The 94,241-nt window shown below is 31.5% G+C and carries 100 protein-coding genes and 4 pseudogenes (1 of these 104 only partly in view); 86 read left to right on the top strand and 18 right to left on the bottom strand.

Translation table 11 applies throughout. From position 1 onward, the window contains the following. The 9 genes in view from lysS to DZ67_RS0107980 are tightly spaced (at most 42 nt apart) and all read left to right on the top strand, a layout consistent with a single transcriptional unit that may run on beyond the window. Nucleotides 1-1,322, top strand: partial view of a lysine--tRNA ligase gene (lysS, locus tag DZ67_RS0107950; RefSeq protein WP_024791982.1) — the 3' portion only. It extends 187 nt beyond the left edge of the window; only the last 1,322 of its 1,509 coding nucleotides appear in the window; the start codon falls outside the window, past its left edge; the stop codon is at nucleotides 1,320-1,322. A gap of 10 nt (nucleotides 1,323-1,332) precedes the next feature. Then, complete coding sequence (locus tag DZ67_RS0107955; protein WP_173391326.1) at nucleotides 1,333-2,583, top strand: serine hydroxymethyltransferase; 1,251 nt, start codon at nucleotides 1,333-1,335, stop codon at nucleotides 2,581-2,583. Between the two features lie 30 nt (nucleotides 2,584-2,613). Next, nucleotides 2,614-3,156 carry a DUF1882 domain-containing protein gene (locus DZ67_RS0107960; protein ID WP_024788112.1) on the top strand — a complete coding sequence of 181 codons (543 nt, stop codon included), beginning with the start codon at nucleotides 2,614-2,616 and terminating at the stop codon, nucleotides 3,154-3,156. Nucleotides 3,157-3,165: 9 nt separating this feature from the next. Further along, on the top strand, nucleotides 3,166-3,846 hold the full coding sequence (locus tag DZ67_RS0107965) for an SPOR domain-containing protein (RefSeq protein ID WP_024788113.1): 681 nt from the start codon (nucleotides 3,166-3,168) through the stop codon (nucleotides 3,844-3,846). After that, nucleotides 3,846-5,249 (top strand): anthranilate synthase component I family protein, encoded by a 1,404-nt coding sequence (locus DZ67_RS0107970; RefSeq protein ID WP_024788114.1) that lies wholly within the window; start codon nucleotides 3,846-3,848, stop codon nucleotides 5,247-5,249. Before DZ67_RS0107965 ends, DZ67_RS0107970 begins: the two co-directional genes overlap by 1 nt. A gap of 3 nt (nucleotides 5,250-5,252) precedes the next feature. After that, nucleotides 5,253-5,645 (top strand): STAS domain-containing protein, encoded by a 393-nt coding sequence (locus tag DZ67_RS10975; protein ID WP_236619541.1) that lies wholly within the window; start codon nucleotides 5,253-5,255, stop codon nucleotides 5,643-5,645. Nucleotides 5,646-5,676: 31 nt separating this feature from the next. Continuing rightward, the gene (locus tag DZ67_RS10980) at nucleotides 5,677-6,381 is read left to right on the top strand and encodes a hypothetical protein (RefSeq protein WP_236619542.1); all 705 of its coding nucleotides are present in this window, start codon (nucleotides 5,677-5,679) and stop codon (nucleotides 6,379-6,381) included. Next, nucleotides 6,371-6,595 (top strand): chemotaxis protein CheX, encoded by a 225-nt coding sequence (locus tag DZ67_RS10985; RefSeq protein ID WP_024790998.1) that lies wholly within the window; start codon nucleotides 6,371-6,373, stop codon nucleotides 6,593-6,595. Before DZ67_RS10980 ends, DZ67_RS10985 begins: the two co-directional genes overlap by 11 nt. Nucleotides 6,596-6,637: 42 nt before the next feature. Further along, the gene (locus DZ67_RS0107980) at nucleotides 6,638-7,450 is read left to right on the top strand and encodes a shikimate dehydrogenase (protein WP_024791983.1); all 813 of its coding nucleotides are present in this window, start codon (nucleotides 6,638-6,640) and stop codon (nucleotides 7,448-7,450) included. Nucleotides 7,451-7,471: 21 nt separating this feature from the next. On the opposite strand, the gene murA is transcribed toward DZ67_RS0107980, so the two are convergent. From murA to DZ67_RS0107995, 3 genes are all read right to left on the bottom strand, one after another. Further along, nucleotides 7,472-8,737: a UDP-N-acetylglucosamine 1-carboxyvinyltransferase gene (murA, locus tag DZ67_RS0107985; RefSeq protein WP_024788116.1), complete on the bottom strand. Its 1,266-nt coding sequence runs from the start codon at nucleotides 8,735-8,737 to the stop codon at nucleotides 7,472-7,474. Further along, nucleotides 8,730-9,575, bottom strand: a complete 846-nt coding sequence (gene nfo, locus DZ67_RS0107990; RefSeq protein WP_024788117.1) for a deoxyribonuclease IV — start codon at nucleotides 9,573-9,575, stop codon at nucleotides 8,730-8,732. Before nfo ends, murA begins: the two co-directional genes overlap by 8 nt. A gap of 86 nt (nucleotides 9,576-9,661) precedes the next feature. Next, nucleotides 9,662-9,997, bottom strand: coding sequence for a histidine triad nucleotide-binding protein (locus DZ67_RS0107995; RefSeq protein WP_024788118.1), 336 nt, complete (start codon nucleotides 9,995-9,997; stop codon nucleotides 9,662-9,664). Nucleotides 9,998-10,049: 52 nt separating this feature from the next. Here DZ67_RS0107995 and pheS point away from each other — a divergent pair. The 18 genes and pseudogenes from pheS (at nucleotide 10,050) to DZ67_RS0108085 (ending at nucleotide 28,510) form a co-directional block, all read left to right on the top strand. Further along, nucleotides 10,050-11,032: pseudogene (gene pheS, locus DZ67_RS10050) on the top strand (phenylalanine--tRNA ligase subunit alpha). Beyond that, entirely contained in the window at nucleotides 11,029-13,272 is a 2,244-nt protein-coding gene (gene ytpR / locus DZ67_RS0108005; protein ID WP_024788120.1) for a YtpR family tRNA-binding protein, read from the top strand. The pseudogene pheS and the gene ytpR overlap by 4 nt, the downstream one beginning before the upstream one ends. Continuing rightward, nucleotides 13,269-14,559 (top strand): annotated as a pseudogene (gene aroA, locus DZ67_RS11325) (3-phosphoshikimate 1-carboxyvinyltransferase). Before ytpR ends, aroA begins: the two are co-directional and overlap by 4 nt. Then, nucleotides 14,549-15,385: a 4-hydroxy-3-methylbut-2-enyl diphosphate reductase gene (locus DZ67_RS0108015; protein WP_024788121.1), complete on the top strand. Its 837-nt coding sequence runs from the start codon at nucleotides 14,549-14,551 to the stop codon at nucleotides 15,383-15,385. The pseudogene aroA and the gene DZ67_RS0108015 overlap by 11 nt, the downstream one beginning before the upstream one ends. Then, nucleotides 15,376-16,533, top strand: coding sequence for a S1 RNA-binding domain-containing protein (locus DZ67_RS0108020; RefSeq protein ID WP_024791007.1), 1,158 nt, complete (start codon nucleotides 15,376-15,378; stop codon nucleotides 16,531-16,533). Before DZ67_RS0108015 ends, DZ67_RS0108020 begins: the two co-directional genes overlap by 10 nt. Continuing rightward, on the top strand, nucleotides 16,530-16,976 hold the full coding sequence (locus DZ67_RS0108025; protein ID WP_024788122.1) for a hypothetical protein: 447 nt from the start codon (nucleotides 16,530-16,532) through the stop codon (nucleotides 16,974-16,976). The genes DZ67_RS0108020 and DZ67_RS0108025 overlap by 4 nt, the downstream gene beginning before the upstream one ends. Further along, nucleotides 16,977-18,545 carry a phosphoglycerate dehydrogenase gene (serA, locus tag DZ67_RS0108030; protein ID WP_024788123.1) on the top strand — a complete coding sequence of 523 codons (1,569 nt, stop codon included), beginning with the start codon at nucleotides 16,977-16,979 and terminating at the stop codon, nucleotides 18,543-18,545. A 9-nt stretch (nucleotides 18,546-18,554) separates the two neighbouring features. Next, nucleotides 18,555-19,118: an elongation factor P gene (gene efp / locus DZ67_RS0108035; protein ID WP_024790226.1), complete on the top strand. Its 564-nt coding sequence runs from the start codon at nucleotides 18,555-18,557 to the stop codon at nucleotides 19,116-19,118. Between the two features lie 9 nt (nucleotides 19,119-19,127). After that, nucleotides 19,128-19,670, top strand: coding sequence for an adenine phosphoribosyltransferase (locus DZ67_RS0108040; protein WP_024788125.1), 543 nt, complete (start codon nucleotides 19,128-19,130; stop codon nucleotides 19,668-19,670). A gap of 12 nt (nucleotides 19,671-19,682) precedes the next feature. Further along, nucleotides 19,683-20,882, top strand: coding sequence for a tryptophan synthase subunit beta (gene trpB, locus DZ67_RS0108045; protein ID WP_024788126.1), 1,200 nt, complete (start codon nucleotides 19,683-19,685; stop codon nucleotides 20,880-20,882). After that, nucleotides 20,882-21,517, top strand: a complete 636-nt coding sequence (locus DZ67_RS0108050; protein ID WP_024788127.1) for a DedA family protein — start codon at nucleotides 20,882-20,884, stop codon at nucleotides 21,515-21,517. The genes trpB and DZ67_RS0108050 overlap by 1 nt, the downstream gene beginning before the upstream one ends. After that, nucleotides 21,518-22,882, top strand: coding sequence for a leucyl aminopeptidase (locus tag DZ67_RS0108055; protein WP_024791984.1), 1,365 nt, complete (start codon nucleotides 21,518-21,520; stop codon nucleotides 22,880-22,882). It abuts the gene before it with no gap. A gap of 71 nt (nucleotides 22,883-22,953) precedes the next feature. Beyond that, nucleotides 22,954-24,054: a redox-regulated ATPase YchF gene (gene ychF / locus DZ67_RS0108060; RefSeq protein WP_024788129.1), complete on the top strand. Its 1,101-nt coding sequence runs from the start codon at nucleotides 22,954-22,956 to the stop codon at nucleotides 24,052-24,054. Next, nucleotides 24,051-25,223, top strand: a complete 1,173-nt coding sequence (locus tag DZ67_RS0108065) for a class I SAM-dependent rRNA methyltransferase (RefSeq protein WP_024788130.1) — start codon at nucleotides 24,051-24,053, stop codon at nucleotides 25,221-25,223. The genes ychF and DZ67_RS0108065 overlap by 4 nt, the downstream gene beginning before the upstream one ends. Next, a complete protein-coding gene (locus DZ67_RS0108070; protein ID WP_024788131.1) occupies nucleotides 25,223-25,471 on the top strand; it encodes a histidine phosphatase family protein in 249 nt (82 codons plus the stop codon). Before DZ67_RS0108065 ends, DZ67_RS0108070 begins: the two co-directional genes overlap by 1 nt. Further along, nucleotides 25,440-26,873 (top strand): menaquinone biosynthesis decarboxylase, encoded by a 1,434-nt coding sequence (locus DZ67_RS0108075; RefSeq protein WP_236617796.1) that lies wholly within the window; start codon nucleotides 25,440-25,442, stop codon nucleotides 26,871-26,873. The genes DZ67_RS0108070 and DZ67_RS0108075 overlap by 32 nt, the downstream gene beginning before the upstream one ends. A 9-nt stretch (nucleotides 26,874-26,882) precedes the next feature. Continuing rightward, on the top strand, nucleotides 26,883-27,239 hold the full coding sequence (locus DZ67_RS0108080; protein WP_024791985.1) for a Crp/Fnr family transcriptional regulator: 357 nt from the start codon (nucleotides 26,883-26,885) through the stop codon (nucleotides 27,237-27,239). 62 nt (nucleotides 27,240-27,301) lie between these two features. Then, nucleotides 27,302-28,510, top strand: coding sequence for an IS256 family transposase (locus DZ67_RS0108085; protein ID WP_024791986.1), 1,209 nt, complete (start codon nucleotides 27,302-27,304; stop codon nucleotides 28,508-28,510). Between the two features lie 185 nt (nucleotides 28,511-28,695). Here the strand turns inward: DZ67_RS0108085 and DZ67_RS0108090 are convergent, their stop codons facing one another. Genes DZ67_RS0108090 through dndC form a run of 3 tightly spaced genes read right to left on the bottom strand, consistent with a single transcriptional unit; the run spans nucleotide 28,696 to nucleotide 32,100 of the window. Beyond that, nucleotides 28,696-29,079, bottom strand: a complete 384-nt coding sequence (locus tag DZ67_RS0108090; protein ID WP_024788134.1) for a DndE family protein — start codon at nucleotides 29,077-29,079, stop codon at nucleotides 28,696-28,698. After that, the gene (locus tag DZ67_RS0108095; protein WP_024791987.1) at nucleotides 29,058-30,863 is read right to left on the bottom strand and encodes an AAA family ATPase; all 1,806 of its coding nucleotides are present in this window, start codon (nucleotides 30,861-30,863) and stop codon (nucleotides 29,058-29,060) included. The genes DZ67_RS0108090 and DZ67_RS0108095 overlap by 22 nt, the downstream gene beginning before the upstream one ends. Next, nucleotides 30,853-32,100, bottom strand: coding sequence for a DNA phosphorothioation system sulfurtransferase DndC (dndC, locus tag DZ67_RS0108100; protein WP_236620015.1), 1,248 nt, complete (start codon nucleotides 32,098-32,100; stop codon nucleotides 30,853-30,855). Before dndC ends, DZ67_RS0108095 begins: the two co-directional genes overlap by 11 nt. Nucleotides 32,101-32,228: 128 nt before the next feature. On the opposite strand from dndC, the gene DZ67_RS0108105 reads away from it, so the two are divergent. After that, the gene (locus DZ67_RS0108105) at nucleotides 32,229-32,450 is read left to right on the top strand and encodes a helix-turn-helix domain-containing protein (protein ID WP_024788138.1); all 222 of its coding nucleotides are present in this window, start codon (nucleotides 32,229-32,231) and stop codon (nucleotides 32,448-32,450) included. 98 nt (nucleotides 32,451-32,548) lie between these two features. Here DZ67_RS0108105 and DZ67_RS0108110 read toward each other — a convergent pair whose 3' ends face one another. The 4 genes from DZ67_RS0108110 to DZ67_RS0108130 form a co-directional block, all read right to left on the bottom strand. Next, nucleotides 32,549-33,907, bottom strand: coding sequence for a DUF3987 domain-containing protein (locus tag DZ67_RS0108110; RefSeq protein WP_024791014.1), 1,359 nt, complete (start codon nucleotides 33,905-33,907; stop codon nucleotides 32,549-32,551). 4 nt (nucleotides 33,908-33,911) lie between these two features. Then, entirely contained in the window at nucleotides 33,912-34,082 is a 171-nt protein-coding gene (locus DZ67_RS10465) for a helix-turn-helix transcriptional regulator (RefSeq protein ID WP_084021809.1), read from the bottom strand. 156 nt (nucleotides 34,083-34,238) lie between these two features. Further along, entirely contained in the window at nucleotides 34,239-35,441 is a 1,203-nt protein-coding gene (locus DZ67_RS0108125; RefSeq protein WP_024791015.1) for an ATP-binding protein, read from the bottom strand. Nucleotides 35,442-35,564: 123 nt separating this feature from the next. Continuing rightward, on the bottom strand, nucleotides 35,565-36,800 hold the full coding sequence (locus tag DZ67_RS0108130; RefSeq protein WP_024791016.1) for a tyrosine-type recombinase/integrase: 1,236 nt from the start codon (nucleotides 36,798-36,800) through the stop codon (nucleotides 35,565-35,567). Between the two features lie 430 nt (nucleotides 36,801-37,230). Between DZ67_RS0108130 and DZ67_RS0108135 the strand changes: the two genes are divergently transcribed. Beyond that, nucleotides 37,231-37,797, top strand: a complete 567-nt coding sequence (locus DZ67_RS0108135) for a DUF4102 domain-containing protein (protein WP_024791017.1) — start codon at nucleotides 37,231-37,233, stop codon at nucleotides 37,795-37,797. Next, nucleotides 37,794-38,171, top strand: coding sequence for a hypothetical protein (locus DZ67_RS0108140; protein WP_156919587.1), 378 nt, complete (start codon nucleotides 37,794-37,796; stop codon nucleotides 38,169-38,171). Before DZ67_RS0108135 ends, DZ67_RS0108140 begins: the two co-directional genes overlap by 4 nt. Before the next feature lie 42 nt (nucleotides 38,172-38,213). On the opposite strand, the pseudogene DZ67_RS10060 reads toward DZ67_RS0108140, so the two are convergent. Next, nucleotides 38,214-39,275: pseudogene (locus DZ67_RS10060) on the bottom strand (IS256 family transposase). A 45-nt stretch (nucleotides 39,276-39,320) separates the two neighbouring features. Beyond that, nucleotides 39,321-40,814 carry a sigma-54-dependent Fis family transcriptional regulator gene (locus DZ67_RS0108150; RefSeq protein WP_024788145.1) on the bottom strand — a complete coding sequence of 498 codons (1,494 nt, stop codon included), beginning with the start codon at nucleotides 40,812-40,814 and terminating at the stop codon, nucleotides 39,321-39,323. A 154-nt stretch (nucleotides 40,815-40,968) separates the two neighbouring features. Between DZ67_RS0108150 and DZ67_RS0108155 the strand changes: the two genes are divergently transcribed. The 7 genes from DZ67_RS0108155 to DZ67_RS0108185 all read left to right on the top strand — a co-directional run bounded on the left by DZ67_RS0108155 (nucleotide 40,969) and on the right by DZ67_RS0108185 (nucleotide 46,275). Then, on the top strand, nucleotides 40,969-42,147 hold the full coding sequence (locus tag DZ67_RS0108155) for a nitroreductase family protein (protein ID WP_024788146.1): 1,179 nt from the start codon (nucleotides 40,969-40,971) through the stop codon (nucleotides 42,145-42,147). A gap of 1 nt (nucleotide 42,148) precedes the next feature. Further along, nucleotides 42,149-42,433, top strand: coding sequence for a hypothetical protein (locus DZ67_RS0108160; protein WP_024791018.1), 285 nt, complete (start codon nucleotides 42,149-42,151; stop codon nucleotides 42,431-42,433). Between the two features lie 85 nt (nucleotides 42,434-42,518). Next, nucleotides 42,519-42,812: a 2Fe-2S iron-sulfur cluster-binding protein gene (locus DZ67_RS0108165; RefSeq protein ID WP_024788148.1), complete on the top strand. Its 294-nt coding sequence runs from the start codon at nucleotides 42,519-42,521 to the stop codon at nucleotides 42,810-42,812. Then, complete coding sequence (locus DZ67_RS0108170; RefSeq protein ID WP_024788149.1) at nucleotides 42,809-44,023, top strand: FprA family A-type flavoprotein; 1,215 nt, start codon at nucleotides 42,809-42,811, stop codon at nucleotides 44,021-44,023. Before DZ67_RS0108165 ends, DZ67_RS0108170 begins: the two co-directional genes overlap by 4 nt. After that, nucleotides 44,023-45,030, top strand: a complete 1,008-nt coding sequence (locus DZ67_RS0108175) for an AAA family ATPase (protein ID WP_201767433.1) — start codon at nucleotides 44,023-44,025, stop codon at nucleotides 45,028-45,030. The genes DZ67_RS0108170 and DZ67_RS0108175 overlap by 1 nt, the downstream gene beginning before the upstream one ends. Then, nucleotides 45,011-45,523, top strand: a complete 513-nt coding sequence (locus DZ67_RS0108180; protein ID WP_024788151.1) for a DUF2201 family putative metallopeptidase — start codon at nucleotides 45,011-45,013, stop codon at nucleotides 45,521-45,523. The genes DZ67_RS0108175 and DZ67_RS0108180 overlap by 20 nt, the downstream gene beginning before the upstream one ends. A 53-nt stretch (nucleotides 45,524-45,576) precedes the next feature. Then, nucleotides 45,577-46,275: a hypothetical protein gene (locus DZ67_RS0108185; protein WP_024788152.1), complete on the top strand. Its 699-nt coding sequence runs from the start codon at nucleotides 45,577-45,579 to the stop codon at nucleotides 46,273-46,275. Here DZ67_RS0108185 and DZ67_RS0108190 read toward each other — a convergent pair. After that, nucleotides 46,261-46,692: an ankyrin repeat domain-containing protein gene (locus DZ67_RS0108190; RefSeq protein ID WP_024788153.1), complete on the bottom strand. Its 432-nt coding sequence runs from the start codon at nucleotides 46,690-46,692 to the stop codon at nucleotides 46,261-46,263. The genes DZ67_RS0108185 and DZ67_RS0108190 overlap by 15 nt on opposite strands. Beyond that, nucleotides 46,685-47,182 carry a hypothetical protein gene (locus tag DZ67_RS0108195; protein ID WP_024788154.1) on the bottom strand — a complete coding sequence of 166 codons (498 nt, stop codon included), beginning with the start codon at nucleotides 47,180-47,182 and terminating at the stop codon, nucleotides 46,685-46,687. Before DZ67_RS0108195 ends, DZ67_RS0108190 begins: the two co-directional genes overlap by 8 nt. Nucleotides 47,183-47,276: 94 nt before the next feature. On the opposite strand from DZ67_RS0108195, the gene DZ67_RS0108200 reads away from it, so the two are divergent. The 12 genes from DZ67_RS0108200 to DZ67_RS0108255 all read left to right on the top strand — a co-directional run bounded on the left by DZ67_RS0108200 (nucleotide 47,277) and on the right by DZ67_RS0108255 (nucleotide 62,212). Beyond that, entirely contained in the window at nucleotides 47,277-48,860 is a 1,584-nt protein-coding gene (locus DZ67_RS0108200; protein WP_024791020.1) for an aspartate:alanine exchanger family transporter, read from the top strand. Nucleotides 48,861-48,896: 36 nt separating this feature from the next. Beyond that, nucleotides 48,897-49,595: a NifU family protein gene (locus tag DZ67_RS10295; protein ID WP_024788156.1), complete on the top strand. Its 699-nt coding sequence runs from the start codon at nucleotides 48,897-48,899 to the stop codon at nucleotides 49,593-49,595. A 46-nt stretch (nucleotides 49,596-49,641) separates the two neighbouring features. Continuing rightward, complete coding sequence (locus DZ67_RS0108210) at nucleotides 49,642-50,040, top strand: DUF362 domain-containing protein (RefSeq protein ID WP_024788157.1); 399 nt, start codon at nucleotides 49,642-49,644, stop codon at nucleotides 50,038-50,040. 2 nt (nucleotides 50,041-50,042) lie between these two features. After that, nucleotides 50,043-50,426: a NifB/NifX family molybdenum-iron cluster-binding protein gene (locus DZ67_RS0108215; protein ID WP_024788158.1), complete on the top strand. Its 384-nt coding sequence runs from the start codon at nucleotides 50,043-50,045 to the stop codon at nucleotides 50,424-50,426. Beyond that, nucleotides 50,407-50,796: a DUF362 domain-containing protein gene (locus DZ67_RS0108220; protein WP_024788159.1), complete on the top strand. Its 390-nt coding sequence runs from the start codon at nucleotides 50,407-50,409 to the stop codon at nucleotides 50,794-50,796. The genes DZ67_RS0108215 and DZ67_RS0108220 overlap by 20 nt, the downstream gene beginning before the upstream one ends. 10 nt (nucleotides 50,797-50,806) lie before the next feature. Next, complete coding sequence (locus tag DZ67_RS0108225) at nucleotides 50,807-51,232, top strand: DUF362 domain-containing protein (RefSeq protein ID WP_024788160.1); 426 nt, start codon at nucleotides 50,807-50,809, stop codon at nucleotides 51,230-51,232. Nucleotides 51,233-51,566: 334 nt separating this feature from the next. Next, nucleotides 51,567-53,939 (top strand): EcoAI/FtnUII family type I restriction enzme subunit R, encoded by a 2,373-nt coding sequence (gene hsdR / locus DZ67_RS0108230; RefSeq protein WP_024788161.1) that lies wholly within the window; start codon nucleotides 51,567-51,569, stop codon nucleotides 53,937-53,939. Nucleotides 53,940-53,942: 3 nt separating this feature from the next. Then, a complete protein-coding gene (locus tag DZ67_RS0108235; protein ID WP_024791021.1) occupies nucleotides 53,943-54,944 on the top strand; it encodes a virulence RhuM family protein in 1,002 nt (333 codons plus the stop codon). A gap of 1 nt (nucleotide 54,945) precedes the next feature. Continuing rightward, complete coding sequence (locus DZ67_RS0108240; RefSeq protein ID WP_024788163.1) at nucleotides 54,946-56,385, top strand: class I SAM-dependent DNA methyltransferase; 1,440 nt, start codon at nucleotides 54,946-54,948, stop codon at nucleotides 56,383-56,385. After that, on the top strand, nucleotides 56,382-58,040 hold the full coding sequence (locus DZ67_RS10300; RefSeq protein WP_024788164.1) for a restriction endonuclease subunit S: 1,659 nt from the start codon (nucleotides 56,382-56,384) through the stop codon (nucleotides 58,038-58,040). The genes DZ67_RS0108240 and DZ67_RS10300 overlap by 4 nt, the downstream gene beginning before the upstream one ends. Then, nucleotides 58,037-60,217: an AAA family ATPase gene (locus DZ67_RS0108250; RefSeq protein WP_024788165.1), complete on the top strand. Its 2,181-nt coding sequence runs from the start codon at nucleotides 58,037-58,039 to the stop codon at nucleotides 60,215-60,217. Before DZ67_RS10300 ends, DZ67_RS0108250 begins: the two co-directional genes overlap by 4 nt. A 204-nt stretch (nucleotides 60,218-60,421) precedes the next feature. Then, nucleotides 60,422-62,212, top strand: a complete 1,791-nt coding sequence (locus tag DZ67_RS0108255; protein WP_024788166.1) for a GmrSD restriction endonuclease domain-containing protein — start codon at nucleotides 60,422-60,424, stop codon at nucleotides 62,210-62,212. A 26-nt stretch (nucleotides 62,213-62,238) separates the two neighbouring features. On the opposite strand, the gene clpX is transcribed toward DZ67_RS0108255, so the two are convergent. From clpX to DZ67_RS0108270, 3 genes are read right to left on the bottom strand one after another with little or no spacing between them, the layout of a single operon-like run. Continuing rightward, nucleotides 62,239-63,450 carry an ATP-dependent Clp protease ATP-binding subunit ClpX gene (gene clpX, locus DZ67_RS0108260; protein WP_024791023.1) on the bottom strand — a complete coding sequence of 404 codons (1,212 nt, stop codon included), beginning with the start codon at nucleotides 63,448-63,450 and terminating at the stop codon, nucleotides 62,239-62,241. Between the two features lie 11 nt (nucleotides 63,451-63,461). After that, nucleotides 63,462-64,304, bottom strand: coding sequence for an SIR2 family protein (locus tag DZ67_RS0108265; protein ID WP_024791988.1), 843 nt, complete (start codon nucleotides 64,302-64,304; stop codon nucleotides 63,462-63,464). Next, nucleotides 64,301-64,804 carry a hypothetical protein gene (locus tag DZ67_RS0108270; protein ID WP_024788169.1) on the bottom strand — a complete coding sequence of 168 codons (504 nt, stop codon included), beginning with the start codon at nucleotides 64,802-64,804 and terminating at the stop codon, nucleotides 64,301-64,303. The genes DZ67_RS0108265 and DZ67_RS0108270 overlap by 4 nt, the downstream gene beginning before the upstream one ends. A 93-nt stretch (nucleotides 64,805-64,897) precedes the next feature. Here DZ67_RS0108270 and nifB point away from each other — a divergent pair, with 93 nt between their 5' ends. From nifB to DZ67_RS11110, 29 genes and pseudogenes are all read left to right on the top strand, one after another. Then, complete coding sequence (nifB, locus tag DZ67_RS0108275) at nucleotides 64,898-66,307, top strand: nitrogenase cofactor biosynthesis protein NifB (RefSeq protein WP_024788170.1); 1,410 nt, start codon at nucleotides 64,898-64,900, stop codon at nucleotides 66,305-66,307. Then, nucleotides 66,304-67,416, top strand: coding sequence for a homocitrate synthase (nifV, locus tag DZ67_RS0108280; RefSeq protein WP_035907250.1), 1,113 nt, complete (start codon nucleotides 66,304-66,306; stop codon nucleotides 67,414-67,416). Before nifB ends, nifV begins: the two co-directional genes overlap by 4 nt. Beyond that, the gene (locus DZ67_RS0108285) at nucleotides 67,407-68,222 is read left to right on the top strand and encodes a GNAT family N-acetyltransferase (RefSeq protein WP_024788172.1); all 816 of its coding nucleotides are present in this window, start codon (nucleotides 67,407-67,409) and stop codon (nucleotides 68,220-68,222) included. Before nifV ends, DZ67_RS0108285 begins: the two co-directional genes overlap by 10 nt. Before the next feature lie 12 nt (nucleotides 68,223-68,234). After that, on the top strand, nucleotides 68,235-68,423 hold the full coding sequence (locus DZ67_RS0108290) for a CCE_0567 family metalloprotein (RefSeq protein ID WP_024788173.1): 189 nt from the start codon (nucleotides 68,235-68,237) through the stop codon (nucleotides 68,421-68,423). 10 nt (nucleotides 68,424-68,433) lie between these two features. Further along, nucleotides 68,434-68,700 carry a hypothetical protein gene (locus DZ67_RS0108295; protein ID WP_024788174.1) on the top strand — a complete coding sequence of 89 codons (267 nt, stop codon included), beginning with the start codon at nucleotides 68,434-68,436 and terminating at the stop codon, nucleotides 68,698-68,700. Between the two features lies 1 nt (nucleotide 68,701). Further along, nucleotides 68,702-70,201, top strand: a complete 1,500-nt coding sequence (locus tag DZ67_RS0108300; RefSeq protein WP_024791989.1) for a GNAT family N-acetyltransferase — start codon at nucleotides 68,702-68,704, stop codon at nucleotides 70,199-70,201. A gap of 131 nt (nucleotides 70,202-70,332) precedes the next feature. Then, nucleotides 70,333-71,244 (top strand): nitrogenase iron protein, encoded by a 912-nt coding sequence (gene nifH, locus DZ67_RS0108305; RefSeq protein ID WP_024788176.1) that lies wholly within the window; start codon nucleotides 70,333-70,335, stop codon nucleotides 71,242-71,244. Nucleotides 71,245-71,263: 19 nt separating this feature from the next. Next, nucleotides 71,264-71,644: a hypothetical protein gene (locus DZ67_RS0108310; protein ID WP_024788177.1), complete on the top strand. Its 381-nt coding sequence runs from the start codon at nucleotides 71,264-71,266 to the stop codon at nucleotides 71,642-71,644. A gap of 14 nt (nucleotides 71,645-71,658) precedes the next feature. Beyond that, on the top strand, nucleotides 71,659-73,143 hold the full coding sequence (nifD, locus tag DZ67_RS0108315) for a nitrogenase molybdenum-iron protein alpha chain (RefSeq protein ID WP_024791027.1): 1,485 nt from the start codon (nucleotides 71,659-71,661) through the stop codon (nucleotides 73,141-73,143). Then, nucleotides 73,131-74,678, top strand: coding sequence for a nitrogenase molybdenum-iron protein subunit beta (gene nifK, locus DZ67_RS0108320; protein ID WP_024788178.1), 1,548 nt, complete (start codon nucleotides 73,131-73,133; stop codon nucleotides 74,676-74,678). Before nifD ends, nifK begins: the two co-directional genes overlap by 13 nt. Nucleotides 74,679-74,788: 110 nt before the next feature. Further along, nucleotides 74,789-76,147 (top strand): nitrogenase iron-molybdenum cofactor biosynthesis protein NifE, encoded by a 1,359-nt coding sequence (gene nifE, locus DZ67_RS0108325; protein WP_024788179.1) that lies wholly within the window; start codon nucleotides 74,789-74,791, stop codon nucleotides 76,145-76,147. After that, nucleotides 76,144-77,427 carry a nitrogenase iron-molybdenum cofactor biosynthesis protein NifN gene (gene nifN / locus DZ67_RS0108330; protein WP_024788180.1) on the top strand — a complete coding sequence of 428 codons (1,284 nt, stop codon included), beginning with the start codon at nucleotides 76,144-76,146 and terminating at the stop codon, nucleotides 77,425-77,427. The genes nifE and nifN overlap by 4 nt, the downstream gene beginning before the upstream one ends. Continuing rightward, entirely contained in the window at nucleotides 77,420-77,875 is a 456-nt protein-coding gene (locus tag DZ67_RS0108335) for a NifB/NifX family molybdenum-iron cluster-binding protein (protein ID WP_024788181.1), read from the top strand. The genes nifN and DZ67_RS0108335 overlap by 8 nt, the downstream gene beginning before the upstream one ends. A 10-nt stretch (nucleotides 77,876-77,885) precedes the next feature. Then, nucleotides 77,886-78,335, top strand: a complete 450-nt coding sequence (locus tag DZ67_RS0108340) for a NifX-associated nitrogen fixation protein (RefSeq protein WP_024788182.1) — start codon at nucleotides 77,886-77,888, stop codon at nucleotides 78,333-78,335. Nucleotides 78,336-78,337: 2 nt separating this feature from the next. After that, nucleotides 78,338-78,856: a flavodoxin gene (locus DZ67_RS0108345; protein ID WP_024788183.1), complete on the top strand. Its 519-nt coding sequence runs from the start codon at nucleotides 78,338-78,340 to the stop codon at nucleotides 78,854-78,856. A 9-nt stretch (nucleotides 78,857-78,865) separates the two neighbouring features. After that, nucleotides 78,866-79,192, top strand: coding sequence for a nitrogenase-stabilizing/protective protein NifW (locus DZ67_RS10075; protein ID WP_024788184.1), 327 nt, complete (start codon nucleotides 78,866-78,868; stop codon nucleotides 79,190-79,192). Nucleotides 79,193-79,195: 3 nt separating this feature from the next. Next, nucleotides 79,196-79,579 (top strand): nitrogen fixation protein NifZ, encoded by a 384-nt coding sequence (locus tag DZ67_RS10080; protein WP_024791556.1) that lies wholly within the window; start codon nucleotides 79,196-79,198, stop codon nucleotides 79,577-79,579. Nucleotides 79,580-79,618: 39 nt separating this feature from the next. Beyond that, on the top strand, nucleotides 79,619-79,999 hold the full coding sequence (locus tag DZ67_RS0108360; protein WP_024788186.1) for a 2Fe-2S iron-sulfur cluster-binding protein: 381 nt from the start codon (nucleotides 79,619-79,621) through the stop codon (nucleotides 79,997-79,999). A gap of 16 nt (nucleotides 80,000-80,015) precedes the next feature. Further along, a complete protein-coding gene (locus DZ67_RS0108365) occupies nucleotides 80,016-80,306 on the top strand; it encodes a 2Fe-2S iron-sulfur cluster binding domain-containing protein (protein ID WP_024791028.1) in 291 nt (96 codons plus the stop codon). Nucleotides 80,307-80,396: 90 nt separating this feature from the next. Then, on the top strand, nucleotides 80,397-81,638 hold the full coding sequence (gene rpoN / locus DZ67_RS0108370) for an RNA polymerase factor sigma-54 (RefSeq protein ID WP_024788188.1): 1,242 nt from the start codon (nucleotides 80,397-80,399) through the stop codon (nucleotides 81,636-81,638). A gap of 35 nt (nucleotides 81,639-81,673) precedes the next feature. After that, complete coding sequence (locus DZ67_RS0108375) at nucleotides 81,674-83,671, top strand: hypothetical protein (protein ID WP_024791029.1); 1,998 nt, start codon at nucleotides 81,674-81,676, stop codon at nucleotides 83,669-83,671. Nucleotides 83,672-83,766: 95 nt separating this feature from the next. Then, nucleotides 83,767-84,150, top strand: a complete 384-nt coding sequence (gene rpsL / locus DZ67_RS0108380; protein WP_024788191.1) for a 30S ribosomal protein S12 — start codon at nucleotides 83,767-83,769, stop codon at nucleotides 84,148-84,150. A 197-nt stretch (nucleotides 84,151-84,347) separates the two neighbouring features. Next, nucleotides 84,348-84,815 (top strand): 30S ribosomal protein S7, encoded by a 468-nt coding sequence (rpsG, locus tag DZ67_RS0108385; RefSeq protein WP_024788192.1) that lies wholly within the window; start codon nucleotides 84,348-84,350, stop codon nucleotides 84,813-84,815. A 110-nt stretch (nucleotides 84,816-84,925) separates the two neighbouring features. Next, nucleotides 84,926-87,007, top strand: coding sequence for an elongation factor G (gene fusA, locus DZ67_RS0108390; RefSeq protein ID WP_024788193.1), 2,082 nt, complete (start codon nucleotides 84,926-84,928; stop codon nucleotides 87,005-87,007). A gap of 326 nt (nucleotides 87,008-87,333) precedes the next feature. Next, the gene (locus DZ67_RS0108395) at nucleotides 87,334-87,561 is read left to right on the top strand and encodes a DUF6364 family protein (RefSeq protein WP_024791030.1); all 228 of its coding nucleotides are present in this window, start codon (nucleotides 87,334-87,336) and stop codon (nucleotides 87,559-87,561) included. Then, nucleotides 87,558-87,974 (top strand): PIN domain-containing protein, encoded by a 417-nt coding sequence (locus DZ67_RS0108400; protein WP_024788195.1) that lies wholly within the window; start codon nucleotides 87,558-87,560, stop codon nucleotides 87,972-87,974. The genes DZ67_RS0108395 and DZ67_RS0108400 overlap by 4 nt, the downstream gene beginning before the upstream one ends. Beyond that, nucleotides 87,975-88,095 (top strand): annotated as a pseudogene (locus DZ67_RS11330) (hypothetical protein); the annotation flags it as partial. 113 nt (nucleotides 88,096-88,208) lie between these two features. After that, the gene (locus DZ67_RS10085) at nucleotides 88,209-88,907 is read left to right on the top strand and encodes a ModD protein (protein ID WP_051428224.1); all 699 of its coding nucleotides are present in this window, start codon (nucleotides 88,209-88,211) and stop codon (nucleotides 88,905-88,907) included. After that, nucleotides 88,882-89,016: a hypothetical protein gene (locus DZ67_RS11110; RefSeq protein WP_255327389.1), complete on the top strand. Its 135-nt coding sequence runs from the start codon at nucleotides 88,882-88,884 to the stop codon at nucleotides 89,014-89,016. Before DZ67_RS10085 ends, DZ67_RS11110 begins: the two co-directional genes overlap by 26 nt. Here the strand turns inward: DZ67_RS11110 and DZ67_RS0108410 are convergent. Beyond that, nucleotides 89,000-89,395, bottom strand: coding sequence for a DUF6858 family protein (locus tag DZ67_RS0108410; protein WP_024791031.1), 396 nt, complete (start codon nucleotides 89,393-89,395; stop codon nucleotides 89,000-89,002). The two genes, DZ67_RS11110 and DZ67_RS0108410, sit on opposite strands and share 17 nt — an antisense overlap. Before the next feature lie 109 nt (nucleotides 89,396-89,504). Between DZ67_RS0108410 and DZ67_RS0108415 the strand changes: the two genes are divergently transcribed. The 8 genes from DZ67_RS0108415 to DZ67_RS0108450 all read left to right on the top strand — a co-directional run. Beyond that, nucleotides 89,505-90,515, top strand: coding sequence for a M99 family carboxypeptidase catalytic domain-containing protein (locus DZ67_RS0108415; RefSeq protein ID WP_024791032.1), 1,011 nt, complete (start codon nucleotides 89,505-89,507; stop codon nucleotides 90,513-90,515). Between the two features lies 1 nt (nucleotide 90,516). Next, on the top strand, nucleotides 90,517-90,816 hold the full coding sequence (locus DZ67_RS0108420; protein WP_024788197.1) for a hypothetical protein: 300 nt from the start codon (nucleotides 90,517-90,519) through the stop codon (nucleotides 90,814-90,816). 27 nt (nucleotides 90,817-90,843) lie between these two features. Beyond that, nucleotides 90,844-91,020 (top strand): hypothetical protein, encoded by a 177-nt coding sequence (locus DZ67_RS10655; protein ID WP_173391320.1) that lies wholly within the window; start codon nucleotides 90,844-90,846, stop codon nucleotides 91,018-91,020. Between the two features lie 59 nt (nucleotides 91,021-91,079). Then, the gene (gene modA, locus DZ67_RS0108430; RefSeq protein WP_024791033.1) at nucleotides 91,080-91,790 is read left to right on the top strand and encodes a molybdate ABC transporter substrate-binding protein; all 711 of its coding nucleotides are present in this window, start codon (nucleotides 91,080-91,082) and stop codon (nucleotides 91,788-91,790) included. Beyond that, nucleotides 91,783-92,166, top strand: a complete 384-nt coding sequence (locus DZ67_RS0108435; RefSeq protein WP_024788198.1) for a TOBE domain-containing protein — start codon at nucleotides 91,783-91,785, stop codon at nucleotides 92,164-92,166. The genes modA and DZ67_RS0108435 overlap by 8 nt, the downstream gene beginning before the upstream one ends. Further along, on the top strand, nucleotides 92,159-92,836 hold the full coding sequence (modB, locus tag DZ67_RS0108440; RefSeq protein ID WP_369792201.1) for a molybdate ABC transporter permease subunit: 678 nt from the start codon (nucleotides 92,159-92,161) through the stop codon (nucleotides 92,834-92,836). Before DZ67_RS0108435 ends, modB begins: the two co-directional genes overlap by 8 nt. Continuing rightward, the gene (locus tag DZ67_RS0108445; protein ID WP_024788200.1) at nucleotides 92,823-93,683 is read left to right on the top strand and encodes an ABC transporter ATP-binding protein; all 861 of its coding nucleotides are present in this window, start codon (nucleotides 92,823-92,825) and stop codon (nucleotides 93,681-93,683) included. Before modB ends, DZ67_RS0108445 begins: the two co-directional genes overlap by 14 nt. A 115-nt stretch (nucleotides 93,684-93,798) precedes the next feature. After that, nucleotides 93,799-94,241, top strand: a 443-nt coding sequence (locus DZ67_RS0108450) for a transposase (RefSeq protein WP_024788201.1), incomplete at its 3' end; no start/stop codon positions are given.

Below are 94,241 nucleotides of genomic sequence, written 5' to 3' on the forward strand. Positions count from 1 at the left end.
GAGTTAAATTCCTAAGGCTCATGGGAAAAGCCGCATTTTTTAAAATTGAAGACGAAAGCGGTATTTTGCAGGTTTATATGAATAAAAATGATTTGGGTGATAATTTTAACTTACTCAAAAAGAATCTTGAAGTAGGGGATATTGTGGAAGTTAGCGGATATCCGTTTATTACTAAAACTGGAGAGCTTACAATTCATGCCAAAGTTGTGAAAATACTCACAAAAGCGGTTCATCCATTGCCGGAGAAATTCCACGGTCTTCAGGACGTGGAAACTAAATACCGTCAAAGATATCTTGATATGATAATGAATAAGCAAACGAGAGAAAGGTTTAAATTAAGAAGTAAAATTGTTTCTCTTATAAGAGAATTTTTTCTGAGTCATGGATTTTTGGAAGTTGAAACCCCGATGCTTCATACAGTTGTAGGAGGCGCAAATGCAAGACCTTTTATGACACATCATAATGCGCTCGATATAGAAATGAATCTTAGAATAGCACCTGAACTTTTCTTAAAAAGACTTATAGTAGGCGGTTTTGAAGCAGTGTTTGAGCTTAACAGAAATTTCAGAAACGAAGGAATTGATCAAACCCATAACCCTGAATTTACAATGCTTGAATATTATTGGGCATATCATAATATGCAGGATTTGATGAATTTGACAAAAGAGCTTTTTAATTATCTGCTTGAGAAGTTGCATCTTCCTAAAAAGATGCCTTTTGGAGAGAGGGAAATAGATTTTAACGATTGGAAAATAATTACTTATAAAGATGCATTAATTAAAATAGGAAATATTCCAGAAAATATTTTGGAAGATACTGAAGCTATGAAAAAATATTTAAAAGAAAAAGGAATTGAAATTGAGGAACATATAGATTCACGCGGAAAACTGTGGGCGGAACTTTTTGACGAATTTGTTGAAGATAAGCTTATCAATCCGACTTTTATAACCCGGTTTCCTATTGAAATTTCACCTCTTGCAAGAAGAAGCGATGAAAACCCTGAATTTGCAGAAAGGTTTGAACTTTTTATAGCCGGGAGGGAAATCGCAAACGGTTTTAACGAATTAAATGACCCGATGGATCAGTATGAAAGGTTCAAAGCCCAGCTTGAGGCTAAGGCAAAAGGTGATGAAGAGGTTATGGATATGGATTACGATTATATAAGGGCGCTGCAGTACGGAATGCCTCCTACTGCAGGTGAAGGAATAGGAATTGACAGGCTGGTTATGCTTTTGACCAATACGGAATCTATTAAAGATGTTATTTTATTCCCTACAATGAAGCCTAAAAAAGAGATTTTTGATAAAGACGATACAAAATAAAAAAGGAGTTATAATGAGTTTAAAAAATTTTGATGCTGACGTATATTCAATTTTGGAAAAAGAGTTAGTTAGACAAACAGATCATCTTGAAATGATTGCCAGTGAAAATTTCACTCTTCCTGAAGTTATGGAAGCTATGGGAAGTGTTTTTACAAATAAATACGCAGAAGGTTATCCAGGTAAAAGATATTACGGCGGATGCGAATATGCAGATATGGTGGAACAGCTTGCAATCGACAGGGCAAAAGAGCTATTTGGATGCAAATATGCAAATGTTCAGCCGCATTCTGGAAGCCAGGCAAACGGGGCGGTGTATGTTGCTTTAATGAAACCGTATGACAAACTTCTCGGAATGGATTTAAGCAACGGAGGGCATTTGACACACGGGGCAAAAGTTAATTTTTCGGGAAAACATTATCACAGTTTTTCTTATGGAATAGATGAAAAAACAGGCAGAATAGATTACGACAGGGTAAGAGACATTGCAAAAATAGTTAAACCTAAAATGATAGTATGCGGTGCAAGCGCTTATCCAAGAGTTATTGATTTTGCAAAATTCCGCGAAATCGCTGATGAAGTAGGCGCTATTTTAATGGCTGATATTGCCCATATCGCAGGACTTGTGGTAGCGGGAGAACATCCCAATCCTTTTCCGCACTGTGATGTGGTGACAACTACAACACATAAAACCCTGAGGGGGCCGAGAGGCGGTTTAATTCTTACAAACAATGAAGAATATGCCAAAAAAATAAATTCTGCAATTTTCCCGGGAATTCAGGGCGGACCCCTTGTTCATGTAATTGCTGCGAAAGCGGTCGGGTTTAAAATGAATTTGGATGCAAGCTGGAAGGATTATGCCAAACAGGTAAAAGCAAATGCAAAAGTTTTAGCCGAAGTTCTTCTTGAGAGGGGATATGATTTGGTAAGCGGCGGAACGGACAACCATTTGATTCTGGTCAGCTTTTTAAATAAAGAATTTAGCGGAAAAGAAGCAGAAGAAGCACTGGGAAGGGCAGGAATAACAGTAAATAAAAACACGGTTCCGGGCGAGAAAAGAAGCCCTTTTGTCACAAGCGGTATAAGAGTCGGCTCACCTGCACTTACAGCCAGAGGTATGAAAGAAAAAGAATTCAAGTTTATTGCACAAAAAATGGCAGATGTTTTAGATGATATTTATAATGTAGAGCTTCAGGATAAAGTGGCGAAAGAATTAAAAGAATTGGCAGGCAAATTTGTAATTTACAACAATCCTACCTATTAATTTGTCCCCCTTTTGGGGAAAGGAGCGTTTTTGGCCTATAATGTAGATGTTTCAATGATAAAAATAAATAAAAATTATTATTTTGAATACAAAGGGAAAATTGTAAATAAAATTGTCTATAAAGGCAAAACCTATTTTGATAAATATGAAAGAATAAATGAGCCTTTGACTCTTAAGATTATGAATGAACATATTGAAAAAAGAAAAATTATCGCTTTTGATTTAATCAATAAAAATACGGTGGAAAATATTGTTTTTGATTATAACGGAAGAGACCCTGAGAAATTTTGGAACAGGGCTTCTTTAATATTAAGGCAGGAAGGTTTTTTAAATTTTACAGCATACAATTCGAAAACACCCGGGCATTTGCATCTGTATGTGCATAAAGGCCATACGACGTTAAATGAAGGGATTCAACTTGCCAAAAAACTTTCTTTAAAATTATCTTCAAAACTGCCTAAACAATGGAGAATGTTTCCGACAGATGAATTGCCAAGGGAATTTAATATATTGAATCTGCCTTATGAACTGTATAAAAAAGAAAGGGGTGCATCTTGGTCACAACACATGTAAGGAGAAAAAATGGAAAAAGATGATTTATTAAACATTAAACCTAAGAAAAATATAAAAAAACCTTTAATTTACGGTGCAATCGCTTTTTTGATTTTTATAATCGCTGTTATAGTATATGCAATTTATTCAAATTCAAAACAGGAAAATGTTGTTTTGCCTCCTCAGGTTAATGAAACTCCAAAAGAGAGTTCCGGCGGATTTAAAGAAGTTCCTATTGAGGAAAACACGTCAACTATAAGTGAAAAATTAACTAAAAATGTAATTATAAACAATACAAATGAAAAGAATGAAACAAAGGTCAATGAAAACAGAATTAACAAAACGCCTCAAAACAGTGACCAAAGCGGTATGGAACAGTCAAAAAAACAAACTTCCGAAATTTCTAAAAATAAACCCACACATACTCTAAAAAAAGAATCATCAGTTAAAAAAAGTGTTTCACTCAGATATTATATTCAGGTGGCAGCTTTAATAAAATATAAAAAGCCGGATAAAAAATTTTTGAATTTAATAAAAAAAGAAGGCTTTGATTACAGGATTTATCATACTTATATAATAAAAAACCATAAAAAAATACCTGTTACAAAAATATTAATCGGTCCGTTTAGAAATGAAAAAGAAGCTAAGAAAAATTTGAAAATTGTTAAAGAAAAATTAACTCAAAATGCATTTATATTCAAGGTTAAATAATGGTATATACAAAATTTTTGTTAGACGAACTTTCAGCGGTGGCTATATATTCCCAAATCTCTTCACTTTTTCCGGGTGAAAAACTTTTTTTGCTTGAAAGTGTTATAAACAACGATAACGGTAATTTCAGTTTTATTTTTGTAGGCGAAAAGGAAAAAGTTGTTTTTGACGGAAATAAAACGGCTTATTTTAAAAATAATAAAAAAGAAGTTTATAATACAGACCCTTTTAGCTTTTTAAAAAAATATTATAAAGATATTGAAAAAAATTATTATAAAAAAATTTCACAAAAACTTAATATCGGCTTTGTCGACGGATTTATAGGATATGTTTCTTACGATATGGTGAAAATATTCGAACCTGTTTTAAAACAAGAAATGGATAAATTAAAAGATGAAACCGATATACCCGATTTTTATATGATAAGGCCTAAAATAATAATAGGCCTTTCCCATAAATCTTCTGAAATCACCGTTATTGTCAATGATGAAAAAATGGAAAATTATTTATATATTATAAAGGATTTGCTGACTTCTGGATATAAACATCTGCCTTTAAAACCCATAAAAATAGAAAAAGAGCCACATTTTTTATTTAATAAAGAGCAGTTTTTTGAAATAGTGGAAAAAGCGAAAGAGAATATTAAAGCGGGGGATATATTTCAGATTGTTTTATCAAACAGACTTTATTTAAAAGCAAAAATTGATAAATTTTCTTTTTACAGGAAACTTAGAAGCAAAAATCCATCCCCCTATCTCTATTTTTTAGATTTTGGCGAATTTTCAATTATAGGTTCTTCTCCGGAGGTTATGGTAAGACTTACCGATGATGTTGTTTTGTTAAGACCGATAGCCGGAACAAGGAAAAGAGGCAAAACCCTAAAAGAAGATTTGGAAATGGAAAACGATATGATAAACGACCCTAAAGAAAGAGCCGAACATGTAATGCTTGTGGATTTGGGCAGAAACGATGTAGGAAGAATAAGCAGGGGGGGGAGTGTGAATGTCGAGGATTTTATGAGGGTTGAGAGATATTCCCACGTAATGCATTTGGTAAGCGATGTTGTGGGAATAAAAGATGAAAAATACGATATGTTTGATGTGTTTAAAGCCACTTTTCCCGCAGGAACCGTAAGCGGTGCCCCTAAAATAAAGGCAATGGAGTTAATAGCATCATATGAAAAGGTAAAAAGAGGTTATTATGCGGGAAGCGTCGGGTATTTCGGCTTTGACGGAAATATGGACAGTGCCATAACAATAAGAAGCGCTTTGATTAAAAAAGATAATGTAATTTTTCAAGCCGGAGCCGGCATCGTTGCAGATTCAAAACCGGAGCTTGAATTTAAAGAAATTAATAATAAATTGGGCGCATTGGTTTCAACATTAAAAGAATTAAGTGAATAAAAAATGGGGGTATTAAAATCTTATACAGGTAAAAAGGTTTTAATCAGGCCTCAGGGGTTTTTGGATTCTCAAAACGCCTCTTTAATAATAACACCCCAGGATATCAATAATTTTATAAACAGAAAAATTAAATATGTCAGCATTGATTTTGGTAAAATTATCAGTGTTAATATTTCCGGCATGCGTTTTTTAAATGATATATTTGAAAGACTTTATAAGAATAATATAGAATGCGCAATATTTTCTGCCAATAAACAAATAGTGGATATTTCCCTTAGAATTGAAAACAGATATTTCAATATTTATGAAAATGAAGAAGTTGAAAAACTTTTTACATCGGAAGAAATAATTACAAAAGATATTTACATCTGTTGCATAAAATTTAATAATTTTTAACTTAGTAAAAAAAGGTTATGTGCCTGTCGTAGTGGATAATGAAAAGAATATAAATACTCAAAATGCGCTTATAATAAAAAACAGTATCGTTTCTAAGTTTGCAAATACAATAAGTGCCGTGACAAAAAACGATATTGTATATTTCTTTTTTGACGGCTTTTTGGATGCCGATATAATAAATATGTTTGATATTGAATATTTTAGGCGTTCTTTGCTCACCGGGTTTAGAGTATTTGTTTTTGATATGAATAATGTAAAAGGTCTTAATATTCATGCCGTCAGATTTCTTTCGAAACTTGGTGTTGAAGCCGCTGAATACGGAGCACTTCTTACAATAATCGGACTTGATACCAAAGGTGTGCAGCCTAAACTTCTTGAAGATTTGGAAATTGTGGGATTTGTATTTTTTGCAGATGAGAAAACTTTTTTACAAAGTGATGTTTTAAAAGAGGCCAAGGCCAATATGCAAATTGTTTATAAAACCCAAAGAAAAATTACAAAAGAACTTGTTGAACTTTTGCCTTATTTTGTAAAATCTACAATAGAAACAATTGAACTTTTAACAGGAATAGAAGCAAAAAAAGAAAAACCGGAATATACGGAAATAGAAATAGACACAAATAAAAACTATGTATCGAGTTCGATAGGTTTTTATGGGGATGTAGACGGATTAATGATACTGATTTTTGCTGAGGAGCTTAGCAAAAATTCTAATCGGCGAAGAATTGACAAATAAAGAAGATTTAATAGATATGGTGGGGGAGTTTGCAAATATTATAGTGGGAAACGTAAAAAGCGAATTTCAAAAAAAAGACATAGAAATTGACCTGACCCTTCCAAAAGTTTTTGAAGATTTGGAAAAATTAAAGGTTTTGGTTGAGAAGAAAAAAGCTTTAAAAATTAAATTTTATTTTGAAAAAGAAGAATTTTATATTTATCTGACAAGGTAATTATTTAGTGAGTAGTGAGTAGTGAGTAGTGAGTTGTGAGTTGTGAGTTGTGAGCCTGCCCGGCCGCTTGAAAAGCGGCGGGGTAGTGAGTTTTTAATTTTTGGAAATCCCGTAAGCCATTCCAAATCTCCTTTAATGCACAACTCTTTTTTTAAAAAAGAAAAAATCAATGCCTGTTATACAAGATTTTTATTGACTGACGGAGAAGAAATTGTTAAAAAATTTAAAGAACTTAAAATAAAAGGCGCAAATGTCACTGTGCCGCATAAAGAATGGGCATATAAACTGGCCGATGAGGTCAGGGGCAAGGCAAAAGAAATTGGAGCGGTAAATACGCTTGTGGAAGAAGAGGGAAAAATTGTCGGATACAATACAGACGCCGAAGGATTTTTGGAAGTAATTAAAGATTTCAAATTTAAAAAAGTTTTAATAATAGGGGCAGGAGGAACAGCCAGGGCTTTAAGTTATGTGCTGCCTGATGCTCACATTCTAAACAGGAGCGAAAACAGGCTTGAGTTTTTTCAAAAAAAAGGCAAAGTTACTTTCACTTGGAAAAATTTTAAAAATTTTGATTATGATTTAATAATTAATACAACAAGTGCGGGGCTTAATGAAAATATTCTGCCGGCCCCAGCTCAGATTATTGAAAAACTTTTTCTAAACGCTGAATATGCCGTGGACGTAATTTACGGAAAAGTAACGCCTTTTTTGAAGCTTGCCCAAAAATATAATCTAATTACCAAAAGCGGTATTGATATGCTGGTTTTCCAGGGAGTTCTTGCAATGGAATATTTTTTGGGGAGAAAATTAAATAGAAAAGAGGTTGTAAAAATTTATTTTGAAATACTTAAATAATTGATAAAAATTAAAAAAATTTTAAGGCCTTTCTTCACTTTTTAGCTCCATTACGGCTGAAAGTTTTTTAAATTTATCTATTAATTTTTCATATCCCCTGAAAAGATGATAAATCCTGTGCACTTTTGTTTCGTTTTTTGCAATAAGTCCGGCTAACACTAAGGCAGAACTGGCTCTGAGGTCTGTTGCCATTACATCAGCACCTATTAACTGGGTAGGCCCTTTAATAGTTGCAATTTTTCCTTGTATTTGTATGTTTGCCCCAAGTCTGTTTAGTTCAGGCACATGCATAAATCTGTTTTCAAAAAGTCTCTCTTCTATAGAGCTGACACCTTCGGCCTGAGTGGCGACAGCCATAAGCTGTGCCTGCATATCTGTAGGAAATCCCGGATATTCGGAAGTTGTTATGTCTACAGGGTTTATTTTTTTTGCCGGAAATATTTCTATTTGATTTTCTCTCACTTCAATAGGAAATCCCATTTGGGAAAGTTTGACTATTACACTCTCAATATGCTCTGGTATCACATTCTTTAAAAGTATGTTGGAATTTGTAATTGCACCTGCGGTTAAATACGTTCCCGCTTCTATTCTGTCAGGAATTATGCTAATTTTAGGAAAATTTAAAAGTTCACCATCGGTGCCTTCAATTACTATTTCGTCATTTTTTCTTTCTATTTTAACGCCGGCATTTTCTAAAATCTGGCATAATTGATTAACTTCCGGTTCTTTTGCAATATTTATTATTTTGCTTCTCCCTTTTGCAAGTGCTGCCGCCATTATTATATTTTCGCTGCCGGTGACTGTTATTTTGTCAAATATTATTGTTGCACCTTTTAGTCTGCCTTTTGCATGAATATACCCGCCTTCTATTGTGATATCAGCTCCCATAAGTTCCAGTGCCTTTAAATGCAAATCCACAGGCCTTGCCCCTATGGCACAGCCTCCGGGAAGAGAAACTTTTGCCTCGCCGAACCTTGCAAGCAAAGGGCCTAAAACCAGGATTGATGCTCTCATTGTTTTTACAATTTCATAAACTGCGGTAGTGTTGTTTATTGTAGATGTGTTTATTGTTAAAGTGTTGTTTTTAAAATTATAGCTTGCACCCAAATATCCAAAAAGTTTAAGGAGTGTTTTTACATCGGCAACTTCCGGGACATTTGAGAGGTTTACTTCATTTTTGGCAAGTATCGTAGAAGCAATAACCGGTAATGCCGCGTTTTTAGCGCCGCTTATTTCAACACTTCCGGAAAGTTTTGGAGACTCAAAAATATGTAAATATTTATACATTTTCGAAACTTTTAAGCAGTTTTATTTCTTCTTCCCAAATTTCAGGTTCAATTGTTTCCAGAACCAGAGGAATATTGTCAATCCGTTTATCACGCATAATAAATTTAAATGCATCAAGTCCTATTTCACCTTTTCCCAAAGAATGGTGTCTGTCCACACGGCTTGCAAATTTTGCCTTTGAATCATTTATATGCATGCCCTTAAGATATTTAAAACCGACAGTTTCATCAAATTTTTTCATAGTTTTTTCATATGTCTCTTTTGTTCTTATATCATAACCGGCTGCAAAAATATGTGCCGTATCGATACACACTCCTATTCTTTCTTTATCGGTAATTTTATTTATAATATATTCCAAATGTTCAAATTTATATCCAAGATTACTTCCCTGTCCCGCAGTTGTTTCAATTACGAAAATACAACTTTCAGTCTCTTTAATAGCTTTATTTAAACTTTCACTTATTAAATCAAGACACTCATTTTCGCTTATTTTTTTCAGATGGCTTCCAGGATGAAAATTAAGGTATTTCAGTCCCAAACTTTCAACCCGTTTAGCCTCGTCTATAAAGCTTTTTAGAGATTTTTCCCTTTTTTCAATTTCCGGATGCCCTAAATTTATTAAATAACTGTCATGTGGTAAAACTGCATCCGCACTAAAACCATGCTCTCGCATATATTCTTTGAATTTAGCTATATTTTTTTCACTTAAAGGCTTCGCAAACCATTGTCTCTGGTTTTTTGTAAACAGGGCAAAACCGTCAGCACCTATCTTTTTTGCATTTAATACGGCATTTTCAACACCTCCCGCCGCACTTACATGGGCTCCGACATACTTCAAAATATCTCCTTTATTTTAAAACTTACTTGGCTACTTGGTACTTGGCTACTTACAACTCTCAACTCACTGCTCACTTTTTTCACTAATTATGCCAGTTTTGGCCATTTGAGCTTTCCATCCGGATTTGCAACCATATGAACATGAAGATGAAAAACTTCCTGTCCTGCGTTTTTACCGTTGTTTGTTATTAATCTGTAATCATTTAGGTTTAGTGTTTTAGCAACTTCTTTTATAAATTCTGCCATTTGAGGAAAAATTTCGTCAGGGGTTGAATCGAATTTTTCAAAATGCTCTTTCGGAATTATTAAAACATGAACGGGTGCTATCGGATTAATGTCATAAAAAGCCAAAAATTTATCATTTTCCGTTACTTTTTTGCTTGGAATTTCACCTTTAACTATTTTACAAAATATACAATCCATTGAAAGCCTCCTTTTTTTTTGGTATTATATCCAAAAATTTTAAGGAGCTTTAGTGGATTTAAGCGAAATTAAAAACACTCTTAATTTGGATGAACTTGAAAAATTAAGAGATAAATATTTATTAAAAATGGTCTTATTACACAGGAATTTAAAAAACTGAAAAATTTAAACGAAGAAGAAAGAAAAAAAGTAGCAAGAGAACTTAACGAATTAAAAGAAAAAACCATAAATTTGATTCAAAATAAAAAAGTGGAACTAGAAGTTAAACTGCTTGAAGAAAAAATGAAACTTGAAAAAATAGATGTAAGTTTGTATTCTCCAAAAACCACAGGGGCGATTCACCCGATTACGGATACAATGAATAAAATTATTAATTTTTTTACAAGAATGAATTTTTCCGTTGAAACCGGTCCTTTGATAGAAGATGAATTTCATAATTTTGAGGCGTTAAATCTTCCTAAATACCATCCCGCCCGCGATATGCAGGACACTTTTTATTTTAACGACGGAAAACTGCTCAGGACTCACACTTCCCCTGTACAAATCAGAACAATGCTTTCTCAAAAACCTCCTATCAGAGCAATAAGTCCGGGAGCCGTTTTCAGAAGGGATTACGATTTGACACACACTCCCATGTTTCATCAGGTAGAAGGGCTTGTGGTGGATAAAAAAGGAAAAGTTAGTTTTGCAAATTTAAAATTTATACTTGAAAGTTTTTTAATACATATGTTCGGAGATGTAAAAGTCAGATTTAGACCCTCTTTTTTTCCTTTTACGGAACCGAGTGCAGAAGTGGATATAAGCTGTATTTTTTGCAAAGGCGAAGGATGCAGGGTATGTTCGCATACCGGATGGCTTGAAGTTTTGGGATGCGGAGTGGTTGATTCGAATGTATTTAAAGCCGTGGGGTATGAAGATGTAAGCGGATATGCATTCGGACTGGGTGTTGAAAGATTTGCAATGCTTATAAACAGGATAAATGATTTAAGAAGTATGTATGAAGGAGATATAAGACTTATGGAGCAGTTTAAATGAAACTAACAAGAAAATGGCTGGAAGAATTTATAAATTTAGACGGTATATCAACCGAAGATATTATAACCACACTTAACAGAATAGGAAATGAAGTAGAAGGTTATAAAAAAATAGAGATTCCTGAAAATGTGGTAATAGGGGAAGTAATTGATTGCGTTAAACATCCCAACGCAGATAAATTAAATGTATGTAAAGTTGATGTAGGGGAAGAAATACTTCAGATTGTATGCGGTGCAAAAAATGTGGCTGCTGGTCAGTTTGTTGTTGTTTCAAAAGTCGGGGCATCTCTGCCTGAAATTAAAATAAAAAAAGCAAAACTTAGAGGAATTGAATCAAACGGAATGATTTGTGCGGCAAGGGAGCTTGGTCTTCCTGATTTTCATGAAGGAATACTGGTTTTGGACAATTCGTTAGGGGAACTCAAAAAAGGCGAATATGCCGGAAATTATCTAAACGATGAAATAATAGAACTCGGAATTACCGCCAACAGGGGAGACTGTTTTTCTATATACGGAATTGCAAGAGAACTGGCAGCCGCATTTAACAAAAATATAATTTCCGAAGAATTTACATATGAAGAAATACCCGAAGGTATAGGAAGAATTGTAAAATTTGAAAAAACAGATATTAAGCATTCTTCACATTTAATCAAAGCTTTTCAGGGAAGTGTTAAAAGTAATCTTAAAATTAAATACAGACTGAGTTTGTGCGAAATAGAAGCAAAAAATGATTTGGATGAACTTATAAAATATTCAATGCACGCCACAGGGGTGCTTTTGGTTGCATCGGACGTTAAGAGCAGTTTTGAAGAAAATAACGGTGTTGACGAATTAAAAACCCAAAGCGGAAAATATCAGGTTGGAATTAAAAACGATATAAAACTTGAAAATCCCTCTCAATTTATTATTGACGCCAACTATATAGACCCTGAATATGTAAGCGAAATTGTATTTGTTAATAAACTCACAACCGATGAATATTTTTTTAAAGCGAGCAGGGGCAGTGAGCCTGATTTAAAAATCGGTATGGATTATTTTATAAAAGAGAGTAATTTAAAAGTATATTCATCTGAAATAGATTTTATAACGGAGAAAAAACCCCTTGTTTTAAATGTCTCAAGTAAAGAAATTTGCGAAATTATCGGTCAGAATATAGAGGAAGAAAAAATTGTCGAAATTTTAAAAAAGCTTGGGTTTGTCATTGAAATAATAGGAGATGAAACATTCAGGGTAAAAATTCCAGAATTCAGGGCGGATGTAAAAAATATTCAGGATGTTTCCGAGGAGGTTTTAAGAATATACGGAATAGATGAAATAAAATCTTCACCTTTAAATTTTGAAGAAAAAAACAGAATAAACGATATTATAAACAAAATTGATTTTATAAACGAATTAAAATTAAAATCTGTTTCTCTCGGATTTTATGAAGCGATTCATTTTGTGTTTGATGATAAAGAGAGATTAAAAAAATATGGTTTTGAAGTTGTTGATGAAAAGCTTGATTTGGCCAACCCTATTGTAAATGAACTTTCAACACTGCGCAGCACTCTGCTTTTGCAGCTTTTGGATGATATTAAAAGGAACAGGGCAAACGGATATAAATCAATATATTTATTTACAATAGGAAGTGTTTATAATAAAAATAGAGTCGAATTAACAAAAGCAGCCTATGTTATCAGCTCGAATGCAGAATTTGAAAACATAACCAATCAGGGAAAACCAAAAAAAGTTGAATTTAAAGATATGATTGAGAAATTGTCTTCTGTAATAGGAGAATTTAAATTAATGCAAAATGATTCTCATCCATTAGCCCATCCATATCAAAATGCAAAAATCATAAAAGACGGGAAAGAAATTGGAGTAGTGGCAAAGTTGCATCCAAAAGTACAAAAAGAATTTGATATTGAAGATACAGTTTTTGCGGAAATTGATTTGAATAAATTGAAAAGACCAAAAAAAGAGGCGAAAATTATCAATAAATTTCCAAAAGTAAACAGAGACCTTTCCATTGTTACAGATAAAAATATTACATACAAACAGATATTTGAATTAATAGATAATTTGAATATAAAAGAGTTAATAGATTTTTATCCTATAGATATTTATGATTTAGGAAAAAGTAACTCACTTACTATCAGATTTGTAATTCAGGGTGAAAAAACCTTAACAGACAATGAAATAAATGATATAATGCAAAAAATAATAAAAAAATTGGAAGAAAAAGGTTTTAGCTTAAGATGAATTTAGAAGTGGTTGCAGGTAAAAGATTTAATGAAGAATTTATTGTAGATGCTGATAAATCAATTTCTCACAGATGTGCTATTTTTTCTTTGCTTACAAAAGGAACAAGCAGAATAAAAAATTTTTTAAGGGCTGAAGATACTTTAAATTCGCTCTCTATCGCAAAAGCTCTCGGGGCCGAAATAAAAGATGATAATAATGAAATACTTATAAATGCCCCAAAAGAGATAAAAGAAGCCGACGATGTTTTATACTGTGGAAATTCAGGAACGAGTATAAGAATATATATGGGGCTTTTAGCCGGAATCAACGGCTTTTTTGTATTAACCGGAGACAAATACCTAAGACGCCGCCCTATGGCGAGGGTAGCCAATCCTTTAAGAAGTATCGGCGCAAAAATAGACGGAAGAGAGGGTGGTGATTTGGCTCCTTTGGCCATAAGAGGCGATAAACTCAAAAATTTTGTATATGAAAGTAAAATAGCTTCCGCCCAGGTTAAATCCGCCCTTATTTTGGCCGGACTCAATGCAAACGGCAAATCTGTTTACAGAGAGCCATTTTTAAGCAGGGACCATACAGAAAGAATGCTAAAAGGTATGGGAGCAGATATTAAGTAGTGGAAAGTGTAAAATTAAGATTGAAATCAATCCGCTTGAAAGCAAGTTAGAACCGCTTGACATTGAAGTTCCAAATGACCCGAGCAGTGCTTTTTTCTTTGCCGTAGCCGCCGCCATTACCAAATCAAGAGCAGTTATTAAAAATGTTACGCTTAATCCTACAAGAACTGAGGCTTATGAAATTCTTAAAAAAATGGGAGCAAATATAGAATATATTTTAAAAGAAAATAAATACGAACCCATCGGGGATATTATAGTTGAAGGCGATAATTTAAAGGAGGTGGAAGTTAGCAATAATATACCATGGCTGATAGATGAGCTTCCTGCACTAAGTATCGCTATGGCAGTTGCCGAGGGTGAGAGTGAGGTAAAAAATGCAAAAGAGCTCAGGGTTAAAGAAACAGACAGAATTAAAGCGGTTGTAAAAAATCTTAAAAATTTAGGAATAGAGGCAGAAGAATCTGAAGACGGATATAAAATAACGGGCTCTTTTCCAAAAAGCGGAACCGTAAATTCATTCGGAGACCACAGAATTGCCATGAGCTTTGCAATTTTGGGGCTTTTGTGTCCTGTTAAAATTATTGATGTGGATTGTATAAACACATCTTTTCCTAATTTTTTTAATCTGTTTAATAAAATAGCTAAGTTCAGGGTGGAAAATGCTGATTAAAAAAGCCAAAAGTTACGGATTTTGTTTTGGTGTAAAAAGAGCGGTTGAAATTGCCGAAAATTCTAAAAATGCCGTTACACTCGGTCCGCTTATACATAATCCACTTGAAATAAAAAGGCTTGCCAAAAATTATAATGTAAATTATGTTGATTCAATTGAAAAAATAGATAAAAACATAAAAAGGGTGATTGTAAGAACCCACGGTATTCCGAAGAAAGATTTACAAAAGCTTAAAGAAAAAAAAGTTGAAATAATTGACGCCACATGCCCTTTTGTTAAAAAACCCCAGGAAATTGTGGAAGATATGAGCAAAGCTGGATATGATATAGTAATTTTCGGGGATATCAATCATCCTGAAATAAAAGGTGTTATGAGTTACAGCGTTCATGAGAGGGTTTTTGTTGTGCTGGATATTGATGAACTTAAAAAAATAAAACTTAAAGAGCATATAGCGACGGTTGCACAAACTACAAGAAAAATTCAGGATTATTTAAAAATTACTGATTATTTAATAAAAAATTATAAAGAAGTCAGGGTGTTCAACACCATCTGTAATGCAACATTTGAAAATCAGGATGCTGTAAGGGCTCTTGCAAAAGATGCGGATATAATGATAATTATAGGTGGTAAAAACTCTTCTAATACAAAACAGTTATATAATATTGCAAAAGAGTATGCCCAGAGCCATTTAATAGAAAATGAAAAAGAAATAAACCCCGAGTGGTTTAAAGGAAAAAAGCTTTGCGGAATCAGTGCCGGTGCCTCGACTCCGGAATGGCTGGTAGAAAAAATAATCTCAAAAATAAAGGAAGTAACATGGAATTGAATATCGGTGATGTAGTTGAATTTAATGTGGAAAAAATAATAAAAGGCGGATTTATTTCCCATATAGACGATACTGAAATATTTTTGCCAAAAAGCCTAAGCGGTCTTAAAGAAGATGAAAGTGTAATCGGTAAAAAGGTAAAAGCAAAGGTAAAAGAATTTAAAGAAAATTCTGTTGTAGTTGATAGAAAAGCATATTTAAATGAAATAAAAGAAAAATTAGAGAGCTTAAAAGACAAAATAATATCTGCAAATGTTACAAAGGTTAAAAATTCCGGTCTTGTAATAGATATAGACGGAATCAGCGGTTTTGTTCCAAAAGATGAAATTTTTTATAAAAAAATAGATCATAAGAAATATATCAGTGTCGGAGATGATGTTGAAGTAATGCTTGTTGATCCTGTAAGAAGAATATTTTCCATTAAAAAAGCCCTGCCTAACCCTTGGGAAGAAATTAAAGATTTAAATAAAGGCGATGTTGTAAAAGTTAGTGTTTCACATATTACAGATTACGGCGCTTTTGTTGATTTGGGAAACGGGGCTGAGGGATTTTTGCATATAAGTGAAATTAACTGGGACGGTATGAATGATTTAACTCTGGGGCAGGAAATAGATGTTGAAATAGTAGAAATTAATACTGATGAAGAAAAACTGAGAGTCAGCAGAAAAAACCTTTTGGATAAACCTGCCGAAGAATTCTCAAAAAAATATAAAAAAGGCGACATATTAAAAGGTGTTGTTACAAAATTTATAAATGTAGGTGCTTTTGTTGAAATAGACGGAATAAGTGTTCTTCTACCAAATAAATTTGTAAGTTTTAAAAAAGGCGAAAAAGCAAGCGATGTGTTAAATATCGGCGATGAAATAGAAGTAAAAGTAATTACAATAGAGCCGGAAAATAATAAAGTGATTGTTTCAAGAAAAGATGTTCTTTCAAATCCTTATGAAGAATTTGCAAAAAATTATCAAATTGGAGATAATGTAAAAGGAAAAGTCAAACATATTACTGATTTTGGAAGTTTTGTAGATTTAGGAGATGTTGAAGCACTGGTTAGAAAAGAAGATATGAAAAATGAATATAATGTGGGAGATGAATTCCAAGGTAAAATTATAGAACTTAACGGAGATAAAATTAAGCTTGCTGAATGAAAATAATAATTTCTTTGCTAAGCGTTTTAATTTTTTCTTTGCTTGTATTAACTTATGTTAAAATTTCAAAACCAAATTTTATTTGGCAAAAATATGAAGAAAAAAAAGTTGAAATTAAGACAAGTAAACCTGAAAAATTTCCTGAAATTTCTAATTTTGAATATAATGCCCTTCCCGCAAGGGTTTTATATGAAAAAATTGATTTTAAAAAAATAAAAACAGTTATTTTATATAAAATAATAATAAAAGGTACAGACAGGTTTTCGCTTTTTAATGTTTTGGAAATTTTGAAAACCAAAAAAGTTCCTTATTCAATGATTAAACAAAAAAATGTTTCAGTTTATGTAATTTTTAAAAATTTAAAAGAAGCTGAAAATATATTGAATTTATTTAAAAATTATAATTTTCCGATAAAATTACAAAAAATAATAAAAAGGATTTAAATGAAAGTAGTAATTTGCGATCCAATTCACGAAGCCGGATTTGAAATACTAAAAAAAGCAAAAGATATTGAACTCGTTGATGCAAGTAAAACACCGAAAGATGAACTTTTAAATGTAATTGAAGATGCTGAGGGTGTAATTACGAGAAGTCCAACGCCTGTAAATGAAAAATTTCTTACATCAGCTAAAAAATTAAAAGCAATTGTAAGAGCGGGGGTCGGGGTTGATAATGTTGATATCAAAAGCTGTTCTAAAAAAGGTATTATTGTTATGAATGTTCCTACGGCAAACACATTGGCAGCAGTTGAACTTACAATGGCTCATTTATTTGCAGGGGCAAGAAGTTTTACAAATGCTGTATGGAATTTGAAAAAAGAACATGTTTGGAACAGGGAAAAATGGCTTGGAATTGAACTTGCAGGTAATAAACTCGGAATTATAGGTTTTGGAAATATAGGAAGCAGGGTGGGAGTGAGAGCAAAAGCACTTGAAATGGAAGTAATTACATATGACCCTTATATCGATCCAAGCAAAGCAACAGATTTAGGTTGTAATTATACAACCGATTTTGAGGAAATATTAAAATGTGATTTTATTACAATCCATACTCCTAAAACACCTGAAACAATAAATATGATCACAAAAAAAGAAATTGAAAAAATGAAAGACGGGGTGGTGTTAATCAATTGTGCCAGAGGAGGTTTATATAATGAAAAAGATGTTTACGAAGGATTGAAATCAGGTAAAATAAGATGGCTTGGAATAGATGTTTTTGAAAAAGAACCGGCTACAAATCATCCGTTTTTTGAGCTCGAAAACACATCTGTTACACCTCATATAGGGGCAAATACCGTAGAATCACAAAGAAGAATCGCAACCCAGGCGGCCGAAGCTATTATAGAAGCTCTTAGAGGAAGCAGTTATCCTAATGCTCTTAATCTTCCTATTAATACGGCAAATACACCTGAATGGGTTATTAAATATCTTGAACTCTCCCAAAAAATGGGATATATCCTTTCTCAGATAATTAAAAAATCAATCAAAAAAGTAAAAGTAAATTTAAGCGGGGATATTGCTAAAGAAGAAAAATCTGTTTTAACATTTACAGTAGTGGGGCTTCTTAAAAATATCACAGACAGTGTAAATTATGTAAATGCGGAATTTTTGGCCAAAGAAAAAGGAATTGAATTAAATACCCAAGAAATTAAAAACACTACTTATAAAAATTTTATCAATATAAAAATAATTACCGATGAAGGGGAATATTCCATAAGTGGCACAATGCTTGATGAATATCCGAGAATTGTTGAATTTAAAGGATTTGATTTGGAATTTGAGCCTAAAGGTAAAATGATATTCTTTAAAAATACCGACGTACCCGGGGTAATAGGTGAAGTCGGAATGACACTTGCGAAAAACAAAATAAACATTGCCGATTTCAGACTGGGCAGAAACCAAAAAGGTCAGGCAATGGCTGTTATTATTGTAGATAATCATGTTAATGAAGATGTATTAAATGAACTTAGAAACTTAAAAGCCGCTTTAAGTGTGGCTTTTGCGGAAATTTAAGGAGGAAATATGGCATACAGTATGAATGATTTAAAAAAATATTTAAATATAGAACTAGACGGTATACCTTATAAAATAGTTGAATATCATCATGTAAAACCCGGAAAAGGTGCGGCGTTTGTAAGAACAAAACTCAAAAATTTAATTGACGGCAGGGTGATAGAAAAAACATTTCATGCAGGGGATAAAGCGGATGAACCCCATCTTGAAAGAAAAAAATATCAATATTCTTATAATGAAGGGGATATTTATTATTTTATGGATACAAATACTTATGAAATGATTCCGGTGGATGTAAGTGTTTTTGAAGAAAGTAAACAGTTTCTTTTAGACGGAATGGAAGTGGACATTTTATTTCATAACGGGAAAGTTATAGGTGTTGAGCTTCCAGGAAGTGTTGAACTTAGTGTAATTGAAACACAGCCTGTAAGCAACAAAGACAGAAGCGGGGCATGCAGAAAACCCGCAACACTCGAAACAGGAGCTGTTGTGACAGTTCCTTGTCATATTCTCGAGGGTGATAAAATAAGAGTTGATACACGTACAGGTGATTATCTGGAAAAAGTAAAATAGGCAAAAAAAATGAAAAACAAACTGGCTAAAAAAGTAGAAAAATCTGTAAGAAATATTCCTGATTATCCCAAAAAAGGAATAATTTTTAAAGATATCACAACATTGCTTAATAACGGGGAACTTTTTGCCGAGGTTATCGATTACTTTGCAGATAAATATAAAGATGTCGATTTTGTATGCGGGATTGAGAGCAGAGGTTTTATTTTCGGTTCGGCAATAGCTTATGCTATTAAAAAAGGTTTTGTCCCTCTTAGAAAAAAAGGAAAACTTCCTTTTACCACTGTCAGTGAAAAATATGCATTGGAATACGGATTTGATGAAATAGAAATTCATATTGACGCTTTTAGAGAATGCCAAAATCCGAAAATTTTACTTGTTGATGATTTAATCGCAACAGGCGGAACCGCTGAAGCGGCTGTAAAACTTATTCAAAAAATAGGGGGAAAAATAGAAGCTTGTGCATTTTTAATAGAACTTGAATTCTTAGATGGGGAAAAAAGATTAAGAGAGCTTGGAGTTGAAATGGATTCACTTTTAAAAGTTAAAAATTAAAAAAGGAAATTAATGTATATTCCAAAACCTATATATGATCCTGATAAAGAAGGGCATTTTGACAAATTCGGAGGAAAATTTGTACCTGAGACATTAATGCCTGTTCTTGAAGAATTGGAAAATTTTTATAAGAGTGTGAGATTTGATAGAAATTTTTGGAAAGAAATGGATTATTATTACAAAGAATATATCGGGCGTCCCACAAATTTATATTATGCTGGGAATTTAAGTAAAGAGCTTAATGCAAAAATATATTTAAAAAGAGAAGATTTAAACCATACAGGTGCGCATAAAATAAACAATACCATAGGTCAGGTGTTACTTGCAAAAAAAATGGGTAAAAAGAAAGTAATTGCAGAAACGGGTGCCGGTCAGCACGGTGTTGCAACAGCAACTGCTGCGGCACTTTTCGGACTTGAATGTGATGTTTTTATGGGTGAAAAAGATGTAAAAAGACAGGAACTCAATGTTTTTAGAATGGAGCTTTTGGGTGCAAAAGTGCATCCTGTAAAAAGCGGCAGCAGAACATTAAAAGATGCTATGAATGAAGCAATCAGATATTGGGTAAGTAATGCAAGGGATACCTTTTATGTGATAGGAACTGTTGCGGGTCCCCATCCTTATCCTATGCTTGTTAGGGATTTTCAGGCTATAATAGGATATGAGGCAAAAGCCCAGATTTTGGCAAAGGAAAATTCCCTTCCCGATTATATAATAGCATGTATTGGGGGAGGAAGCAATGCCATGGGTGTATTTTCGCATTTTTTGGAAGAAAAAAATGCCCAGTGTATCGGAGTTGAAGCAGGGGGGCTTGGAATTGAAAGCGGAAAACACGGGGCTAGTTTAAACGCCGGAAGACCCGGAGTTTTACATGGCCAGATGAGTTATCTCCTTCAGGATGAGGAAGGACAGATTAAAGAAGCTTATTCCGTTTCAGCCGGCCTTGATTACCCGGGAATCGGGCCGGAGCATGCATTTCATTATGAAGCCGGAAGAATTAAATATGATTATATAACTGATAAAGAGGCTTTGGATGCTTTTGTATGGTTAAGTCAAAAAGAGGGAATTATTCCGGCGTTTGAAAGTTCGCATGCTATAGCTTATTTAAAAAAATTAGAGAATATAAAAGATAAAATAGTCATTGTCAATCTTTCCGGCAGGGGAGATAAAGATATGATGAGTGCAAAAAAAATTTTGAAATTTGAAATTTAATGAAAAAATTTTTAATCTTAACACTGTTTATAAGCTTTATTTGGGCTTTTGATTTACATTCCATAAAAGAATTTTTCAGTGAAGAGAATTTAATTTATCTTCTTAAACAATACGGATATATAATTTTATTTATATGGTGTATATTTGAAGGTGAAACCGGACTTGTTATGGCAGGAGTTTTATCACATACAGGTGATATGAATCTGGAGCTTGCCATTATTGTCGCTACATTTGGGGGATTCAGCGGAGACCAGATATATTTTTATCTTGGGAGATTTAACAGAAAATGGATTTTAAAAGAGTTAACACAGCACAGAAAAAAATTTGCAAAAGCAAAACTGCTTCTTAAGAAATATGGCATCTGGGTTGTTTTTATACAAAGATTCATTTACGGGATGAGAACGATTATTCCAATGACAATAGGTATTTTGAATTATGATGCAAAGAAATTTGCTTTGGTTAATTTATTTAGTGCATTTGTCTGGGCAAGTGTTACAATAATACCAAGTTATATATTCGGCGAGGAGATTTTGGCAATTTTAAAATTCTTGAAACATCATTGGTATTTAGGTGTAGCTTTTGTAATAATATTGTTTTCATTTCTTTGGTATTTAAATAAAAAAGAGGAGGATTAAATGGAATTTATTAAAGGAAAAGGTCAAGTTAAAGCAGAAATTATTATAAACGGAACAAAAAAATTTGAAGAATATGGCTTTAATGGTAAAGACGGCGAAGTTTTGGTTTTGGCTGAAAAAAAAAGAATTTATGTCGGAATTGAAAAAATCAATGCCGAAAATATAAAAACTGCAACGGCAAGTATTATTAAATCTCTTAAAAAATATAAATTTGAAAGTGTGGAAATTACGCCTCCAAATACCAAAAAAGAAGAAATTTTAATTTCCTTTTTTGAAGGATTTATGTTAGGAGATTATGAATTTGACAAATATAAAAATGAAAAAGCAAAGCATCCGGTTAAAAAAATAGCGATTAATTCGAAAAGAGATTTTGATGAGTTAATTAAAGAAGCAAAAATAAGAGCAAATACAATAAATTTTGTAAGAGATGTCATTAATTCTGTTCCGGATGAAATAACTCCGCCTAAACTTGCAGCAATTGCCGAAGATGTTGCAAAAGAAAACAGACTTGAATGTAAAATTTATGATGAAAATTATTTATATGAAAACGGATATCATGCTTTTTATGCCGTAGGAAAAGCCAGCTCCAACCCTCCAAGGCTTATTCATTTAACATATAAACCGAAAAATCCTAAAAGAAAAATTGTATTAATCGGTAAGGGGTTATGTTATGACAGCGGGGGGTTAAGTTTAAAACCAGCCGATTATATGGTAACTATGAAAAGTGATAAATCAGGTGCAGTTACAGTTCTTGGAATTATAAAAGCTGTAAGTGAGCTTAAACTCGATATAGAAGTGCATGCCATCTTGGGTGCGGCTGAAAATATGATAGGAGGAAATGCTTATAAACCAGATGATGTATTAAAGGCAAAAAACTCAAAAACTATTGAAGTCAGAAATACGGATGCCGAGGGAAGACTTGTTTTGGCTGACTGTCTGTGTTACGCCGATGAGGAAATTAAAGAATATGATGAAATTTATGATTTTGCAACTCTTACAGGAGCTTGTGTTGTAGGCCTTGGAGATTATACAGCCGGTGCAATGGGCTTTAATAAAGAAAAAATAGAAAATATTATTAAAAATGCACAATTGGCCGGTGAACATTTTGCATATCTTCCGTTTAATAAATATTTGCCAAAACTGTTAAAGAGCAATATTGCCGATATTTGTAATATAGCTTCAAGCAGATACGGCGGTGCGCTTACTGCTGGAGTGTTTTTGAGTGAGTTTGTAAAAAATAAAGACAAATGGACTCATTTGGATATTGCCGGACCGGCATTTGTAGAAAAAGAGTGGGGATTTAATCCTTACGGTGCAAGCGGATTCGGGGTTGATACGTTTATAAACTACTTAAAATCTCTTTGATTCTCCTTCTTATTTTCCCAAAATAAAAAATAATTAAAATAAGATATAATTTCATAAAAACTAAGGAGAAAATATATATGAAAGTTGGAATTGTCGGACTGCCTAATGTTGGAAAATCCACCACGTTTAATGCACTTACCAAAACACAAAATGCAGAAGCTCAAAATTATCCGTTTTGTACAATAGAACCTAATAAAGCTATAGTTCCTGTACCGGATGAAAGAATTGACGAGCTTGCCAAAATAGTAAATCCAAATAGAATTCAATATTCAACCATAGAATTTGTAGATATTGCGGGACTTGTCAAAGGTGCAAGTAAAGGTGAGGGTCTTGGAAACCAGTTTCTGGCAAACATTCGTGAGACAGATATAATTTTGCATATGGTCAGATGTTTTGAAAATCCTAATGTTATTCATGTGGAAAACAGCGTAGATCCCATAAGGGATGTGGAAATAATAGAACAGGAACTTTTATATGCCGATATTCAGACTCTTGAAAGAAGGATAGAAAGACTACAAAAACAGGCAAAAGGTTCTAAAGAAGCTAAAGCCCAGCTTGAGTTAGCCGAGGAGCTTATGGAATGGCTGGCTGAGGGAAATCCGGTCAGTACTTTTCCAAAAAAAGATGAAGACGCTTTTAAAATACTTGAAAGAGAGCTCAGTTTTTTAACAAATAAAGAAATATTTTACGGGGCAAATGTTGATGAAGAAGGTTTGGCTGAGGATAATGAATATGTAAAATCCCTAAAAGAATATGCAAATAAAAACAACAGGGAAGTAATAAAACTATGTGCTAAAATAGAAGAAGAAATGGTCGGAATGAGTGATGAAGAAAGAAAAGAGTTTTTAGAGAGTATGGGGGCAAGTGAAAGCGGACTTGATCAGATTATCAAAAAAGCGTATGAAAAACTAAATTTGATAAGTTATTTTACGGCAGGAAAAATTGAAGTCAGAAGCTGGACGATTAAAAAAGGCACAAAAGCCCCTCAGGCGGCCGGAGTAATACACACAGATTTTGAAAAAGGATTTATCAGGGCCGAAGTTATAAGTTATGAGGATTTTATAAAATATAATGGCGAACAGGGTGCAAAAGAAGCCGGAGTTATGAGGCTGGAAGGAAAAGAATATATTGTAAAAGACGGTGATGTAATGCATTTTAGGTTTAATGTATGAAAGTAGAAATAACTAAAGATGCTTTTCAAAAATTAAAAAAAAGATTTCCATGGGTTTATAAAAACGAACTGATAAATATTCCCGATTGCGACAAAGGAAGTGTTACCGATTTGATTTATAACGGAGAATATGTGGCAACTGCCTTTATAAACCCTTTAAGTAAGATCAGTGCAAGGGTAATAAGCTTTGAAAAAATACAAATTGAGAGGGAATTTTTTTATGAAAGAATTAAAAAAGCTTTAAAAAACAGGGGTGCAGATTTTAATAGTAAAAATATTATGTTAAGTTTGGAGAAAAAATTTCATTCTAATTCTCTTAGACTTATACACTCAGAAGCGGATTTTCTGCCGGGACTTATCGTAGACAAATACGGAGATAATCTTGTTGTTTCTTTTACAACTGCCGGAATGGATAATTTTAAGGGCGTTATTATTGAAATTTTAATAGATTTGTTAAATCCAAAAGGCTTATATGAAAAAGGTGATAAAATAAGGCAAAAAGAGGGATTAGAAATTATAAATGAAACTCTTTTTGGAAATGTGGATGATGAATTTTTGATAATTGAAAATGATAAAAAATTTTTAACCAATTTAAAAGAAGGTCAAAAAACAGGGTTTTTTCTTGATCAGAGAAAAAATAGAAAAGTAGTAGGTAAATATGGTAATAAAAAGACATTAGATTTGTTTGCAAACGCAGGAGGATTTGGAATATATGCAAATGCCCATTTTACTAAATTTGTAGAAATTTCTGCTTTAGCCTGTTCTCAGATAGAAAAAAACTGCGAATTAAATAATATTAACAATTATGAAATAATAAAAGCCGATGTATTTAAATTTTTGGAAAATGAAAAAGAGAAATATGATTTAATAATAATTGATCCTCCGGCATTTGCAAAAAATAAAAAAGCTAAAAGAGGTGCGCTTAAAGGATGGAAATATTTAATTGTAAATTCGCTTAATATTCTTGAAAATAATGGATATTTGACACTTTTTAGCTGTTCTAATGCCATTAATTCAAAAGATTTGTTGGATTTGGCGTTAAGTAGTAGTATAATAAACAAATGCAATTTGGAAGTTGTCGAATTTCTTAAACAGGATGTTGACCATCCGTATATTTTGAATATCCCAAATTCGCTTTATTTAACGGGAGTACTCTTAAGGAGGGTATAATGAAAAAATTTTTATTTATCAGACATTCTTTGGCGATGGAAAAGTATGAGTTTAGAGGACATGACTTTGACAGGCCGCTGATAGAAAAAGGAAAAATCAGGGCAAAAGAATTTTTTAAGGCCGTTAAAAACATATATCCTGTAATAAATTATATAATTACTTCAAAAGCAGCCCGTGCAAAAGAAACTGCCGAAATTTTAAAAGAATTTTATCCTAATGCCGAATTTAGAAGCGGTAAACTTGAATGATTTGCCGATTTTAAAAACCTGGCCTCTTGACGGCGGTAAATTTATAACAATGGGGCAGGTTTATACAAAAAGTATTGACGGAGAGAGCAGAAATGTCGGAATGTACAGACTTCAGATATATGACAATAAAAGGCTCGGGCTTCACTGGCAGATTCATAAAGACAGCGCACATCTGTTTTGGGAATATAAAAAAGCGGGGCTTAAAATGCCTGTAAGTATTGCAATAGGGGGAGACCCTCTTTATACATGGTGCGCAACGGCCCCAATGCCGCCCGGGATATTTGAACTTATGCTTTACGGATTTATAAGAAGAGAAAATCCAAAACTTGTAAAATGCATAAGCAATGATTTGGAAGTGCCCTCAGATGCGGATATAGTAATTGAAGGGTGGTGTAATCCCCAAGAAGTGGAAATTGAAGGTATGTTTGGAGACCATACCGGGTATTATACGCTTAAAAAGCCTTTTCCTGTAATGCACGTTGAAACTATAACCACAAAAAAAGAACCTGTATATTATGCAACGGTTGTGGGCAAACCCCCTTTGGAAGACAAATATATGGGGTATGCAACCGAGAGGATTTTTCTGCCTCTTATAAAAACTACGGCTCCGGATTTAATTGATTATGCAATGCCTGAAAACGGAGTTTTTCATAATCTGATTTTGGCAAAAATTGCTCCAAGATACCCGGGACATTCTCTTCAAATAATGCACTCTTTATGGGGAACGGGACAGATGAGCTTTGTAAAACATGCTGTTTTTGTTGGGGATGATGCACCGGCCCTTAGGGATTATAAAAATTTAACAAGATATATTTTAAATAATTTTGATAAAGAAAAAATTTTAATTTCAAAAGGAATAGTTGATGAGCTTGATCATTCAAGCATTGAAGAACTGGTCGGCGGAAAACTTGGAATAGACGCAACTAAAAGTGAAAAATTAAAAGTGAAAAATGAAAAATTGAATATTTTAAGCGATGAAGAATTGTTAAAAAAATTAAAAGAAATTGAACCATTAATTGAAGGAGTAAAGCAGTATTTTACCGATACGAAAAATCCAATATGCGTAATTAAATATAAAAAAGAAAAAAAAGCCCGTGATATTTTTGAGAATATTAAAGCTTTAAAAAATAATATAAGAATAGTTGTTTTTATAAATACTAATGAGACAAATAACCCTTATATGCTTGTGTGGAGAGTAACAAACAATATTGACGCTTTGCGTGATGTCTGGATAGATGAAATAATAGGAATTGACGGGACAAATAAAAATAAGCTTGACGGATTTAAGCGTGAATGGCCGCCAGATGTTGATGTGGAACAAAAAGTTATAGAAAAGTTACAAAAATTAGGATTGATTGAGGGAATTAGTGAAGAAGAACTCAGAAAATACCAGATAATATAAAGGCAGAAGATGAATTTCAAAGAGATTTTTTTATTTAAAAATTTAGATGATAAAGATATTAATGAAATTAAGAATTTTATTATTGTAAAAAACCTTAAAAAAGAAGATATAGTTTTTTATGAAAAAGAAGAACCTCATTATTTACATCTTTTAATAGAAGGAATTGCAAGAGTATATAAGGTTGACAATAAAGGAAACGAACTTATTATTCATAAGTTTTTTGCACCTTCACTTATAGCGGAACTTGCAAATTTTGAAAAAATGCCTTATCCGGCAAACTGTGCAATGGAAAGTGACGGAATTATATTAAAAATAGAATTTGAAAAATTTAAAAAATTTTTAAAAAAAGAATATTTTAATTGGTAAAAAAGGGACTGTTATAAATTCCGTGTCAGTCAAGGTAAAATACTAAAAATGAAAGGACTGACATGGAGAAATTTAATTTTGACAAAGCAGTAAAAGATTTATTAGCAGGTAAGAAGATAGGTGGAAAAGATGGAGTATTAGCTCCATTAATTAAAGAATTAGTAGAAGCTGCACTTGAAGCAGAGATTGAATCTCATATTGCAGATGAAGTTTTACAAGGTAAAAGAAATAGAAGAAACGGTTACAACAGGAAAACAGTTAAATCAACATCAGGAGAATTTGAACTTGCTACCCCAAGAGATAGAGAAGGTAGATTTGAGCCTCAAATAGTAAAAAAACATCAAACAACAATAAGTGATGAAATAGAAGAGAAGATATTATCATTATATGCACTTGGAATGAGCTATAAAGATATAAAATCACATATTGAAGAGCTTTATCAAATTTCTATTTCATCTTCTACAATCAATACAATAACGGATAAAATCATACCAAAAATCAAAGAGTGGCAATCAAGACCTTTAGAGAGTATATATCCATTTGTATTTATGGATGCAATTCATTATAAAATTAAAGAAGATGGGAAATATGTAAATAAAGCGGTTTATACAATTTTAGGTATCAATATTCAAGGTAAAAAAGAAGTTTTAGGGCTTTATTTAAGCGAAAGTGAAGGAGCAAATTTTTGGCTTCAAGTTTTAACCGATTTAAACAACAGAGGAGTAAAAGATATACTTATTGCAAGTGTAGATGGACTTAAAGGATTTCCAGAAGCCATTAACGCTATATATCCAAATACAGAGGTTCAGTTATGTATAATTCATCAGATTAGAAATTCTTTAAAATATGTAGCTTCTAAAGATAAAAAAGAGTTTATGAAAGATTTAAAAAAGGTATATCAGGCTGTAAATAAAGAACAAGCCGAAAGTGAACTTGATAGACTTGAAGAAAAATGGGGGAATAAGTATCCTATAGTCATTAAATCCTGGAGAAACAAGTGGAATAATTTATCTAATTATTTTAAATATCCTCAAGATATAAAAAAAGTTATATACACAACTAATATTATTGAATCAGTTCATAGACAATTTAGAAAACTTACTAAAACCAAAGGTGCTTTTCCTAATGAAAATAGCTTACTCAAACTCTTATATATGGGTATTCAGAATACAGAAAAAAAATGGACTATGCCTATTAAAAACTGGAATCTTACACTCTCTCAGCTGGCAATTTTCTTTGAAGGTAGATTAGATGATGCTTTAAACTTATGATATAATCTCCTCAGTTGACACGGAATTTTGAACGGTCTCTTAAAAATTGGACTTTAACTTTATCTCAACTTGCTATTTTCTTTGAAGGTAGATTAGATGATGCTTTAAACTTATGATATAATCTCCTCAGTTGACACGGAATTTTGAACGGTCTCGAAATAAAAGATTTATGGCCTAAAAACTGCTTATAAAAACTCTTCTTTAAGCCATTCAAAAATATTACTATTTTGGTTTAAAGAAGAAGTTAAAATTTCAAAGCCTCTTTGGGCATGAAGTTCAAGATATTTTTCTAATTCTTTTTCATTTTTAAATTCAATATTATCATTATTAGCTACCATTAAAGCAATAATATCTGTATAATCTCCTTCGCTTTTTCCTTTCCCAGTTATAACTTCAAGAGAATAAGTTTTTCCATCTTTGAAGTTTAATTTTTTCTTTTCAATTGGTTTGTTAATTGATAAAGAAATAAATATTGCAAATCTAATTGTAAGCCATTTTGGATCGTTTGTAGCATGAATTAGTTTTGCAATTTTTGGGATACTTTCTTCTATGAATTTTGTTGTTCGCATTTTTTAACCTTTGGTAATGTAGGAGTTAAGCAATATCTATCTGAAATATGCTTATTTAAAAGTTCAAATTCTTCAGCCCTAAGTTCACTAGGAGTAGGAAGCATTATTACCTGTTTTGAAGCATTAGGATAAAATTCTTTTAGAATTAATATTTGGTTTTCAATATCAAGTCTTCCAAGCGGTGTGTCAATTACCATTGGAATATGTTTTCCTAAATATTCACTTACTCCCCAAATTAAAGAAGTGGCAATAATTTGTTTTTGCCCAGAAGATGCTGAGAGGACTGATAGTTTTTCATTGTTTTCATTTATTAAATAAATATCAAATTCATCGATTAATGCAATTTCTTTAATTTTAAAGTTATCTTTTTTAAGCTTTTGAAATTTCTCATTTATTAATTTTTGAAGTCTTGGTCTTTTTTTTGATTTAAGAGATAATTTTATTTCTTTTAATACATTTATACTGTCATTTACGGTATTTATTTTTTCTTGGATTAATCTATTTTTGAACTCTATTTTAGAGATTTGTTTTATCTCTTTTTCTATTTTTATCAATTTTTCTTTGCTGTTAAAAAGGTCATTTTCTAAGTTTTTTATATCATTTTCTAATTGGAATATCTCTTTTTGAATATTATAAATTTCTTCAAATAGGTCAGTATTTGATGCTTTTGATTTTTCCATCTCTTCAATTTCAAATTTTAAATTGCTAAGTTTACTCAGTAATTCATTTAAATCTATTTTTTCAAAATCTAATAAAGGCAAAATATTGCTACTACTAATAAAACCCTTTTTCTCTTTTAAAAACACTTCATCAAAAATCTTTTCAATTTCTTTGTGGTTTTCTTTGATTCTTTTTAGAAATTCTTCTTTTTTTCGGATTATAATATCTTTATTAATTCCTAAATCATCATAATTTTTAATATCTACTTTTATTTTTTCTAAAAGAGTAGGATTTAAAAGGAAAGGTAATTTATAAAGAATAATTTGTTTAAATTCATTTATTAATTTTTCAAATTCTTCTTTCTTTTTTGAAAGTTCTTTTTCTAACTTGTTTATTTTAGAAGATTTGTTTAAAAAGAATTTTTCTTCTTTTTGCTTTTCTTTTAATGTTTCTTTTAACAATTTATATCTCTTTTCGAGACTTTCTATTATTTGTTTTAAGTTTTCTTTTTCGTTTTCTAATTCGTTAAGTTTTTGTAGAGTGTTTTCATCTAAAGATTTTTTAATATATTTTTTTAATAAATTTTTTAAATCTTGAATTGTTTGGTCATATATATCAAGTTTTAATACCGATTCAAGCATTTTTTTAAATTCTTCATTTTCAAAATTTGAGAGTTCTTGAATTTTTTCTCCATCAAAGAAAAAGAACTTATTCAAACTTTTAGGAAAATAACTTTCAATAATTTCCTCTGCTTCTAAATCAAAAAATTGTTCATTTTCTATTATAAGAGTTAATTTTTCGTCATTATTAAATTCTCTAATTATTTTAAATTCATCTGTTTCAATTTCAATTTTAGCATGGTGTTTATTTTTAGTAATTAATCCTTCAAAATTTTCATTTCCTTTTATAAACTCATGCTTTGATATATATTTGTTACCAATTTTAAGTATATCTTTTGTAATTCCGTGAAACCCGATTTTTAAAGCATTAATAAAAGAAGTTTTACCAAAACCATTCTCACCAATGATTAAGATTATATTTTTATTTTCTTCAGTTGAAAAAGAGAATTTATTTACATTTTCATAAAGAAAGATATTTTCTAATGTAATATTCTTAATTAACATCTATTTTACCTTTAGCAAAGCTTGTTATTAATTCATCTAAATCTTTATATATATTTTTTCTAATTAATCCTTTTGCGTTATATTCAATTTCAAGAAGCTTATTTATAAAGCTTGGAGTTAAATTATGTTTAAATGCCAACTCTTTTTCATCATCTTCTAATGCGTTAAAGGAGTAATAATTAATATCTCTTCCAAAATTTTTAGCTATTTCAATAGCACTATTTAAAAAGTCTCCATCGTTTTCCCATTCATGCTGTATTTGAATTATTTCTTCATCCAAAATTAGTTTTTTCCCTTTTAATTTATTTTTTAATTGATTTTCTATTTCAAGTAAATTTTGCAGCAATTCTCTTCTAACTTCCATAGTATAAGGGCCTAAACCTTTTTCACCAGTACGCCTTCTTTTGTTTCTTTTTGTTGGGTCATTTCTATAATCTAATAACTTATTCCTAAAATTATTTAAAGGCTTCATCCATTCTTCTGTATCAAGCATATTTTCCATTGATTTGTCTTTATTTACTACTGTACATACCCAACATCCAAATCTTGTTTTGCCACAGCTTGGGTCTTGTGGATTTAAAGCAATATTACAATCTGCTTCACCACTGCCTTTATCATATAGTTTCATCATGTCCTCGTGTGTCCCCCAAGGAGCTTTATTAGAAGATAAAAAAGTCCAAACTTCCTCATTTTTCCATTCTTTTATAGGAGAAAAAGTAAAAGCATTTGGAACACTATTGTGTTTAGTAAAACCTATGAAATTTAATTCTCTTTTTTCTATTGATGTTTTCCTTGTATTTGATTCAGCCTTCCTAACTCCAAGAAGCATTACAATAGATTTATATTTATGTGCTAAAGAAGTTAAATATTTTGTTGCTGGTTTTATTTTTAGTCTTTCTGTACACCATCTAAATGAGGTATTTGGTGCTGGATATCCTTTTCCAAGTAAAAGACTCCAAAAACTTTCTTTAATTTCAGGTTTTAATATTTTTATTTCTATGTCTAATTTTGATTTTTCAATAAATTTTTGGATTTGATTAATTTTATTATAAAAATAATCTGTAATAATTGGCATTTCCACTAAAGTATCACTAGCAACTATAAATACTTTTTTTCTTTTTTCAGAAGGTAACTCAAGAAGCATTTCTATTGTAAGATGCAATACTGTAGTAGAATCTTTTCCACCAGAAAACGTAACAACCCATGGACGTGAATCTTTTAAGAATTCTTCTTTCATTATTTTTTTTGTTTTTTTTATTAAATTATCTAAAAAAAGCATAAAAACCTTTCCTTTAAATTCCTATGGGAATTTGAATATAAGTATAACATAATTTAAACTTTTAAAAAAGATTAAAAAGGTAATATTTGAAAGAAGTATATAAAAAAATTGGTGAAAATGTAAAAAAAATTAGAGAAAGTAAAAACATTACTCAGCTACAATTAGCTGAAATGATAGGACATAAATCTACGACTATTATAGCTCAAGGTGAGTTAGGTGGTAAAAAGCATTTTAATATAGAACATCTCTATAAAATCTCAAAAGCTTTAAATGTTTCTTTATGTGATTTTTTTCAAGGAATTGAATAATTATTTTGAATTGAGAAAAAAGAATGCAAATACATAATTTAACTACTCAAAAAATTTAAAATGAACACCTATTTAAATAAAACGGTTAAAAAACCATTTTAAGTTTTTAAAAAAATTTGATTTTTTTCGTAATATATTGGATATTTGTGTTTCAATTTATTTAAAATATTTATGAGTTCCTCATTATTGTGAAGATGATAAATATTTTGTATCACATTCCTAAAAGAAATATTTGATTTGTTATTCAAAAGTTCAAATATTTTTAATGCTACTTTTTTTTCAAGAGTATCATTATTTTTTGATAAATTATTTTCTATTGTTAGAAAATTATGTAATAAATACTTAGTAACAATTAAAGATTTTTCTAAATCATCAGGTAATATCATTTGTGATTTATTGTTTTTATAAAAAAATCTTAATAAAAAGAAAACAAGTGATATTGATAATATCAATTTATCTATTTTTGCCCAATATGCTCGAAAAGAAGAAGAAAAACTATTTATAAATTTTTCCTGAAAAAAATGCTTAAAATAAATATATCTTGCAAGAGCTGCTGGTGAAAATTTTATAATATTCGTTGAAAAATACTGAGACAAATTTGGATTAGTTAATCTAAAAAATAACTCTTGCATATTTTGTAGTATAGTATCATTTATAGATTTATTAAAAACACTTGGAGGAGTATTTGATAAAGGAATTAATATTTGAAATCTTTCTCTAAATCCATCTTCCAAATTATAAAAATGTTTTTTAAATAAAGAAGGTTGAATATTTGCAATTATTCCGATTCCAAAGTTTTTTATATGTAATGTCGAATCTTTTAAAGTAGTATATTTATAAGTTCCAGTGCCATTCCACCCTTCGAGTAATAAAGACCGATATTCTGGATCTTTTTTAAATTTAGCAAATAAACTGCCTAATTCATCAAAATAGAGTAAAATTCCTTGTTCATTAAATGAAAGATATTTTAATAAAGCTTCCTTTGTGATATTATTTACATATAAATAGTTTAATTTAGGAGGATTATTTAAAATTTCTTTTAACTTTTCTATGTTTTTTTGCGTAGGACGTTTTTGAATAGACTTTTTTACTTGCTCATATATAATTAGATTTTCTTCTCTATTTTGATTATATTTATTCTCTGCTTCTATTAAAAATTTTGTATAATATCGTATTAAAGGACTTTTCCCCGAACCAGGCTCAGCTATTAATAATCCCCATAAATTACTTGATATCAAATATTCTTTATTTTCAGTATGCTGGACTAATAACTTATTATTAATAGCATTTGCTAAAAATAATATTGAAACCGCTGCAACTTCTTCTTTAGTTTTATTGAGGATGTAAGACACATTGGATATGTAACTTTTAAGAAATCCAATTTCTATCACTTCTGAAAGATCGAAAGAAGGGAAAAAATAATCGCTTTTAGTTGTTTCAAATTTAATTTTATTCATTTGTCTATCCTTTTATGTAATAATTTATCCATTCTTCCACTTTTTCCTCTACCCACCTACTACTACGTCCAAACTTAATTGGTGAAGGAAAATTTTTAGTTTTAATAAATTTGTAAATAGTACTTTTTTTAAGGCTTGTTTTTTCAATAACTTCTTTTAGTGTTAATAATTTCATATTTTACTCCTTCAATTTTTTTTGTACTTCATAATATATATATGTTAAAAAAATCAAAAGGGGACAAAAAGGGGACTTTTTTTGAAAAAAAATTTAAAAATTTAGAAAAAATTGAGATATTGTAAGATAAAACAAAGTCAATAAAATATGATAATGTTAATACAAAAATCCGAATAGCCAAAGCGGAATCTTATTTCCGCTGCCAATTTCTATATCATCAACTACTATATAAGCATATTCTAAATTTTTTATCTGTTTTTTTGTTTTATTTTTACCACCAATCTCAAAAGTATATTCATTTACTACAAAATCACCTTTACTTGGAGCATAAATTTCATAATCTTCAAGCATAGAAGCAAAAAAAACTTCCCTTAAAGTTCCAATTTCCTGTGTTTCACAATAGCAAAAGTGAAGATTTGTGTTGTTAAGGTATATTTTTTCAGGTTTTGTAAGAATTGCATCTTTTTTGTTTGCACTTTTTATAAGTCTTATTATTTTTGCTTTTTGAAGAAGTTCTAAATATTCATAAGCTTCCGCATAAGCAGTCTTTGGCATATCCATTTTTATAAGAAGTTCTTGCATATTTGGTTTAAAAGGATGAGAGATGCAAACATATTCTATTAGTTTTTTGAATTTTCTAATTGTTGTAAATTTTATGTTAGATATTGCAGGAATATCAACTTCTAAAACTACATTTATAGTCTCTTTTAATTTCAAAAGATATGAAACTTTATCTTCATTTTGAAAATAAAAAGGATAATAGCCGATTTCTAAATATTCCTTAAAATCAGGAATAATTGAAGGTTTGTTTATTTTTTCTAAAATTTCATATGCAATATTTATATGATTTTGTAACAATTCATTGAGTGAAATTTTTTTTATTTGAAGTTCATATTTAAATTCTAAAAATTCTCTAAACGACATTCCTTTTACTTCTTTTATAAGCATTCTTCTACTTAAATCAGCTTTTGCATGATTAATTGATAAAGCACTGCTACCACTTACAATAACTTTTAAATCCAAAATATCATAAATTTTTTTTAATCCTTTTTCAAAGTTTGGATATTTATGAATTTCATCAATTATCAGTAATTTGCCATTTTCTTTATAAAAAGTTTCTGCTATTTCAAAAAGATTTTCTGCATCAATCCAATCTGCACTTATATATAATTTTTCATTTATCGGAATTTTAGATTCTTTTAAATATTGAAGAAGTGTCGTAGTTTTCCCCACACCTCTTGCACCCATAATTGCTAATAGTTTTTCATCTTTTTTTAATTCCTCATAAAAATACCTCTTATAAGTAGTATTTAAATTTTTAAGAAGAGCTCTTTGAAAAAGTCTAAATCTCTCTAACATTTTTTTCCTTATATTTTTATAGTTATAACTATAAAAATTATATCAAAATTTATAGTTAGAACTATAATTTTATTGATAAAAAAGCAAAAATCAAAAAAATTTGTAGATGTAGATGTGTAGATACTATATTTTTCCTAAAAGTTTATCCTCCCACCACTGTAGCAACAATCTTCTATGTTCTAAAAAATCTGTTCTCAAATAAGCTTGAGTTACTTTATTGCCTATTTTATGATGTAATTGTGATTCGATTGCTTCAATACCACATTTATGCTCCTCTATACATTCAGCAGCAATAGTTCTAAAAGAACTTCTCCAACCATGAGGACTATGAATATCTTTATATCCTATTTTTTTGTATTTATCGGATAAAAAATTTTCACTAATTGGCTTATTAGTTTTACTTGAAATAAATACAAACTCCTTATCTCCACTTAATCGTTTAAAAGACTCTAAAATTGCAATTAAAGTATCTGTAAGTGGTAATCTAAAATCACTATGTGTAGCTTTCATTACTTCTTTTGGATAGATAATAAGTTTTTTCTCCCAATTAATATATTCCCATCTAAGATTACGGATATTTCCATTACGGAGGATAGTCAAAGCTTGAAATTGAATTATCTTTGAAGTTATCGGATTTTCTATGTTTAATATTTTTTTATAAAGTTCTCTTAAATCATCAATATCTAATAAAGCAGAGATGTGCTGTTCTTTGTGTTGTGGTAATATTCTATCAATTTTTATATTGTAGGCTGGATTATAATCTAAATAATCATTATCAATTCCAAATTCAAATAAATCTCGTAAAATATGTAAAACTTCTTTAGCTTTATAGGTTTTGTTTACACTTCTTGTATCATTTTTTAGTTTAATTTTTGGAACTTCTTTGATTAAGTTAAGTATATCTTGTTTTGTAACATCTTCTATAAATTTTTTACCAATAAATGGAATAACATAATTATTAAATGTTCCTACATAATTTTTTTTAAATCTTGATTCACTTACATTTTGTTTTTTAATTTCTAAATATTCTTCAACTAAATCAGAAACTCTTTTCCTATTTTGTAATCTCTCTTTTTCTAACTCTTTTTGTTTTTTCCATTTTTGTAAGTCTATTCCTTTTTGTACTAAACTCTTTAACTCTATTGCCTTTTTTCTTGCTTCAGCTAATGACATATAAGGATATTCTCCTATTGTAAAAGGTTTATGAGTTTTCCATTCTTTTAATTTATATCTTAATCTCCAAACTTTTTTAGTTTTTTCGACAACTAAATATAAACCATTACCATCAGAATACCAATTTTTATATCTACTTTCAGGAATATATTTTAGGCTCCTAATCTTTGTGTCAGTAAGAGACATTATTTTCCTTTAAAAAGGGGTTTGTATACATAATTGTATACATATTTTTAATAGAAGTCAATAAAATTTTATAAACTTTCATAGACAATCGTTTAATGAAATCCCCTAAATATAGAAGTTATGAGAACTTTAATAATCTACTATAAACTAAATATTGGTGCATCTCTCCCGCACCATTTACTACTTTTAAAACAATTTAATCTCAGACACTTTAATGTTAAACATCCCGAAAATACGTTATTCTGTTAAACGTTAAACATTAAAACTCCCACAAAATCTTTGTTGTTATTTAAAAAAATTTGTCCCCAGAGTTGTCCCCAGATTTGCCACCATTTTTCTACTCCTTTTTGCCTAAATTTCGGGGATTTTAGCGTTTGCTATCCCCTCAAAAAAAATTGTATAAAATTTCTGGGGCAAAAACAATGCGATTTTGGGGACAAATCTGGGGACAAAAAAGATTACAGCCGTTGTTATTAAAAACCTTAAGCCGACAGGCAAAGAAGAATGGATTAGAATTGAAGAAGGATTATATTTGCGCATAAGAAAAACAGGTAAAAAGTATTTTGTTAGCAGATATACCTTTTTAGGTAAAAACAGAAAAATTACATTGGGAGAGTATCCTGTGTTAAAGCTTATGCAGGCAAGAAAAATGAATTTGGAAATTAGAGAAAAAATTGCAAGTGGAATTGATCCTTTACAGGAAAAACAAAAAGAAAAACAAGAACAAATTGAAGCTGAAAAACTTGCAATTGAAGAAAACTTAAATAAGCACAAATTTAAAGACATTGCGATAGAATGGTTGGAATTTAAAGAACAAAACATTGCAGACGTTACTTATTTTAAATTGTTAAGAAGAGTAGAAAATTATTTACTGCCTTTTCTTGGAGACAAATTTATAGAAGACATTACAAAAAAAGACATTATAGACACAATAAAAAAATTTAAACAGGTTAGAACGCAAAACAATACTAAAAAGACAACTAAACATTATGTGTGATGATTACAGATGTAGGAGATAATGAAGTAAAATTAAAAGCTTTAGAGGCAGGGGTAAATGAATTTCTCAATAAGCCTATTAATACTGCCGAAATTATTATAAGGTTAAAAAACAGTATAAAAATGATTAAATCTAATAAAATATTAAAAGAATATAATAAAACTTTACAAGAAGAAGTTAAAAAAGCTACATTTAAACTTGAGAAAGCTCAATTTGAAACTCTTGATTTATTATCAACTGTTGCAGAATATAGAGATGAAGATACCCATTTGCATACTAAAAGGAGACCGTTCATAATTCCGTGTCAGCTGGGGAAATTATATCATAACTTTAAAGCATCATCTAATCTACCTTCAAAGAAAATTGCCAGCTGAGAGGAGACCGTTCATAATTCCGTGTCAGCTGGGGAAATTATATCATAAGTTTAAAGCATCATCTAATCTACCTTCAAAGAAAATTGCCAGCTGAGAGAGTGTAAGATTCCAGTTTTTAATAGGCATAGTCCATTTTTTTCTGTATTCTGAATACCCATATATAAGAGTTTGAGTAAGCTATTTTCATTAGGAAAAGCACCTTTGGTTTTAGTAAGTTTTCTAAATTGTCTATGAACTGATTCAATAATATTAGTTGTGTATATAACTTTTTTTATATCTTGAGGATATTTAAAATAATTAGATAAATTATTCCACTTGTTTCTCCAGGATTTAATGACTATAGGATACTTATTCCCCCATTTTTCTTCAAGTCTATCAAGTTCACTTTCGGCTTGTTCTTTATTTACAGCCTGATATACCTTTTTTAAATCTTTCATAAACTCTTTTTTATCTTTAGAAGCTACATATTTTAAAGAATTTCTAATCTGATGAATTATACATAACTGAACCTCTGTATTTGGATATATAGCGTTAATGGCTTCTGGAAATCCTTTAAGTCCATCTACACTTGCAATAAGTATATCTTTTACTCCTCTGTTGTTTAAATCGGTTAAAACCTGAAGCCAAAAATTTGCTCCTTCACTTTCGCTTAAATAAAGCCCTAAAACTTCTTTTTTACCTTGAATATTGATACCTAAAATTGTATAAACCGCTTTATTTACATATTTCCCATCTTCTTTAATTTTATAATGAATTGCATCCATAAATACAAATGGATATATACTCTCTAAAGGTCTTGATTGCCACTCTTTGATTTTTGGTATTATTTTATCCGTTATTGCATTTATTGTAGCTGATGAAATAGAAATTTGATAAAGCTCTTCAATATGTGATTTTATATCTTTATAGCTCATTCCAAGTGCATATAATGATAATATCTTCTCTTCTATTTCATCACTTATTGTTGTTTGATGTTTCAATCTCTGCTTCAAGTGCAGCTTCTACTAATTCTTTAATTAATGGAGCTAATACTCCATCTTTTCCACCTATCTTCTTACCTGCTAATAAATCTTTTACTGCTTTGTCAAAATTAAATTTCTCCATGTCAGTCCTTTCATTTTTAGTATTTTACCTTGACTGACACGGAATTTATAACAGTCCCGTTTTAATCAACGCTTTTGTAATAGCCTCTTTTTCAATCTCCTGTAATTGCTTTTTTGTGGGCACTTTTTGGGTTGTGTCGATTTCTGCTTCTTTTTTACCATACACTTTTTGGAAACTATAAGGAAGTACAAAATCAAGCATTTCCGGTTTAATTTCTCCGGCAGGGCAAATCAGCACTATCCTTTCGACAATATTTTGAAGTTCTCTTATATTCCCGGGCCACGGATACTGAATGAGCAGTTCCATGGCTTCCTTGCTTAAATACATATTTTTATCATTTTCTTTCATAAATTTATTTAAATAAAAATTTATAATCAAAGGAATATCTTCGTATCTTTCCCTAAGAGGGGGAAGATTAACAGGAATGACATTCAGTCTATAATATAAATCTTTTCTAAATTTCCCTTTTTCTACCATTTGTTCTAAATTTCTATTTGTTGCGGCTATAAGTCTTACATCTGTTTTAATAGTTTTAACACCTCCCACACGCTCAAATTCCTGTTCCTGTAAAACCCTCAGAAGTTTTACCTGCATATTTGGTGAAATGTCTCCTATTTCATCAAGAAATAGCGTTCCTCCGTTGGCCAGTTCGAAACGTCCTTTTTTTGTTTCCTTTGCATCGGTAAAAGCACCTTTTTCATGTCCGAAAAGTTCGGATTCAAGAAGTGTTTCACTGATGGCCGCACAGTTTAATTTGATTAAAGGGCCGTTTTTTCTTCTGCTTAAATTGTGTATTGCGGTGGCAATTAATTCTTTTCCTGTTCCGGTTTCCCCCCTGATAAGAACGGTTGCATCACTTGGGGCGATTTTTTCAACTAAATTAAAAATTTTTTTCATTTTTGTGCTTTTTGCAATTATATTTTCAAACCTGTATTCTTTAAATGATTCATTTTCATAATAATTTTTTAATTCTTTTAATTCCTCTTTTTCCTTCTCGATTTTTTTTCTGTAATTTAGTGCACTGATGGAAAGTGAGCCGAATATTGTAAGCATTGATATAATTTCTTCAAAATTTACCTTGCTTTCTTTTGAGAGATTGGCTGAAACCACGCCTAATAATTTATTTTGTTTTATAATGGGAACCGCCACATATGAAATAATTGATGTGTTTCTTGTGCCAAGTTTATTTAAATAAAGGATATTGTTGTGGATATTTTTTATTACAACGGGTTCTTTTGCTTTTGCCGCAAGCCCTGTTGCGCCTTCTCCTAATTTGTAAATAGCTAATTTTTTCTGTTGGGATGTAAGGCCAACAGATGCAAACAAAGAGAGATAATTGTTCTCCTCTTCATAAACAAAAAGGGCTCCTCTTTCAAAATATTGCTCATTTTTTAGTAAATTTAGACTTTTTTCAATACTTTTTCCAATATCTTCATAACTGTTTAATAAATTAGATATTTCATATAAGAGTTTCATATGTTTGTATGAGTTTAAAGCCTTGCAGTTTTTACATTTTTCTAAAGAAAAGTCATCAGGCATCCATATCCTTTGTCTAAAGATTTTAAAGATATAATAACATAAAAATGTAAAAATATATCGCTTTTTACTGATTAAATTTTAATCGATATTTTGTCTGTTTTTTATTGAAGATAGAATAAAAAATGCATATAATTAAAAAAACAGGGGTAAACTGATGTATGAAAAAACTTCGCTTACATATAAAAATGTTGCTAAAAATACAAAATTTATAGATTGGGAAAGTCAGCCTTTAATGAAGGAATATCCCGATTTTTTCAGTTATGATTTAAGAGATGTTGAAATAATTTATTTATCAAGATTTGCAAGCGAAGTTTTAAACATCAATAAAAAACCTTATATCAGGTTAAACATACCCTCAGCCGGAAATTTACATCCTACAGAACTGTATGTCCAGATAAGGGGAATAAAAAACATAATAAGCGGGATTTATCATGTTAATGCCAAAAAATCAAAATTAACGCTTATTAAAGAAATTTATAACGGCGGAATTGAAAATGAATTAGATATAAATATGGTAAAAGGGATAATTTTTTTGGTTTCTGTTGTGCCTTTCAGGTCTTTTTGGAAATACGGTACAAGAAGTTACAGATATACCTATTTGGACGCCGGGCATCAGATAGGCGCTCTTTTGGCCGCTTCAAAAATATGCAAAAAAGAGATTTATCAAACAGAAATAAAAGAATATAAAAAAATAAATAAATTTATGGGCTTTTGTAATGAAGAATTTGCACTCGCCGCTTTTTACACAGGGGAGATTAAAAAGACAAAAGTATCTAAAACAATCCCTTTAATAAAAGTCTTTCCGACAAACTATACCGAATGGGAAGTGGATACAAATTTGTATCTTAAAGGGTTACAAAAATGTAATTTTAATATATTTTATCCTAAAATTAAATCAAAAAAGACGCTTTTTCAACGCCGCTCCGCCCGAGGATTTAAAAAAAGAGATTCATATTTGGATTTTTATTTTTTCTTTTTTTACATGCTTAAATTTTTAGATGAATTTTCACTTTATTTAATTACGCTTGATAAAATCAACAGGGTTTATAAAAATGCAAAACTTGTAAAAAAGGGAAATTTTACAAACCAGATTGTAAAAATGTGTGTAAATCAGGGATTTATAAAAAATGCCGCATATATTTTTATTGTTACAGCTAAGCAATTTAATCAAAATACGCTTTTAAAATCCGGTATGCTTGGGCAAAAAATATATTTAGAAGCGGTTGAAAGGGGATGGAAGGTCAGTGCTATAGGCGCCTTTTACGATAAGGCGTGGCAGAGGTTTTTAAAAACAAATGAAAAAATCCATTATATCATCTCAATAGGAGGTTAAAATGACATTAAAAAAAGAAGCTTGGCATATTATCAATATTTTTAAATTTATGGGGGAGGACTCTTTTGTTTATATAAGTAAAAATTATGAATTGATTGATTCTCTTTTTGATTCGGTTATGCAGGCAATTGTAAAAAGCTCCCGGTTAAAAAACATAATGCCAAAAGAATTTGTTTATCCGGCTTTAAAATATCTGGAAAATGATTTAAAATGGAAAAAACATTTTGAAAACAAAGACCATAAAAGTTTTTTTCTAAGCGATTTAATGCTTTTTTTCAGGCACTGAGTAAATATAAGTAACTAAAGATAAAAATATTACATCTCAGTTTTTAATAGAATGAAAATTGCAGTAAATTAAATAAAGGATAATTATGGCAACAGTATATTTAAAAGATGACAATATAAAAGTTAAAGCGCCTGTTGGCACATCAATTAGAAAAATAGCTGAGAAAACAGGGGCTTCAATGGAATTTGGATGCAGGGTCGGGGATTGTTCAACATGCGTGGCGGTTGTTGAAAAAGGAATGGAATGTCTTAATGAACCATCTGAAAAAGAGCTCAAAACATTAAGTCTTATTGACAATAAAACAGATAATATGAGACTAATGTGTCAGTGTAATATTAAAAAGGAGGGCGAGATAGTAATCTCGTATATTAAGATATGAAACATGCAATAAAATTATGCGATGATGTCTATTTTACAGGGGCTTTTGATTCTAAAATCAGAACGTTTGACATTATTATGAGAACGGCAAACGGAAGTTCTTACAACTCTTATGTAATAAGAGGGGATGAGGGTGTATGTGTAATGGATACAGTCAAAAAAGAATTTTCATCGCAGTTTTTCATGCGTTTAGAAGAGGTTTGCGATTATGATGAAATTAAGTATATAGTTTTGCACCATTTAGAACCAGACCATTCGGGAGCCCTTTTTGAACTTATGGATAAGGCCCCGCAGGCGAAACTTATTATTTCCAACAGGGCTGTTTTAATGTTAAAAGCTCTTATGAAAAAAGATGTAAATTTTGAGGTGGCAGGCACGGGAAAAAAAATTTCTTTAGGTAATAAAACAATAGAATTTTTAAGCACACCTTTTCTTCACTGGCCGGATACTATGAGCAGTTATCTGCATGAAGACAAAATACTTTTCAGCGGAGATGTTTTTGGCAGCCATTATTATGATGAAAGACTATTTGATGACAAGGTGGGCGATTTTTCCTATGCATTTAAATATTATTATCTGCATATTATGAGACCGTTTAAATCGTTTATTTTAAACGCTTTAAAGCTTTACAAAAAATTTGATATTTCAATTATTGCATCTTTGCACGGCCCTGTTTTAAGAACAAATCCCATGAGTTATATTCAAAAATATGAAAACTGGAGTAAAAATTCAAAAGATAGCAATAAAAAAATATTTTCAATTTTTTATATAAGCAGTTACGGAAATACATTAAAAATGGCCAAACATATTGCAAAAGGTGCAGATAAAATTGAAGGTGTCGTTTCAGGTGTATATGACCTTGAAGCTTTAGAAACACCGAATATGATTGATTTGCTTGAAAAAAGCGATGTTGTATTAATCGGCTCTCCCACTATCAATTCAGATGCCGTAAAACCGGCATGGGATTTGCTTTCCTGTGTTGCACTTATTGAAAATAACGGTAAAATAGGGGCAACATTCGGCTCTTACGGATGGAGTGGGGAAGCTGCGGATATGCTTCATGAGAGAATGTCAAAGTTAAAATTCAGAATGCCAAACAAACCTTTAAAAATTAAGCTTATACCAACCGGCGAAGAATTAAAAGAGTGTGAAGAGTTTGGTTTTGAACTGGCTGAAATAGCAATGGGTAAAATGATAGAAATGGAAATATAATGTCTGTTTCCATTTCCACAAGTGAATTATATAAATATTTAGAAATTTTAATCAATACAGATATTCCGGTTTTTATACACGGCTCCCCTGGAATAGGAAAATCTTATATAGTTGCGGATATAGCAAAGAAAAAGAATCTTCAGTTAATCGATATAAGGCTCTCACAACTTGACCCTGTTGATTTAAGGGGTATTCCTTCCATTAAAGAAAATCAAACAATCTGGATGCCTCCTGTATTTTTCCCAAAAGATGAAAATTCACAAGGAATTTTGTTTTTAGATGAACTAAATTCCGCCGCTCCTTCTATTCAGGCAGCTGTTTATCAGCTTATTTTAAACAGGCAGTTAGGAGAATATAAACTTCCAAAAGGCTGGAGAATTATTGCCGCGGGAAACAGAATGGAGGATAAAGGGGTTGTGTTTAGGCTTCCCTCTCCACTTGTAAACAGAATGGTTCATTTGTATGTGGAAGCAAAATATGAAGATTTTAAGCAGTTTGCCTTAAAAAACGGTCTGCACCATTATATTATAGGGTTTTTGGGCTTTCGTCCGGATTTGCTTTCTACAGATGTTGTTGAGGATGATTCAAACCCGGCCTTTGCAACTCCGAGAAGTTATCATATGCTATCAAATATATTAAAGCATAATGATAATATAAATGAAATTTTACCGTTGATTTACGGAGCTATCGGTTACTCATGCGGGATTGAGTTTGTAAATTATGTAAAAATTTATGAAAACCTGCCAAATCCAAAATCTATTCTAAACGGAGAGTTTCCCGAAATAGACAAAACCAATGCATCTCTTCTTTTTGCTCTGGAGTCGGCTTTGGTTGAATATTATGACTGTTCTGATATTCACAGAAAAAATATTTTTGAATTTACCAAAAAACTTCCTAATGAATTTTCGGTTATGCTTATAAAAGATTTAATTGTAAAAGATGAAAAAATAAGCGAAACTGTCTGGTTTGAAGAGTGGCTAAGCAAATATGGCGAATATATCATCTGAATATAAAAATATATTTGAAAAAATAAGAATAGAGTTTCTTTTCGAAAACCCTTTTTTAAGCTTTTTAGCATTAAATATTCCTTTAATTCAAAAAAACAATAAATATGAAGTTATTGAAACAGACGGTGAAAAAATATATTTTGATGAAAAAAAAGCTTCTTATTATGATAATGAAACATTAAAATATCTGTATGCACATGTGCTTTTTCATATACTATTAAAGCATCCTTTCCGTATGAAAGAGAGAAACAAAGATATTTGGAACAGAAGCTGCGATATTGTTATAAACCTTTTAATGAGTGAATTTAAAAATATGGGTAAAAGAGATGAAAATGAAATTTTGCTGGAAAAATTCAGAAATAAAAGTGTTGAAGAGGTTTATAACAGTCTTTATAATGAATCTTTCGGGGGCGGTAAAAATGATGAAAATTTAAAAAACCAAAAAAGGGATTTGATTGAAAATCCAAAAGGTGAAGTTATAAACAGAATATAAAAAAATTAAAAAAATACGGGGATGTTATACATTTTAGCATTTAAAGGGGATTTTTGGAAAATCTGCATTATAAAAAAGAAATTGCGAAATTAAGCGAAGAGCCGGATTTTGAAAAAAAAGGGGATGAATTTTTTCTAAAACACCCTGACCCGCAGGCAAGAATGGAGTGGGCTTTTTACAGACCGTCCGGCTCTCATCCGAAACAGATAGAAGATGAGGATGTTTTTGTCAGTATAATGGCGTTTAACCATTCAAGATTAGGAGCTTATGAGAGGTTTAAAAGACTTAATAAAAAAGTTATTAAGGATGAAAAGCTGCGTGTTAAAATAAGAAACAGAAGCAGAATGCTTTTTAGAAGCTTAGTTGATGATGATTTTAAAGAACTTGTAAAAGTCTTAAAACTTGTTCCTGAATTTAAGGATTTAGCAATTGATCAGGTTATAAACGGTAAAATCTGGAACGATGTTTATGCCGATCCTTTAGCTGCAAGTGAATTTGTTAAATTAGTGGAAAACAGACTAGATGAAAAATTAAAAACAGCTATAATAAAACGTCTTATACCTGTAAATAAGTTAAGTTTAAAAGAAGGCAGAAAATATTTACTTTTTCTTATTGAAATTAAAGATAATCTCCATCCGTTTATAAGGGAAAGTTTCAGGGATAAATTTGATAAATGGGTAAACAGACTTCAAATTCATCCGCTTCAAAGAATAGTTTTGCAAAAAGAGATAAAAAAATTAGTTTCTGAGTAATCTTAATATCTGAGGTGTCACAGCCAAATCAACAGCGCTGAAACCGTCTAAATTTTTTATGTTTTTATCCGCCCCGGCTTTAATCAACATTGCAGCTATTTCATTTTTTCCGGTTGATGCGGCATACATTAGTGGTGTTACACCGTTTTCATTTACGGTATCTATTTCAATATTTTTTTTTATTAATATTTCAACTATTTTTTTAGAGTTTGAAAAACAGGCAAACCATAAAACACTGTTTCCGTCGTTGTTTTTTATAAAAATATCCGCACCGTTATTTAACAAATCTTCAAAAACGTCTATATTCCCTTCCATTGCGGCTTTCATAAGTGCAGTGTTTCCGTAATTGTCCTGCATATTTATATCAAGCGGGTTAAAATTGTTTTTTTTAAGCCAAAAGAGAGTTTTTTTATTCATTAATTTCCTTTAATACACTTTCAATGCTCTCAACCGCCATAGATTTTATATTTTCTATGTTATCTCCTTCCCACCAGAACTCTATAATTTTTTCTTCTGTAGCTGAAACAATATCTATCGGGAGATTTGCAAATATTTCGTATGAGGATATTTCGTTTTTTGAAACATTTTTCTGTTTAGAGAGATTTTTTTCAATATCCCTTACTGCTTTTTCAAAAGGGTTCGGTTCATAATTTTGTGTAAGGTCTATGTTTCTTGCATAATCAATCCATGTTTTTATTTCATCTTCTAAAATTTTGTTGTATCCGTATATTTCATAGCATAAGATTTTATCTGAATTTTCAGTGCTTTTATCTTCACCGATTAAAATTTCAGACATTTTAGGTATACCGTTTTGTATATATATTTCAATTTTTTTGTTTTCGTCAAAAGAAGACGCCTTAAAAAACGCTTCTTCAATAATTTTTAACAATTCTTTTTTCAAATCCATAAAAATCCTTTTTTTACTTATTTTATGCAATTTTCATTCTAATTAGAATAAAAATTGTATATGATTATTTAAAAGAAAAAAATTAAGGTAAAAAATGATAAACAGCCAGATATTTTATCTGTTTTTTATAATAACACTCGGATATATAATCGGAAACATTAAAGTAAAAGGTTTTTCGCTGGATATTACCGCCATATTCCTTGTTGCCTTAATTGCCGGGCATTTTGGCATGGTTGTTTCTGATAATTTTAAATTTTTCGGGCTGGCTATTTTTATTTATGCGGTTGGTTTGCAATCGGGGCCTGGTTTTTTTGAAACAATTAAAAGCGACGGGATTAAATTAAATATAATAGCAGTTTTTTTATTACTCAGTATTTTTATTTGTGTTTATTTTCTGGGAAAATATTTTAATTTGGATAAAAGCGTAATAGACGGGATTCTTACAGGCTCTCTGACCAATGTCCCTTCCCTCGCAAGTGCTCTTGAAGTTAAAAACGACCCTATAATATCCATTATATTCGGGGCTGTTTATCCGTTTTGTATTTTTGTGACAATTTTTTTTATAAGAATGCTTCCTGTTATGTTCAGGGTGGATTTGGGTAAAGAGGTTGAAAATTACGAAAATGAAAAAAAGGGCAGATGCGCCCCGATACTTACAAAAAATTTTAAAATAACAAACGAAAGTTTTAAAAAACAGCCTGTTAAAAAATCCCAGGTGGAAAAAATGACATCCACCATCATAGAAAGGGTTGAATCTCAAAATCCGGACGATTTGGAGGAAAATGAGGATGTATATCTGCATTATAACGACATAGTAAGGGCATCCGGAAGCAAAGAACAGCTTGAATCTCTGCGTATAATACTCGGAAGCGAAATAGGAGATGCTTATAAATTTCACGATGATATGAAAATTTTCAAACTTCTTGTTACATCAAAAAATATAGTCGGTAAAAAAATAGGAAGTTTAAAAGAGCTGAAATCTTTAAGGGCAGTTGTTACAAAAGTCAGAAGATCGGGAATAGATATTAAACCTCATCCTTCGTTAACGCTGATGTTTGGGGACAAACTTTATGTAGTTGCACCTGAAAAATACGGAGAAAGAATTACAAAACTTGTGGGAAACAACCTTTTAAAATATCCGGCAGCCGATTTTTTATCTATATCTTTAGGGATTGTAGCAGGGATAATTGTAGGAAGTATACCTTTTTATCTGCCTTTTGTGGGGGAGATAAAACTCAGTTTTATAGGGGGGATTTTAATTACGGCATTAATCCTCGGAAGGCTTGGAAGAATAGGAAACATTGTTTTTCAGCTTTCACCAAATTCCGGGAGTCTTATGAAAACATCCGGGCAGCTTATATTTATGGCCGCCATTGGAACAAATGCGGGAAAGTATCTTTTAGAAGAACTCTCTAAAAATGGATTTTTACCAATATATATTGGATTATTTTCAATTATATTTTCACTTTTTTTAGTTTCTTTTGTGTGCAGGGTTTTTTTTAAAATGAATTTTTTAAATATTTTAGGTGTCTTATCTGGAGGAATGACATCAACCCCAACGCTTACTGTTATAAACTCTGTTTCAAAATCCGATTATCCGTCCATTGCATATACTGCTGTTTATCCTGTATCTTTGGTAATGACAATTTTTCTCTCCGAGATTATTTTAAAGATTTAGAATATAAATTGTATATAGGTTAAAAAAAGGGTAATTATGGATATGTTTGAAAAAGGTTTAAAAGAATATGAAAATAAAAATTATACCGGGGCATTGGAATGTTTTTTAAAATCAAATACCCCCAAGGCGTTTTTTAATTTGGGTATTTTTTATTTAAAAGGAATCGGGTGTAAAAAAGATATCAAAAAAGCAAAGGAATATTTTAAAAAAGCTGCAGAATTTAACGAAGCAAAAGCATTTTTTTATTTAGCAAACATTTATGAAAAAGAAAATAACAAAAAATATATTGAATATTATGAAAAAGCAGCAGAGCTTAATGACAAAAATGCACAGTTTAAACTTGCCCTCTATTACAAAGACAAAGATACAGAAAAATCAATGAAATATTTTATAAAAGCGGCTCACAACGGGCATCCTCAGGCCCAGCAGATTGTAACATATGTAAGCAATAAAGATTTAAACACTGATTTAAATGAAAAATTTAGAAAATTAGATGAAAATTTGCAAAAAGAAAAAATTATAAATTTGTTGCAAAATGAAATTGTTCCAGTACTCCAAAAAGACGGCGGGGGAATAGAACTTGTTAAATATATCCCGGGCGATATTCCGGAAATCTGGCTTCGTTATCTCGGTGCATGTTCTGGATGTATGTTTGGTAAAACCTCCACGGCGGATATGATAATTAAATATTTTGAAGAATTAATAGATAAAAATATTGTTTTGTATCTTCTTTAGAATAAAAATTGCATTTACTTTTTTAAAATCAATCAAGGAGAAAAAAATGGCTGTGATGATAACCGAGACTTGTGTAAGCTGCGGGGACTGTGCAGGAGAATGCCCGGTTGCTGCAATTTTGGATGATTCAAAAGACAGAAATCCGTTTATGGGTGAGCGCTTTTATGTAAAACCCGAAGCCTGTGTTGAGTGTGTAGGACACGCAGATGTGCCAAGATGTGCCGAAGCTTGCCCGACAGAAGGGTGTATTGTATGGGATATGCCTTATACTGAAGAATTCAGTGAATATTACGAAAAAGGAAACAGTGAAGGTAAATACAAAATAAGGGTTCATAAAAAGAAAGGCTTAATGCTCCCTACAGTTAAAGAAAAACCTTTTATAGAAACAGTTCCGTTAGAAGAGAGAGAAGCGCACTCTGCTGTTTTAAATTTCTTTAAAGCTTAAATATGCTAATTGCTTTTGCATCAAACGACGGGGAAAAAATAAACGAGCATTTTGGATGGTGCAAAAATTTTTTTATTTATAAAGTAGATAAAGATAAAAATGAGTTTGTTGAAAAAGTAGAATTTGTAAGCGAACCTGATGAAGAGAGGGAAAAACTTTTGTTTAAATTCGGAAAATTAAAAGAGTGTGATTTACTTTATTGCATACAAATAGGACCGGGAGCTTCAAAAATAGCAAACTCTTTTAATATTTTCCCTGTGAAAGTGGATAAAAACGAAAGTATAAAAGATGCAATTGAAAAAATTCAGAATATGTTAAAAAACAATCCTCCGATATGGTTACTCAGGATTTATAAAAGGAGTCAAAATGGCGGTAATGATTACTGATTTATGTACAAACTGCGGGGCATGTATAGATGAATGTCCGGCAACAGCTATAGTTAGTGTGGACAATTCACCTTTGGAATTTGCAGAGTTTACTTATGTAAAACCGGAAAAATGTATAGAATGTGTCGATTCGGCTGTCCCTAAATGTGCGGATGTGTGTCCTGTGGATGACTGTATTGTATGGGATATGCCTTATATTGAGGAATTTAACGACTATTTTGTAAACAGTGACAATTATGTAATAAGAGTGCATAAGAAAAAAGGGCTTATGTCACCTAAAGTTTCACCAAAGCCCTACAGGGAAAATATTTCCATTGAACTAAGAAAAGCACACGTAAGTGTGGGAGAAACGCTTAAATTATATAAATAAGGAGAAAAAAATGGCTGTAATTATAGGAGAAAGCTGTATAAACTGCGATGCATGCAGACAGGTTTGCCCGGTTAACGCAATTGTTGATGATTTATCAAACCCTACAGGTGAAAAACGTTATTATGTAAAACCTGAAGTATGTATTGAGTGCGCAGGTGTTTATGAGGACCCGCAATGTGCGGCTATATGTCCATCAACCGGTACAATAACATGGGATTACCCTTATACTAAAGAATTTGAAAATTATTTTTTAAATTCCCCTAAATATAAAATAGGCACTACAAAAAGCGGTAAACTTAAAACCCCTACATTAAGAGGTAAAAAATACAGAAAAGATATTCCTCTGGAATTAAGGGGCATTGGAAAAGAAGTTCAGGAAATTCCCGAGGATTTGAGTGAAATAAAAGTATTTAATTCAATTGTTCGCTCTTTTTAAATCATATAAACTGTTTTTTAAAAGGCACTGACTAAATGGTAAAATATATAAGAATAACTACAAAGATAAAAATATGACAGCTTCAGGGCTTCATTTTGCTAACGCACCGCTCAAATTTTGCTAAAAATTGCAAACGCAAGCGCCTTTACGGGTTGAGTGCAATTTTTTAAACGTAAAATTTTCGCTAAATTCCGCTACGCTGTCATATTTTTACTTTTCCGTTATTTAGTCAGTGCCTTTCAAAAGTAAATTTTATTAAAATATGTTATTATTATATGAACTAATTTTCTCAAATATATTGGAAAATATAAAAAATTAAAATAAGATTTGAAAAATGAATAAAAAAGACCTGTCAGAAGCGGATATAAAAGCAAAATTTATCACACCTGCATTATTGAAAGCCGGTTGGGATGAACAAACCCAAATTGGAAGAGAAGTATATTTTACTGATGGTCGAATCTATGTAAAAGGGAAAATTACAACAAGAGGAAAAAGAAAATTTGCAGATTATATTCTGTTTTACAAACCCAATGTCCCTATTGCAATAATTGAGGCAAAAGACAATAAACATTCAGTAAAAAGTGGTATTCAACAAGCTCTTGGATATGCAAATACTTTGGATATTCCTTGTGTTTTCAGCAGTAATGGAGACGGTTTTTATTTCCACGACAAAACAGCAACAGACGGAAAGATTGAAAAAGAATTATCATTAGACCAATTTCCAAGTCCGAAAGAACTTTGGGAGAAATACAAAAAATATAGAGGGATTGAAACCGAAGAAGTTGAAAAAATAGCAAAACAAGATTACCATCAAGACGGTAGCGGTAAAAAACCGAGATATTACCAACAAATAGCAATTAACAGAACAGTTGAAGCCATTGCCAAAGGACAGAAAAGAATATTATTGGTTATGGCAACAGGAACTGGAAAAACTTATACTGCTTTTCAAATAATTTACAGACTTTGGAAAAGCGGTGCAAAAAAACGAATACTTTTTCTTGCAGACAGAACTTCACTCATTGACCAAACAGCCAGAAAAGATTTTGCACCTTTTAAAGAAGCCATGACTATCATAAAGCATAAACAAATAGATACTGCATATAATATTTATTTAGCGTTATACCAAGGACTTTCAGATAGTAAAAGCGAAGATGCTTATAAAAAATTCAGTCCTGATTTTTTCGATTTAATAATTGTTGATGAGTGTCATAGAGGAAGTGCAAGAGAAGACAGTAAATGGCGTGAAATTTTGGAATATTTCAAGAATGCAACGCATATTGGGCTTACTGCCACACCCAAAGAAACAACCGAAGTTTCAAATATTGATTATTTTGGAGAGCCGATTTACACTTATTCATTAAAACAAGGAATTGATGATGGTTTCCTTGCCCCTTACAAAGTTGTAAAAGTGACACTGGATATTGATGCAGAAGGATGGCGACCACCAAAAGGATTTTTAGACAAAGACGGAAATCCGGTTGAAGATAGAATTTACAACCGAACTGATTTTGATAAAAATATTGTTGTTGATGAAAGACGAGAATTAGTTGCAAAGAAAATTACTGAATTTTTAAAAGGTTACGACCGCTTTGCTAAAACTATTGTTTTTTGTGTTGACATTGAACACGCAGAAGGAATGAGAACTGCTTTGGCTAACGCCAATGCCGATTTATTCAAAGAGAACAACAAATATGTAATGCAAATTACAGGCGATAATGAAGAAGGTAAGAGAGAATTAGACAGTTTTATCAATCCAAGTGAGCCTTATCCTGTTATTGCAACGACTTCAAAATTAATGACAACAGGCGTTGATGCTCAAACCTGCAAACTGATTGTTTTAGATAGCAATATATGCTCAATGACAGAATTTAAACAGATTATAGGCAGAGGCACACGAATAAATGAGGAATACGGGAAAACCTATTTTACAATTATGGATTTTCGTAATGTTACCAATCTGTTTGCAGACCCTGCGTTTGACGGTGAACCTGTAATGATAAAAGATGTAACACAAGACGACGATTTAACAAATTTAGAGGATGAAACAACAGATGAACCAATTACCGATATTTTAGACGGTGAAGAAGTTGAATTTCCTTACCAATATGAAATTGAAGGCGGAGGAGAAATTGTCGCCGAGCCAAGAGTAAAATATTATGTCAACGGCGTAGATGTAAATATTATCAACGAAAGAGTGCAATATCTTGATGAAAATGGTAAAATTATTACTGAAAGTTTAAAAGATTATACACGGAAAAATGTTTTAAAACAATTTCAAAGTTTGGATGATTTTTTGAACAAATGGAATAATTCGGAGAAAAAAGAGGCAATCATAAAAGAATTGGAAGAACAAGGAATTTTATTTGACGCTCTAAAAGATGAAGTAGGCAAAGATTTTGACCTATTCGATTTGATTTGCCATATTGCATATGATGCAAAACCATTAACAAGAAAAGAACGGGCAAATCAGGTGAAAAAGCGTAATTATTTTACAAAATATGGAGAAAAAGCAAGACTTGTTTTGGAAAAACTATTAGATAAATATGCCGATGACGGGTTATTAACCATTGAAAGCACAGAAGTATTAAAATTAGACCCATTAAATAAATTGGGAACACCAATTGAATTGATAAAAGCATTTGGTTCTAAACAAAAATATCTTGAAGCATTGAAAGAATTAGAAAAAGAACTTTATAAGGTAGCATAGTTTATGAAAGAAAATCAAATCATCATATACAATACTGATGACGGCAAAGCATCTGTTTCTTTGATGGCAAAGGACGGAACAGTTTGGATGAATCAAAATCAATTGGCCGAACTTTTTGCCACCACAAAACAAAATATCAGCCTGCACATTCAAAATATTCTGAAAGAAGGAGAGTTAGACGAACTTTCAGTTGTCAAGGAATACTTGACAACTGCCACAGATGGTAAGAAATACAAAGTTACTTTCTACTCTTTGGATATGATTCTTGCCATTGGATTTAGAGTAAGAAGTAAAAGAGGAACTCAATTTAGAATTTGGGCAAATCGAAACTTAAAAGAGTATATGGTCAAAGGTTTTGTAATGGATGACGAACGCCTGAAAAATCCTGATGGCAGACCCGATTATTTTGATGAACTATTGGAGCGTATTCGTGAAATACGGGCTTCTGAAAAAAGATTTTACCAAAAAATAAGAGACCTTTTTAAACTAAGCAGCGATTATGACAAAACCGATAAAGCTACTCAAATGTTTTTTACCGAAACACAAAATAAGTTGCTATTTGCCGTTACCGGACAAACTGCTGCAGAAATCATTGTTTCGCGTGCCGATGCCAACAAACCCAATATGGCACTTACTTCTTGGAGAGGTGGAATCGTTAGAAAACAAGATATTTATATTGCAAAAAATTATTTAACAAAAGATGAGATTGATACGCTTAACAGACTGGTTGTAATTTTCCTTGAAACAGCCGAATTAAGAGCAAAAAACAGACAAGATATTACAATAGATTTTTGGCGGGAAAATGTAGATAAGATACTTGAATTAAACGATAAACAAATTCTTAACCATAAAGGCAAAATATCAAACAAGGAAATGGAAAAATTAGTCAGTAAAATTTATGATAAATTTGATGAAAAACGAAAAAAATACGAAGCTGAATTAGCCGATAAAGAAGATTTAAAAGAAATTGAAAACCTTGAAAAACAATTAAAAAAGAGGAAGTAATATGGCAAATGTATCAGCTGTAATAAACAGTATCAGAAATATAATGAGGCAAGACAGAGGTATCTCTGGCGATGCTCAACGATTAGAGCAATTGGGTTGGATGTTGTTTTTAAAAATAATGGACGACAAAGACCAAGAACTTGAAATCATAAAAGATGATTATGAATCGGTAATTCCTGAAAAATTTCAATGGAGAAATTGGGCAAGCGACCCCGAAGGAATTACAGGCGATGAACTTTTGAATTTTATAGACAGCAATGCCCAAAACGATAAAGGACTTTTTGCAACATTGCGAGAACTGACAAGCATTAAAAACCCCAAACGAGCCGCTATTGTCCGAGAAGTTTTTGAAGGCTCAAACAACTATATGAAGTCTGGCTACGAAATGCGAAAAGTCATCAATAAACTTAACGAAATTGACTTTAATAATTCGGAAGACAAGCATATTTTTGGTAATATTTACGAAAGCATTTTACAAGAATTGCGTGATGCAGGAAACAAAGGCGAATATTACACACCAAGAGCAATAACGCAGTTAATGACCCAAATGACCGACCCGAAATTGGGCGAAAAAGTGCTTGACCCTGCTGCCGGAACAGGAGGTTTTTTAACCGCAGCAATTGACCATATACGAGCAAATTATGTAAAAACCGTTGATGATGAACATATTTTGCAAAAAAGCATTACAGGTTGGGAACTTAAACCAGTTGCTTATGTTTTGGGCTTAACCAATTTGATTTTGCACGAAATGGATGTTCCCGATTATGTATATAAAGACAGTTTAAAAACCGAATACAACAGCATTGGAAGAAAAGACCAAGTTGATGTAATACTTGCCAATCCACCTTTTGGAGCAAGTATTGCCGATGGCGTGGAAACCAATTTCCCTAAAACTTACCGCACCAAAGAATCTGCCGACTTGTTTGTGATTTTAATGTTACAACTATTAAAACCCAAAGGACGGGCTGCTATTGTTTTGCCCGATGGCTCAATTACCGGTGATGGTGTAAAAATGCGAATAAGACAAAAATTGCTGACCGAATGCAACTTGCATACGATTATCCGTTTACCGCAAAGCACATTTTTTCCTGCTACTGTAAGCACTAATTTGTTGTTTTTTGAAAAAGGAAGTCCTACAAAAGAGATTTGGTATTATGAACACCGTTTACCCGAAGGACAAAAATCTTACAGCAAAACAAAACCAATAAGATTTGAAGAATTTAAACCGCTTATTGAGTGGTGGAACAACCGTAAAGAAAGCGAGGTAGCTTGGAAAGTAAAAGTAGAAGATTTAAAAGATTGGGATTTGGATATTAAAAATCCGAATACAAAAGTGGAAGAAATAAACTATACAACAGCCGAGGCAATAACCATTTTTCAGAATTCATTGAATAGGATGAATGAGTTGTTTCAAGAGATAAAAAAGGGGTTGGATATATGAAAAAGGGAGATTTGTTAAAAAATATAAAACAAGCTATTTTACAGCAAGCCATACAAGGCAAACTAACCAAAGATTGGCGAAAACAAAACCCGGATGTTGAACCGGCAAGCGAACTTTTAAAACGCATAAAAGCAGAAAAAGAAAAACTGATTAAAGAGAAAAAAATCCGCAAAGAAAAACCGCTACCGCCAATCACACAAGAGGAAATCCCTTTTGAATTGCCTGATGGTTGGGTGTGGGTAATTTTAGACGAAATATCATTATTCAAGAATGGTAAAGCCCACGAACAATTTGTTGATTCTAATGGTAAATACATTTTAATTAATTCAAAATTTGTTTCAACTAATGGTGCTGTCGTTAAATATACTGGTAATCAAATGATGCCAATGTATAAAAATGAAATAGCAATCGTAATGAGTGATGTTCCTAATGGACGGGCTTTAAGTCGCTGTTTTTTAATTGACGAAAACGATAAATACTCTCTAAATCAGAGAATCGGAGGCATTATACCGCTTTCAGGTATTTACCATAAATACTTAATTAAAGTATTAGATAGAAATAAATATTATTTATCTTTCAATGATGGGAAAAAACAAACAAATCTAAAAAAATCACAAATAATGTCTTGCCCTATCCCAGTTCCCCCACTTGCCGAGCAAAAAGCCATAGTAGAAAAAGTAGAAAGTTTAATGCAACAATGTGATATGGTGGATAGAGGTGAAAATATTGACAATATGCCTGTTATTCATCCGCAAGCCAGAAGATTGATAAAGCTGTATGATAAAATAAATAAAACAATAAATGAAATCCAAATCCAAAAAGAAAGCGTTAACCAACTCAAACAATCCATTTTACAAGAAGCTATACAAGGTAAGTTAACGGCCGACTGGCGAAAACAAAACCCTAATATTGAACCTGCAAGCGAACTTTTAAAACGCATAAAAGCAGAAAAAGAAAAACTGATTAAAGAGAAAAAAATCCACAAAGAAAAACCGCTACCGCATATCACAGAAGATGAAATTCCTTTTGAGCTGCCTGATGGTTGGGTTTGGTGTTATATAAGTGAATTAGCAGAATTATACACTGGTAACAGTATAAATAAATCAGAAAAAGAAGCTAAATATACAAAACAACAAAAAGGGTTTATTTATATTGGGACAAAAGATGTAGAATTTAATATGAGAGGAATAAACTACAATTCTGGCGTTATTATTCCTACAAAAGAATTAGAAAAATTCAAAATTGCACCTAAAAATACAGTATTGATTTGTATTGAAGGTGGTAGTTCTGGTAAAAAAATCGGTATTACCGCACAAGATGTATGTTTTGGCAATAAACTTTTAGTTGCAAATACATACATAAATGAACTTTCAAAATATTTATATTATTTGTATAACTCTCCACATTTTAAATCTGAATTTGATAAACAAAGAAAAGGGTTAAGAGGAGGTGTATCTGTAAATTCATTTAAAAATATTAAAATTGCCCTTCCCCCGCTTGCCGAACAAAAAGCCATAGTTGAAAAAGTAGAAAACTTAATGCAAAAAGTATCGGCAATGGAAGAAGAGATACTAAAAAGCGAAAAAAATGCCGAAATATTGATGCAAGCGGTATTAAAAGAAGCGTTTGAGGGTAAAAAAGAAGTCGAAGAATGATAACTAAAATCAAATTACATAAAACAGCATCTTATGCAGATGTAGTTGAAATTGAACCCAAAGCAATTAATTATTTTTTTGGTAGCAATGGAACAGGTAAATCATCATTAGGAAAAGTGATTGCTGATATTTCTACTTATCCACACTGTAATTTAGAATGGGCAACTTCACCAATAGATGTTTTTATATACAACAAACAGTTTGTTCAAGACAGTTTTTCGCAAAGTAACGCAATTAAAGGAATTTTTACATTAGGTAAAGATGCAACTGGTATTCAGAAATTTATAGAAGAAGCAAATGCTAAAATTGGAGATTTTAAAAATAAAATCGAAGGTTTAAATAAGTCTATTGAAACACAAGAAGAAAAATTATCAAAAAAGAGAGATGATGTAGAAGAAAAAGCTTGGGCTTTAAAAAAGAAATATGAAGCATATTTTAAACCTGCATTTAAGGGCTTTATGGGGAGTGCAAAGGATTTTTTTAATAAATGTATTTCTGAACAAAAAAACAGCTCTGATTTACTTGACGAAAAAGAAATTATTGAAAAAAGCAAAAAGGTTTTTAATGATGATTTAAAAGCTTATGACCCTATTGATGAATTTACATTTGATGATTTATCCAAATATGAAAATTCTGAAATTTTAAAAACAAAGATTGTCGGTAAAGAAGATATTGAAATTGGTAAGCTAATACATAAACTTGATAATAGCGACTGGGTAAAAGACGGTGTTAATTATTTACAACAAACTGAAAATATTTGTCCTTTCTGCCAACAATCAATTAGTAAAGATTTGCGTGAACAAATCGAATCATTTTTTGATGAAACTTATGAAAATAAAAAGAAAGAGTTAGCCGATTTTATTCAGAATTATAAAAGTTATGTTAATGGTTTGCTTACAAAATTACAATCATTGATAGGTAGAGATATTCCTATTCTTGATTTTAAGGAGCTAAAAGCTAAAATCGAACTACTAAAAAACACTTATAAAAACAATTTAAGTGAATTAGAAAAAAAACTAAAAACACCGAGTATTCCTATTGGAATTGATAGCTTAGAACCAATATTATCCGAAATATCAGAATTAATTAAGGTATTAAAAAAAGAAGTTGAAGATAATAATAGCACTTTTGAAAATATTAAAACCGAAAAAACTTTATTAAAATCTAAGATTTGGCGATTTATTGTAAATGAATTAGATATTGATTTAAAATCATATAATAAAATAAAATCAGATGTTGAAAAAGCTATAAAAGGGAGAAATGATACACTAAAATTAACCAAAGAAGAAAAAGGCAAACTTGAAACCAAAGTCGCAAAAAAAGAATCGGAAGTTACAAGTGTAAAACCAACAGTAAATGAAATTAACAAGATTTTAAAGCTATTTGGTTTTACAAATTTTATGCTTGAAGAGGCAGATGAAAAAGGATTTTACAAAGTTGTTAGAGAAAACGGAAGCGAAGTAAATGGAACTTTAAGCGAAGGAGAATCAACTTTTTTGACCTTCTTGTATTTTTATCATATGTTAAGAGGTAGCACAAATGATACAGGAGTTGGCAAGGATAAAATTGTAGTAATTGACGACCCTATTTCGAGTTTAGATAGTAATGTTTTATTCATTGTCAGCAACTTAACAAAAGAACTTTTACGAGATGTAAAAAACGGAACTAATGGAATAAAACAGATTTTCATACTTACGCACAATGTTTACTTCTTCAAAGAAGTTACTTTTAAAGGTGGTGGAAATAATAAATGGAAAGAAGAAGCATATTGGATTGTTAGGAAACTAAATAATAAAACACAGATAATAGAACACGAAAAAAATCCGATTAAAACTACTTATGAATTATTGTGGCGTGAATTAGATGATATTGAAAAAATAAATACGGCAACGATTTTCAATACATTACGCAGAATTTTAGAATACTACTTCAATATTTTAGGAGGCCTTGATTATGAAGATGCAATAAGTAAATTTGAAGGGGAAAAACAGATAATTTGCAAATCTCTTATTTCGTGGGTAAATGATGGTTCACATTTTATCAATGATGATTTAGTTGTAGATGCGGAACCTGAAAATGTAGAAAAATACTTGAAAGTTTTTGAGTTAATATTTGAAAAAATGGGACATAAAAGTCATTATGAAATGATGATGAATAATAATGTAAAAAAAGAGTAAAATGCCGACCCTAAAAGCCATACACATTGCCAAGTCGCACAAAGCCGACCGCACAAGCCAAAACTTGGCAATAAGTATGTCTTTGCCAACGCAGAGAAAGATGCTAACAAAATTATTGGTAAACTAAAAATATAGGTTTAAAATCCCACATTATGAATAGCCAAAGCGGGTATTAAAAAGCAATAAACATAAAGGAAATACCATATGAGCTCACAAAAATATACAGTAAATCAGCCGTTAATCGAAACCCTGATATCTTGGGTAAAATCAGGAGAAATAGCAATTCCCGAAATTCAAAGGCCTTTTGTATGGAGTTCTACGAAAGTCAGAGATTTGATGGACAGTTTGTATCAAGGTTATCCAATCGGATATATCATTGCTTGGAGAAACCCAAACATTAAACTCAAAGACGGAAGTTTATCAGAAGGAAAAAAAATATTAATCGATGGTCAACAGAGGATTACCGCTTTAACCGCAGCAATTATCGGACAACAAGTTATAAATAAAGACTATAAAAAAATAAGAATTCAAATAGCATTTAATCCGCTTGAAGAAAAATTTGAGACTTTAACACCTGCTATTGCAAAAGACAAAAAATGGGTAGATGATATTTCAACTGTTTTTAACGGTAATTTATTCGATATAGTTGGAAACTATTTAGAGAAAAATCCTGATGCGGATAAATTAAAAATTCAGACAGTTTTTCAGGATTTGATAAATATTCCCAAAAAACAGATTGGGCTTATAGAATTAAGCGGACATCTCGATATTGAAAAGGTAACAGAAATCTTTATCCGAATTAATAGTCAGGGTGTTGAATTAAGTCAGGCAGATTTTGTTATGTCAAAAATTGCAGCAAATGAAGAATATGGCGGTAATCTTTTGCGAAAAGCAATAGATTATTTTAGCCATTTAGCGATTGCTCCTGAATTTTATTCTCATATTGCTGAAAATGACACTGAATTTTCTAAAACTGAATATTTTCAAAAAATTAGCTGGTTAAAAAATGAAAATGAAGACTTATATGAACCAACCTACAAAGATATTTTAAGAGTTGCATTTACATTCAAATTCAACAGAGGAAAATTAAGTGATTTAGTAAGTTTACTCTCAGGTAGGAATTTTGAAACAAGAGAATTTGAAGAAGAAATTGCCAAACAATCATATAATAATTTAATTATTGGAGTAAAGAACTTTATTAACGAAACAAATTTTAAAAGATTTTTAATGATTATAAAATCCGCAGGTTTTGTTGATAATAGATTGATTAGATCTGTAAATGCGATGAATTTCGCCTATATACTTTACTTAAAATTAAAAGAACAAAACTACAATTCTGCTTTAATTGAAAAATATGTAAAAAAATGGTTTGTCCTTACTTTACTGACCGGGCGATATTCCGGTTCCCCTGAAAGCAGATTTGATTTTGACATAAAAAATATTTCTCAAAAAAATTTCGGCGATTATTTAAAAGAAATTGAGGACGCTCAGTTGTCAGATGCTTTTTGGAATGCAGAATTAATTCAAAGATTAAATACTTCAAGTTCTACAAGTCCTGTATTTAACGTTTTTCTTGCTTCTCAATGCTATTTTAATAATAAAGGTTTTTTATCGAAAGATATTACCGTAAAAAACTTGATTGAACAAAGAGGTGATGTTCACCATATTTTTCCAAGAGACTTATTGAAAAAGAAAGGTCTGACAAGAGGACAGTACAATCAAATTGCTAATTATGTTTATATTCAAAGCGAAATCAATATTAAAATTGGAAATAAACCGATTGAGAAATATTTACACGAGATAAAAGAACAATGCAATGGAGGGGAATTAAAATATGGTGGAATAGTAGAATATTCCTCAATTGAAGATAATTTTAAACAAAATGCAATTCCTGTGGGTATTTTTGAAATGAAAATGGAAGACTATCAAAAATTTTTAATAGAAAGAAGGAAATTAATGTCTGAAAAAATAAGAAACTATTACAAAATAATATAGATAATATATTTTCAACTTTCAAGTATTTAATTCAATTGTTCGCTCTTTTTAAATTCATAAACAGGCTCTTTTTTACTGCCTAAAATAAAATCTTTTGTAATAATACATTTTTGTAAGTTTTCTGTTGTAGGTGCGTAATATAAAACAGGAAGCATTATTTCTTCAATAATTCCCCTAATCCCTCTTGCACCGGTTCCTGTGGAGATCGATTTTTCGGCAATTAAATCAATTGCATCATCTTCAAAAACAAGCTCTATTCCGTCCATGTCAAAAAACGCCTGGTATTGTTTTATTATAGCATTTTTAGGTTCTGTAAGTATCTTAACCATCTGCTCTTTTGTAAGTTCGTTAAGCTGTGCAATAACTGGAATCCTTCCTATAAATTCAGGTATCATTCCGTAATTAATCAAATCTTTTTGTTTTATTTTAAGGTTTTTGTTTTGATTTTCATCATCTTTTACAATAAATCCCATTTTTGTTTCTTTTTTTTTGTTTTTTTCAGGTACTAAATCCACAAATGCCCCGCCGCATATAAATAAAATATGGGATGTGTTTATTAAAACAGTGTCGGAATTGCTTTTTTTATTACCTTTTACAGGCACATACACATCAGAGCCTTCCAGTATTTTTAAAAGTCCCTGCTGCACTCCTTCTCCTGAAACATCCCTTCCTATGGCGGCACTTTCACTTTTTTTTGCAAGTTTGTCTATTTCGTCAATATATATGATGCCTTTTTGTGCAAGTTCAACATTGTAATTTGCCGCAACCAAAAGCCTTGATAATATACTTTCAACATCTTCCCCCACATATCCGGCTTCTGTTAAAGAAGTCGCATCCGCAATGGCAAACGGAACATTTAAAATTTTTGCAAGTGTTTTTGCAAGAAGCGTTTTTCCGCTGCCTGTCGGGCCTATCAGCATAATATTGCTTTTTTCGAGTTCTATGTCATTATATACAGGGTTTTCAATTCTTTTGTAATGGTTATACAGGGCAACTGCCAGTATTTTTTTGGCTTTTTCCTGTCCAATTATATATTTGTCAAGATGTCCCACAATTTTTTCTGGTTTTAACAGTTTAAATGCGGAACTGTTCTTTTTTTTAAGGTAGTTTTCTTTTTGAAGTATTTTAGAACATGTTTTTACACATTCGCTGCAAATTGTTGACTTTTCAGTGGAAAACATTTTTTCCACTTCGCTCTGTTTTCTTCCGCAAAACGAACATATTTTTTCGTTATCCATATTAAACCTTTTTACAGTGATGTTTTTATAAAATATTTGTTAAATTCTTCCAGAGATATCGGAATATGTGTTAAATTATGTCTTTTTAAAAAATTTTCCTCTTTTTTACTAAGAGGGGGTTCTTTTACATAATATCCTCCATCTAAATCCAAAGTCAGTTCATTTGCCACCATCCTTTCTGTGTCTTTTGAAAAATCAGCACCTAAAAAGAGATATTTTTTGCCTTTTCTGTATTTTTTTAAAAAAGCGGGAACCGCAAATCCGCCCATGACTTCTGTAATCCAATCTACATAATCCGCATCTGAAATAATAAAACTAGGCTTTGGAAGAGTCGAACCCATAGGTTTAAAAAGAATTTTTTGTGCGTTTTTCAGCTCTTCATCATCGGTTTTTATATACTGTTTTGTTTGTATATCAAATTTGTAAATTTCATATCTGTAATCATTATCCAAAATTCTTGCTTTTCCTACAATAAGTATATGTTCAACATCCAAAAGCAGTTCCTGAAATTTAGAATCCCTGTTGGTATCAATAATGTATTTAGGATTTAAATTTACAATTTCTTTGTGTATTTCCGTAGGCTCAAACGGTTTGGAATATATCCAGTTTGTCAGCTGTTGGATATATTCATAACCTCTTCTTTGTTCCAAATGCATAGCTGCTCTTGAAAATTCATACATTAGTCTCGGGCTCATTGCTCTGCCGTTATTCATCATTAAAATAAGTGAATCGGAATCATAAGGCATCTGCTCGCCCTCTTTTGTTTTAACATTTTTAAAAATTCCTATACCCAAATAAGGAACTGTTTTATTTTCTTTAATCTCTTTTTTTATGTTTTTAATTAATTCTTTCATATTCCACATCCTTTATTGTTATAAATCTCTTTTGAAGAGATTATTTTTCTTTTTAGTTTTTCTAAATTAAATTTTTGATAAACATCATCAGGATACTCATCATAATATATTGCCCCGTCTTTTGATATTAAAATGAGCGCTTTTGTAATAGTTTCCTTATCTTCCATTTTAATTGTTAAACCGTAAATGTCTGAGAATTCATTATCTTTATCAAACAGGACAATAATGTTTTCAAACGAAGGTAAATTTGTTTCTTCCGGTAAAACCAGATATATATGTATTTTCAAATCTTGTAAAAATTTGTCAGTTTCCATAATTTCACGCATTAATTTTTCGTCAATAAAAGGCATGGTTATTATAAGCTGAGTATCTTTACATTTTTGCGGAAATTCAACCGGGATTGAATTTTTATCATATAAAGTTACCGTTTCTGCCTTGTATCCTATATCAAGCGGTGTGTCTTCTAAATAATAAAATTTATTTTTATATTTTATTTTCAAAACTGCTCCTTTTTTTATGTATATGCAATATTTATTCTATTGTTTAGAACATATATTGCATATAGATAAAAAGTTTTAAATAAGGAGAAAAAAATGAATTCAACAAACAAAAATTTTTTACCGGAAGATATAAAAGAAAAAATAAACAATCATCCGTGTTACTGTGAAGATGCACATCATCATTATGCCCGTATTCATGCGGCTGTGGCTCCTGCATGTAATATTCAGTGCAATTACTGCAACAGAAAATACGACTGTTCTAATGAAAGCCGCCCCGGTGTTACAAGTGAGAGAATGACTCCCGAAGAAGCGATAAAAAAAGTACTTTATGTGGGGGGAGAGGTTCAGCGTCTGAGTGTTTTGGGTATTGCAGGCCCGGGTGACGCCCTTGCAAATCCGAAAAACACATTTGAAACTTTCAGGCTGGTCAGGGAAAAAACGCCTGATCTTAAACTCTGCCTTTCAACAAACGGGCTGGCTCTTCCTGATTATGTGGATGAACTTGTAAAATACGGGGTTGATCATGTCACCGTTACAATAAACAGTGTTGATGAAACAGGGGAAATAGGTTCAAAAATATATTCCTGGGTTTATTACGACCATAAAAGACATTTTGGTAAAGATGCGGCAAAAATTCTGCTTCAAAGACAGCTTGAGGGTATTAAAAAATGTGTGGAAAAGGGTATTTTAATTAAAGCCAATTCCGTTTTAATTCCGGGAATAAACGATAAGCATCTTCCTGAAGTTGCAAAAAAATTAAAAGAAATGGGGGTGTTTTTACACAATATTATGCCTCTTATTTCAGAGCCTGAATACGGAACCAAATTCGGCTTAGAGGGAGTTCCAAGCGCCACTCCGCAACAGGTTATGGAAGTTCAGGAAGCCTGCGGTGTTGATGTAAGGCTTATGAAACACTGTAGACAGTGCAGGGCCGATGCCGTGGGACTTATAGGAGAAGACAGGGGGGCTGAATTTACAAAAGATGTATTTGTAAATAAAAGTTTTGAAGAGCTTGAAAAACATTACAACATTAAAGCAAGAAAAGAAGCGCAAAACAAGATAGAAGAATTTAGAAAAATCCTTGAAAAGGCAAATGAAAGAGCAAGGGAACTTGAAGAAAATCTAAGCTCAGAGAATAAAACCATTTTAGTTGCCGTTACAACCGCAGGTGAGGGAATGATTAACCAGCACTTCGGCTCAGCAAAAGAATTTTTAATTTATAAAGCAGGAGACAGGGGTGTTATGTTTGTTCAACACAGAAAAATAAACAGTGCGTATGCCCAGAGTGTAGGTTCGGAAGATAATATAAAAGAAATTTCAGATGTATTAAAAGACTGTAAGCTGCTTTTAACGGCAAAAATAGGAGAGACTCCGAAAAATGAATTATTAAATGAGGGAATTTCAGTAGATGATTCTTATGCGTTTGAGCCGATAGAAATTTCTGTTTTAAACGCAGCAAGAAAATATTTTAACTTGCCTGAAAAAAAGGAGGTTAGATTATGATTATAAACGACACAACCCTAAGAGACGGAGAGCAGGCCCCTTATGTGGCTTTTAACACAAAAGAAAAAATAGCAATTGCCAAAATGCTTGTGGAGTGTGGTGCAGACGAGCTTGAAATAGGAATTCCGGCTATGGGGGAAGATGAAAAAAGAGATATAAAAACACTGCTTTCTTTAGAACTTGATGTGCGTATGATGACATGGAACAGAGCCGTGATGAAAGATTTGGAAGCCTCACTTGAGTGCGGTGTGAAAGCTGTTGATTTGTCTGTTCCGGTTTCAGACGTATTGATAGATGTTAAATTTAAAGGGAATAAAAATAAAATATTAAACAATCTTGAAAAAACAATTACAGAGGCAAAAAAAGAGGGGGTTTTTGTATGTATAGGGGCTGAGGATTCTTCAAGGGGCAATATGAATTTTATTGTTGAAATTATGAAATTAGGCCGTGAACTCGGAGCCGACAGGTTTAGATTCTGCGATACGGTTGGAATACTTACCCCTTTAAAAACATATGAAATTATTAAAAAGCTGACGTCATTAAATCTTTTGCCTATAGAAATGCACACACATAATGATTTTGGACTTGCAAACGCCAATGCACTAAGCGGTATTGAAGCGGGGGCTCTCAGTTTAAACACAACGGTTATAGGTTTGGGCGAAAGGGCGGGAAATGCTTCGTTTGAACAGGTTTTGATGTCTTTAAAATATTTATACAGCAAAGATGTTGAAATAAAACCGAAATTAATAAAAAAACTTACATTTTTTGTAAGCAGGGCCGCAAATATTACAATACCTCCAAACGCCCCAATAATCGGTAAAAGGCTTTTTGCGCATGAAAGCGGCATACATGCTGATGGTATGATAAAAAACAAAAGAGCCTACGAGCCTTTTGAAGCCGAGGAAGTAGGGGCAAAAAGAGAGTTTCCAATAGGTAAACATTCAGGCTCTTCCACGCTTATGTATCATTTAAAAGCTGCGGGGATAGAGGCTAAAAAAGAGGTTTTAAGAAACCTGGTCCCTAAAATCAGAAAAATAGTAACAAAAAGAAAAAAAGTTCTAAACAGAGCCGAACTTATTAATTATTACAGGAAATATGCGTGTTTATAAGATGGCTTAAATTAATAGATACACCCGAAATAATCTCAATTGCAAAAGAGATGGACATTGAGGTGGACACTTATCATATAAAACTTATACTTACGCATTTTCCGCATTTGTGTTTTGGAATATATAAAGAAAATATGTTAGCGGGCGTAATTCTGACGGTGGAATATGAAAAAAATATTCAGATTAAATATTTTATGGTCAAAAATAATTTTCAGAAAAAAAATTTAGGAAAAAGACTTTTAAAAACGCTGATGGAAATAGCAAAAATGTATAATAAAAATGTTTATTTAATTTTTCCTGAAAAATATCAACTGTTTTTTGAAAATTTCGGTTTTAAAAAAACAGTTGATATAAATAAATGGATAAACAGAGGAAATGTCCCACCTTTTTATTTTTCAAACAAAGAAGCCAAGGAACTTGAATCTTATGATTTTGAAAACAGAGTCCAAATATTAGATTATGAAACATTTAATGAAGAGAGGACATTTTATTTGTTTGAAGAAATGCAAAGGAACAGCTCATTAAAATTTGCACTTCCAGACAGTTTTCAGCATTCTTGCTCTATTACTTCAAAAGATGTTTTTTTAGGACCCTGGATATCAAAGGATGAATATGAAGCGGAAAAAATGATAAAAGGTGTTTTATTTTTCAGGGGGTTAAAAAGAGTAATATCATACAGCCCGGATATTGAAAATATTAACAAACTTTTCAAAAAATACAATTTTGAAAAAACAGAAAAACTGGTTTTTTTAAGCTATGGGGATTGTGAAATAAATTTTAACAATATTTATTCGTTTTCATTTTAAAAGGAGGAAAAAATGGACAAAAAAGAACTAAAAAAAGAACTTGGAAAAAGAAAAAGAAAAGCTGTTGAGCTGGCCGGTCAGATTCATGACATTGTGGAAGATACATTGTGGGTGGATTATAACAAGCTGCCAGAACTCTCAAAAAAAATAGTAGAAGCAGTGGAGGAAGTGGAAAGATTTAAAAAAGAAACCGGACTTTAAAGAGGGGAAAATGAGAACAAAAGAAGAAATTTTACAAATGGAAATATGTGAATGCGGTCAGAAAACTGTAAAACAGGCTATTGAAATTTTTGAGAATACTTCTTTACCTTTTAAAAAGGCAAAAAAATTGGTAACTGAATGCAACAGATGCTGCTGCAGAGAACCTTTAAAAAGATTGTATGATATGCAAAAATTCGGTAAATATGATTTTAAAGAGATAGAAATGCTGATAGAAAAAAGGTGGGAGAGAATAAGAAAACTGGCTGAAGGAGATTAAAATGGATATTAACGGATGGAGTGAACTTAAAAAATGGCTTATTAAACATAAGGCTTTAGGTGAAAATATTGACAATCCTTTATATATTACAAGGTTGAACCTTAGCTCTAAAGAGATAAAAGAACTTCCAGGTTCTATTGAACTGCTTGAAAATCTTGTTACGCTGGATTTAAGTGACAATTTTTTAGAAGCGCTGCCTGAGAGTATTAAAAATTTAAAAAAACTGATAAATTTAAATATATCCAAGAATAATTTTAAAGTTTTGCCTGAAGTTTTGGGTGAAATGAATTTAAAATCGTTAAATGCAAGCGGCAATTTGATAGAAAATGTCGATGTGCTGCAAAAATGTCAGAGTTTAAGGGTTTTAAATCTGAGTTTAAACAGAATAAATGAAATTAATTCACTTGCATTTGATAACAATTTAAGGGTAGTTAATATTTCAAATAACTTTATAAAAGAAATTTCTTCAATTTGTAAATCCCTTTGCAATGTGGAAAGACTTGATATCTCTTCAAATTTAATAAAGGAAATTCCGGATGAAGTGTCATATCTTGTTTCTTTAAATGTTTTAAACGCCCAGGATAATCAAATAAATAAAATTTCTAAAAACTTATACAAACTTCCTGTTGAAGAGCTTGATTTAAGCGGCAATCAGATTTCCGAATTAAAACTTAAAGAAATGGAAGATCTTGAATACCTGATTATTGATAACAATCCTGTACAAAAAATTTATTTAAGAGATGATTTTGCCCCTTATTTGGAAAGCTTTTCCGCCGACGGGTGCGGGCTAAAAGAATTTTTAATGTTTAAATCAGGTGAAATTAAAAATTTGTGCTACAGCTCAAATGAACTTACCGAATTGTCAGAAGAGATAATTAATTATTCAAAGCTTGAAGAATTGTATATTGATGATAACAATATAAAAGATTTACCCGAAAACCTTGCCAATCTTAACAATTTGAAAATATTGTATGTCGAGGGGAACCCTTTAAACGCCCATGCTTTAAAAGTAATAGATATTTTACATCCAAAAATATGTGATATCAAAACAAAAAAAGGAATTGTAATTGAAGAGGCAAAAGAAACAGACCTTCCTGAGATGGCGCATTTAATAGGGGAGCTGTTTTCAATAGAGAAAGATTTTGAAATAGATTTCACTAAACAGTTAACAGGTATAACAAAACTGTATAAACAAAAAGGTAATGTTTTGTTGGTCGCCAGGGATAATGACAAGGTGGTGGGTATGGTTACAATGCAGCGCCTCATTTCAAGTGCGGAAGGTGATTATATAGGGCATGTTGAGGATTTGATTGTAAAAGAAAATTACAGAAATATGGGGATTGGAAGCAGGCTTTTAAATAAAATACGTTCCATTTCCCAACAGCTTGGATATAAAAGAATTCAGCTTGCAGCTGACATAGACAATGAAAATGCCCATATGTTCTACACAAGAAGAGGCTTTTATCAAACGTATCTTAAAGTTTTCCATTACAAAGCGTAAACATTTTTACAAATTTGTTTCTCTTTTGTTTCTTTTTGTCAATATTTTGTATTTTTTTCCGGTTTTTTAACAAAAAAAGATGGAATGCATTATGCACTATAAAAAATGAAAATAAAAATTAAGGAGATAAAATGGCTGAATTAAGACAAATTGCCTTTTACGGAAAAGGCGGAATCGGTAAATCTACTACTTCTCAAAATACATTGGCTTCTATGGCTTATTATTTTGGAAAAAATATAATGATAGTCGGTTGTGACCCTAAAGCGGATTCTACAAGACTTATTTTACACGAAAAAGCTCAGGACACTATTTTACATCTTGCTGCTGAAGCTGGAACAGTTGAAGATTTGGAACTTGAAGATGTGTTAAAACACGGAGCCGGAATTTTTAGTCCGGATACTAAGGGAGGATGGATTAACTGTGCGGAATCCGGAGGGCCTGAACCTGGTGTCGGTTGTGCGGGAAGAGGTGTTATTACAGCGATTAACTTTCTTGAAGAAGAGGGTGCTTATGAAGAGGACGGTTTGGATTTCGTATCTTACGATGTTTTAGGGGACGTTGTTTGCGGCGGTTTTGCTATGCCTATTCGTGAAGGTAAAGCACAGGAAATTTATATTGTTATGTCAGGTGAAATGATGGCCATGTATGCGGCTAACAACATTTCAAAAGGTATTTTGAAATATGCAAACACAGGTGGAGTCAGACTTGCGGGGCTTATTTGTAATGCAAGAATGACAGACAGGGAATATGATTTGGCAAATGCACTTGCTAAAGCATTAGGGACTCAAATGATTCATTTTGTTCCAAGAAACAATATAGTCCAACATGCAGAACTCAGAAGAATGACAGTTGTTGAATATTCTCCTACATCTGATCAGGCTTTGGAATACAAAGAACTTGCAAGAAAAATTATAGAAAATGATTTTAAAGTTATTCCTACACCGCTTGAAATGGATGATTTGGAAGATTTATTAATGGAATTCGGTCTTGAAGAGGATGTTTTGGAAGATGAAGTTGGTAAATCAGCCGAGCCGGTATTATAAAAAATAAAAAGGAGAGAAAATGTTTATAATAGGTTTAAAATTTCCAGCAGATATGGGAAACAATATTCCGGATGAAGAAGTAATAAAAAAACTGGATGCATTTATTGAATCAATTGGCGGAATAGATGACATTAATGCAATTGAACTTGAAATGGGCCCAAGAGGCGGAGATGTGGAAAAAATTGTTTACTGCAATAAAGACACGTTTCTTTTCAAGGCACTGGCAGCTTATTTGAAAGATGACAAATATATTGAAAAAGACGGAGAAAAATATCTGATTTTTACAAACAGGTATCAGATGAGTGAAATTTCAAAAAGGGTTGACAGTGACGATGAAACTATGGATTTATGCAAAAAATTTGATTCTATGGAGCATTTCAGAGTAAAAAAAGCGTCTTAATTTAAGGAGAAAATATGTCAGAAAAAACATTGAAAGAATTACAGGAAGAAGCAATAAAAGAAGTATTGAGTGTTTATCCTAAAAAAGCGGCAAAAAACCGCTCAAGACATTTAGGTGTTGCTACTCCGGAAGATGAAAGCCAAAAAACGGCGGGAAATGTAAGAAGCAACAAAAAAACGGTTCCTGGTGTTATGAGCCAAAGAGGATGTGCATATGCCGGAAGTAAAGGTGTTGTATGGGGTCCTGTAAAAGATATGATTCATATTTCACACGGACCTATCGGATGCGGTCAATACTCCCGTGCGGGAAGAAGAAACTATTATATAGGAACAACCGGGGTTGATACTTTTGGAACAATGAACTTTAGTTCTGATTTTCAGGAAAAAGACATCGTTTTCGGCGGTGATAAAAAACTTGCTAAATGTTTTGAAGAAATTGATGAGCTTTTTCCTCTCAACAGGGGTATTACCGTTCAATCAGAATGTCCAATTGGTTTAATTGGTGATGATATACAGGCAACATCAAAAATTTATTCTAAAAAAACAGGAAAAGTAATCGTTCCTACAAGCTGCGAAGGGTTTAGGGGTGTTTCTCAGTCTTTGGGGCATCATATTGCAAATGACGTAATAAGAGATTATGTAGTTGATCCTAATGTCCCGACTTACGGTAAAGAAATAGAGCCAGGCCCTTATGATATAGCAATTCTCGGGGATTACAACATAGGAGGCGACGGCTGGACAAGCAGAATTTTACTTGAAGAGATGGGTTTAAGGGTTGTTTCACAATGGACCGGGGATGCAACTTTGAAAGAGATGCATCAATCATCAAAAGTAAAACTTGTTCTTGTGCACTGTTATCGTTCTATGAATTATATCGCAAGGCATATAGAAAGGGAATACGGCGTTCCATGGGCTGAGTTTAATATGTTCGGACCGACCAACATAGCAAAATCCCTTAGAAAAATAGCATCTTTTTTTGATGAAAAAATTCAGGAAAATGCTGAAAAGGTAATTGCAAAATATCAACCGATGGCTGATGCTGTAATAGAAAAATACAGACCGAGACTTGAGGGTAAAAAAGTAATGCTTTTTGTGGGCGGTCTCAGACCAAGACACATTATCGGGGCTTATGAAGACCTTGGAATGGAAGTTATAGGGACAGGTTATGAATTTGCTCATGATGACGATTATGAAAGAACAAAAGAAGATATCAGTAATTCCACTATTATTTACGACGATGTAAATGAGTATGAATTTGAAGCTTTTGTTAAAAAATTACATCCTGACCTTGTAGGTTCCGGTATTAAAGAAAAATATGTATTCCAAAAAATGGGGCTTCCATATAGACAAATGCACTCATGGGATTACAGCGGTCCTTATCACGGATATGACGGTTTTGCAATTTTTGCAGCAAATATGGACCTTGCTATTAATTCGCCTGTTTGGAAAATAGATGATGCGCCGTGGGAAAGTAAAGGAGAAGAAAAATGCAAAATGTAGAAAATATAGTAGACGGACAAAAACTGTTTTTAAAACCTGAATATCAGGAACTTTTTAAAAATAAAAAAAATTTTGAAAGCGCAGCCGGGGCAACCGACCCTGAAAAGGTAAAAGAAGTTGCAGAATGGACAAAAACCTGGGAATACAGAGAAAAAAACTTTGCAAGGGAAGCCATTACAATCAATCCGGCAAAAGCATGTCAGCCGTTAGGGGCTGTAATGGCGGCACTCGGATTTGAAAAAACCATGCCTTATGTGCATGGAAGCCACGGGTGTGTTGCGTATTTCAGGTCTTATTTTACAAGACATTTTAAAGAACCGACTCCTTGTGTGAGTGATTCCATGACAGAAGATGCGGCGGTTTTCGGAGGTCTAAGTAATATGAAAGAAGGGCTTAAAAACTGCTGTGCACTTTATAAACCGGATATGATAGCTGTTTCAACAACATGTATGGCTGAAGTTATAGGTGATGATTTAGGTGCGTTTATTACTGCAGCCATTGAAGAAGACAAAGGAGAGTTCATTCCTGAAGGTATGCCTATTCCTTATGCACACACACCTTCATTTGTAGGAAGCCATATTACCGGATATGACAATATGATGCACGGTATTTTAGGCCAGCTTACAGAAGGAAATGTTGATAAAACAAACAAAAAAGAGAGAATTAATATAATTCCCGGGTTTGAGCCTTATGTTGGAAGCATAAGGGAAATTAAGAAAATTCTTGATGAATTCGGTTATGATTATATTATTTTAGGAGACCATTCCGACCAGTTTGATTCACCTGCCGGTAAATATAAAATGTTTGTAGGCGGAACTAAACTTGAAGATGCAAAAGACTGTGGAAATTCAAAAGCCACAATTTCATTGCAGAAATATGCAACCAAAAAAACAATGAAACTTCCAAAAAGATGGAAACAGGAAAGAGTTTTTGCAAATCCTATAGGACTTAAGGGCACTGATGATTTTATAATGAAAATATCTGAACTTACAGGTAAAGAGGTTCCCGAATCTTTGAAACTTCAAAGAGGAAGACTTGTGGATGCAATGCAGGACAGTTATCCGTATATGCACGGTAAAAAATTTGCCATTTGGGGCGATCCTGACTTTTTACTCGGAGTTGTAAGCTTTTTACTTGAAATGGGTGCAGAACCTACACATGTATTATGTAATAACGCTCCTAAAGGATGGGAAGAAGAGATGAGAACGCTGCTTGACACTTCTCCTGCAAAAGATGATTTACATGTATGGGCAGGAAAAGATTTATGGCATATGAGAAGTCTTCTTTTCACAGAACCAGTTGATTTTATGATTGGTAACTCTTACGGAAAAGAGATTTACAGGGATACTGGAATTCCACTAATCAGAATAGGATTTCCTATATTCGACAGACATCATTTGCACAGATATTCAATAAGCGGATATGAGGGTGCCCTTAATCTGTTAACATGGATAGTAAACGGTGTTCTTGATAGGTTAGATGAAGAAACAAAAGACATAGCAACAACCGATTACTTCTTCGATTTAATAAGATAATCTTCCCTTTTTCGGGAATCCTTCCAATTTTTTTGTTCTTTTTATAATTTTTCTTTTATAAATTCCCCAATTTAGAATAAAAAATGCATATCCTTTTAAAAGGAGCTGATATGGTTGGAAGAAAAAAAATAAAAGAATTATTAAATGAGAGTGCCTGCGAGCATTCAAAAAATAAAAAACAAGGCTGTAATATAGTTAAACCCGGTCTTGGAGCGGGAGGATGCGCTTTTGAAGGTGCGCAGATTTCTCTTTTTCCGTTTGCTGATGCGGTGCATCTGGTTCACGGCCCCCAAACATGCCTCGGCGCTTCGTGGGAAACAAGACAGACTCCGAGCTCATATAAAAAAGCGAATTTTACATATATGGGTTTTACCACAGGTATTACAACAAACGACATAATTTTCGGAGGTGATAAAAGGCTTGATGAATCCATTGAATATATTATGAAAAAATATTCTCCCGAGGCCATTTTTGTATACCAGACCTGTGTAACCGCTCTTATAGGTGATAATATAGATTCAGTTTGTAAAACAAAAAGTGAAAAATTTAATATTCCAATAGTGCCTGTGCATGCACCGGGTTTTGTCGGAAGTAAAAATCTCGGTTCAAGACTTGCCGGTGAAGATGTGTTGGAATATCTTATAGGCACAAAAGAGCCTGAATATACCACCCCTTATGATATTAATATAATAGGAAATTATAATGTTACTGGTGATTTGTGGCAAATTACCCCTGTGTTGGAAAAGATAGGTATCAGGGTTTTAAGCACATTAAGCGGAGATGGGAGAATTGAAAAAATAAAAACAGCCCACAGGGCAAAACTGAACGTAATAAACTGTTCAAAATCTTTAATAACGCTTTGCAGGAAAATGAAAGAAAAATATGATATTCCCTGGATATCCGCCTCATTTTACGGAAAAAGTGAAACATCTGCTTCCATTATTAAGATAGCCAAAGCTTTGGGAGATTCTGAACTTGTTGAAAAAGCTATTGAAGTAACAAAAAACGAAGAAGCTAAAATCGATAAAAAGCTAAAACCGTATATTGAAAAATTCAGAGGAAAAAAAGCTGTTTTAAATACAGGAGGTGAAAAAGCATGGTCTATAGCTTCAGCTCTGAAGGATTTGGGAATTAAAGTTATAGCCACTTCTGTTGCAAAATCTGTTGAAAGTGATATAAAAAAAGCAAAAGAAATTTTGGGAGAAGATATTATTTTAATGAAATCCCCGGCGTCTGAGCAGATAAAAATAGTGGAAGAATATGGCGCTGACATTCTTTTAGGCGGGGGAAGAAGTTTGTATACCGCTTTTAAAAAAGGAATACCTTATATTAATGTAAATCAGGAAAAAAAGAAAATTTACGGAGGATACGGGGGACTTCTAAATTTAGCAAAAGATTTGGACAATGTTTTGGATAATCCGGTATTTAAAAATTACTCAAAAAAAGCACCTTGGGAGGTTGAATTATGAATACAGTAAAAAAACCGCTTCAGGTAAATCCTATAAAACATTCCCAGCCTATGGGTGCTGCTCTGGCATTTATGGGGGTTAAAAACTGCCTTCCTTTAATGCACGGTTCTAAAGGATGTGCTTCATTTACAAAAGTTTTTCTGACAAGTCATTATAATGAACCAATTGCTATGTACAACACTTCCGTAATAGATATTACCGCTGTTCTTGAGGGCGGATATGAAACAATATTAAAAGCTGTGGAAAATATAATCAATAAATATAAATTTAAGCCCGATTTAATAGGCCTTCATACAACAGGGCTTACGGAAACAAAAGGAGATGATGTAAAAAGTGTTAAAAATTTTATAGACATACCTTACTGTTACGTAAACACGCCCGATTTTGAAGGCGGTATGGAAAGCGGATGGGCATTGGCCACAAAATCTTTAATAGAACAGTTTACAGAGGTGAAAGAAGAGATTAATTATAAAAAGATGTTGCTTTTGCCAAATGTATCCCTGCAGCCTGTTGAAATTGAAAAAATAAAAAGTTTTTGCGAAAGTTTCGGTTTTGAAACATATGCCCTTCCGGATATTTCCACCTCGCTTGACGGATGTTTAAGAGAAGGACAGGGGAAACTCGGAAACGGAGACATTACTTTAGATGATATTAAAAATTTAGCAGATTCGGCTTATGTCGTTACAATAGGGGAATCAATGAAAATCGCTGCAGATGCTCTTTTAGAAAAAAATCCAAAAATTAAACATAAACATTTCAACAGTTTAACAGGGTTAAATGCAACTGACAATTTTGTGGCATTTCTTATGAATATCTCTCAAAAAGAACCGTCTGAACATATAAAAAAATGGAGAGGCAGGCTTTTAGACGCTATGCTTGATACCCATTTTGTAATAAGCGATAACAAATTTGTCATTACAGGTGAACCTGATATGTGCTATGGAATAAGCGAACTGCTTTACAGTGTAGGGGCTAAAATAAAGGCTGTAATAGCAACTACCCCATCAAATGTGTTAAAAGATATTAAAGCGGAGAATGCTTTGGTGGGTGATTTGGAAGATGCTGAAAGTTTTTTAAATGAGTGTGATATGTTAATCAGTAATTTCCACGGGGAACGGATATTGCACTCTTTAGGAAGTAATGCAAAATTAATTGTAAGAGGTTTTCCAAATTATGAAGAATTTGGAAATCAGTTAAAAAATGACCAGCTTTATGAAGGCGGGGCATATTTTTTATTTGAAGTTGCGAACATACTGAATAAGGAGCTTTCACATGGCTAAAACTGTAAAAATAGACGTAATCTCAGAAGGAGATGAAAAAAATGTATTAAAAGTTGCCTTTGCAACGGATGATATAAAAAAAGTTAATCAAAATTTTTCAAGAGCAAAAAAATTTATTGTTTACGATATTACAAAAGAGGGATATACAACAAGCGGAATTATTGAAACAGATACTTCCAATCTGCCTGAGGGGGAAAAAACGGAATATAAAATTTCGGCTTTAAAAGGCGTAAATATAATGTATTGCAAAAGCATTATAGGCGGTGATGCCGCAAAAGTTATCTCTTCTGGCATTACCCCGGTAAAAGTTAAATATACAGACGATATTGAAGAACTGTTAAATCAGTTTGTATATATGTTAAACAATAATCCCCCGCCTTGGATTAAAAAAATTATGCATTTTGAAACTGAAAAAGACCCGAGACTTGATTTTTGGAAATATGAATAAAAGGGTAATAATGAAAGAAATTAAATTTGACAAAGAAGATTTTAAAAAAGAGCTTGTAAGACAGCTAAGAGCTTCTGATCAGTTTGGAAGCTGGTCTAAAATGAGCGATGAGGAACTGTTAACAAAAAAATATGTAAAAACAAAAGAAGAACTTAAAAATATTCCGATTATTGCGGATATTGATGAAATCTGGATAAATGAAATAAAAATGATTTTCAATGCCCTTGCCTTATTGTTTGAGAGAAAAACCGGTGTAATGTGTAATGTTGTTATGGAAATGAGTCATGAAGGTTTCGGTAGATGTGTCGTTATTGCGGATAAAATTGTTTTGGTTAACAAATATTTTAAAGATGCGCACCGTTTTAGTTATAGAACTCTTGAAAAACTATATGAAGACGGGGAAAAAATGTTAAATAAAGCCTATAAAACATATTTACAGTATAAACCATGCAAGGATTAAAAATGGCAAAAATTGGAATATTTGTAGGAAGCAGCGGAGGAGTTACCCAAAATGCCGCAGAAATGCTTGAGGAATTTTTTGAAGAGAGTGAACTTATAAATATGGAAGAGGATTTTGACGGCATTGAACAGTTTGAAGAATATGATGTGTTGCTTTTAGGCTCTTCAACCTGGGGACAGGGGGACCCTCAAAGGGACTGGGTCGACCCGCTTTTTGAGCTTGAAAATGAAATGCCGGATTTAAGCGGTAAAAAAGTCGCTTTCTTCGGTGCCGGGGATCAGGTTACACACGGGGAACATTTTGTAAGTGCTTTGGCAAAACTTAAAGAAGTTTTTACAAAGCTTGGAGCCGATTGTGAATACGGTTACTGGCCGATTGATGGATATAATTTTGAGTATTCGGCATCTGCGAAAGACGGAAAATTTTGCGGTTTGGCCATAGATGATATTAATCAGCCGGATTTGACCGAAGAAAGAGTGGCCGCATGGGCTGAACAGATTAAAAAAGAGATGAATCTTTAAGGAGAGGTTATGGGTAAACTTGAAGAGTTTAAAAAACTGAAAACTATAGAGGAATATTTTGATTTTTTTGATATTGAATATGATAAAAATCTTGTAAGTGTAAAAAGATTCCATATTTTAAAAAAATTCGGTGAAATGCTTGAAAAATCAAAAAAAGAAGAGTTTGAAAATGAGCAAAAAGAGCTGGATTTTTATAAATTTGCCTTTTATAATATTTATAAAAATTTTGAAAACGGTTATTCCCCGAGTGCTGCGGAAATATGGGACACATTCAGCAGGCCGTCTCCTTGTAGATTCTGTCTTGGCGCAAGCAGCTGCAGCAGTGTAAAGGAGTAAATGATGAAAAAATTAACAGTAGCTGAAGAAGGATTGATTTCATCTTCAACAAAAGATGAAATACTTCCCAAATTTAAAATAGGTCAGAGGGTCAGGATAAAAGTCCCTATAAAAAATGACGGAACAAACCCTTTTTATGAAAGAAACGCCATTTTGATTGAACCCGGGGAAGAGGGATATGTTAAGCATATCGGGGATTTTTTACAGGTAATAAGAATTTATGAAGTCCATTTTTTGGAAAAAGGCGTAATTTTCGGATGCAGGGAAGATGAGCTTGAAGCGGTGGAAGATGATGATTTTTATGATGAGGTGGAAGAAGAATTAAAATGGATTAGAGAACACCGTGCGAAAAAAGAGAAAAAACAGATTCAAAGTAAAAGTACATAAAATGAATCTGTTTTAAATAAATAAAAAAAAGGAGAATAAATGGTAAGTGTGATTTTTTGCGGATTCGGTGAAGGAATGGATAAAAGGATTTTTGCAAAAAAAGGTGATTTACTTTTAAGAGTTGCAAAACTAAACGGGGTTAAAATACCGAGTGAATGTGAAGACGGTACCTGCGGAAGCTGTGCCGTTAAAATTGAAGAATTAAAATTAAAAGATACATTAAAACCGGATGAAGAGGGTTATGACCCGGAAGCCGTTCCGGTATATATGGAAGATAAAGAACTTAACACTTTGATAGAAATGGGAGCCATTTCAAAAAAAGAGGCTGAAATAGCCCAGCAGTATAACAGACAAACACCTATTAGACTTGCATGTCAGTGTATTATACAAACAGACATACTTGTAAAACCATTTGAATAAAAAAAAGGAGTAAAAAATGACAACAAGAGTAGAGATTGTAAATGATTTTTTAGCTGTAAATGTTAAACCTGGTAAAACTATCCAGGATATTGTGGAAGCATCCGGTTCCGCTTTACCTTTTGGTTGCAGAGACGGAGAATGCGGAACCTGTGTTGTATATATTGAAACAGGGATGGAGTATTTGAATGAAATGAATGAAAAAGAAAAAGCTGTTATGAAAATGTTGAATGAAAACAGCCCTAAAGCAAGACTTGCATGTCAGATGAAAATTGCTAAACCGAACGGACTTGTACGTATAAGGTATTAGTTCCGATTCTTTTTGAATCGGATAATTTAGCCGTTTTCGTTTAGAACAAAAATTGCATATAATATTGTAAAAATATTATATGGGGTTTTTATGGAACTAAAACAGAGTTTGTCTCAAAAACAGGTGCCGCGCCTTTCTATGAAAATGTGGCTTCCGATACTTGAGTGTTCAGTTACAGAACTCGATGAGCATTTAAGAACCATATCTTATGAAAATCCCTGTATTGAAATATCAAACAAAACTTCACCAAAAGCTTACAGTGAATATGTAAACCGTGTTTCAAACGCTTCAACCGATTCTATAGAAGCTTTGAGCATAAATGAAAAAAATTTATATGAAATTTTGGAAGAACAGATAATTCCGCCTTTATTCCCTACAAAAAAATCCCAAAAAGTTGCAAAAGAGATTATATTAAATATAAATAAAGAGGGTTATTTTGAGGGAAATATAGAAGAAATTGCCAATATTTGCAATGTTACGCCTACATTTGTGGAATCTGTAAGACAGCGCTTTGAATACTTGGAGCCTAGCGGAATAGGCGCAGAAAATTTTAAAGAGGCTTTTTTGTTCCAGCTTGTGGAATATGATTTAGATGATGAACTCAGCCTGCTTTTAAGTAATATAATTAAAAATTTCAGTTCTATGGACAAATTTATCAACCATCCACGTTTTAAAGATGCAAAAGATATTTTAAAGCGTTTAAAATATCCCCCTGCCGTTGAATTTAAAAAAAACAAAGAACATATTGTTCCGGATATGCATATTTTTTTTGAAAAAGGTGAATTAGTTATTATGATGAACAGCCAGTTTTATCCGGATGTTAAAATAAATTTTGTAAACGATTCGAATAATTATCTGAAAAAGAAATTTAAAGAGGCGAAAGAACTTGTGAATATGCTGGATCTCAGAAAAAAAACCCTTTATAATATTGCGTTAATCATTACCGAAAAACAGTATAGCTTTTTTGTAGGCGGCAGTTTAAAACCACTTAGGTTAAAAGATGTCGCCAAAGAATTAGGATTTAACGAATCCACAATTTCAAGGGCAATAAAGAATAAATTTATTCAGACAGAATGGGGTATATTTGCATTTAAAGATTTTTTTGCAAATAATATAAACAATGTTTCAACTGTTGAAATAAAAGAATTTGTAAAAAATCTTATTGAAAATGAAAATCAGGAAAAACCTTTAAGCGATAAGGAAATTCTTGAATTTGTAAATAAGAAATTTAATATAAATATGCAAAGAAGAACCATTGTTAAATACAGACAGGAGATGAATATACCTTCTTTTAAGGAAAGAAAATTTATATATTTAATTAAAAATTCATAATTTTATTTTTGCTATAATTAGCAAAAAGGGAAAATATGAAAAAATTTTTAATTTTTTTCTCTTCTGTTATTGTAATATTTGCAGCTTTTATAGTTTTTTTATTTACGCCTCCGGGAAACGCGCTTTTAAAACCTATCGTTGAAAGTCAGATTAATTCAAAATCCCCTGTTAAAATTTCTTTTGATAAATTTAGGGTTGGCTTTGGCAATATTGATTTAAAAATTAAACTTTTAAAAAATTCGGTAGCAAATATTAAAGGAAATTATTCACTTTTTTCCCAGAATTTCAATATTAATTACAATGTTCATATTGATAATTTAAATAATTTAAAAAATATAGTTAATTATCCACTAAGAGGAAGTGTGGATACGAGTGGAAACATTAAAGGAAATATCAAAGATATAAAAATAAAAGGAATCACAAATTTTGCAAAAAGTAACAGTAATTATTTTGTTGAACTTAAAAATAAAAAAGTTTCAAAAATTTTGGCAGATATTAAAAATCTGGATTTAGCAAGCCTTCTTTATATAGTTAATAAACCTAAATTTATAGACGGAAAATTAAATTCAAACATTGTTTTAAACAGTATTGATATTAACAATTTGGACGGGAATATAAAAGCTTATATTAAAAATGCAACTGTTAACAGGAATTTATTGAAAAAAGAGTATAATTTAACACTTCCAAAAACTGCGCTTAATTTAAATGCAAAAGCTTTAATGAAAGATAAAAAAATAAACTTTTTTGCCAATTTAGTTTCCAATTTATTAAAGGCAAATATAAACGGCAAATTTGAAAACAATTATTTAAGTTCCAAATATATTGTTTTGGCCGATAATTTATCTGTTTTAACACCTGTTATAAATCAAAAAATAAGGGGAAAATTTAAAACAGAAGGCAACATAAAAGGTAAAACAGACAATTTATTGGTAAAAGGAATCGCATATTTAGCGGGCGGAAATATAGATTATCAAACAAATTTGGGTAAAAAAGAATTAATTTATAGAGTGAATAATATTAAAATAAATAAACTGCTTTATATGGTTTATCAGCCGATATACAGTTACGGAAATATTAACTCAAATGGAAAAATTTATTTTAACAAAGATTTAAACGGAAAAATAATTGCCAATATACAAGGGAAAACAGATAAATATGTGTTGTATAAAGAGTTTAATTTTACAAATGCTGCTATTTCATATAATCTAAATTCAAATGTCAATATAAAAAATTCAATAGCTTTAATAAATACAAAATTAAATTCAAATGTTGTTAATGCTAATTTGCCGGATGGAAAATACAATATTAATAAAAATATATTTACAAGCACTTATTCAATAAATATTCCAAATTTAGACAAACTCTATTTTGCAACAAAAAAACATTTAAAAGGTAAAATTAGGGTATTTGGAAATATAAAAAAGGATAAAGATTTATTAATTACAGGAAACTCTAAAACACTCGGAGGTAATATAAATTATAAATTATTAAACAACGATTTTACATTAAATGCAAAAAATCTATATGTTGTAAAACTTATGGATATGCTTATGTATCCTCAAATTTTTGATTCAACCGCAAATATTGATTTGAAATATAACCTTTTAAATAAAAAAGGCGTTTTGGATGCTAATTTGATTGACGGCCACTTTTTACCTAATAAGCTCAGCTTTTTAATAAATTCTCTGGCTCATTTTGATTTAACAAGAGAAATTTATAAAAAAACAACTATTCACTCTATTATAAATGATAAAAAAATAATAAGCGATTTGGATATGAAAAGCAAACTGACTCACATTTCTTCTAAAAAAGCTTTTGTAGATTTAGATAAAGAATATATAGACTCAAAGCTTCTTTTAGAAATAATGAAAAGACCAATTTATATTAAATTAAAAGGTAAATTAACTTCTCCATCTATAAAAATTGATGCAAGTAAATTTTTAAAAGCAGAAATTAAAAGGAAGGCTAAAGAAGAGATAAAAAAACAGATTGAAAAAAATTTGCCTATTCAAAATTTCTTTAAAGGATTTTAATTTCCTTTTTTTAAGTAAATAATAAATAAAAAAATTTAATAAATTTCTTTTATTTTGGTATAATTCCACACTAAAAAACTGATTAAAGGAAAAGAATGCCTACTATAAACCAATTAGTTAGAAAAGGTAGAAAACAAGTTATTAAAAAATCAAAATCACCTGCACTTGTAAGCTGTCCTCAAAGAAGAGGGGTTTGTACAAGAGTATATACGACTACTCCTAAAAAACCGAACTCTGCACTTAGAAAAGTTGCAAAAGTTCGCCTTACCAGCGGGTATGAGGTAATTAGTTATATACCCGGTGTCGGTCATAACCTGCAAGAACATAGCATTGTGCTTGTAAGAGGCGGTAGGGTAAAAGACTTGCCTGGGGTTAAATATCACATCGTAAGAGGTGCGTTGGATACCGCCGGAGTTAAAGGAAGAGTACACTCAAGAAGTAAATACGGTACTAAAAAAGCAGAAGCCGGTAAAAAATAATTTTTGATTTTTGTGTAGTTTAGGTTAATTTGCGTTTTGGTTATAGTAGGAGGAATTTTTAATGGAAAATGTAAAATGGAAAATGTAAAATTCCATTTTTAATTGTTTAATTGTCCATTGATTTGCCTCCTCACTGCCAAAGCTGGTAGAGTAAGTCCCTGTATATGGGTAAAAAAAACTGAAGAGAAGGAGATTTTATGAGAAGAAGAAGAGCGCCTAAAAGAGCGGTAATGCCGGATCCGGTATTTAAGAGTGAAATAGTTACAAAATTTATTAATAAAATTATGTGGGACGGTAAAAAAACAATTGCCGAAAAAATAGTTTACGGTGCTATTGAAAGATTGGATAGCAAAGGTGAAGAAAAAGGAATAGATGTATTTTTCAAAGCTATTGAAAATGTAAAACCGCTTTTGGAAGTTAGAAGCAGAAGAGTCGGTGGGGCGACATACCAGGTCCCTATGGAAGTGAGACCTGAAAGACAACAAACACTTTCTATCAGATGGATAGTTGATGCCGCAAGAAACAGAAATGAAAGAACAATGGTGGAAAGACTTTCTAACGAACTTTGGGATGCGGCAAACGAAAGAGGAGCGGCATTCAAGAAAAGAGAAGATACTCACAGAATGGCAGAGGCAAACAAAGCATTTGCTCATTACAGATGGTAATATTTTAATGGAAAATGGAGAATTGAAAATGGAGAGCTTTCTCCTCCCCTTTTCTTCAAATTTACAAACTTCAAAGTCTGATATAATTTCAAAAAATTTAAGGAGATAAAATGCCAAGAAAAACGCCTATCGAAAAAGTTAGGAATATAGGTATTGCTGCTCATATTGACGCAGGTAAAACTACAACAACGGAGAGAATTTTATATTATACCGGTGTTAGTCATAAAATAGGTGAAGTGCACGAAGGTGCAGCGACTATGGACTGGATGGAACAGGAAAAAGAAAGAGGTATTACAATTACTTCGGCTGCTACAACATGTTTTTGGAAAGAACATCAAATTAACATTATCGATACTCCGGGACACGTTGACTTTACTATTGAAGTCGAAAGAAGTATGAGGGTGCTTGACGGTGCGGTTGCAGTATTTTGTGCCGTCGGCGGTGTTCAGCCTCAAAGTGAAACAGTTTGGAGACAGGCAAACAAATATCATGTCCCAAGAATTGCATTTGTTAATAAAATGGACAGAATCGGGGCTAATTTTTATGAAGTTGAAAAACAGATAAAAGAAAGATTAAAAGCTAATCCGGTTCCTATTCAAATTCCAATCGGGGCGGAAGAGAATTTTAAAGGTGTTGTGGATTTAGTTCAAATGAAAGCTCTTGTATGGGAAGATGAAGCGGCACTTGGAAGTAAATACAAAGTTGAAGACATTCCGGCTGAACTTAGGGATAAAGCGGAGGAATACAGGGAAAAACTTATTGAATCAGTTGCTGAAACAGATGAAGCATTAATGGAAAAATATTTTGCCGGAGAAGAAATTACTGCTGATGAAATTAAAGCGGCTATTAAAAAAGCCACATTAAATATAGAAATTGTTCCAATGTTATGCGGTACCGCATTTAAAAACAAAGGTGTTCAACCGTTGCTTGACGCTGTAATTGATTATCTGCCTTCTCCTACAGAAGTTACATGGATTAAGGGAATTGACCCTAAAACAGGTGAGGAAATAAGCATAAATCCTGGTGATGACCAACCTTTCAGCGGACTTGCATTTAAAATTATGACTGACCCGTTTGTCGGTAAACTAACATTTACAAGATTCTATTCAGGTGTAATTGAAGCAGGCAGTTATGTATTAAACTCAACTAAAAACAAAAAAGAGAGAATCGGAAGACTTCTTAGAATGCATTCTAATAAAAGAGAAGAAGTCAGTGAATTTTACAGCGGTGAAATCGGAGCTATTGTAGGTCTTAAAAACACATTGACAGGTGATACTTTATGTGATGAAAGCAGACCCGTTATTTTGGAAAAAATGGAATTCCCAGACCCGGTTATTTCAGTTGCGGTTGAGCCTAAAACAAAAGCCGACCAGGAAAAAATGGCTATTGCACTTCAAAAATTAGCAGAAGAAGACCCGAGTTTCAGAGTTGCAACCGATGAAGAGAGCGGTCAGACAATTATTTCAGGTATGGGTGAGCTGCATCTTGAAATTATTGTAGACAGGCTTAAAAGAGAATTTAAAGTGGAATGTAATACAGGTAAACCTCAGGTTGCATACAGAGAAACATTCAAAAAAACAGTCGAGCAAGAATACAAATATGCAAAACAATCAGGCGGTAGAGGTCAATACGGGCATGTATTTATAAGACTTATTCCGCAAGAACCTGGTAAAGGTTATGAATTTGTTGATTTAATTAAAGGTGGGGTAATCCCAAGAGAATATATTCCTGCAGTTGACAAAGGTATCCAAGAAGCATCTCAGGGCGGAATTTTGGCAGGATTCCCGGTGGTTGATTTTAAAGTGGAACTTTATGACGGAAGTTACCATGAGGTTGACTCAAGCGAAATGGCGTTTAAACTTGCCGGAAGCATGGCATTTAAAGAAGGTGCCAAAAAAGCAAATCCTGTTATACTTGAACCGATTATGAAAGTTGAAATTGAAGTACCGGAAGAGTATATGGGTGATGTAATTGGGGATGTAAATAGAAGAAGAGGCCAGGTAAATTCTATGGAAGATAGCCATGGAATTAAAAAAGTAACAGCATTTATTCCTCTTGCAGAAATGTTTGGATATTCAACAGACCTTAGAAGTATGACTCAGGGTAGGGGAACCTATTCAATGGTATTTGACCATTATGAAGAAGTTCCTCAAAATGTGGCGGCAGAAATTATAAAAGAAAGACAAGGGTAATTTTTCCTTGTTTTTTTGTTTTTATAATTAAAGGTGTTTGACACTAATTTATAAGTTAGTCCGATAAAATAACAGGAGTGGTTAAGGAAATCGAGAGGATTTAAAAGAGAAATTGTTTGTAAATTTAAAAGAAAATTAATATCAATTGACAATGGAAAATGATGAAAAGTATTGAAATAAGGGGAATTTTAAATATTTTTAAAGTAACTAACTAATTGAGAATTGGTATTACTTTGATTTATTTTTCATGATGCACAAAATAGTTCATTGAAAATTAATTAAAATTATCGTATAATATTAAAGAAACTATACGATAAGGTAGTAAAATGAATGCTAAAATTACGCTTTACAGTGATAAAGAATTAATTAAAAAAATAAAAAAATATGCAAAAGAAAAAAATACAAGTGTATCTGCAATTGTAAATGAATTTTTTAAATCATTACTTGAAAAAAATGAATCTTCACCTGTTACAAATTCATTAGCCGGAATATTAAAAAATAAAAAATTAGATGAAAAAAATTATTATAAACATTTAGAGGAAAAATATTTATGAAAATGCTCTTAGATATAAATATTGTACTGGATTTTTTTCTTGAAAGAGAACCTTTTTTTGACGAAATATATAAAATATTTAGTGCAATTGAGAATAAAAAAGTAATAGGTTATCTATGCGCTTCAAGTATTGATACGATTTATTATTTAATAGCAAAATCAATTAATAAAAGAACTGCTAATGAAGTTATTTATAAACTTTTAAAAATTTTTGAAATAAGTGAAGTAAATAAAAATACTATACTTGGTGCACTTAAGAGTGATTTTAATGATTTCGAAGATAGTATTATTTATTCAAGTGCTTATTTAAACGGAATTGATTATATTGTCACTCGGGATAAAAAAGGCTTTAAAAAGTCAAAAGTTAAAGTTTTAACACCACTTGAAGCTGTTTCAAAAATTAAAGGTTTGTAACCTCTTGCGGAAATGTTCGGATATTCAACAGACCTTAGAAGTATGACTCAGGGTAGGGGAACCTATTCAATGGTATCCTCAAAATGTGGCGGCAGAAATTATAAAAGAAAGACAAGGGTAAATCTCTTGTTTTTCCCTTAATTTTCCATCTTCAATTGATATAACTTGCTTTTTTATTTTTAAATATTGTATAATTCATCCAACGTTATATAAAAAAATATATAAGGAAAAAAGATGTATTATACAAAAGAGGATATTGCAAGACTTATCAGCGAAGATATGCCTTATTTTGATTTGACTTCCAAACTTTTAAATATTGAGGGTTTGGGCAAGATTACTTTTTTTACCAGAAAAGATGCTGTTGTTACCGGTAATAAATTAGTTGAATTATTATGCAGGGAACTTGATTTAAAAGTAAATTTTAAAGAAAAAGATTCTAAATTTTTAACTGCTGGCAGTAAAATATTTGAAGCCGAGGGGGAAAATGTTTTAATTCTTTGGAAAGTTGCACAAAATATTTTTGAATATGCGCTTTCCGTATCTACCTACACATATGAAATGGTTAAAAAGGCAAAAAATATTAACCCATATATTGAAATTTTAACTACAAGAAAAATAATTCCTTTTACTAAAAAAATAGCCCTGAACGCTATAATAGACGGAGGCGCAATGCCCCACAGAATTACAACAAATGAAACGGTTTTGGTTTTTGATAATTATGTAAAACTTTTCGGAGGCTGGGATAAATTTTTTAAGGAATTTAAAAAAATAAAACATAAAACGATTGAAAAAAAATGGGTAATTGAAACTGATAATTTAGAAATGGCTAAAAAATTAATAGATATTGAAGTGGATGTTATTCAGCTTGATAAAGTGGATATTGAGACAACTAAGCAAGTAGTAGAACTTGCCCATAAGTGCAGGAGGGATTAATACTAATAATGTGGAAGAGTATGCAAAAACAGGGGTTGATTCAATAGTTACAACAGCCCCTTATTTTGCAAAAGGGGCTGATGTAAAAGTGGTTATAGATTCTCTTTAATATCTTTTACCCATCCTTCCATTACATCATTTGCGATTAAAGCGGGAGCTTCAAGAAAAGCTATTTCAAACTTATCTTCAAATTCAGTAACACCGATACTTCTTGGCCTAACAGCAGTTATTTTTCCGTTTAATATTTTATTTCCAAAACAAAATATAATAATTTTGCAGTCTTTAATACCTTTTGCAATTTCTCCGTTTGGAAGATTTTTTGTATGGGTAAAATGGTCAAATTCTCCTATATATGTACATATAGGATGGGAATTAATTTTTTCTTTAAAAAATTTAATTATTTCATCGGTAGTTTTATAGTGTGTTTCATCTTTATATACATCCAATACAAATACCGGATATTTTTCCTGTAAAATCATTTGTTGCATTATGCCTCCTTAAATTTTTTGCAACTTTAGCTTAATAAGTTTAAATTATTATTAATATAAGAAAATATTATATAAATTTGATGTATAATTATAAAAAAAGGTTTTTTAAGTGGATAGAAGAAAATTTTTAATTGCTTCTTCTTTAATACTTCCTACTTTATCTTTTGCAAAATCCCATAATCATATTGTTTTGCCTAAAAAACCATTTGAGTATTTTTATAAAAAAGGAAGTGGCAAAAGAATTTTAATTATCGGCGGAATTCATGGCAATGAAATGGGGGCTTACAAAGCTGCAGATTTACTGGTGGATATGGATATAAAAGCTGATGTTTTAATTATTCCAAGAAGCAATTTTACTTCAATTTTAGCGGATGTAAGGGGATATAACGGGGATATGAACAGAAAATTTGATTATATTTCAAAAAAGGACCCTGATTTTTATTATGTGGAACTTCTTAAAGAGGCAATACTCGATTTTAAACCGGATTTACTGATTTCTATGCATGACGGATACGGATTTAGTTCAAAATACAGGCATTCGTGGGGACAGAGTGTTGTAATTGATGAAGTTAGATATAAAAATTTTGAACTTTTTAAAGAAGCTGAATTTGTTAAAAACAATGTCAATAAATATTTAAAATGGCCAGTTTCTATTATAAACACAAAAACATTTACCGGTAATATTCATAAAGAACAAAAAAAAGCACTTACCGGCTGGTGTTTAAAACATAATGTAAAGGCATTTTGTATAGAAGCTTCCAAACAACTGCCGAGTTTAAAGGATAAAGTTTATACCCATCTTGTAATGCTGAGGGAATTTTTTAATTTATATAATATTAAATCAAATATAGATGAATATATTAAAAATATTTATTTAAAAGAGATTTTTCCAAGCGTTAAACTGAAAATAAATAATCAATTTTACAGAATAAATAAAACAACAAAAATAAAACTTCCTTTAAAAGCCGATATTGAGATAGTGGATATAACAGGCAACAGGGGAAGTTTTATTGTTCCAAAAGGCATTAATTTAAACTGGAGAAAATTTTATTTTAAAAATTTAACATTAGAAGTAAAAAACGATTTTGAAAAAAAATATGAAATACATTTAAAGGGGTAAAATGGCTTATGAACTTATAATAGACAATGATAATAAAAAAATTGAAATTCATTCGGATTTGTGTGACAAATTTATGGAAATTAAAACCGGTTTTAATAATAATTTTGAGTATGTTAATTTTCATTTGTTTAACGAAGTTGAAAATTTTTTGAATAAAGATGAATATAAAGAATATGAAATAGCGGAATGTACAGAATGTAAACCAGTAGAAAACAGAGAAAAATTGGATGAAGAATATGATGATTTTTATGAAGAATTTCAAGAAGATGAAGAAGATAATCCAACTTGCTGCCCTTTTTAGGTATAATTTCACAAAAAGGAGATAAATATGTTTAAAGAATGTTGTCCGGAATTAATACCTGTAATGGAAAAATTAGCTGCTGAAAATCCTCATATTGATGCCTTGATTAAAAGGCATGCAGAGCTTAATAAAATTATAGATGATGTTGAAGCGGGAAGAGAACATATGAATGAAATGGAATTAGATAAATTATATAACGAATGAGTATAATACTAGAATAAAATTTGCATTATATTTAAAAATTAAAGTTGAAAGGGTTATAAATGAAAAAATTTATTATTTTTTTCTTCTTAAATGTTTTTTTATCCGCAAATGAAATATATGTAGCATCTGCTGCCGGAAATGCCTATGCACTGCCTGAAATCATAAAATCTTACAATAAACATTATCCCAAGGATAAAATTAATTTAATTTTGGCGAGTAGCGGAAAACTTACTGCCCAGATAATGCACGGGGCAAATTATGATGTGTTTTTAGCTGCCAATATGAAATATCCTTTTGCTTTGTATAAAAAAAGATTGACATTAACCAAACCTAAAATTTATGCAAAAGGGGCAATAGTTCTTTTTAGCAGAAAACTTTTAAAAGGTGGTTATAAAGATATAATATTAAATTCTGCTTCCATCGCCATTGCAAATCCGAAAACAGCGCCTTACGGGAAAGCCGCTGTCGAATTTTTAAAAAATACGGGATTATACAAAAAAATAAAAAATAGACTTGTATATGCCGAAACAGTTTCGGCAGCACTTAATTATGCCATTCATTCAACAGATTCCGGAATTGTGGCAAAAGCCCTTCTTTTTTCTCCAAAAACAAAAATGTACAAAAATTGGATTGAATTGCCACACAATTACAATTCTATTAATCAGGGGGCGGTATTGTTAAATAAAAAAGGGCTTCGTTTTTATAATTTTTTGTTTTCAAAAGAAGCAAAAAAAATTTTTAAAAAATACGGGTATAATGTAAATGAATAAGATAAAGGCCGATTTAATCAATATTGAAAATAAAAACAATATAAATTTATTAACGTTTAAAAGTGTTAATGAAACGATAAAGGTTGTTATGCTTGAGATGAATTTTGAAATTAAAAATGAAGCTTTTCTATTTTTTAAACCGACAATGGTTTCTTTGTCAAAAGAAAAATGTAAAAGCACAATAGAAAATAATTTAGCGGCTGTAGTTGAAAAGATTGAAATTGGTGAAATTTTTACAAATATTTATTGTAATTTTAACAATGAAGAAATAGAAGTGTTGATTTTAAAAGAATCATTTGAAAAATTAAATATTAATATAGGAGAGAGGGTTTTTTTAATGATTAGGGCAAGTGAAATAGGAGTCAGTGTTGATTGATTTAACACCGTTTTTCCTTTCATTTAAACTGGCTTTTTCAGTAACGGTTATATTGCTTTTTGTAGGTATTCCGTTTTCTTATTTTCTTTCAAATACAAAATCAAAAATAAAACCGGTTTTAGAGGCGTTAAGCGCGCTTCCTATTGTATTGCCGCCTTCAGTTCTCGGATTTTATCTGCTTATTTTATTATCACAGGATTCATTTATAGGAAAAATAATTTATGAAATTTTTAATATAAAACTTGTTTTTACATTTGAAGGGCTTGTTGTCGCAAGCAGTATATATTCTTTTCCGTTTATGATTCAGCCTTTGCAAAACGGATTTGATAATATAGATAAAAAATTGATAGAGGCCAGCTTTTTAAGCGGTAAAGGGAAATTAACCACACTTTTTAAAATAATACTTCCCAATATGAAGAGTTCGATAATGACTGCGGTTATTATCACTTTTGCCCATACTGTGGGGGAATTCGGGGTTGTATTGATGGTGGGTGGTTCAATCCCCGGGAAAACGGAGGTTGCAAGTGTTGCAATATATGATTATGTAGAAATGATGGATTATAAATCAGCCCATTTTTACAGTGCCATAATGCTTATTATAAGTTTTTTGGTTTTATTATTTGTATATATTTTTAATGAAAAACAAAAGAGAAAATATGAATTATTTTAAAATCTTTAAAAAACTTCACGGAAGCAGCGGAAATATGGATTTAGATGCGGAATTTAACCTCGAAAAAGGTGAATTTTTGGCAATAATGGGTGAAAGCGGCAGTGGAAAAACAACACTTTTAAGAATTATCGCCGGACTTGAAAAAAGCAGCAGTAAGATTATTGTGGATAATGAAGTCTGGCAGGATGAAAAAATTTTTTTGCCCCCTCAGAAAAGGAAAATAGGATTTGTTTTCCAAGATTACGCACTTTTTCCAAATATGAATGTAATCGAAAATTTATTATATGTAAATAAAGATTATAATTTGGCCGAATATCTGCTTGAAATAACTAATTTAAAAGAACTTAAAAAAAGATTTCCAAATACACTTAGCGGCGGTCAGAAACAAAGGGTTGCATTAATCAGGGCACTTATGAGAAAACCTAAAATTTTATTAATGGATGAACCTTTTTCTGCTCTTGATCCGAATATGAGAAAAAATCTGCAAAAAGAAATTTTAATTTTACATAAAAAATTTAATTTGACAACAATTATGGTTTCACATTCACCGAGCGAAATTTATAAACTTTCAAACAGGGTGATTGAAATAAACGGAGGAAAAATAATTAAAAATTCAAAAACCAAAGATGTTTTGTTAAAACATAGTGGTTCGGCAAAATTTGCATTTGAAGGTGAAATAATAGATATTAAAAAAAATGATGTTATAAATATTGCGGTTATTTCCATAGGTAACCAGATAACAGAAATTGTTATAACAAAAAAAGAAACAAAAAATTTAAAAGTAGGGGATAAAATAATTGTTTCAACAAAAGCTTTTCATCCTAATGTGGAAAAAATAAAAAAATAAAAAATTTCATATCATATTAAATGAAAAGTGGTTTAAATTATATTTAAAGTTTTTTTCGAGAGTGTTAGCAATTCCGTGTCAGTCAAGGTAAAATACTAAAGAAGAAAGGACTGACATGGAGAAATTTAATTTTGACAAAGCAGTAAAAGATTTATTAGCAGGTAAGAAGATAGGTGGAAAAGATGGAGTATTAGCTCCATTAATTAAAGAATTAGTAGAAGCTGCACTTGAAGCAGAGATTGAATCTCATATTGCAGATGAAGTTTTACAAGGTAAAAGAAATAGAAGAAACGGTTACAACAGGAAAACAGTTAAATCAACATCAGGAGAATTTGAACTTGCTACCCCAAGAGATAGAGAAGGTAGATTTGAGCCTCAAATAGTAAAAAAACATCAAACAACAATAAGTGATGAAATAGAAGAGAAGATATTATCATTATATGCACTTGGAATGAGCTATAAAGATATAAAATCACATATTGAAGAGCTTTATCAAATTTCTATTTCATCAGCTACAATAAATGCAATAACGGATAAAATAATACCAAAAATCAAAGA

Origin of the sequence: Lebetimonas sp. JS138, from assembly GCF_000523335.1 — a bacterium.
Taxonomy (GTDB): domain Bacteria; phylum Campylobacterota; class Campylobacteria; order Campylobacterales; family Nautiliaceae; genus Lebetimonas.

Coding starts and splice junctions, on each gene's coding strand:
- DZ67_RS0107965 (WP_024788113.1), top strand. CDS start 3,166: ATGGAAAAAGATGATTTATTAAACATTAAACCTAAGAAAAATATAAAA.
- DZ67_RS0107970 (WP_024788114.1), top strand. CDS start 3,846: ATGGTATATACAAAATTTTTGTTAGACGAACTTTCAGCGGTGGCTATA.
- DZ67_RS10975 (WP_236619541.1), top strand. CDS start 5,253: ATGGGGGTATTAAAATCTTATACAGGTAAAAAGGTTTTAATCAGGCCT.
- murA (WP_024788116.1), bottom strand. CDS start 8,737: ATGTATAAATATTTACATATTTTTGAGTCTCCAAAACTTTCCGGAAGT.
- DZ67_RS0107995 (WP_024788118.1), bottom strand. CDS start 9,997: ATGGATTGTATATTTTGTAAAATAGTTAAAGGTGAAATTCCAAGCAAA.
- ytpR (WP_024788120.1), top strand. CDS start 11,029: ATGAAACTAACAAGAAAATGGCTGGAAGAATTTATAAATTTAGACGGT.
- DZ67_RS0108015 (WP_024788121.1), top strand. CDS start 14,549: ATGCTGATTAAAAAAGCCAAAAGTTACGGATTTTGTTTTGGTGTAAAA.
- DZ67_RS0108020 (WP_024791007.1), top strand. CDS start 15,376: ATGGAATTGAATATCGGTGATGTAGTTGAATTTAATGTGGAAAAAATA.
- DZ67_RS0108025 (WP_024788122.1), top strand. CDS start 16,530: ATGAAAATAATAATTTCTTTGCTAAGCGTTTTAATTTTTTCTTTGCTT.
- serA (WP_024788123.1), top strand. CDS start 16,977: ATGAAAGTAGTAATTTGCGATCCAATTCACGAAGCCGGATTTGAAATA.
- efp (WP_024790226.1), top strand. CDS start 18,555: ATGGCATACAGTATGAATGATTTAAAAAAATATTTAAATATAGAACTA.
- DZ67_RS0108040 (WP_024788125.1), top strand. CDS start 19,128: ATGAAAAACAAACTGGCTAAAAAAGTAGAAAAATCTGTAAGAAATATT.
- trpB (WP_024788126.1), top strand. CDS start 19,683: ATGTATATTCCAAAACCTATATATGATCCTGATAAAGAAGGGCATTTT.
- DZ67_RS0108050 (WP_024788127.1), top strand. CDS start 20,882: ATGAAAAAATTTTTAATCTTAACACTGTTTATAAGCTTTATTTGGGCT.
- DZ67_RS0108055 (WP_024791984.1), top strand. CDS start 21,518: ATGGAATTTATTAAAGGAAAAGGTCAAGTTAAAGCAGAAATTATTATA.
- DZ67_RS0108065 (WP_024788130.1), top strand. CDS start 24,051: ATGAAAGTAGAAATAACTAAAGATGCTTTTCAAAAATTAAAAAAAAGA.
- DZ67_RS0108070 (WP_024788131.1), top strand. CDS start 25,223: ATGAAAAAATTTTTATTTATCAGACATTCTTTGGCGATGGAAAAGTAT.
- DZ67_RS0108075 (WP_236617796.1), top strand. CDS start 25,440: ATGCCGAATTTAGAAGCGGTAAACTTGAATGATTTGCCGATTTTAAAA.
- DZ67_RS0108080 (WP_024791985.1), top strand. CDS start 26,883: ATGAATTTCAAAGAGATTTTTTTATTTAAAAATTTAGATGATAAAGAT.
- DZ67_RS0108085 (WP_024791986.1), top strand. CDS start 27,302: ATGGAGAAATTTAATTTTGACAAAGCAGTAAAAGATTTATTAGCAGGT.
- DZ67_RS0108090 (WP_024788134.1), bottom strand. CDS start 29,079: ATGCGAACAACAAAATTCATAGAAGAAAGTATCCCAAAAATTGCAAAA.
- DZ67_RS0108095 (WP_024791987.1), bottom strand. CDS start 30,863: ATGTTAATTAAGAATATTACATTAGAAAATATCTTTCTTTATGAAAAT.
- dndC (WP_236620015.1), bottom strand. CDS start 32,100: ATGAAAGAAGAATTCTTAAAAGATTCACGTCCATGGGTTGTTACGTTT.
- DZ67_RS0108110 (WP_024791014.1), bottom strand. CDS start 33,907: ATGAATAAAATTAAATTTGAAACAACTAAAAGCGATTATTTTTTCCCT.
- DZ67_RS10465 (WP_084021809.1), bottom strand. CDS start 34,082: ATGAAATTATTAACACTAAAAGAAGTTATTGAAAAAACAAGCCTTAAA.
- DZ67_RS0108125 (WP_024791015.1), bottom strand. CDS start 35,441: ATGTTAGAGAGATTTAGACTTTTTCAAAGAGCTCTTCTTAAAAATTTA.
- DZ67_RS0108130 (WP_024791016.1), bottom strand. CDS start 36,800: ATGTCTCTTACTGACACAAAGATTAGGAGCCTAAAATATATTCCTGAA.
- DZ67_RS0108150 (WP_024788145.1), bottom strand. CDS start 40,814: ATGCCTGATGACTTTTCTTTAGAAAAATGTAAAAACTGCAAGGCTTTA.
- DZ67_RS0108155 (WP_024788146.1), top strand. CDS start 40,969: ATGTATGAAAAAACTTCGCTTACATATAAAAATGTTGCTAAAAATACA.
- DZ67_RS0108160 (WP_024791018.1), top strand. CDS start 42,149: ATGACATTAAAAAAAGAAGCTTGGCATATTATCAATATTTTTAAATTT.
- DZ67_RS0108165 (WP_024788148.1), top strand. CDS start 42,519: ATGGCAACAGTATATTTAAAAGATGACAATATAAAAGTTAAAGCGCCT.
- DZ67_RS0108170 (WP_024788149.1), top strand. CDS start 42,809: ATGAAACATGCAATAAAATTATGCGATGATGTCTATTTTACAGGGGCT.
- DZ67_RS0108175 (WP_201767433.1), top strand. CDS start 44,023: ATGTCTGTTTCCATTTCCACAAGTGAATTATATAAATATTTAGAAATT.
- DZ67_RS0108180 (WP_024788151.1), top strand. CDS start 45,011: ATGGCGAATATATCATCTGAATATAAAAATATATTTGAAAAAATAAGA.
- DZ67_RS0108190 (WP_024788153.1), bottom strand. CDS start 46,692: ATGAATAAAAAAACTCTCTTTTGGCTTAAAAAAAACAATTTTAACCCG.
- DZ67_RS0108195 (WP_024788154.1), bottom strand. CDS start 47,182: ATGGATTTGAAAAAAGAATTGTTAAAAATTATTGAAGAAGCGTTTTTT.
- DZ67_RS0108200 (WP_024791020.1), top strand. CDS start 47,277: ATGATAAACAGCCAGATATTTTATCTGTTTTTTATAATAACACTCGGA.
- DZ67_RS10295 (WP_024788156.1), top strand. CDS start 48,897: ATGGATATGTTTGAAAAAGGTTTAAAAGAATATGAAAATAAAAATTAT.
- DZ67_RS0108210 (WP_024788157.1), top strand. CDS start 49,642: ATGGCTGTGATGATAACCGAGACTTGTGTAAGCTGCGGGGACTGTGCA.
- DZ67_RS0108215 (WP_024788158.1), top strand. CDS start 50,043: ATGCTAATTGCTTTTGCATCAAACGACGGGGAAAAAATAAACGAGCAT.
- DZ67_RS0108220 (WP_024788159.1), top strand. CDS start 50,407: ATGGCGGTAATGATTACTGATTTATGTACAAACTGCGGGGCATGTATA.
- DZ67_RS0108225 (WP_024788160.1), top strand. CDS start 50,807: ATGGCTGTAATTATAGGAGAAAGCTGTATAAACTGCGATGCATGCAGA.
- hsdR (WP_024788161.1), top strand. CDS start 51,567: ATGAATAAAAAAGACCTGTCAGAAGCGGATATAAAAGCAAAATTTATC.
- DZ67_RS0108235 (WP_024791021.1), top strand. CDS start 53,943: ATGAAAGAAAATCAAATCATCATATACAATACTGATGACGGCAAAGCA.
- DZ67_RS0108240 (WP_024788163.1), top strand. CDS start 54,946: ATGGCAAATGTATCAGCTGTAATAAACAGTATCAGAAATATAATGAGG.
- DZ67_RS10300 (WP_024788164.1), top strand. CDS start 56,382: ATGAAAAAGGGAGATTTGTTAAAAAATATAAAACAAGCTATTTTACAG.
- DZ67_RS0108250 (WP_024788165.1), top strand. CDS start 58,037: ATGATAACTAAAATCAAATTACATAAAACAGCATCTTATGCAGATGTA.
- DZ67_RS0108255 (WP_024788166.1), top strand. CDS start 60,422: ATGAGCTCACAAAAATATACAGTAAATCAGCCGTTAATCGAAACCCTG.
- clpX (WP_024791023.1), bottom strand. CDS start 63,450: ATGGATAACGAAAAAATATGTTCGTTTTGCGGAAGAAAACAGAGCGAA.
- DZ67_RS0108265 (WP_024791988.1), bottom strand. CDS start 64,304: ATGAAAGAATTAATTAAAAACATAAAAAAAGAGATTAAAGAAAATAAA.
- nifB (WP_024788170.1), top strand. CDS start 64,898: ATGAATTCAACAAACAAAAATTTTTTACCGGAAGATATAAAAGAAAAA.
- nifV (WP_035907250.1), top strand. CDS start 66,304: ATGATTATAAACGACACAACCCTAAGAGACGGAGAGCAGGCCCCTTAT.
- DZ67_RS0108290 (WP_024788173.1), top strand. CDS start 68,235: ATGGACAAAAAAGAACTAAAAAAAGAACTTGGAAAAAGAAAAAGAAAA.
- DZ67_RS0108295 (WP_024788174.1), top strand. CDS start 68,434: ATGAGAACAAAAGAAGAAATTTTACAAATGGAAATATGTGAATGCGGT.
- DZ67_RS0108300 (WP_024791989.1), top strand. CDS start 68,702: ATGGATATTAACGGATGGAGTGAACTTAAAAAATGGCTTATTAAACAT.
- nifH (WP_024788176.1), top strand. CDS start 70,333: ATGGCTGAATTAAGACAAATTGCCTTTTACGGAAAAGGCGGAATCGGT.
- DZ67_RS0108310 (WP_024788177.1), top strand. CDS start 71,264: ATGTTTATAATAGGTTTAAAATTTCCAGCAGATATGGGAAACAATATT.
- nifD (WP_024791027.1), top strand. CDS start 71,659: ATGTCAGAAAAAACATTGAAAGAATTACAGGAAGAAGCAATAAAAGAA.
- nifK (WP_024788178.1), top strand. CDS start 73,131: ATGCAAAATGTAGAAAATATAGTAGACGGACAAAAACTGTTTTTAAAA.
- nifE (WP_024788179.1), top strand. CDS start 74,789: ATGGTTGGAAGAAAAAAAATAAAAGAATTATTAAATGAGAGTGCCTGC.
- nifN (WP_024788180.1), top strand. CDS start 76,144: ATGAATACAGTAAAAAAACCGCTTCAGGTAAATCCTATAAAACATTCC.
- DZ67_RS0108335 (WP_024788181.1), top strand. CDS start 77,420: ATGGCTAAAACTGTAAAAATAGACGTAATCTCAGAAGGAGATGAAAAA.
- DZ67_RS0108340 (WP_024788182.1), top strand. CDS start 77,886: ATGAAAGAAATTAAATTTGACAAAGAAGATTTTAAAAAAGAGCTTGTA.
- DZ67_RS0108345 (WP_024788183.1), top strand. CDS start 78,338: ATGGCAAAAATTGGAATATTTGTAGGAAGCAGCGGAGGAGTTACCCAA.
- DZ67_RS10075 (WP_024788184.1), top strand. CDS start 78,866: ATGGGTAAACTTGAAGAGTTTAAAAAACTGAAAACTATAGAGGAATAT.
- DZ67_RS10080 (WP_024791556.1), top strand. CDS start 79,196: ATGAAAAAATTAACAGTAGCTGAAGAAGGATTGATTTCATCTTCAACA.
- DZ67_RS0108360 (WP_024788186.1), top strand. CDS start 79,619: ATGGTAAGTGTGATTTTTTGCGGATTCGGTGAAGGAATGGATAAAAGG.
- DZ67_RS0108365 (WP_024791028.1), top strand. CDS start 80,016: ATGACAACAAGAGTAGAGATTGTAAATGATTTTTTAGCTGTAAATGTT.
- rpoN (WP_024788188.1), top strand. CDS start 80,397: ATGGAACTAAAACAGAGTTTGTCTCAAAAACAGGTGCCGCGCCTTTCT.
- DZ67_RS0108375 (WP_024791029.1), top strand. CDS start 81,674: ATGAAAAAATTTTTAATTTTTTTCTCTTCTGTTATTGTAATATTTGCA.
- rpsL (WP_024788191.1), top strand. CDS start 83,767: ATGCCTACTATAAACCAATTAGTTAGAAAAGGTAGAAAACAAGTTATT.
- rpsG (WP_024788192.1), top strand. CDS start 84,348: ATGAGAAGAAGAAGAGCGCCTAAAAGAGCGGTAATGCCGGATCCGGTA.
- fusA (WP_024788193.1), top strand. CDS start 84,926: ATGCCAAGAAAAACGCCTATCGAAAAAGTTAGGAATATAGGTATTGCT.
- DZ67_RS0108395 (WP_024791030.1), top strand. CDS start 87,334: ATGAATGCTAAAATTACGCTTTACAGTGATAAAGAATTAATTAAAAAA.
- DZ67_RS0108400 (WP_024788195.1), top strand. CDS start 87,558: ATGAAAATGCTCTTAGATATAAATATTGTACTGGATTTTTTTCTTGAA.
- DZ67_RS10085 (WP_051428224.1), top strand. CDS start 88,209: ATGTATTATACAAAAGAGGATATTGCAAGACTTATCAGCGAAGATATG.
- DZ67_RS0108410 (WP_024791031.1), bottom strand. CDS start 89,395: ATGCAACAAATGATTTTACAGGAAAAATATCCGGTATTTGTATTGGAT.
- DZ67_RS0108420 (WP_024788197.1), top strand. CDS start 90,517: ATGGCTTATGAACTTATAATAGACAATGATAATAAAAAAATTGAAATT.
- DZ67_RS10655 (WP_173391320.1), top strand. CDS start 90,844: ATGTTTAAAGAATGTTGTCCGGAATTAATACCTGTAATGGAAAAATTA.
- modA (WP_024791033.1), top strand. CDS start 91,080: ATGAAAAAATTTATTATTTTTTTCTTCTTAAATGTTTTTTTATCCGCA.
- DZ67_RS0108435 (WP_024788198.1), top strand. CDS start 91,783: ATGAATAAGATAAAGGCCGATTTAATCAATATTGAAAATAAAAACAAT.
- DZ67_RS0108445 (WP_024788200.1), top strand. CDS start 92,823: ATGAATTATTTTAAAATCTTTAAAAAACTTCACGGAAGCAGCGGAAAT.